Source organism: Streptomyces sp. NP160, assembly GCF_006335115.1.
Classification (GTDB): Bacteria; Actinomycetota; Actinomycetes; order Actinomycetales; family Quadrisphaeraceae; genus Quadrisphaera.
In genome coordinates this window covers 1-108,536 of the sequence record NZ_VDMJ01000028.1, presented here as the reverse complement: position 1 = coordinate 108,536, position 108,536 = coordinate 1, and the positions used below count along the sequence as shown (strand labels likewise).

The following is a 108,536-nucleotide window of genomic DNA, read 5'->3' as shown; positions in this document are numbered from 1 at the left end:
TGGGTGGGTGGGGCGGCTCAGGCGGCGCTGCGCTCGGCGAGCAGCACCAGGCGCTCCAGGCGGCGCTGCTGCCCGTAGCCGGACAGCGGCGCTGCGAGCCGCTGGACCAGAGGCCCCACGGGCCCGTGCACGGTGGCGGTGAAGACCACGCGGCTGCCCCCGCCCGGAGCCGCGCTCACGAGCTGGGCGTAGCGCAGCTCGTGCCCCAGCGCCCGGGTGCGCCAGCGCATGCCGCCCTCGGGCAGCACCTCGGTCACCTCCATCGTGGTCGCCGGTCCGAACCAGGGCTTGACGCGCCCGCGCCAGCCGGGGCGCACGCGGCCCGACGCCGGCTCGGTGCGCACGACGTGCGGCGACCACAGCGGCCACGAGCCGACGTCGACGAGGAGGTCGTGGACGACGGCGGGGGCCGCCGGCGTCGTCCGCTCCCGGGTGATCGGGGGTGCCGGGCGCAGGAGCATCACCGCTCCACGGTGGCAGCGGCGGCCTCCCACCGCGAGGTGGCCGACGCCCATGATCACGGTCGGGGGGGGTGACGGGTGTCATGCCCGGGACGTGAGGAGCGCACCCGGACCCGTGAGGGAGCGCACTGCCGGGAGGCCCCGCGCCGCGGGAGCGTGGAGCCATGACCACGACAGCAGCCACCTCCGCCGAGGGGACCAGGCCCATCACCGGCGACCTCGTCGTCGACGTCCGCGGCCTGTCCGTCGCCTACGGCTCCTTCACCGCCGTCGACGGCATCGACCTCGACGTCCGCCGCGGCGAGGTGTTCGCCCTCCTCGGCACCAACGGCGCCGGCAAGACGTCCACGCTGGAGGCGCTGCAGGGGTTCCGCCCCCGCGCGGCGGGCACCGTCGACGTGCTCGGCGACGACCCGGCGGTCTCCACCCGGCGCATCCGCGCCGCCTCCGGCGTCATGGTCCAGGAGGCGGGCTTCGTCCCCGAGGCGACACCGGTCACCGCGCTGCAGCTGTGGGCGTCGCTGAGCAGCCGCCTCGACGACGTCGACGCCGTGCTCGAGCGCGTCGGCCTCGCGCACCGCCGCGACGTGCTGGTCAAGGACCTCTCCGGCGGCGAGCGCCGCCGCCTCGACCTGGCGCTCGCGGTCTGGGGCGCGCCCGACCTCATCGTGCTGGACGAGCCGACCGCGGGCCTCGACCCGGAGTCGAGGGCCACCCTGTGGGGCCTGGTCCGGGAGCTGCGCGACGGCGGCACCACGGTGCTCATGACCACGCACCACCTGGAGGAGGCCGAGCAGCTGGCGGACCGGGTCGCGATCATGCACCGCGGCCGCATCGCCGTGCGCGGCACGCTCGCCGAGGTGCTCGACCAGCGGCCGGCGCGCATCACCGCGACCAGGCGCGTGGCCGGGCAGCCCGACGAGCCGCTCGACGTCCGCACCCGCGACCTGCAGGCCGACCTGCTCGCCCTGCTCCTGGACGCCCAGCGCACCGGCGCCGAGCTGCACCGCCTGCGGGCCACGCCCGCCTCGCTGGAGGAGGTCTTCCAGTCCGTCGTCCGCTCCACCCCCGCGCAGGAGGCGTCCCGATGAGCACCCCGACCACCACCACCACCACCACCACGGCGACGACGACGACCCCAGCCCCGGGCCGCCTGCGGCGCACGGTCAGCCCGGCCCAGCGCGTGCTGCGGCTGGCCCGCTTCGAGACGCAGATGCTCGTCAAGCAGCGCACCACGCTGCTGACGCTGCTCAGCGGCCCGCTCGCCATCCTGTTCCTGGTGTCGGTCACCCCCGGTGGCTCCCCCGAGGCGCTGGCGGCGCTCATCGGCATGGGCGTCGTGGTGGTCATGGCCGTCACCTCGCACCTGGCCGCGGTGATGCTCACCGTCAACCGCCGCGAGGCGCAGGTGCTCAAGCGGCTGCGGACGTCCGAGCTGAGCAGCGGCGAGCTGGTGGCGGGCATGTACCTGCCGCTCGTCGTCGTCGGCGTCGTCGAGGCGTTCGCCGTGCTGGCCGTCGTCGTCGGGCGGGGTGGGCCCCTGCCCGACGCGCTCGGCTGGGCGCCGTGGCTGGCCGGCGTCGCCGTCGCCGCGGTGGGCTTCGTGGCCGCGGGCGCGGCGGTCGCGGGGATGGCCGGGAACGCCGAGAAGGCCAACTGGGCCGCGGTGCCGCTGCTCTTCCTCGTGGCCGCCGCCGCGAACATGCTCACCGTGCCGGTGCTGCCCGAGGCGATGCGGCAGGTGCTGCTGCTGGTGCCCTTCACCAGCGCTGTCGACCTGCTGGCGCGCACCTCGTCGGCCGGGGTGGGCCTGGTGGAGCTGCCCGTCGTGGCCGGGGTCGTGCCGCCGGTGGTGGTCGACCTGGTCCTGCTCCTGCTGTGGACCGCGGTGTCGGTGTGGCTGGCGCGCCGGCTCTGGCGCTGGGAGCCTCGCGGTTGATGCCTCGCCGCACCACCTCGGGAGCGCCACCACGTCCGGCGTGGTGGCGCTCCCCGCGCGCGTGGTGGGCGTCGCTGTCGCAGGTGCAGCGGGTCGAGGTCTACACCGCGCAGGTCCTGTACTGGCTGGGCGCCATCGCGCCGCTCCTGCTGCTGGTCCTCGCCCGCGGCTCGGGGCCCGCGTGGCAGACGGCCGTCGTGGTGGTGGTCTCCGCCGCCCAGGGCCTGGCGGCGTTCGTGGTCCTGCGCTCGGGCCTGGAGCCGCCCCACGCCGAGCAGCGCCGCCCGGGGCTCGTGGCCCTGGGGCTGACCACCGCCGCCCTGCTGGGCCTGGCAGCCGCGACCCCGGCCGCCGGAGACCTGGCGGGCTCTCCGCGGCAGGCCGTCGTGGCGTACACGGTGATGTTCTCCCCCGCCGCCGTCGCCGTCGTCCACCGCCGCGCGGGGTGGCTCGTGCCGCTGTTCGCGGGCGCCGCCGTCGCCGTCTCGGCGGCGCTGTCCGGGCAGGAGGCGCGCGTGGTGGTCACCACCGGCACCGCCACGGCCCTCGCCTCGGCCTTCATCGTCATGACGCTGCGGCTGTCGGTGTGGCTGCTCGACGTCGTGCGCCAGCTCGCCGACGCCCAGGGCGACCGCTCGCGGCTCGCCGTCGCGGAGGAGCGGCTGCGCTTCGCCCGGGACCTGCACGACGTCGTCGGCCGCGACCTGTCCGCCATCGCCCTCAAGAGCGAGGTCGTGGCGCGCCTGGCCGAGCGGGGGCGCCCGGAGGCCGTCGCGGAGGCGCTGGCGGTGCGGGAGCTGGCGCAGTCGTCGCTGGCGGAGGTGCGTGCCGTCGTCCGCGGCCACCGCCGCGCCGACCTGCTCACCGAGCTGGCGGGCGCGCGGGCCCTGCTCGCCTCCGCCGAGGTCGCGTGCGAGGTGCGCGTCGAGGACGCGACCGCCGCCGCGCTGCCGGCTCCTGTGCAGGAGGCGCTGGCGTGGGCGCTGCGCGAGGCGGTCACCAACGTGGTCCGCCACGGGCACGCCCGCACCTGCGCGGTGTCGCTGGCGGTGGTCGGCGGCGCCGCGGTGCTCGTCGTGCGCAACGACGACGGCGCCGCCCCCTCCGAGGGGAGGGCGCTGCGCCCCGGCGCGGGCCTGTCGGGGCTGCGCGAGCGCCTGGAGGCCCGCGGCGGCTCGCTCGACGTGCGCCGGGAGCGCGACCGCGTGGTGCTCACGGCCACCGTCCCCGCGAGCCCCTCCCCGGTCGACCACCCGGAAGAGCTCGGGGCGAGCGCGTGATCCGGGTGCTGCTGGCCGACGACGAGCAGCTCATCCGCACCGCGCTGGCCACGCTGGTCGGTCTGGAGGACGACGTCGAGGTGGTCGGCCAGGCGGCCTCCGGCCCGGAGGCCGTGGCGGTGGCGCGGGCGGTGCAGCCCGACGTCGCCGTCCTCGACCTGCAGATGCCGGGCCTGGACGGCATCGAGGTGGCGGCGGCGCTGCGCGAGCAGGTGCCCGGGTGCGGCGTCGTCATCGTCACGGGACACGGCCGGCCCGGTCACCTCAAGCGGGCGCTGGCCACGGGGGTGCGCGGCTTCCTGCCCAAGACGACGTCGGCGGCGGTGCTGGCCGGGGTCATCCGGACGGTGCACGCCGGTGGCCGGCACGTCGACCCCGAGCTCGCCGCGGACGCCATCGCCGCCGGCGACTCCCCGCTCACCCCGCGGGAGGCCGACGTGCTGGAGCTGGCGGCGGGAGGGGCGAGCGTGGAGGAGATCGCCGTGCGGGCCTCGCTGTCACCGGGGACGGTGCGCAACTACCTGTCGGCGGCGGTGCAGAAGCTCGGTGCGACCAACCGGCACGAGGCCGTCAGCCGCGCCCAGGCCGCCGGCTGGATCTGATGGACGAGCGGGGTCCGTGGCCGGTCGACGCCCCCGGCGTCGTCGTCCTGCCCTCGGGACGGCGGGTGCGCGGCCGCGGGGTGCGGGCCGGCGCTCCCCCGCCCGGCCTGGAGCCGGACGCGGCGTTCCAGTGCACGTGGCAGCGACCGCGGCCGCAGCGCTGGCCGGTGCGGTGGGTCCGGTGGCCGGACTTCGGCCTGCCGCTGGTCCCCTCCGACGCCCGGGCGGCGCTGCACGAGGCGTGGGAGCGGGCCGACGCCGAGCGCGTCGAGATCAGCTGCGGCGGCGGGAACGGCCGCACGGGGACGGCGCTCGCCGTGCTGGCGGTGCTCGACGGCGTCGCCCCGACCGACGCGGTGGCGTGGGTCCGCGAGCACTACCGGGAGAGCGCCGTCGAGACGCCGTGGCAGCGGTGGTGGGTCGCGCGCTGACCGGTGGGCGGCGGTCGGCGCGGTCAGGCGCCCCCGCGCTCGCGGGGCAGCTTCTCCCCCGCCTCCACCGCCACCGGCAGGCGGTTCTCCGCCGGCGGCAGCGGGCAGGTGGCCAGGTCGGTGAAGGCGCACGGCAGGTTGGTGGCCCGGTTGAAGTCGAGGACGGCCGTGCCGTCCTCGGCGGGCGAGACCACGAGGGAGCGGTTGGCGGCGTAGGTCGTGGCACCGGACGTCGCGTCGGTGAACAGCACCGACAGCGTCCCGGGGGCGTGCCCGGGGAAGGCCGTGAGGGACAGCGGCTGTCCGTCGAGCTCGAACTCCAGGCGCCCCGGCGCGTCGTAGACGTGCTCCAGGCCGTCGACGACCGCGCCCACGGTGGTCGGCCGCGGGGTGTCGAAGGGGACGTAGCGGCCGGTCACGGCCCAGCGGGGGTGCGGCGGGTAGGTGGGCGTGCCGGTGAAGGCCGTCCGCAGCGGGTTGTCCGGGTGGCGGGGGCGGACGATGTCGCGTCCGCTGCGCTTGGCCACCTCGATGACGGCCTCTCCCCAGACCGCGTCGACGCCGCCGCGCTCGGGGAGCACGCCGAAGCAGTGGCGTCCTCGCACGGCCTCGCCCTCGACGACCAGCTCCTCGTCGTCGTCGAGGTCCACGACCACGCCGTCCGGTCCGGTCGACCACGCGCCGGGTGCGTCGGGGAAGCGCTGCGGCTCGGCCTCCAGCCAGTGCAGCGAGGTGATGGCGAGGAAGCCGTGGCGGGCGCTCATCCGCGCCTCCTGCTGGCGGTGCCAGACCTGCCACTCGGCGGTGAAGGCTTCGAGGTCGGCGTCGGTGCTGGTGGTCACGACCACCGACAACCCCGGGCCCGGGCGCGGTGTTCCGGCGGGGGCGCGGCCGAGCAGGTGGTGGGGCCGCGGCGAGCCGGGGGCGGTGGCACCAGCCCGTGGGCTGCCGCCACCGCCGCCGTCGTCCTGCTCAGCCGAGCAGGTCGTGCTCGGACCAGTACCGCAGGTGCTCGGCGGTGGACCAGGCGCTGACCGCGTCGAGGTCGGGGTGCTCCGGCAGCGGTGAGCGCCCGCTGGCCAGGAGCTCCTCGAGCTCCGCGGCGCGCGCGTCGATGAGCGCGAGCGACTGCTCCTGCGTCCGCTCGCCGCGCTTCACCGAGAGCACCAGCTGTCGGTCGGGCTCGGGGACGGGCAGCGTAAGCCGTCCCTGCCGCGCCACCTCGAGGCCCTGGACGGCGAGCCGCAGCGCGTGAGAGGCGTACTTGGTGTCGTACCCGTGCGCCGCCACCAGCTCCGGCCGGTTCGGCGCCCCGGCCGCAGCACCGAGCATGCGCTCGCGCTGGCTGCGCAGGTACCCGAGGAAGCGGTGACCTGCGCGCTGGCTCAGCAGCTGAGGGCCGAGGGCGCGCAGCCGCTCCCCCAGCGGCGTGGTCAGGACGACGTCGGCCGGCGGGGTGAAGAGCGGCAGCAGCGCCGTCGGGTTGCCCGTCATCACCAGCGCCAGGTAGCGGCGCAGCGAGTACAGGACGAGGTCGACGTCGCCGTGGTGCGACCGGTGCCCCTCCGGGACGGTGCGCGCCACGTAGTGCCCGTCGACGTGCCCGACGCCCAGCACCGACCGCGGGTGCTCGACGCAGACGCCCATCTCGTCGTGGTCATCGCTGCCCTCGACGGCGATCCCGTGCACGCCCGACCCGACCACGGTGCGCAGCACCTCCCGCTGCGGAGAGGTGCTGTCACCGTGCTCGGTCAGCCAGGTGCGGCCGGCGTCGACCTCGTCGGACGGGGTGGTGGCCATCTGCCCATGATCACGGGCGGGGCAAGGGGTTTCCTCAGGTGTCGCCGAGCCAGACCCTCCCGTAGCGGGGCAGCTCCACCTCGAACGGGCCGTCGGGCACGGTGCGCGGTGTCGCCGTCAGCAGCTCCACCAGCTCCGTGCCGGGTGCCACCACGCCGTCGGGCACGGTGACGGTGACCGGCTCCGCGGACAGCGAGTGCAGCGCCAGCACGGTGCGGCCCCGCCACGTCATCGTGTGCGCCAGCACCGCCGGCTCCCCGACGTCGACGAGCCGTGCGTCACCGCGCCCCAGCTCCGGGCGCCCGCGGTAGGCGCGCAGCATCCGCCGGAAGAAGTGCAGCAGGGAGTCCGGGTCGCGCTCCTGGTCGGCCACCACCGGACCGGGGCCCGCATCGCCGGCGGCCCACGCCATCGGGGTGCGGACCGACATGCGGCCGGGGATCGACAGGTCCTCCAGCTGGCCGACCTCCTCGCCGTAGTAGAGGACCGGGGTGCCGGGCAGGCTCCACGTCAGGCAGTACGCCAGCTCCATCCGCTCGCGGTCGCCGTCGACCATGGTGGGCAGGCGCAGCCGCAGGCCGCGGCCGAACAGCTGCACCTCCTCGTCCGGGCCGAAGGCGTCGAAGACCTCCTGGCGCTCGGCGTCGGAGAGCTGGTCGAGGGTGAGCTCGTCGTGGTTGCGCACGAACAGTCCCCAGCTCTTGCCCTCCGTGAGCTCCGGCCGGGACTCCAGCGCCTCGCGCACCGGAGCGGCGTCGGCCCGCGCCATCGCCAGGTACAGCGCCTGGTTCAGCGTGAAGTCGAAGCACATCGTCATCCGCTGCCCGCTGCCCCCGAAGAACGGGGCGATCTCGTCACGGGGCTTGTTGACCTCTCCGAGCATCACCGCCTCGGAGCTGCGGCGGGACAGGAAGGTGCGCATCACGTCGAGCATCGCCAGCGACTCGTCGAGGGCGGTGTCGCCGTCGTGCTGGTCCTCCCGCTCCCCGGTGGACGCGCTGTGCGCCCCCGAGGGGTCGGTGTCGTCGGCGTCGCCGGCGCGGGTCGCCGTCTCGGCGAGGAAGGGGGCTGCGTCCACCCGGAAGCCCGCCACCCCCAGCTGCAGCCAGAAGCCCATGATCCTGCGGATCTCGTCGCGGACCTCCGGGTGGGAGGTGTTGAGGTCGGGCTGGTGGCGGTAGAAGCGGTGGCGGTAGTACAGGCCCGCCACCTCGTCGCGGCTCCAGACCGAGTCCTCGGCGTCGGGGAAGATGATGTCCGCGTCGGCGTCCTCGGGATCCGGCTCCTCGCGCCACACGTACCAGTGGCGGTACGGCGAGTCCGGGTCGGAGCGGGCCGACTGGAACCACGGGTGGTCGTCGCTGGTGTGGTTGACGACGAGGTCCACGATGACGCGCATCCCGCGCTCGCGGGCGGCGCGCACCACCTCGACGAACTCGCCGAGGGTGCCCATGCCGTCGTCGACGCCGTAGTAGTCGGAGATGTCGTAGCCGTCGTCGCCCTCGGGCGAGGGGTAGAACGGCTGGAACCAGAGGAAGTCGACGCCGAGGTCGACCAGGTGGTCCAGGTGCGCCCCGAGCCCGGCGAGGTCGCCGCGCCCGTCGCCGTCGGAGTCGGTGAAGCGCTTGATGTCGAGGCAGTAGCCGACGGCGGTGGCCCACCACTCGTCGGCGGTCGTGGTGAGCATCAGAGGGCTCCCGTCCGGGTGGTGGCCGCAGCGGCGACCCGGTCCGTCAGCGGCGTGGTCCCTCCCCCGCGCTCGGCCAGCGCCTTCGCCGTCGTCCCGCCGCCGGTCCGACCCACCAGCTCCGGCGGCGCGGTCGGTGAGAGCCGCGGCAGGACGCGGTCGCCGGCCTCGTCGATCCAGGCGTCGAGGTCCTGGCCCACGTGGTGGAGGTACACGCCGTCGAACCCGAGCTCGGCCCACCCGGCCAGGGTGTCGCTGATGTGCCCGGCGTCGGCCGAGATGAGCACCGACTCCTCGAGCTCGGCGGGCTGCACCCGCAGGCCGATGTCGTCGAACTGCTCGACCGTGGCGAGGTCGGCGAGGACCTTGGAGCTGAAGACGTTGTTGCGCCACTGCTCGTGGGCGACCGCCATGGCCTCCCCGTGGGTCGGAGCCCACGACAGGTGCACCTGGAGGTTCACCGGACCGGTGCCGCCGGCCCCGCGGTAGGCGTCGACGACGGAGCGCATCTGGTCGGGCGGGGCGTTCACCGTGATGAGCCCGTCGGCCCAGCTCGCGGCCCACTCCGCCGTGCGCGGCGTCAGAGCGGCGGCCAGCAGCGCCGGTGCGCGCTCGACGGGAGGTCGGCTGAAGACCCGGGCCTCGTGCACCGTGACGCGTCCGCGGTGCGTGACCTCCTCGCCCGCCAGGAGCCGGCGGACGACGTCGACCACCTCCACCAGCCGCGCGTCGCGCTCGTCCTTCGGCGGCCAGCCCTGGCCCGTGACGTGCTCGTTCATGTACTGGCCGCTGCCGAGCGCCGCCCAGAAGCGCCCGGGGAACATCTCCGACAGCGTCGCGATGCCCTGCGCGGTGATGGCCGGGTGGTAGCGCTGGCCGGGGGCGTGGACCACGCCGAACGGCAGGCGCGTGCTGGCCAGGGCGGCACCGAGCCACGCGAAGGCCAGCCCCGACTGCCCCTGGGCCGTGCCCCAGGGCGTGATGTGGTCTGAGCACATGGCGGCGGTGAAGCCGGCCTGCTCGGCCCTCACGGCGTACTGGAGCAGCCTGCTCGGCGCGACCTGCTCGTGGCTGTGGTGGAAGCCGATCACCGTCACGCGCAGCGACGCTAGGGCGACGCCGGGGAGCCGGCACGTCGGGCGGCGACCGCCTGACGGTGGTACGGCGGCCGGGCGGGGTCGGCTCGGGGCGGGCTCAGCCCTCGGCGGGGCACCAGCGGCAGGGCCGCCCGTCGGCGGCGGGCTGGTGCCCGCCGTCCTCCTCGCACCACCGGGCCGCCAGCGCCAGCGCCGAGCGCCGCGAGCGCGTGCTCCGCCCGGTGCGCGGCCGAGCGCCGAGCGTCTGCCCCAGGGCGGAGACGTGCCAGCGCGCCATCCACGCCGGCCAGTTCGGGTCCTGCTGCACGACGATGACGGCACGGGGCAGCTCCTCGGTGACGAGGAGCACCGAGTCGACGCGCTCGGCGAGCACGGGGTCGCGCCCGGCCTCCTCGCCGAAGGTGCGCCGGGCCCACTCCTCGTGCGCGCCCGCCCCGGCGCTCAGCCTGACCGTCACGCGCAGCTCTCCGGCCCCACCGGCGCCCGGGCCGCGCGTGCTGGTGATCTCGACGACCCCGCCCATCCGCGCGGCGATGCGCTCCAGCGCCCCTGCCACCTCGGGGTCGCGCCACGACGGCGTCCACGGCTCGCCCTTGGCCAGCGCCCACAGCGCCGGCCGGGGGACGACGACGGAGCCGGCGGCCCCCTCGACGCCCGGGTCGAGCACCAGCAGCTGCTGGCCCTCCTGCACCGCGCTGACCGCCGCACGGCGCGCCTCGACGGGCACCGGGCGGGCCGTGCTGCTCCACGCGGTCAGCGCTGCGACGGAGGTGAAGACGGGCAGCGCGTCCCGGCCGTCGGGCGAGCGCAGGGTGGGGATGGCCATGTCGGCGCCCAGGTCTCCGCCGGTGGCCTCGTCGGTGCCCGCGGAGACGGCGGTCACCGGCACGAACAGCCGCGCACCCGGCAGCGCCGTGATGAGCGCCTCGACGTCGACGGGCTCGCCGCTGGCGCGTGCCGCGTCGAGGACGGCCGCGAGCGCCGGGGCGAGGCTGCCGTCGTCGCCCGCGAAGGGGCTGTCGGTGAGGGTGCGCCCGGCCCAGGGGGTGCCGGCGGAGTCGCCGTGGGCGTCCCCGTGGCGGCCGGGGAGGTGCGCTCCGCCGTGAGGAGGGTGGCCAGCGTCCATGATCACGGCTCGACAGTGCGGAGGGGGGTTGTGATCACGGGGAGGGGGGTCAGGGGCGGCCGGCGACGTCGAGCGCCTCGGGCAGCGTGAACGCCCCGGCGTACAGCGCCTTGCCGACGATCGCGCCCTCCACGCCGTCGGCGACCAGCGCGCGCAGGGCCTCCAGGTCGGCCAGGGAGCTCACGCCCCCGGAGGCGATGACCGGGGCCTTCGTGGCGGCGCACACCTGCGCCAGCAGCTCGGTGTTGGGGCCGCGCAGGGTGCCGTCCTTGGTGACGTCGGTGACCACGTAGCGGGAGCAGCCGTCGCGGTCGAGGCGGTCGAGCACCTCCCACAGGTCGCCGCCGTCCTGGGTCCAGCCGCGGGCGGCCAGCGTGGTGCCGCGCACGTCCAGCCCGACGGCGATGCGGTCGCCGTGGCGGGCGATGGCGCTCGCCGTCCACTCCGGGTCCTCCAGGGCGGCGGTGCCGAGGTTCACGCGGCGGCACCCGGTGGACAGCGCGCGATCGAGGGAGGCGTCGTCGCGGATGCCGCCCGAGAGCTCCACGTCGACGTCGAGCGTGCCGACCACGGACGCGAGCAGCTCGGCGTTCGAGCCGCGCCCGAAGGCGGCGTCGAGGTCGACCAGGTGGATCCACTCCGCGCCGCCCTCCTGCCAGGCCAGCGCGGCGTCGAGCGGGGAGCCGTAGTGGGTCTCCGACCCCGCCTCGCCCTGCACCAGGCGCACGGCCTGGCCGTCGGCCACGTCGACGGCGGGCAGCAGCTGCAGGCGGGCGGGCGTGGTGGTCTCACTGCTCACGCGGGCCATCCTCCCAGCCCCGCCGGCGCGGCCCGTCCACCCCTCGCCCACCGCAGCCGGGCGCCCAGCTGCGGTTCCGGACCGGTCGGATACCGCAACGGGGCGCTCGGCTGCGGGGCGGGGCCGGCCGGGTGGTCGCGCCGGGGCGAGCGCAGCAGGCTGTGCGCCGTGTCCAGAGACCGCGGCGCGCCCGCCCCCGAGACCTCCTCGCAGCGCGACCACCCCGTCGTCGCCGCCGCACGGCGGCGCGCGCCGGACGAGCGGCGAGAGCACGTCGTCGCCGTCCTCCTCGACGCCTTCGGACCGCTCATCGAGTCCGACCCGGCGGCGTTCCGCCGCCGCTTCCGGCGCATGGCGGCCGGTCCCTGGACCTTCTACCGCGGCAGCGCGTGCCTGTTCTACAGCGACGTCGCCGCACCGGCCGCGGACGGCACGGGCCCTGCTGACAGGTGGGCCGACGAGCGCACCAGCCGGGTGTGGATCCAGGGCGACCTGCACGCCGAGAACTACGGCACCTACATGGACGACCAGGGGCAGCTGGTCTTCGACGTCAACGACTTCGACGAGGCCTACCTCGCCCCCTTCACGTGGGACGTCTGGCGGATGGCGGCCTCGGTGGCGCTGCTCGGGGTGGCCAAGGCCTTCGCCGACGCCGACATCGTGCGCATGGTCGAGGCCTACTGCCGCGCGTACACCGAGCAGGTGCGCGCCTTCGCCACCCGCGACGACGACTCCGCCTTCGCCCTGCGGCTGGACAACACCACCGGGCCGGTGCACGCCGCCCTCGAGGTGGCCCGCGCCTCCCGGCGGATCGACCTGCTGGATCTGGAGACCGAGGTCGCCGACGGGCCGGACTCCACCATCGACCGTCGCTTCCGCCACACGCCGCTGCACCGCCGCCTGGACGACGACGAGCGCGCCCAGGTGCTCGAGGCCTTCGACAGGTACCTGCAGACCATCCCCGACGCCAAGCGCGGCCAGCGGATCGAGTACCGCGTCAAGGACGTGGTCGGCCGGTCCGGGATCGGCATCGGCAGTGCGGGGCTGCGGACGTACAGCCTGCTGCTGGAGGGCCGCACGCAGGCGATGGAGAACGACGTCGTCCTGTCGATGAAGCAGGGCGTGGTGGCCGCGCCGTCACGGGTGGTCGACGACGAGCGCGTCCGCGCCGCCTTCACCGACCACGGGCACCGCACCGCCGTCAGCCAGCGGGCGCTGCAGGCGCACGCCGACCCGTGGCTCGGGCACACGCAGATCGACGGCGTCGGGTACGTGGTCAGCGAGGTCTCGCCGTACACGGCCGACCTCGACTGGGACGGCGTCGACGAGCCCGACCAGGCCGTGGCGCTGCTGCGCGACCTCGGCCGCGCCACCGCCAAGGTGCACTGCGTGGCCGACTCCTCCAGCGACGGCGGGGAGGTGCCCTTCCAGGTGGAGGAGGCGGTCGTGGCGGTGCTCGACGCCGCCGGGCCCGACGGGGACCAGCAGTTCGCGGACGACGCGGTGGCCTTCGCGCTCGGCTACGCCGAGGTGGTCCGCGACGACTTCCGCCTCTTCGTGGACAGCTTCCGCAACGGGGCCTTCCCCGGCCTCTGACGCTCCCGCGGGACACCCCCTGGGGTCCGGTGCCAGCCCTCGTCGGGGCGGGGTCCCGACAGCTACAGGGTGCGGTGGACGGGGGTGCCGCCGACCACCGTCAGCAGCACGGGCGCGGCGGCGAGGTCGGCGGGCGGTGCGGTGGTCGGGTCTGCGCCCACCGCCGTGAGGTCCGCGGCGGCGCCCACCCGGATGACGCCGCGCGAGGCGTCGCCGGCGGCCAGCGCCGGTGCGCGCGTGAACCCGGCCAGGGCCTCCTCGGCGCTGGTGGCCTGCTCGGGCCCGACCGGTGGGGCGTCGTCGTCTTCGACGGGGCGGCGCAGCTGGGCGGCGGCCATGATGGCGCGGGCGTCGAAGTCGGCGACGGGCCAGTCCGAGCCGAGCACCACCAGCGCGCCGGCGTCCAGCAGGTCGCGGACCCGCCAGCCGCGCCCGGCGCGCTCCGGTCCCAGCCGCACCGACCAGTTGTCGCTGCCGTCGGCGGCCACGAAGTGCGTGCAGTGGGTCGGCTGCACCGACGCCGTGAGGCCGGACGCGCCGATGCGGGCGACGAGGTCGTCGGGGAGCGTCTCGAGGTGCTCGAGGCGGTGCGCGGCGCGGCGCCCCGGAGGGCCGTCCAGCGGCGCCGGGGGGCCGAGCGGCTCGAGCACGTCCAGCACGAAGCGCACCCCGCCGTCTCCGATGGCGTGCGTGACCGTGGGCACCCCGGCGGCGTCGAGCGCGCGGACGGCGCGCGCGTAGGCCTGCGGGTCCCGCCAGAACGAGGCGGTGCTCTGCCCGTTCGCGTCGGGGTGGTCCAGCCAGGCCGTGCCGCCGTCGACCGTGCCGTCGATCATGAGCTTCACCCCCGCCACCCGCCAGCGACGGCCCGTCCGCTCCTGCCACGCGACGAGCTGGGCGACGTCGTCGTCGTCGACACCGGGCATGCAGAACGGGGCCACGCGAAGCCGCAGCGGCAGGTCGCCGTCCTCCTCGAGGCGGTCCAGCAGGTCGAGCGAGGCGGCGTCGCCGTCCATCACCTGCGCCCCCACCAGGCCTTGCGCGGCCATGTCGTCGAGCAGGGACCGCAGCCGCGAGCGCAGCTGGGCGTCCGGCAGCGTCGGCGCGAGGCGGTCCGCGAGCGCCATCGCGTCCCACTCGAGCAGGAAGCCCGTCGGGGTGCCGTCGGGGTCGCAGACCACCTCGGCGGTGCTGGGGAAGCGCCGGGGGCCGTCGATGCCGGCCTCGCGCAGCAGCGAGGTGCTGACGAGCGCCGAGTGGACGTCGGCCAGGCGGAGGAAGGCCTTCGCCCCGTCCGCGCCGCCGAGCGCGTCGTCGACCAGGTCGGCGCGGGGCACCCCGCCGGGGAAGACGTCGGGCACGAGGCCCCAGCCCTGGACCCAGCCGTCGGTGCTCTCCCGGGCCAGCTGCGCCAGCCGCTCGCGCAGCTGCTCCAGGCTGCGCACGCCGGTGAGGTCGGCCCCGGCGGACATCGTCAGGCTGCCGACGGGGTGGGAGTGCCCGTCCACCCAGCCGGGCGTCAGCGCCGCGCCGCCGAGGGCGACCACCTCGGTGCGCGCGCCGCGCCAGCGCTCCACGACCTCCTGGCCGCCCACGTCGACGACGACGCCGCGGGAGACGGCCACGGCGCTGGCCCGCGGGCGGGCACTGTCGAGGGTGACGACGTCGGCGTCGACGAGCAGCAGGTCGGCGGTGGCCGTCGCGGCGGAGGAGCTCACCGCAGGGAGGTGACCCAGTTGCGCAGCAGCTGCGCGCCGGCGTCCCCGGACTTCTCCGGGTGGAACTGGGTGGCCGACAGCGGCCCGTTCTCCACCGCCGCCACGAAGCGGGCGCCGTGCTCGGCCCACGTGACCAGCGGGCGGCGGCGGCGCAGCGTGCCGTCCTCGCGGACGTCGTCGTCCATCTCCCAGCGCTGCACGCCGTAGGAGTGCACGAAGTAGAAGCGCTCGTCGGCGATGCCGTCGAACAGCACCGAGCCCTGGGGGGCGTCGACGGTGTTCCAGCCCATGTGCGGCACCACGGCGGCGGGCAGGCGCTCGACGGTGCCGGGCCACTCCCCCAGGCCCTCGCTCTCCACGCCGTGCTCGACGCCGCGGGCGAACATCACCTGCAGGCCCACGCAGATGCCGAGCACCGGGCGGCCCCCGGCGAGGCGGCGGTCGACCACCTCGTCGCCGCGGACGCCCCGCAGGCCCTTCGCGACCGTCTCGAAGGCGCCGACGCCGGGCACGACGAGCCCGTCGGCCCCCTGCGCGGCGCGGCGGTCGGCGGTGAGCTCGACGTCCGCGCCCACCCGCTCGAGGGCGCGCACGGCGGAGCGGACGTTGCCGGACCCGTGGTCGAGGACGACGACGCGGGGCCGCCGCTGGTGACGGGGAGCGCCGTTCGTGCTGCTCAGGGCCTCGCTCGGAGCGGTCGTGCTGGTCACACGTCCAGGCTAGGCGCTGTCGCGGTGTGACCCAGACCACTTGCGTACGGTCGGCGAACAGGCCCTGGCGCGGTTAGCGTCATCGCGCACCCGCTCCTGCCCGCGCAGGACGACCCGCCACACGGGCGAGGTCGGTGGATCGCGCGAAGAGAGGTCAAGCCATGGCTCCTGAGCGTCCGTACCCCCGCCGTGACGTCTCCGAGGACGACGCCGGCCGACTGTGGAACTGGGCCCGCAACTCCACCCTGGCCGACGCGTCGGCCCTGGTGACGGCCAGTTCCGAGCTGGAGGTCCGCTCCCTGCTCGCCTCCCGCCCCGGCCGCGTGCGGCTCGTGGGCAGCCGCATGTCCGCCGGCCGGATGCTGGCCCCCGGCGGCTCGTCGGGGGCCGAGGTCCTCCTCGACGTCCGCGGCCACCGCGGCCTGCTCGCCCACGGCGAGGACTGGGCCACGTTCGCCGGCGGCACCGTGCTGCAGGACGTCTACGACGCCCTCGCACGCCTGGGCCGCATGCTGCCCTCCTCCCCCGGCGTCATCGCCGAGCAGACCCTCGCCGGCGCCCTGGCCACGGGCACCCACGGCCAGGGGCTGCAGCAGAGCTCCATCGGCGACGCGCTGCTCTCGCTGCGGCTGGTCATGGCCGACGGCACGGTGGAGGAGTTCGGCGCCGACCACCCGTGGTTCGGCGCGCTGCAGGTGGGGCTGGGCACCCTCGGCGTGGTCACCGCGGTGACCCTGCGCACCGTGCCCGTGGCCGTGTACTCGTGCGTCAAGGGCGCCACCGGCGCCGAGACCCTCGAGAGCGACCTGCTCGTGTGGAACCGCGGCCACGAGATGGCCAAGGCGTGGTGGTTCCCCGACGACGACCAGGTGCACGTCTGGACCGCGCAGCGCGCCTCCACCGACGAGGTGGCGGCGTGGGAGGCCGGCGGGCGGCAGCTGGTGGAGCGCACCGAGACCAGCGACGCCATGAACCGCGCGGTCGACGCCGCGCTGGCCCACATGCGCGCCGACACCCGCATCCTCGACGCGCAGGGCAAGCCCTTCCGCACCGTGACCCGGTTCAAGGACTTCTCCGACGTGACCGGGGACGTCTACCAGGTCTTCATGCGCGGCATCGCGACCCCGCAGATCAACGTGGAGATCGGGGTGCCGCTGGACCGCGCGCCCGCCGTCGTGGAGAAGATCCGCGCCTGGCACGCGGAGACCAGCCCGCACCTGCACTACCCGATCATCCTGCGCGCCACGGGCCCGTCGCGGGCCTGGCTGAGCCCGTCCGAGGGCGGCGACACGCTGTACTTCGGCTTCGTCGTCTACTACGCCGAGGACGGCTCGCTGAGCGCCGACGGCGTCGACTTCCTCGTGGAGGTCGAGAAGCTGCTCGCCGCGGAGGGCGGGCGCCCGCACTGGGGCAAGTACTTCGACGACGCGCTCTACGACTGGCCCGCGCTGTACCCGCGCTGGGAGGAGTTCGCCGCCGTGCGCGAGGCGCTCGACCCGGAGCGCGTGTTCGGCAACGGCTTCACCGACCGGCTCTTCCCGGCCGCCGCGAGCCGGTCGGAGGTGGCTGCGTGAAGGCGTGGGCGACGCTGCTGACGCAGCCGAGCTACCTCGTGGGCGTCCGGGCGCTGCACGCCTCCCTGCGGCGGTCCGGGTCACAGCACCCCCTCGTGGTGATGGTCACCGACGACGTCGACGACGACGCCCGCAAGGCGCTCGCCGACGACGGCGCCCTGGTGCGCGAGCTGCCGCGCGTGGGACCCGACGAGTCGCTGGAGGCGCACTACGCCAACGCCCGGTTCGCCGAGGTGTGGACCAAGCTCGGCGCGTGGGGGCTCACCGAGTTCTCGCGCCTGGTGGTGCTGGACGCCGACATGCTGGTGGTGCAGCCGATGGACGAGCTGTTCTCCCTGGAACTGCCCGCCGGCGGCATCGCCGCGTGCCACGCGTGCCGGTGCAACCCCAACCGCATCGCCAGCTACCCGGCGAGCTGGGTGCCTGAGAACTGCTTCTACACCCACTGCCGCGGCCGCGACCACGTGCGCGAGCCCGGTGTGGAGGAGTACTTCAACGGCGGGTTCCTCGTCATCGAGCCCGACGAGGCGGTGCACGCGGCAATGCTGGCGCAGCTGCGCGGGCTGGCCGACCTGTCGGCGTACCAGTTCGCCGAGCAGGACTTCCTCAACGAGTTCTTCGACGGGCGCTGGCAGCCCCTGCCGTACGTCTACAACGCGCTGAAGACGCTGCCGCACCAGCACCCGCGGGTGTGGGACGCCTCCGAGGTGAAGAACATCCACTACATCATCGACAAGCCCTGGGAGCGCCGGCCGGAGCCGGGCTCGAAGTACGCCGAGCTCCACCGGCTCTGGTGGGACCTCGCCGACGCCACCCCGGCGCTGCAGGGCTCGCTCCCCCCGTCGTCCTGACCCCCTCCTCCCTTCTCGCACTTTCCGCGGAAAGTGCGAGAAGGGGGCGGCTGGTGGCGCACTTCCCGCGGAAAGTGCGGACGGGAGGGGTGGGTCAGCTGGTGACCTGCAGCTGGGCCCTGTCGAAGGCCAGGTAGCCGGAGTAGTCGGTGCCGACCCGGTCGAAGGAGCTCGGGTAGGGCTCGGGGTAGCTCCACGCGCCGTCTGCGGCGGTCGCACCACCCGGGGCGGTGACGTTCCAGTACTGCGCCACGCCCTTCCACGGGCAGGTGTACGGCGTGGGGCTCTTCTCGAGGGCCCCCTCCACCACGCTGCTCGGCGGGAAGTAGGCGTTGCCCTCGATGCGCACGATCGCGTCGTCGTCGGCCTCGGCCACCACGACGCCGTCCAGCAGTGCCTTCACGTGTCCTCCTCGGTTCCAGGCGGTCCACCGGGCCGTCCCTCGGGCCAACGCCCGGCGAAGCGGCGGCAGTCCCGCGGGGGGCCTGAGCTCCGGTGGCCAGGCCCAGATCCGCTTCCCGCGCAGGACCCGGGCTCCAGGCTCCCCACCGGACGCGAGGCTCCCCACCCCGGCGGCGAGCCGCGGATCAGCGCGTGATGCGGCGCAGGACGTCGACGACGAAGTCGACGGCCACCCCGTACGCCAGGTGCGAGCCGCCCTCCCAGACCCACCACGCCTTCGGCAGCTGCGAGGCCGGGGCCTGCACGCCGAGCGCGGGCAGCGTCGAGCCGTGGAAAGCCGCGAACAGCGCCGCCGCGCCCACCGTCCCGCCACCGGCGCGCGCCAGCGGGACCCGCCGGGTCAGCACGGAGTAGAAGACCGGGTAGCCGTACGCGAGGGCGCGGTGGAACCACTGCGCGCCGGCCTCGACCTCGTCGTCGTCGAGGGCGTCGGCGGCGGCCTGGTCCTTCCGGGCCGCGACGAGCTTGCGGTACAGCAGCGAGGGCGGCATGCGGTCCCCGTGGCCCTGCGGGTCAGCGCCGTCGAGCTCCTTCTGGCCCGGCTCGGGCGGCAGCTTGCGCTCGCCCCACTCCTGCAGCGACGACTCGGCGGCGGCCTTCACCTTCCCCCCCACCCACCCCGCTGCGAGGCCGAGGGCGACGTCGGTCAGGAGCTTCGAGGAGGCCACCCGCTACGAGTACTGCACCGGCGATCACCCCGCACCCCCAACCGCGGCCGGGCGGCGAGGACGGGGCGCGTCAGCGGAGGGGCTGCGGGTCGTCGCGGGAGGCGACGTAGAGGATCCGGTCGTCGGGCTGCAGCGAGCCGATCGAGGGGTCGCTGTAGCGCAGCATCCGACCGCCGCGCCACACGCCGACCACGGGCACCCCGCAGGCGTGCGGCGGCCTCCCCACCTCCGACGCCTCGACGACGCGCTCGTCGAGGTCCAGCCCGGAGCCGAAGGAGAGCATGTCCTCGACCACGCTGACGGCGTCCGGGCTGTCGGTGGCCAGGCCCAGGAGGCGCCCGGCGGTCTCGGAGGAGACCACCACCGAGGCCGCGCCGCTCTCGCGCAGCAGCTCGGCGGTGGCCGCCTCCCGCGACGACGCCAGCACCGTGACGTGCGGCGCCACCCGGCGCAGCGTGAGCGCGGCGAGCACGGCGGTGTCGTCGCGGTCGAGGGCGATGATCGCCGTCCTCGCGCGCTCCACCTGCGCCTCGAGGAGCACGGACTTGTGCGTGGCCGACCCGATGACCACCGCGTAGCCGTCGGCGCTGGCGCGGGAGGCGGCGGCGTGGTCGGCCTCGACCACGACGATCCGAGCTGCGGGGTGGTCGCGCAGCCGCAGCGCCCGGACCGCGTTGCGGCCCTTGGTGCCGTAGCCGAGGACGACGACGTGGTCGCGCATGCGGGCCTTCCAGCGATGGACGCGGATCTCGGTGCGGGAGCGCTCGGTGAGCGCGGACAGCGTGGTGCCGACCAGGATGATCACGAACATCAGCCGCATCGGCGTCACCACGAGCGCGTTGATGAGCCGCGCCTGCTCGGTGACGGGCGTGATGTCGCCGTAGCCGGTGGTCGAGAGCGTGACGGTCGTGTAGTAGAGCGCGTCGATGACGGAGACGTGCCCGTCGGCGTTGTCGGTGTACTGGTCGGACTCGAGCAGCACCAGACCCCAGTTGACCAGCAGCAGGAGCAGCGCCAGCCCCAGCCGCAGGGCGATCGACGTCAGCGGCGTGCGGCGCGGGGTGAGCCGCGGCAGCCTCAGCCCCTGGCGGCCCCCTCCCGCCGACGCGCCGGCGCCCGCCCTGTCAGCCACGCCGCTCAGCCACGGCCGCGCCGCGCCTTGAACATCCCCCGGACCGCCGTCCAGCGGCTGCGCCCGACGCTCGTGGCCGCACCGGAGACGTCGGCGGCCTCCAGGCTCCCCAGCAGCAGCCGCAGCACGTCACCGGGCCACGTCGCCAGCAGCAGCCCGGCGGGCCGGCCGTCGGGGGCCTGCTGCCCGCCGCGCCACGTCTGCGCGGTGACCTGGCCCTCCTGCCCCTGCTCCCCCTCGGTGAGGAGCAGGACGACGTCGAGGCCGCGCAGCATGCGGCTGAGGCGCTCCGCGGCGTCGACCCCGGCCAGGCCGGGCAGCACGCCCTCGCGGGCCGCCGGCACCGCCACGACGCCCGCCCCGGACACCGGCGCGCAGACCGCGGCCACGCCGCTCATGGCGCACAGGTCCGCCGCGCGGTCGGCGTCGAGCACGGGCAGCACGAGCACCGCTCGGCGCGCGCCCTCGGAGGGGTCGAAGAACTCCCCGCCGCCCGCGCCGGGGAACTCGTACTTCACGCGGGACCCACGGGGGTGCTCACAGCGCGCCCTTGGTGGAGGGCACGCCGTCCACGCGCGGGTCGAGCGCCACGGCGGCGCGCAGCGCCCGGGCGAGCGCCTTGTACTGCGCCTCGGCCACGTGGTGCGGGTCGCGGCCGGCGAGCAGCCGCACGTGCAGGCACACGTGGGCGTGCAGCGCGATCGACTCGAAGACGTGCCGGGTGAGGCTGCCGGCGTAGGGCACGCCGGCGCCCCCGCCGCCGATGAGCACGTGCTCGTAGCCGTCCGGCTCTCCGGTGTGGACGACGAAGGGCCGACCGGAGACGTCGACGACGGCCTGCGCCAGCGCCTCGTCGAGCGGCACCAGCGCGTCACCGAACCGGGCGATGCCGCGCTTGTCGCCCAGGGCCTGGCGCAGCGCCTGCCCGAGCACGATGGCGGTGTCCTCCACCACGTGGTGGGCGTCGATGTGGGTGTCACCGGTGGCCTGCACGCGCAGGTCGATGAGGGAGTGCTTGCCGAGCGCGGTGAGCATGTGGTCGTAGAAGGCCACGCCCGTGCTGATCTCGGTGCGGCCCGTCCCGTCCAGGTCGAGCTCGAGCACGATGCTCGACTCGCTGGTGGTCCGCTCGATGCGCGCCGTGCGCTGCCCGCTCATGCCCGTCCCTCGTCGTCGCCGTCGTCCTGCTGGTCTTCTGGGTGGGCCGCCACCTCGGCCTGCGCGACCACCTCGGCCAGCGCTGCGAGCACGGCGTCGGTCTCCGCCTCCGTGCCCGCGGTGATGCGCAGGTGGCCGGGGATGCCGACGTCGCGCACGAGCACGCCGTGCGCGAGCAGCGCCTTCCACGCGGCGGGGGCGTCGTCGAAGCCGCCCACCAGCACGAAGTTGGCGTCGCTGGGCAAGGCGCGCAGGCCCAGGGTCGGCATCGCGGCGACCAGCCGGTCTCGCTGGGCCTTGGTGTCCTCGACGGTGGCCAGCAGCGCGTCGGCGTGGGCCAGCGCGGCGGTCGCGGCGGCCTGCGTGAGCGAGGACAGGTGGTACGGCAGGCGCACGAGGCGCAGCGCGTCGACCACGGCCGGGTCGGCGGCGAGGTAGCCGACCCGCGTGCCGGCGAAGGCGAACGCCTTGCTCATGGTGCGCGTCACCACGAGGCGCGGGCGGCCGGGCAGCAGGGTGATGGCGCTGGGCGTGCCCCCCGCGTGCAGCGGCCGGGCGAACTCGGCGTAGGCCTCGTCGACGATGACGATGCCGCGGGTGGCCTCGTAGGCCGCCTCGACGACGTCGAGCGGCAGCGCCGTGCCGGTGGGGTTGTTCGGGCTCGTCAGGAACACGACGTCGGCCCCGCTGCCCGACCCGGCGGCGCGGACCTGCTCGGCGACCGCGAACGGGTCGAGGGAGAACCCGTCACCGCGCTTGCCGTCCACCCAGGCGGTGCCGGAGGTCTGCGTGATGATCGGGTGCATCGAGTACGACGGCGTGAAGCCGACGGCCGTGCGCCCCGGGCCGCCGAAGGCCTGCAGCAGCTGCTGCAGCACCTCGTTGGAGCCGTTGGCGGCCCACACGTTGCCGCGCGTCAGGGGCACGCCGTGGGAGGCGGGCTGGGTGCGCAGGAACGCGGCCAGGGCGTCGCGGAGGTCGTCGGCCTCGCGGTCGGGGTAGCGGTTGAGGTGGGGCACCTGCGCGGCGAGGGCGGCGACCACTGCGTCGACCACCTCGGGCGGCACGTCGTGGCTGTTCTCGTTGGTGTTGAGCCGCACGGAGACCTCGAGCTGGGGCGCGCCGTACGGCGCGTGGCCGCGCAGGTCGTCGCGGAGCGGGAGGTCGTCGAGGGTGGTGTCCGAGACCAGGCTGCGCGCGGGTGCGCCGGCCGGGCCGGAGGTGCTGGGGCTCACAGGCGCCCAGGGTAGTGATCCTGCGCGGATCAGGCCGGTCGCCCGGCGGACGGCGGCGCGGTGCGCTCCAGGGCCGACCAGCCGGAGTCGGCCTCGCGCTCGGCGGCCTCCGCCTTCCCCCCGCCGCGCAGGCCGAACAGGCGCTTGGCGAGGAGCAGGTACACGACGACGGCGAGGTTCAGGGCGAACAGCGCCACGCCCGTGGCCGAGACGCCGCTCATGAGGTCTGCGACCTCGGGGACCATGAGGATGCTCGTCGCGACGAAGGTCAGGTACTCGGCCCACCGCCGGCCCAGCCAGAGGCCGACGGCCTCGGTGGCCTCCAGCGCGGCGTACGCGGCCAGCCCCACGCCGATGAAGAGCAGGTGGTCGGACGGGGTGGAGAACCAGCCGGAGACCTTAGCGAGGAAGCCGTGGGTGGTGTCGATGACCACGCCGTGCTGCTGGACGAAGTCCAGACCCCACGTCCACCATCGGTCGAGGGTGGCCCGCTGGCCGGAGAAGACGAGCACGGCGGCGGCGAGGACCCCCAGCCCCAGCACGTGCACCACGCGGTCGAGCGCGATGAGGCGCAGCACGTACCTGTCGCGCAGCACTCGCCCGCGCAGCGGCAGCTCGATCTGCTCGCGGGGCGGCAGGTGCTCGCGGGAGGCCTCGCCGGCGGTGGGGGCGGGCGCGGCCAGCCAGGCGTCGCAGCGCAGGCAGCGGTGCCACCGGAAGCCGTCGGCGTCCTCCCGGACCACCAGGGCGTCGGCCGGGCGGACCTCGGCGACGTCACGACCCACCACGTGGTGGCCGTGCAGGGAGCAGTCGAGGAGGTCCCAGCTGACGCGCGGGAACCGGTGCTTGCGCGGACGGTCGCTGCGCCGGTCGAGCTGCGGAGCGGGCTGCCCGGCGGCCTGCTGCACGGTGGTCACAGGTGACGGTAGTACCCGTGATCACTGGGAGGCACCTGGATGCTCCAGGCACACTTCCTGTGCCCTACCTGTCGTGGTCACGGGTCTCCGAGGCACTCTCCCACCGTGGTCATGGACTTCCCGAGCAGGCGGCGCCGGGTCCGTCGGCAGCGTCGGCCTGGCACTGCGGCATCGTGAGCGGATGCAGGCGTGGCAGCGGGCGGTCGCCCACGTCGCCGCGCGCGTGGCGGCCGCCGGAGGCGGGCCGCCGCTGCCCGCGGACACCGCCGTCGTCGTCCACCTCCACCCCGACCGGGTGGTCGCGGCCACCGGCCTGCCGGTGCTCGCCCAGCTGGCGCGCGACGGGCGCTACCGCTCCCAGTTCGAGACCGGGACGAGCGCCGGCGGGCTGACCGCGCACCCCGGCGGTGACCGCTGGCGCTGGGAGTCGGAGCTGTTCGGCGGCGCGTACGACCACGCCCCGGCGGCCCAGCGGCCGGTCTACGGCGCCCTCTCACCGGCGCCGCGCTTCGGCTCGTGCCACCTGCGGCTGCGGCCGGACGTGCTCGACCGGGTCACGCTGGCCTTCCCCGACAGCGCCCACGGCCCGGAGGCGCTCGGGACGGCGGCGGCGGCCCCCGCAGTGCCCGCGGCGCGTGAGACCGGGAGGTTCGACGCGCTCGACGACTACGTCGAGGCCCACGTGCACGGGCAGCTGCTGGTGGAGCGGGACGTCGAGGCGGTGGTCCTGGACCCCTGCTTCCGCGACTCGCCCGTGCACACCGCCGCTGAGGAGATCAGGACGACGGCGGGCGCCGCGCTGGAGTGGACCGCCGGCTGCGCCCTCGACGTCGCCGAGCTGGCGAGGCGGCCGGAGTGCGTCTCCTACCGCGGCGCGCAGGTGGTGCGGGTGGCGCAGGAGCTGGCGGCGGCGCTCACGGCCGACGGGGTGCTCGACGCGGAGGTCGTCGGGCGCGCGGTGGCGGTGGGCCGGTGGGACGCCCAGCGCCTCAATCAGGTGTGGCACTGCGTCGCCCGGTTCGGGTCTCCACCCGTCGCGTGACGCCTGGGTCCCGGCGCTGCCAGGTCTCGCCGCACCGTCAGGTCCTGGAGGCCGGACCGGGCCTCGTGGACCTGACGGTGCGGCTCGACCTGACCCTGCGAGACCGTGGGAGGACGACCGCGGTGCCCGGCTCAGACCACGGGGTCGCGGCGGGTACGGGCCCTCACGTGCATCCGCTCCCCCTGGGGGCCGAAGAGGCTGAGCAGCTCGGCCGGTCCCGGCCCGGGGTTGTGGAACCAGTGCGGCGTGCGGGTGTCGAACTCCGCCACCTCGCCCTCGCGGAGCACGAGGTCGTGCTCGCCCAGCACCAGGCGGACCCTCCCGGCCAGCACGTAGAACCACTCCCAGCCCTCGTGCACCTTCAGGCCGTCGGCCTCGGGCGTCCGGTCCGGCTCGGCCGCCATGACGATCTTCCACGCCTGCAGCCCGCCCGGCTGGCGCGTCAGCGGCACCACCGTCCGGCCCTGCGCCCGCTGCGGGCGCAGGTGCACCCGCGGGTCGCCGGTGGCGGGGGCGCCGACCAGCTCGTCGAGCGCCACCCGGTGCGCCTGGGCCAGCGGCAGCAGCAGCTCCAGCGTCGGACGGCGCTGCCCGGACTCCAGCCGGCTCAGCGTGCTCACCGAGATGCCCGTGGCCTCCGACAGCTGCGCCAGCGTCGCACCGCGCTGCTGGCGCAGGGCCTTCAGCCGCGGGCCGACGGCGTCCAGCACGCCGTCGAGACCGCCTGACGAGCCGGCGTCAGCCACGCCGGGGCTCCAGGTCGACGACGACGACCTCGCCCGGCTCCGCGCCGGCCGCCGCGAGCACCTCGCCGTCGGCGTCGTGCACCGCCGAGCCGCCGGCCGTCTGCGGGAACCCGTGCCGCGGCCCCACCGGGCCGGCGGCGCTCGCCACGGCCACCGGCGCTGCGCAGGCGAGCGCGTTGGTCACGGCGCGCGAGCGGATGACCGGCAGCGCCGCCGGCTCGTCGACCACGCCCGCCGCGTACAGGTCGACGCCCAGCGCCGCGGTGCCCGCGGTGTGCTCGGCGATGCCGGTGTCGCGGCACACGGCGAGCCCCACGCGCCACCCGTCGACGTCCACCACCGTCGGCCCGGGACCCGCGGTGAAGTGGTCGACCTCCTCCCCGTACAGGTGCACCTTGCGGTAGACGACCCGCGGACCGGTCCCGTCCACGGCGACGACGCCGAGCGCGCGCCGCCCGTCCTCCTCCACGGGGGCGCCGACCAGCGCCGTCGTCCCGTGCTCGGCGCACGCGGCGACCAGCGGGTCCCACGCCGGGTCGTCGAGGGCGACGGCGGGCGCGTCCAGCACGTAGCCGGTCAGCGACAGCTCCGGGAAGACCACCAGCCGGGCGTCCGCGCGCCGGACCGCGTCCGCGTGCGCCGCCGCGGTGGCGAGCAGGTCTCCGTGGACGACGGCGGGTTGGGCGGCAGCGACGCGCAGGGGTGCCATCACCGCGCCAGGATGCTCCTCCGCTTGCCGTTCCAGCAAGGTCGCTTGTCGATCCGGCACCTACGCGCGCAGGCTCTCCGGCATGAGCGCTGCAGCACTGGACGAGCAGTACGACGTGGTCGTGGTGGGCGGTGGCGCCGCCGGGCTGGCGGGCGCCGTGGCGCTGGCGCGCATGCGGCGGTCGGTGCTGGTGGTGGACGCCGGCCAGCCGCGCAACGCTCCCGCCGACGGCGTCCACAACCTGCTCGGACGCGAGGGCACGCTTCCGCGCGAGCTCGTCGCCGCGGGCCGCGCGGAGCTCGCCGGCTTCGGCGGCACCGTCGTCGAGGGCCGGGTGGCGTCGCTGGAGCGCAGCAGCGGCGAGGGCGAGCCGCTGCGCTTCGCCGTCGTCCTCGAGGACGGCAGGACGACGACGGCGCGCCGGCTGCTCCTGGCCCACAGCGGCACCGACGTCCTGCCGCCGGTGCCGGGGCTCGCGGACCTGTGGGGCTCGCGCGTGCTGCACTGCCCGTTCTGCCACGGGTGGGAGGTGCGCGGCCGTGCGGTCGCGGTGCTGTCGACCGGCCCGATGACGGCGCACGCCGCGACGCTGTGGCGCAACGTCAGCGACCGCGTGGTGGTCCTGTCGCACACCGGACCGGACGTCGACGCCGCGCAGCGAGGGCAGCTGGAGGCGGCCGGCGTGGAGTTCGTCGACGGCGAGGTGGCGGCCGTCGAGCCGCTCGCCGGTGAGCGGCAGGGCGACGGTGGCGGCGTGCGCGTGGAGCTCGCCTCCGGCGCCGCACTGGAGGTGGCGTTCGTGGTGGCCGCGTCGCAGGTGCGCATCGACACGGCGTTGACGCACGCCCTGGGCGTGGAGGTCACCGACGTGGAGGTGATGGGGTCCGTCGCAGCGACGGGCGCCGTGGTGGTGGACCCGGTGGGGGCCACGAGCGTCGCCGGCGTGTGGGCGGCGGGGAACGCCGCCGCACCCATGGCCACGGTGCCCGCGGTGGCGGCGGCCGGGATGCAGGCGGGTGCGGCGATGACGATGGACCTGGCGCACGAGGACCTGGCCGCCGCCGCGGCGGCCGTACGCGACGTCGAGCTGGCCGGAGCTGCACGATGAGCGAGCACACCCACGAGCACGGGCACGGGCACGGGCACGGCGGCCCGCGGCGCGAGATGCCGCCGATCCCCGACTCCGCCGCCGGGCTGCCCGCCTGGTGGGAGGAGCTGTACAGCGGCACCGGCACCCGGTGGAGCGGGAACGCGAACGCCCGGCTCGTCGAGGCCGTGGCGGCGCTCGAGGCCCGCGGTGCGACGCCCGGGCGGGCGCTCGACCTGGGCTGCGGCGAGGGCGGCGACGTCGTCTGGCTCGCGGAGCGCGGCTGGTCGGTGACCGGGGTGGACGTCGCGCACGCCGCGGTGACGAAGGCGCGCAGCGCGGCGGCGGCACGGGGCGTCGACGTCGTCCTGGAGCGGCACGACCTCACGCAGACGTTCCCCGACGGTGAGTTCGAGCTGGTGAACGCCCAGTTCCTCCAGGCGCCCGTGGGCTGGCCGCGGCCGGAGGTGCTGCGGCGTGCGGCCGCCGCGGTGGCTCCCGGAGGGCACCTGCTCGTGGTGGACCACGCCGAGCCGCCGCCCTGGGCCGACCTCGACGCGCAGGCGCGGATCGGCTTCCCCACGCCGCAGCAGGTGCTGGCGGACCTGGCGCTCGGCCGGGAGTGGGAGGTGCTGCGGGCCGAGGTCGCAGAACGCCCCGCTGCCGGGCCGGCCGGGTCGACACCCGAGCACGGCCACCTCGCCGACAGCGTGGTGCTGGCCCACCGACGGGCGTGAGCAAGACTGCTGCCATGGCCGTCTTCGTGGTGACGTACTCGTACACAGCCGACGCGGAGCACCGCAGCGCAGTGCGCCCGGTCCACCGGGAGTGGCTCGGCACGCTGCCGAACCTGCTCGTGTCCGGCCCGACCGACGCCGACGGCGCCGTGCTCGTCTTCGAGGGGGCGTCCGCCGCCGAGGTCGACGCGACCGTCGACCAGGACCCGTTCGTCACCGACGGCAGCATCGTCGCCGAGCGCCGCACGGTCGGCTGGACCGTGGTGGGCGGCAGCCTGAAGGACGCGTTCCCCACCGCCTGACCCGCACCCCCCGCCCATGATCACGGTGGGAGGGTGGGGTCGTGCTCGTGGTGCTCAGCGGCCTGCCCGGCGTCGGCAAGACGACCCTCGCCCGGGAGCTGGCGCGCTCCCTCGGCGCTCCCCACGTGCGCGTCGACGCGTTCGAGGCCGCGCTCGGCCTGCGCGACGGTGACGGCGACCCCACCGGCTACCGCCTCGCGCACGTGCTGGCCCGGGATGCGCTGCGCAGCGGCCGCCACGCGGTCCTCGACGCGGTGAACCCCGTCCGGGCGGCCCGCGACGGCTGGCGCGCCCTCGCCGCCGAGGTGGGGGTGCCGCTGCTCGAGGTGGACGTCACCTGCTCCGACCCGGCCGTGCACGAGCGCCGGGTGCGCGAGCGCACCGCCGACCTGCCCGGGCACGTCGTCCCGACGTGGGAGTCGGTGACCGCCCGGCCGGCCTGGCAGCGCGACGCCGACGAGCCGCCCGCCGTCGTCGTCGACACGGCGACGACGACGGTGGCCCGCGCGGTCGCCGACCTGCGCGCCCGCGTGGACGCCCACCCGGAGCAGGTGGTCGTGCCGGCGTCGCTGCTGGCTCCCGGGCACCGCTTCGGCAGCTGGGCCGCGCGCGGCGAGCCGGAGGTGGTGCTCGAGACGGAGCGGCTGCTGCTGCGGAGGTGGCGCGAGGCCGACCTGGAGCCGTTCGCCGCGATGAACGCCGACCCGCAGGTCATGGAGCACTTCGCCTCCGGACCGCTGGACCGCGAGGCCTCCGACGGGCTGGCGCGGTACGCCGACGCCTGCTTCGAGGTGCACGGGTACGGCCTCGCGGCCGTGGAGCGGAAGGACGACGGCGCGTTCCTCGGCTTCTGCGGTCTCGGCCGGCACCGGCGCCGCCCGGACGCGGTGGAGGTCGGGTGGCGGCTGGCGCGCTCCGCCTGGGGCCACGGGTACGCCACGGAGGCGGGCCGCGCCTGGCTGACGGCGGCGCCGGGGTCCGGTCTGGAGCGGGTGGCCTGCTTCGTCGCGACGAGCAACGGGCGGTCGCTGGCGGTGGCGCGGCGCCTGGGCCTGGAGGTCGTGGAGGAGGACGTCTGGGCGGGCCAGCCCGTCACCGTCCTCGCCACCCAGCCGTGATCATGGACGGTCGGCCGCCGACTGGCGGCCGACCGCCCATGATCACGGCTGCGAGGGGGGTCAGTCGTCCTCGGAGGGCAGGGTCCAGGCCAGGTGCCAGGTGGAGAGCAGCCACGTGGCGAACCAGAGCCCGAAGCCCACGGCGTAGCCCTGCGTCGGCACCGGCGCGTGCAGCGCCACCGCCACGGCGGCGGCGACCGCGACCAGGCCCAGCGCCACCCGCAGCGGGTTGACGGCAGCGGAGGAGGCGTCGCGCATGGTGCGCTGCACCTCGTCGAGGGTGGCCGCCCGGCGGTCGAAGACACCGCGCACCCCGAGGTTGACCACGGCGCGCAGCGGGATGAAGAGGAGGAACCCGGCGGTCCAGACGACGACGGACGGCACAAGCGGCAGGGCCTCGACGGCGGCCAGCAGCGCGACCACGACCATCGCGGCCAGCAGCACCACCTCAGCGAGCACGCCGGCCCGGCGGGTGCTGGTGCGGCGGGTCCAGGCGTAGCGCTCGTCCTCGAAGGTGGCGGCCAGGCCGGTCGAGCGGGTGCTGGGGCGGGTGCGTGTCGCGGCGTTCATCGGGCTGTCCTTCCGTAGAGCTCGGCGCTGAGCGGTGGCAGGGGCTCGAGGCTGAACACGGCCTCGACGGGGAGGTCGAAGTACCTGGCGATGCGCAGCGCGAGGGCGAGCGACGGGCTGTACTCGCCGCGCTCCAGGTAGCCGATGGTCTGCGGGTGCACGCCGACGGCCTCGGCGAGCTCCTTGCGGCTGGTGCGCCGCTCGGCGCGCAGCACGGCGATGCGGTCGTGCACCGCATCCTCACTGCTGCGTGGTGCCCTCCCCATGCTCACGAACGTAGCATTAGTACTACGAGGCGTACAAGGCGTGCACCGCCTCGAGCGCCGCGGTCACACTGTGGACCCACCCCACGTGCAGGCGCTCGTTCGGCCGGCCGTAGACGACGTCCCCCGTGGCGAGGTTGGCCGAGACGGCGCAGACCATCCCCGCCCGCAGCCCGCGCCGGCGAGCCACGACGAACATCGCCGAGCTCTCCATCTCCACGTTGAGGATCCCGAGCTTCGTCAGGCCCGCGAGGTGCTCGGGCGTCTCCGCCCAGAACGCGTCGTCGGAGGCGTTGAGCCCCACGTGCACCCCGAAGCCGTTCTGCTCACCCAGTGCGAGCGACGCGTCGGCCAGGGCGATCGTCAGCCGCAGGTCCGGCACCGCCGGGTAGCTCAGGGGCACGTACTGGGCCGTGGTGCCGTCGTTGCGCAGCGTGCCCTCGGAGACGACGAGGTCACCGATGGCCATCCCCGGCTGCAGCGCACCGGTCGAGCCGACCCGCACGAACGTCGTGGCTCCCGCGTTGGCGAGCTCCTCCACGCCGATGGCCGTGGACGGGCACCCCATCCCCGAGGAGCAGACGGTGATCGGCATGCCGCGGAACGTGCCGTTGACGGTGCGGTACTCGCGCTGGTGGGCCACCTCCACGACGTCGTCCAGCTGCTCGGCCACCAGGGCCACCCGGAACGGGTCCCCCGGCATGAGCACCACCTCGTGGACCTCGCCGGGCGCCACCCCCACGTGGTACTGGCGTCCGCCGGTGAGCTGGGACTTGTCGGCGGGCTGGCCGGTGGCCGCAGGGGTCGTCACCGGCGCAGGCTGCCACGGCGGGCACGAGATCGACCGGGACGACGACGACATCGCCGTCCCCCGCAGCGCTGGTCCGTCCACAGGGGCGCGCGGTGTCCCTGCGCCCGGTGGGACCGACGTGACAGGCTCGGCCGCGTGTCCCGGACTTCCCCCCGGGGGGCCACCCGCCCTGTGCGGTCCCGCGTCGGCGTCGTCGTCGCAGCGGTCGTGCTGGTCGTGCTCCTCGTGCTCATCGCCCGATCCGCCGGCGGCCTCGGCGGCGCTCTCGACGTGCTGCTGGGCGACCCGCAGCAGGACGCGCAGGAGGCTCCCGCAGGCTCGGCGGTGGCGGCGCTGGACCGCCTGCCCGTCAAGGGGAAGGCACCCAAGACCGGCTACTCGCGCGAGCAGTTCGGGCAGGCGTGGCAGGACGTCGACGCGAACGGCTGCGACACCCGCGACGACGTCCTGGCGCGCGACCTGACCGACGTCGTCTACAGCCGCGCCGACCCGTGCCAGGTCTCCAGCGGCGTGCTGGTGGACCCGTACACCCCCAAGCAGATCCGCTTCCAGCGCGGGCCGCGCAGCGCCGAGGTGCAGATCGACCACCTCGTGGCGCTCTCCGACGCCTGGCAGACCGGAGCGCAGCAGTGGCCGGCGGACAAGCGCGAGCACTTCGCCAACGACCCGCTGAACCTGCTCGCCGTGGACGGGCCGCTGAACTCGGCGAAGGGCGACGGCGACGCCGCCACGTGGCTGCCGCCCAACAAGGACTTCCGCTGCCAGTACGTCGCGCGGCAGATCGCCGTGAAGGCCAAGTACGGCGCGTGGGTCACGCAGGCCGAGCACGACGCCATGGCCGGCGTGCTGAGCACCTGCCCGCACCAGGCGCTGCCCCGCGACGACGGCGGGGTCGGGCCGCAGCCGGCCGCCACGAGCGCGCCCGCGGACGCGGCCACCACGGCGCCGTACGCCAGCTGCTCGGCGGCCAAGGCCGCCGGGGCGGCGCCGCTGCACAGCGACGACCCGGGCTGGAACCCCCGGCTGGACCGGGACGGCGACGGCGTCGCCTGCGCCTGACGGGCAGCAGCGTCGCGCGCCAGGATGGGCGGGTGATCCGCAACGTGGTGGTCGGCAAGCTCCGCGAGGGCGTGGACCTCGCGGAGGTGCAGCCCGGCCTGGACGCCATCGCCGCCCTCGACTCCCCCGGCTGCCTGGCCCGCCGGGTCGGGACGGACCTGCGCCTGCGCGAGCAGCCGTGGGACTTCGCCATCACCAACGACTGGGCGGACGAGGCCAGCTACCGCGCCTACGACCTCGACGAGGAGCACAACCGCATCCGGCGCGAGCTCTTCGCGCCGCTGTGCGAGCAGATCGTCAGGGTGCAGTTCGAGGTGCCCGACTCCCCCTGACCCCGCCCGGCCCCGCCCGCGACGGTCAGCGCTCGCCCGGCGGTGGCGTCGGCTCGGCGGAGGCGGCGGGCTTGGAGACGAGGTAGGTGCGACCGGTCGCGTCGCGGTGCACCTCGTACTGGCCCTGCACGCCCGACAGGCGGTGCTCGGCGCGGGCCGCCTGGGTGCCCGCCTGCTGCTCGTCCACCTGGGCGCCGCCGTAGACGGCCTTGAGGTTCTGCTCGACCGAGCCGACGGCGCGGTCGAGCCGGCCGAACACCCTGCGCAAGAACGACACGACAGCAGCCCCTCGACCTGATTGATTGCGTGCAACCGAATCGTACGCCGCCGGTCGCTAGGCTGTCACGCGTGACCGCCGCCGCCCCGGACGCCGAGCCCGACCTCCTGGCCCTGGACCAGCAGGTCTGCTTCGCCCTCGCGGTGGCGGCCCGCAGCGTCATCGGGCTCTACCGGCCGGTGCTCGAGCCGCTGGGCCTGACCCACCCGCAGTACCTCGTGATGCTGGCGCTATGGCAGCACCGACGGCTCACGGTCAAGGAGCTCGGCGCCCTGCTCCAGCTCGACTCCGGCACACTGTCGCCGCTGCTCAAGCGCCTGGTGAGCACGGGCCTGGTCACCAAGACCCGCGACGGGCGCGACGAGCGCGTCGTCGTCGTCGAGCTCACCGAGGCCGGTGCCGGGCTGCGGGAGCAGGCCCTGGAGGTGCCGCGCACGGTCATGGCCCGGCTGGGCATGGACGTCGGCGACCTCGTGGCCCTGCGCGACTCCCTGAGCGCGGTCATCGCGGCGGCGCTGGCCGCCGGCCCTCCCCCGCAGGACTGACCTCAAACGCCGGCCCGGCGATCTGTGGCGATCGCCACGCTCGTTGAAACTTGGAACAGATCGCGAGCGGTCGTCCGTTGGCACCCGTCGTGGACCTCTTCACCCCCGCCGTGTTCGGCGACCTCAAGCTGGCCAACCGCATCGTCATGGCGCCGCTGACGCGCCTGCGCTCCGGCGAGGCCGGCGTGCCCGGTGATCTGGTGGCCGAGATGTACGCGCAGCGCGCGAGCCTCGGCCTCATCGTCACCGAAGGCACGTACCCCTCCAAGGAGGGCCAGGGCTACCCGGGCCAGCCGGGCATCACCACCGACGAGCAGCAGGACGCCTGGGGCCGGGTGGCCGAGGCCGTGCACGAGGCCGGCGGCACCATCGTCATGCAGGTCATGCACGCGGGTCGCGTCTCGCACGTCGACATCACGGGCACCGACCGCGTCGTGGCGCCCAGCGCCGTCGCCATCGAGGGCGAGGTGCACGTGCACGCCGGCAAGAAGTCCTACGAGGCGCCGCACGCGCTGACCCTCGACGAGATCGAAGAGGTGCGCGAGCAGTTCGTCACGGCCTCGAAGCGCGCCGTGGCCGCGGGTCTGGACGGCGTCGAGGTGCACGGCGCCAACGGCTACCTGCTCCACGAGTTCCTCTCCCCCGCCTCCAACACCCGCACCGACCTCTACGGCGGGACGCCGGCCGCCCGCGCCCGGTTCGTGGTGGAGACCGTCCGCGCCGTGGCCGAGGCCGTCGGTGCCGGCCGCACCGGCCTGCGCATCAGCCCGGCGCACAACATCCAGGACGTGTGGGAGAAGGACGCCGACGACGTCGCCGCCACCTACGCGGCGCTCACCGACGGCATCGGCGACCTGGGCCTGGCCTACCTGTCCGTGCTGCACGCCGACCTCGGCAGCCGCCTCGTGCAGGACCTGCGCCGCCGCGCCGGCGCCCCGCTCGTGGCCAACAACGGCTTCGGCGCGCCGAGCACGCGTGAGCTCTCCCAGCAGCTCGTGGCCGACGGGGTCGCTGACGCCGTGGCGGTGGGTCGCCCGGTCATCGCCAACCCCGACCTCGCCGAGCGCTGGCGGGTCGGCGCCGACGAGAACGAGCCCGACGGCTCCACGTTCTACGGCGGCGGCGCGCAGGGCTACACCGACTACCCGCGCCTCGCCCTCTGAGCCACCCCCGGTGCTCGTGATCATGGGCGGTCGGCCACCTCGGGTGGCCAACCGCCCATGATCACGTGGGGGTCAGGGCGAGTGGCGGAACCAGCCGCCGCCTGACCGGTGCTGCTGAGCCGTCTGGACCACCTGGACGCCCGGCTCGTAGCTGCCCTCGTAGACCGTGACCTCCTCGCCGTCGGGAGCGGAGCCCTGGTCGGCCGGGACGCCGAGCAGGGCTCGCGTCAGCGCCTGCGAGGAGTCGAGCAGGTCGTCGAGGGCGTGCCGCAGGTGCTCCCCCGTCACCTCGCGGACCGCCTCACCGGCGCTGGTCGCCTCGTCGTCCTGGGCCATCGCCGCCTCCAGCACCGCGCGGCGCACGAGCTCCTTCACGAACGAGGCCGTCACGCCCTCGCTGCGCGCCACCACCTCGGCCACCACCTCCTCACCAGCGGTCAGCGGCACCGCCCGGGAGTAGAGGCGCAGCAGGCGGTGACGGGCGTCGGCGTCCGGGAGTCCGATCTCCAGCGCGACGTCCACCCGGCCGGGCCGGGCCGCGAGCGCCCGCTCGAGGGCCTCGGCGCGGTTGGTGGTGAGCAGGAACAGCAGGTCGGCGTCGGCGGCGGCGCCGTCCATGGCGTCGAGCAGCTCGAACAGCACCGGGTTCGTCCCGTGTCCGTAGGAGCGGTCCTCCGCGACGAGGTCGACGTCCTCGAGGACGACGACGGCGGGCTGCAGCTCGCGCGCCATCGCCGCGACCGCGCCGATGAGGTGCAGCGAACGGCCCGAGAGCAGCAGGGCGGTGGTCTGGGGCAGGTGCGTGACGACGTACCGGGTGGTGTGGGTCTTGCCGGTGCCGGGCGGGCCGTAGAGCAGCAGTCCGCGCTTGAGGTGCTGGCCGCTGGCGCGCAGCACCTCGCGGCGCGCGGCGACGGCGAGGGTGTGCCGCTCGACCCGGGCGAGGACGCTCTCGGGCAGGACGACGTCGTCGCGGTCGGTGCGGGGCAGGTCGGGGAAGCGCAGCGCCACCCCGCCGTGGTCGTTCGCGCTGATCTCCAGCACCTGGCCGCGGTAGACGTTCCTGGCCGAGCGCAGCGCCTCGAGCTCGCCGAGCAGCTCTTGGGCCCGGGCCGTCTCGAGCCCGGCGACCTCCACCGTCAGCCCGCTGTGCCCGTGCTGGTCGGCCGGGCCGCGCACGTGGAGCGCGTGGCGGCCGCGGTGGTCGCCGACGAGCAGCAGCACCGCGCGCCAGACCGCCGTGGTGCTCGTGGGGCCGGACGGCAGGTCGTCCACGGGCGGCGCGGTGACCCGCAGCGGCGGCAGGTGGCTGCCCTGGAGCATCTGGGCGACGTCGACCGTCCCGAAGTGCGGCGGGATCGTGTAGCCGACCACCTCCACCGAACGACCGGGCTCCGCGGTCCACGCGTCCAGGGCCAGCTGCAGGTTGACACGGTCGAACACCGCGAACTCGCGGCTGACGACGGCGGCGTCGGCGGCTCCGTCACCGAGGTGGCCGCGGAGGCGGGTCACCAGCTCCGGGACGCGCTCGGCGGTGGTCTCCTGCGCCCACTCGAGCAGGCCGGTGACGGCCTTCGCGAGGGCGAGCCGCTCGTCGGTGAGGTCTGCCTGCGGACGTCCGGGCTCGGTCACCGGTGCATCGTCACCGCAGTGATCAGTGCGGCGCGTCAACCCGTGGCGGGATGCGCGTCGACGGCGGGAGCGTCCCACCACGCCAGGAGGCGCAGCGCGTGGAACGTCAGCCACCGCGACGGCTCGCCCACCCCGGCGTCGACGTCGAACCACACCCGCCCCGGGTGGCGGGCCTGCTGGTGCCACGTGCCGTCGTCGTCGCGAGCCTCCCGGACCAGCGCGACGGCCTCGGCCGTCCGCGGGTCGGGGGCCCGCCCGTCGTGCTGGGCCGCGGCCCGCAGGTGGTCGGCGGCGCGCAGCGCGCTGTAGCGCCAGCGGTAGGGGTGCGCGAGCTGCGTGGCCCACTCCCCCACCGGCTCCCCGGTGCTGAGCCGGCGGAGCAGGTGGCGCCGCAGCAGGTGCTCCTCGCCGCGGTGGCGGGCCGCGCGGAGCGCGTCGGAGCCGCCGGTGCGCTGCTCGTGGTCGAGCAGCCCGACGACGGCGTTGAGCGTGGAGTGGAAGGAGCTGCGCGTCGAGCCCTCCACCCACTCGCAGTTCCACCCGCCGTCGTCGAGCTGGTGCTCGGGGAACCAGGCAGCGACCGCGGAGACGTCGGCGCCGAGCCACGCGCCGTTGGCCAGCGTGAACGCGTTGATGCAGACGTCGACCTCGCCGCCCCAGAACGGCAGGTCCTCGTACTCCCAGCGCACGTCGGCGAGCAGCTCCGCCGTGCGCGGGCGCAGCGCGGAGGCGGGCACGCCCCACTCGCGCAGCTGGTTCAGCGACCAGGTGGTGGCGGTGTACGGCTGGCCGGGCTCGTCGGGGAACGTGCCCTCGCGCACCTCGCGCGGGAAGAAGGGGCCGCCCGCCCACTGCCCGTCGTCGTCCTGCAGGGCCAGCAGCCGGGCCCCGAACCCTTCGGTGGCCGTGCGCGCCCGAGTGGCCTCCCACACCGCGGGCGGCTCGCCCGTGAGGTCGCGCTGCACCTTCCAGCGCAGGGCCGGGTCGGAGTCGAGCAGCCAGGTGAGGACCTCGTCGTCGTCCACGGTGCCCGACGCTAGACCCGCCCGGTGACGCCAGGCCGCTGCGCGCAGAGCAGCACCTGGGGCGGCTGGGTGCCGCGGGCGGGGAAGCGCAGCTCGGTCACCGGCTCCAGCCCGGCGCCGACGACGACGGCGACCAGCGCCTCCGGCAGCCACCGGTGCGTGGTCCAACGCACTCCGTCGACGCCGTAGGCGCTGGTGCGGGGCACGTCCTCGTCGCCGACGTGGGTGCCCAGCAGCAGCTGGCCGCCGGGCACGAGCGCGCGGGCGAGGTCGGCGACGACCTCCGCCAGCACGTCGCGCGGCAGGTTGAACAGCGACCACCAGGCGAGCGCCCCGCCGAGCGAGGCGTCGGCCAGCTGCAGCTCGGTGGCCGAGGCGACGTCGAAAGACGGACCGGGGTGCAGCCGCCGGGCGTGCTGGACCATCCGCGGCGACAGGTCCACACCGCGCACGTCCACGCCGAGCCCCGCGAGGTGCGCGGTGGTGGTGCCCGGACCACAGCCCACGTCCAGCACCGGGCCGAGCGGTGCGACGTGCTCGGCGAAAGCCGCCAGCGCTGCGCGCAACCAGGGCTCGGGCCCCAGGAGGCCGGCGCCCGTCTGCACGTAGGCGTCGGCGACGCGGTCGTAGGAGGCGCGGACGTCGGCGAGGTCGTCGGGCTGGCGCACGGCTCCGGACGCTAGGGACCACCCCCGACAGCAGGACGCCCAGTCCTCCGAGGTCGGCTGGACCTGCCGGAACCCTGGCACGTCTGGTCGGAACCGGGTGCTGGTTCCGACCAGACGCGGCAGGGTTCCGACACCTCGCGGTCAGCGCGTGGGACGCCGGCCCTCAGCCGCCGTCGGCGTCGGCCCAGGAGCGGCCCACGTGCACGTCGAGCGGGAAGGTGAGGGGGAACTCGCCGTACAGCAGCCACCCCGCGCGCTCGGCCGCGCCCCGCACGGCCGCCACGACGTCGTCGGCCAGCGCGGCGGGCGTGTGCACGAGCACCTCGTCGTGGAGGAACAGCACCAGGTGCGGCCGCTGCTCCACCGGGCCGTCGGCTCCCAGCCGCCACAGCTCCTCGCGCAGCAGCGCGATCCAGCTGGCCGCCCACTCCGCGGCCGAGCCCTGCACCACGAAGTTGCGGGTGAAGCGCCCCCAGGAGCGGCGCTCGCGCAGGTCCGCCTCGCTGGCCGGCACGTCGGGGGCCTGCTGCGTCCACGACCCCCGCGGCCGCGGCGACCCGCGGCCCAGCCACGTGCTCACCACCTCGCCGCGCTCCCCCGCCGCCGCGGCGAGCTCGAGGTGCTCCACGGCACGGGGGTAGCGCCGAGCGAGGTGCTCGACCATGCGACCGCCGCTGCCGGCCGTGGCGCCGTACATCGCGCCGAGCACGGCGAGCTTGGCGTCGGAGCGCGTGGCGACGGCGCCGCTGTCCACCACGCCCTGGTAGAGGTCCCCGCCGGCCGCGGCGCGGGCCAGGTCGGCGTCGCCGGAGACCGCCGCCAGGACGCGCGGCTCGAGCTGGGCGACGTCGGCCACCACCAGCCGCCAGCCCTCGTCCGCGACCACCGCCGGGCGCAGCACCGCCGGCACCGACAGCGCTCCCCCGCCCTGCGCGGCCCAGCGTCCGCTCACCACCCCGCCGGGCAGGTGGTCGGGGCGGTAGCGCCCGTCGTGCACCCACTCCCGCAGCCAGCGCCAGCCGTTGGCGGCGTGCAGCCGGGACAGCTTCCGGTGCTCCAGCAGCGGGACGACCGCCAGGTGGTCGAGCTGCGACAGCGTGCCGGAGCGGGTGTCCGGCGGCACCAGGCCCACGCGGCGCAGGGCGCGCAGGAGGTCGGCGGGGCTGTCGGGGTTGAGGGACGGGGCGCCCAGCGCCTCACGGGCCCGAGCCAGCAGCGCCGCCAGCACAGCCGGCGGCTCCCCCGCCGGCGGCCGCGGCCCGAGCTCCCGGGCGAGCAGCGCCTCGTGGACGTCGGCGCGCCACGGCAGCCCGGCGTGGGTCATCTCCGCCGCCACCAGCGCGCCGGCGCTCTCGGCGGCGAGCAGCAGCTGCAGCCGCCCCCGCTGCTCGCCGGCCACCGCCGCCAGGGCCGCCTGCTGCGCGGCGTGCTCGGCAGCGGCGTCGAGGGCCGTCACGTGCACGTGCAGGTCGAACAGCCCCTCCGCGCCCCCACCGGCTGACCCCGCGGTCGCCGCGGTGGCGCTCAGCGGCGCCAGCTCGTCCCACGCCGCCGTCGCGGCGGTCGCCAGCACGTCCTGGTCGACGCCGGGCGCCCGCCGCAGCACCCGGTGCACCAGCCGCAGGTCGAGGCAGCGCCGCACCCGCACCCCGGCGGCCAGCAGCGACGGGTACCAGCGCGTGGTGTCGTCCCACACCCACCGCGGCCCGGCGCCCGTGGCCTCCAGCCGGGCCACGAAGGCCGCCAGCTCACCCTCGCCGAGCGCCACCGCCTCGCCGTCGACGACGGCGAGCACCTCGTCGGGACCGCGGCGCTGCAGCAGCACCTCCCGCGGACCCGTCACGTGCCCAGTCTGTGCGCCGCGTCCGACAGCCCTCGCTCCCTCCCTCCCTCCCTCGATCGTCGCGAAGAGGGGGGTGGGGTGAGGAGCCTTGAACCCGGTGGGCAGCCCGGGGACCGGGTCAGGGCCCGGAAGCGGGCCTCAGCCGCCCACCGGGCCTGAGCCCACCGGCACCGGCACCGGCTCAGCTGTGCTGCTCGCGCAGGCGCGAGGGGGCCTGCACCTCCCACGCCTCGCGGAGCACCTCGGCGAGCTCGTCCACCTCGAGCTCGGCCAGCCGCGCCAGCACGTAGGGGTGCCCCGCGTAGTGGTCGGTGCGGAAGAAGGCGACCGGGTCGGCGGTGGCGAGCTCCTCGGCGTCCTCGACGCTGGCGCGCCGCAGCACGAGGACGCCGGGCTGGTCGTGCAGCCGGGCGAAGAGCTTGTCGTGCACGCGGAACCCGGGCGTGCCCCAGGACCGCTTCTCCGTGGTGTCGGGGAGCGCGAGCGCGAGGCGCCGGACGTCGTCGTCATCAGCCACGCCCCGCAGGGTGCTCCTGCGCGCGGCCCAGGGGAAGCCCCCGTCACCCGGGCCGCGGCTGAGAGGTCAGTGCGCGGGAGCGGCAGCCGGGCCGGCGGCACCGCCGGCGCGCCCATCGGGCGTGCGCAGGCGGAACGCGGGGATGGTCCGGTGCACCATCGGACCGATGGCCAGGGCGTAGACGAGGGTGCCCCACCCGACCGTGCCGCCCAGGGAGAAGCCGATCCCCAGCACCAGCAGCTCCACCCCGGTGCGCGCCACGCGCAGCGGCAGGCCCTTGGCCGCGAGGCCGATGCTGAGCCCGTCGCGAGGGCCAGGGCCGAGACCCGCTCCCACGTAGACGCCGGTGGCGAGGGCGTTGAGGACGACGCCGACCAGCAGCAGCGACCAGGCCGCCACCGCGCCGTCGCCCGCGCCGGACGGGACGAGTGCGAGGGTCGCGTTGATGGACAGGCCCACGAGGACGACGTTGGCGAGCGTGCCGACGCCCGGCCGCTGCCGCAGCGGGACCCAGCACAGCAGGACGACGACACCGGTCACGATCGACCAGGTGCCCACCTCGCCCCCGAAGGTCCGGGACAGGCCCTGGTCGAGCACGCTCCACGGCATGACGCCCAGGTCGGAGCGCAGCATGAGGGCGATGCTCGCGCCGTAGGCGGCCAGGCCGAGCACCAGCACGAGCGCGCGCAGCGGGCGGCGGTCGGGGACGACGGGCAGCAGGACCCGCGAGAGCAGCGATGGGCGGTCGGTCCGGGGCACCAGGCCACTGTTCTCCACTTGGCACTGCCTCGACAGGGCCAAGTCCGCCACGATGGACGGGTGGACCCTGGCCGACTCTCGTCCCTCCTCGCGCCCTGGCTCGGCGCGGGCGCCGCGTACAGCGCCGTCGCCGACGGCGTGCGCGGGCTCGCGCTCGACGGGCGCCTGCCCGTCGGCGCCCGCGTGCCCAGCGAGCGGGCCCTGGCTGCGGCGCTCGGCATGAGCCGCACGACCATCAGCGCCGCCTACGACGTCCTGCGGTCGGAGGGGTACCTCCGCAGCGCGCACGGGGCGGGCAGCCGCGTGGCGCTGCCGACCGGTGCCCGCCCGGTGGAGCGGCCCGACGTCGACCCCGGGGCCGAGCGCGAGCCCGAGGGCGTGCTCGACCTGACCATGGCGGCGCTGCCTGCGCCCGCCGCCGTGCTCGACGCGGTGGCCGCCGCGAGCGCAGACCTGCCGCTGCAGCTGGCCCACCACGGGATGCACGCCTTCGGGCTTCCGGTGCTGCGCGACGCGGTGGCCCGCCACCTCAGCGCTCGGGGGCTGGCGACGGCGCCGGAGCAGGTGCTGGTCACCAGCGGGGCGCTGCAGGGCTGGAACCTGCTGCTGCGGGCGCTGTCGCGCCCGGGCCAGCGGGCGCTGGTGGAGCAGCCCACCTACCCCGCCGTCGTCGACGCGGTCCGCGCCCACCACGTGCGCCCGGTGCCGCTGCCGGTGGGTGAGCACGGGTGGGAGCTGCCCGCGTCGCCGGCGGGCCGACGGGCGATGACGGAGGCGGTGCTGGCGCACGTCACCCCCGACGCGCAGAACCCCACAGGCCTGGTGCAGGACGACGACCAGCGCGCCGAGCTGCTCGCGGCGCTCTCGGCAGGACCTGGCGGCAGCCCGGTGGTGGCGGTCGACGAGACCTTCGCCGACCTGGTGGACCCGGCCGCGGCGCAGACGCCGCTGGCGGCGCTGGCGGAAGCGCGCCGCGGCGAGGAGGTGGTGACGCTGGGCTCGGTGAGCAAGAGCTTCTGGGCCGGGCTGCGGCTGGGCTGGGTGCGGGCCTCACCGGAGCTCGTGTCACGGCTGGCGCAGGTGCGGGCCGGTCTGGACATCACCTCCCCCGTGCTCGACCAGCTGGTGGCGGTGCACCTGCTGGCGCGGGCCCCGGAGCTGCTGGCCGAGCGGCGCGCGCTCCTGGCGGAGCGCCGCACCGGGCTGCTGCGGGCGCTGGCGGCGGGAGTGCCGGACTGGGCGGTGAGGCCGGCGCAGGCCGGGCTGGTCCTGTGGGTGGGGCTGCCGACGCCGGGCGCCACGCAGCTGGTCTCCCACGCCCTCGACCTGGGGGTGCGCCTGGTCCCCGGGCCGCGCTTCACGGTGGACGGTACGGGCGACCGGTGGCTGCGCCTGCCGCTGACCGTGGCCCCGGAGGACGCCCCGGCGCTCGTGTCCGTGCTGCGCGAGGCGCGGGCGCGCGCCGTGGCGAGCGCCCCGACGTCGCGGACCCCGGCGCGGTGGACCGCATGAGCACCCCACCCCCTCCGTCGTCGTCCCCCTCCCCTTCGCACTTTCCACGGGAAGTGCACCAAGAAGGCCCCTCCGTTCCGCGCTTTCCACGGAAAGTGCCAGGAGGAGTCGGTCGGGGCGACGACGGGCGAGAGCCGCGGGAGGGGATCGGCAGGCAGGTCGCGGCCGGCGTCGTCGGCGCGGTCACGGGGTACGCCAGCTCCTTCACCGTGGTCCTGACCGGTCTGGCGGCCGTCGGCGCGACCCCGGCGCAGGCCGCCTCCGGTCTCGTGGCGCTCTGCGCGCTGCAGGGCGTGCTCGCCATCGCCCTCTCCTGGCGCACCCGGATGCCGGTCTCCTTCGCCTGGTCGACCCCGGGCGCCGCCGTCCTCGTGGCGGCGGGCGCGGGCGGCGTGACGTGGCCGGAGGCGGTCGGCGCGTTCGTCCTGTGCGGCGCGCTCGTGGTGCTCACCGGGGCCTGGCCCGCGCTCTCACGCCTGGTCACCCGCGTGCCCGCGCCGCTGTCGGGAGCGCTGCTGGCCGGCGTGCTGCTCCCCCTGTGCCTGGCGCCGGTGACGGCGGTGGCCCGCGAGCCGCTGGCCGGTGGCGCCGTCGTCGTCGTGTGGCTGGTGCTGCGGCGGCTCGCCCCGGCCTGGGCCGTCCCGGCGGCGCTCGTGGTCGCCCTGGTGCTGACGCTGACCGTCGAGCAGGGTGCGGGCCCCGCCGCGGCGGCAGGCGGCCTCGGCTGGGCGCCCGTGCTCACATGGACCACCCCGCAGCTGGACCCACTGGTGCTGCTGAGCATCGGCGTCCCGCTGTACCTCGTCACCACGGCCAGCCAGAACGTGCCGGGCCTGGCCGTGCTGCGCGGCGCCGGCTACCCCGACCCGCCGGCCCGCGCCGCGCTCGTCGGCTCGGGCGCCGCGACCGTGGTGGGCGCGCCGTTCGGCGTGCACGCCCTCAACCTCGCCGCGCTGTCGGCGGCGATCATGGCCGGTCCCGACGTCCACCCCGACCCCCGCCGCCGCTGGCCGGCAGCCGTCACCGGGGGCGTCGCCTACCTCGGTCTGGCGCTCCTCTCGACGGCAGCCGCCGCGCTGGTGTCGTCGGCGCCGCCGCTGCTCGTGCAGGCGGTCGCGGGTCTCGCGCTGCTGGGGGCGTTCCTGGGAGGCCTGGCCTCCGCGGTGCAGGAGGGCCACCCCGCCGAGCACCGCACCGCCGCCGTCCTGGCGTTCCTCGTGGTGGCCAGCGGCGTCAGCGTGGCCGGCATCGGCAGCGCCGTGTGGGGCCTGCTCGCCGGGGCGCTGTGCTACGCGTGGCTGCGCCCGCGCACCACGCCCGACCGAGGACCGCGATGACCCCCGGACGTCCCACCCCTGACGAGGCCGACCTCGCAGCGACGCTCACCCGGGCCACCGCTCCGAGGACGACGACGGGCGCTGCCGCGCCCGGCTCGTCCCCCGTGGTGCTCCCCGAGACGGGACCGGCCGTCGCGCCCGGCGTCGCGCCGCCCGCGGCGGTGGAGCCGCGCTCCCCGGAGGCGACGTCGGCGCTGGTGCCGATGCTGCTGGTCACCTTCGCCACCGGCGTGCTCGACGCCGCCACCTACCTCGGCCTGCACGGCGTCTTCACCGCCAACATGACCGGCAACGTCATCTTCATCGGCCTGGGCCTGGCCGGGTACGACGCGAGCACGCTGCTGCGGGCCGGCCTGGCGCTGGCGGGTTTCGTGGCCGGTGCGGCGCTGCTGGGCCGCCTGGGGCGCGGCCGGGCACCGCGCGCGGGCGCAGACCTTCTGTCGGCGTGGACCCTGGTGGCGGTGGCCGCCGTCGTCGGCGGCGTGGCGCTGGCGCTGGCGGTCACGCCGCTGTCGAGCGCCTGGCTCGACGTCGTCACCGCCGTCACCGCGGCGGCCATGGGCGCCCAGGCGGTGGCGGCGCGGCGGGTCGGCGTCCCCGACGTCCCCACGGTGGTGGTGACCTCGGCGCTGGTCGGGCTGTCCGCCGACCACCGCTGGACCGGGCGCACCCACGACCGCGCGGTGCTGCTGCGGCGGGTCGGGGCCGTCGCGGCGATGCTCGTCGGTGCCCTGGCCGGCGCGCTGCTGCTGCGGTGGCACATCGGGGCGGGCGTGGGCGCCTCCGCGCTCGTCGTGCTGGTCGTGGGGCTGCGCGGGGTGGTGGTCGCTCGCCGCGCGCACCGGTCGCACCGCCCACCCCGGTCTCAGCGGGCCGGGTGAGGGGCCGGGGCGGACCCGTCAGCCGTCCCGGCGCAGCGCGCGCAGCCGCAGCGCGGCCTGCACGTCCAGGCTGCGCGGCGGGCCGTCCCACCCGGCGCCGAGCAGCGCGTCGAGCCGCTCGACGCGCTGCCGGACCGTGTTGACGTGCACGAACAGCCGCGCGGCGGCGGCACTGCGCGACCCCTCCTCGAGCACCGCCGCTGCGGTCTGCTCCAGGTGCGTGCCGTGCTCGCCGTCGTAGGCCAGCACCGGGCCCAGCAACCGCTCGACCATCGCGTCCACCACGCCCTCGTCGGCACCGCCCAGCAGCAGCCCGGCCACGCCCAGCCGGGCCCTGTCGGCGTGACCGGTGCGCCACCCGAGCACCTGCGCGGCCCGCGCGACCTGCGCGGCCTCGGCGTGCGCCCGCCCGACGGACCCGGTGCCGCGCGCGGCGACGGCGGGCTCCGCGTCGGCGCAGCCGACCACGGCGCTCACCCCCGCCCCCGCCAGCGCCGCCTGCGCCGCGGCACCCAGCTCGTCAGAGCTCGCACCCCGCCGCGAGCAGACCAGGCAGACGTGGCCCGCGTGCACGGCCACGAGTCCGCGGCCCTCCACCAGGGGGCGCAGCGCCGCCACGCTGCGCTGGCGGTCGGCCGGCGGGACCACCGCCACCAGCGACGAGGACGGCTCGCGCAGGTCGAGGCCCTGCGCCAGCGCGCGCTCCTGGAGCACCTCGCGGCGCACTCCGCGCTCGTCGACCAGGTCGTCGAGCAGCGCTGACGGCGACCTGTCGGCGGCCTCGGCGAGCTCGTGCTCCACCTGCAGCGCCGCCGCCGCCGCGAGCGCCCCGCGGCCCAGCGCGCGGTGAGCGCGCTCCCCCACGGCCGGGCTGACCAGCCGGCTCGCCCCGGCGGGGCCGCCCGGCACGACGACGACCGCCGTCGCCCCACCGTCGTCGTCGAGGTCCGCGTGACGGCCGCCGGCGCTGCAGCGGACGCGGGCGTCGTCGTCGACCAGGACCACCGGTGCGCCCACCGCGGCGGCGAGCTCCTCGACCACGGCGCGGCACCCGCCCCCGCCGCCGACGGCGGCGAGCAGGCGCGCGTCGAGGTCGAGCAGGTCGGCGTCGCCCTGGGCGGTGGACGCGGCGGCGCGCAGCGCGGCGATCTCGCTGGCGCGGCGGGTCTGCTCGAGGGCGACGGCGGCCTGCAGGGCCAGCAGGCGCAGCGCCTCCAGCCCGGCCGGCGGCATCGCCACCGGGGTCCGGTGCGCCACGAGCAGCGCCCCGACCAGGTGCCCGTCCACGCGCAGCGGCTCGCCGCTGATGGCGCGCACCCCCTCGGCGGCCACCGCTTCGTCGATGTGGGTGAGGTGGTTGAGGTCGGCGTCGGCGAGGTAGTCGTCGGTGTGCACCGAGGTCCCGCCGGCGGCCACGGACCCGAGGATGCCCGTGCCCAAGGGCATGCGGATCTCGGCGTACGCGCGGGTCCGCACGCCGTCGGTGACGTGGATCCACGTCTCGCCGGCGTCGAGGTCGTTGAGGGACAGGTAGGCCATGTCGGCGCCCAGCAGGGCGCGGGTGCGGCGGACCAGTGCCCGGAGGATCACCGAGCGGTCGCGCACGCTGGCGAGGTCGGTGGCCGAGTCGTGGACGGCCCGCAGCAGCGCCGCCGGGGACGGCGCCGCGAAGGAGCCGAGCGGACGACCGGCCACGGTGCCGGTCCCCTCCAGGGTGGTCACGACAGGTGTGTACCGCGCACACCCCGTGGCCGCCAGTGTGTGCGCGTCGTCCATGGTCATCGCCCGCCGCGGCGACGCAGGGTGGGCGGGCGCCGTCCCCTCAGGCGGTGTCCCCGCGATGACGCGAGACGAGGAGTCCCTCCGTGACTGGTGCTGCTCCCGAGATGAAGCTCCACGTGCTCTCCACCGGTGTGATGGAGACCGACCTGACCTGGCTGCTGCTCAAGGGCGGCCGCACGATCCGCGACCGCCACCACAAGGACGACCCCGTGGTCTGGGGCGACTGCCCCACCCACGCGGTGCTCATCGAGCACCCCGAGGGCCGGGTGCTGTGGGACACCGGCGTGCCGCGCGACTGGGAGGAGCGCTGGGCCCCCACCGGCTTCCACGACTTCTTCCCCGTCAAGGAGCCCGTCGACGGCCCCGGCTACCTCGACTCCTCGCTCGCCTCGCTCGAGCTCACGCCGGACGACGTCGACATCCTCGTGCTGAGCCACCTGCACTTCGACCACGCCGCCAACGCCCGGGACTTCATGAACGGCAGGACCCGGATCATCGCCAACGACAAGGAGGTCGAGGGCGCCTCGAAGATCCAGGGGTACAGCCAGGGCGCGCACATCGTCAGCGACTACCAGGGCCTGCCGATCGAGACGGTCAGCGGAGACGTGGAGATCCTCCCCGGCATCTCGGTGATCGAGACCCCCGGCCACACCTGGGGGACCATGTCGCTGCGCGTGGACCTGCCCCAGGAGGGCACCAAGATCTTCACCTCCGACGCGGTCTACCTGCGCGACTCCTGGGGCCCGCCGGCCGTGGGCGCCGCCATCGTCTGGAACAACCTGGCGTGGCTGGAGAGCGTGGAGAAGCTCCGCGGCATCGCCGAGGAGACCGGCGCGGAGGTCATCTTCGGGCACGACGGCGAGCAGGCGAAGCAGCTGCGCTACGCCCCTGACGGGGAGTACCGCTGATGGTGCTGCACGACTTCACCTGCGCGCAGGGGCACCGCTTCGAGGCGGGCCTGGCGTCGATGAGCAGCCCCGACCCGGCGTGCCCGGCGTGCGGCTCCGCCACCCGCCGCCGCCCGAGCCGGCTCAACATCGGCGGCCGGGCGTCCACGGGGGTGCCGCGCGAGCGGATGCCCCGCAGCTGGGAGGGCGTCGGGCGGGGCGACCGGGAGACGGTCGCGCACTGGCGGGCGGTGGCCGAGGAGCGGGAGGCGCTCGAGGAGCGCCACCCCGAGCTGGCCGGTGACCGCCGCCCGGTGCTGGCGCACGAGGGCGTCTTCGCCGGACGGCCGCTGCGCGCCGGGGACGACGTCGCGGCGTCGCTGGCCGCGGCGAAGGCCGCCAGGGCCGAGGAGGCCGCCGCGCCCCCGTCGTCGTCCCCCGCGAGGGCGGCGGGCGCGGGAGCGGCGTCGTGAGGGCGCGCGGCGCCGTCCTGGTGGAGATCGGCAGGGAGCGCCCCTACGCGAGCAGCCGGCCGATCGAGGTGGTCGACGTCGAGCTCGACCCGCCGGGCCCAGGCGAGCTGCTGGTGCGCATGGAGGCCGCCGGCGTCTGCCACTCCGACCTGTCGGTCGTGGACGGCAACCGGGTGCGTCCGGTCCCGATGCTGCTGGGGCACGAGGCCTGCGGCCGCGTGGAGCAGGTCGGTGACGGCGTGGACGACCTCGCCGTCGGGCAGCGCGTGGTGATGGCCTTCCTGCCCCGCTGCGGGGAGTGCGCGGGCTGTCGCTCCGACGGCCGGCTCCCCTGCACGCCGGGCTCGGCGGCCAACAACGCCGGCGAGCTGCTCGGCGGGGGTCGGCGGCTGCACGGCGCGGACGGCTCCGGGCTCAGCGGTGAGCTGCACCACCACCTGGGCGTCAGCGGGTTCGCGACGCACGCCGTGGTCGACCGCCGCTCGGTGGTCCCCGTCGACGACGACGTGCCCCCCGAGGTGGCCGCCGTCCTCGGCTGCGCGGTGCTCACCGGCGGGGGCGCCGTGCTCAACGCCGGCAAGCCGGCCCAGGGCGACACCGTGGTGGTGGTCGGCCTGGGCGGGGTGGGCATGGCCGCCCTCATCACCGCGGTGTCGCTGGGCCTGGGCGACGTCATCGGCGTCGACGCGGTGCCGGAGAAGCTGGCCCGCGCCCGCGAGCTGGGCGCCACGGCGGTGCACACCCCCGCCGAGGCGCTCGAGGCGGGCCTCAAGGCTCCCGTGGTGGTGGAGGCCGCCGGCAACGCCCGCGCCTTCGAGACCGCGGTGGCGCTCACCGGGGTCGGGGGCACCACGGTCACCGTGGGCCTGCCCGCCCCGACCGCGGAGGCGACCATCAGGCCGCTCGGCATCACCGCGGAGGCGCGGACCATCGTCGGCAGCTACCTGGGCTCGGCGGTGCCCGCGCGCGACATCCCCACCTACGCGCAGATGTGGCGCGAGGGGCGCCTGCCGGTGGACGCGCTGATCTCCTCGCGCACCACGCTCGACGGCATCAACGAGGCGATGGACGCGCTCGCCGACGGGCGCGCGGTGCGGCAGGTGGTGCTCTTCGACGGGCCCGAGAGCGGGTCGGGGAGCACGGGTGGAGGATCGGGAGCATGACCACTGACACCTCCACGCAGCAGGGACGGGAGGAGGCGCTCGTCGCGAGCGTCCCCACCGACCTGCTCATCGGCGGGCGCTGGGTGCCCGCGTCCTCCGGCGAGCGCTTCGACGTGGAGGACCCGGCCACCGGCGCCGTGCTCACCACCGTCGCCGACGCCACGGTCGGGGACGGCGCCGCCGCCCTCGACGCCGCCGTCGCCGCGCAGGACTCCTGGGGCCGCACCGCGCCGCGCGAGCGGGCCGAGCTGCTGCGGCGCGCCTTCGACGCGGTCACCGCCCGCGCCGACGACCTCGCCCTGCTCATGACGCTGGAGATGGGCAAGTCCGTGGCCGAGGCGCGCGGCGAGGTGGCGTACGGCTCGGAGTTCCTCCGGTGGAGCTCGGAGCAGGCCGCCCACGTCGCGGGGCGCTACCTGCCCGCACCGGACGGCAAGCAGCGCCTGCTGGTGGTGAAGAAGCCGGTGGGCCCGTGCCTGTTCATCACGCCGTGGAACTTCCCCCTGGCCATGGCCACGCGGAAGATCGCGCCGGCGCTGGCCGCGGGGTGCACCGTGGTGCTGAAGCCGGCGGCGGAGACGCCGCTCACGGCGCTGCTGTTCGCGCAGGTCCTCCTCGACGCGGGGCTGCCGGACGGCGTGGTCAACCTCATCCCGTGCACGAAGGCCGGTGACGTGACCGGGCCGCTCATCGCGGACCCCCGGCTGCGCAAGCTCTCCTTCACCGGCTCCACGCCGGTGGGCAAGGTGCTGCTCAAGCAGGCCTCCGAGCAGGTGCTGAGGACGTCGATGGAGCTGGGCGGCAACGCCCCGTTCCTCGTCTTCGAGGACGCCGACCTCGACGCCGCCGTGGAGGGCGCCCTGCTGGCGAAGATGCGCAACGGCGGGGAGGCGTGCACCTCGGCCAACCGCTTCTACGTGCACTCCGCGGTGGCGGCGGCGTTCTCGGCGAAGCTCGCGGCGCGCATCGGCGGCATGAAGGTGGCGCGCGGCACCGAGGAGGGCGCGCAGGTGGGCCCGATCATCAACGAGAAGGGACGCACCAAGATCGCCGACCTCGTCGACGACGCCGTCTCCCGCGGCGCGAAGGTGCTGACCGGGGGCGGGCGCGTCGAGGGACCGGGCTACTTCTTCTCCCCCACCGTCCTCGCCGACGTCCCGCTCGGCTCGAGGCTGCTCAAGGAGGAGATCTTCGGCCCCGTCGCCCCGGTGACGACCTTCGAGACCGAGGACGAGGCCGTGGCCCTGGCCAACGACACCGAGTTCGGGCTCATCGCCTACGCGTACACGGGCTCCACGGCGCGGGCGCTGCGGCTGACCGAGCGCCTGGAGACGGGGATGCTCGGCATCAACGCCGGCGTCATCTCCAACCCGGCGGCGCCGTTCGGCGGGGTCAAGCAGTCAGGCCTGGGCCGCGAGGGCGGCGAAGAGGGCATCGAGGAGTACCTCGAGACGCTCTACGCCGGCATCGCCGACCCCTGGGCCTGACCCCGCACCACCCCCGTTCGACCGTGATCATGGACGGACGGCCACCTCCTGTGTGACGACGGACGTGCAGGACCGCCGCCCCCACCACCGCTTCGACGGGTCAGGCGCCTCCCGGTGACAACACATCGGCGCCCGAGCGGTCGATGCTCCACGTCCCGCCGGGCGTGCAGAAGTCCTGAGCGAGGGCCCCAGCAGGCCTCCGGCCCGGTTTCTGCATGGTCGGCGGGACGCGCCCGGGCGTGACGACGACCCTCCCGCTGCGACCGGCCGCGCCACTACGCTCCGCCCCGCGGAGGTGGCCGGGTGGAGCAGCGCAGGCTGGGTCAGTACGAGCTGGTGTCGCTGCTCGGCGCGGGCGGGATGGGTGAGGTGCACCGCGCCGTCGACACCGTCCGCGGCCGGCAGGTGGCCCTCAAGGTGCTCGCCGACGGCATCGGCGCCGACCACGACTTCACCGCCCGCTTCCGCCGCGAGCAGCACGTCGCCGCGCAGCTCAACGAGCCGCACATCATCCCCATCCACGACTTCGGCGAGGTCGACGGCCGCCTCTTCATCGACATGCGCCTCGTGGAGGGCCGCGACCTCGCCCACGTCCTCGACGACGGCCCGTTGCCCCCCGAGCGCGCCGTGCACGTGGCCGACCAGGCGGCGCAGGCCCTCGACGCCGCACACGCCGCCCGGCTGGTCCACCGCGACATCAAGCCCTCCAACCTCCTGGTCACGCCGCAGGGCTTCGTCTACGTCGTCGACTTCGGCATCGCCAGGTCGACCACCGCCACCGCGACGTCGCTGACCGCCACCGGCGCGACCCTCGGCACGCTGGCGTACATGGCGCCGGAGCGCTTCACCGCCGCACCGCTGGAGCCCAGCAGCGACGTCTACTCCCTGGCCTGCGTGCTCTACGAGTGCCTGACCGGCGCCCGCCCCTTCACCGGCGACGACCTGCCGAGCCTCCTGTACGCCCACTTCCACGTCCGCCCCGTCCCGCCGAGCCAACGGGTGCCAGGCCTCCCGCCCGCCCTCGACGCCGTGGTGCTGCGCGGCATGGCGAAGGACCCGGCCGCCCGCTTCGCCACGTGCGGCGAGATGACCGCCGCCGCCCACGCGGCCCTCGGCGGCCGCGCCCAGCACGCGCCGGGCTGGGCGCCACCACCGCCTCCCTCCGACCCCGCGATGACGACGACGACGCGCGCGGCGACTGGCTCACAGCACGACGAGCCGACAGACGCGCCGACCTGGGCGCCCGGACCACCGCCAGCGGCAGCTGCTGCCGCCGCAGCGGAGACCGCCGCCGCGCCGACGTGGACCCCGGCGGCGTCGGGCACCCAGCAGGCGCAGGAGACCGAGCTCCGCGGGGGCCACGGCCAGGCCTTCAGGCAGCCGACCCAGCAGCCGACCCAGCCTGCGACCGCGCCGGCGTGGCAGGGCAGCGCCGCCCCCGGGCGTCCCGCGGGCCGACGGCGCCGCCGCGCGCCGCTGGCGCTGGTGGGCGGCGCCGCGCTGGTCGTGCTGGCGGCGGTCGGGGTCGCGATGCTCCTCGGCCTGGGCCCCTTCGACCGCGACGCCCGCCAGACCGCTGCCGGCACCTCCTCCGAGCCCGGCAGCGACGCCGGCGCTCTGCCCTCCGGGGCCACCGCGGGTGCGGGCGAGGCCGCGGCGGGCGGTGCGCCCTCGTCGTCGTCCTCGGCGGACGCAGGAGGGGCCAGCACCGGCGGAGCCGGCAGGGCCACGGGCGGCAGCGACGCGGGCGTCCACCCGGACGCGGTGGCTGCGACCTACCCCAGCGGCTACGCCGCCGACGGCTCCCTCGACCACGGCGAGCAGGCGGTGTGGTGGGCCTCGCAGGAGCGGTTCCGCGAGGTCGACGGAGACGGCTGCAACCCCTACACGTTCATCTACGGAGGGGTCGAGACCGACCCCGCCTGCCCCGTCGGGCAGGTGAAGAGCGACTGGAACGTCGACTTCGTCAAGGACGCGTGGGTCAACGGCGGCTGCCTGCCCGACGCGGTGCGCGACGACGACCTCACCACCTTCCGCGAGGAGGGCGACTACACGCCCTACGCGCCGGGGGCCGCCGTCACGCCCGGCCCCGGCGACGCGGTGCTGTGGACGGACCCGTCGGGGCGCACCGGCGCTGTCGGGCTCGTGCTGGAGGCGGCGAGCCCGTCCAAGGTCAAGGTGGTGGTCGGTGACGACGACGACGCGCTGGTCACGCGCTGGGTCGACCCCGCCGTCTCCACCCAGCGCGGCGAACCGGTCACCGGCTACGTGCGCCTCGCCTGCGGCTGAGGGCGCGTTCCCCCGGCGGGTCCCGCGCGGACACGGGCCAGCACCCTGTCGGGCGACGCTCGCCGCGAGTAGCGTCCGCCGGCGGAGGTGGCGCCATGGAGCAGCGCTCGCTCGGTCCCTACGTGCTCGAGGCCCTGCTGGGCGCGGGCGGCATGGGCGAGGTGCACCGCGCCCACGACACCGTCCGCGACCGCCGCGTGGCGCTCAAGGTGCTGCCCGAGGCGTTCAGCCACGACCACGAGTACAGCTCCCGCTTCCGCCGCGAGCAGCACATCGCCGCGCGCCTGCGCGACCCGCACATCATCCCCATCCACGACTTCGGCGAGGTGGACGGGCGGCTGTTCATCGACATGCGCCTGGTCGACGGCCGCGACGCCGCCGGGCTGCTCGCCAGCGGCGAGCTGACGCCCGATCAGGCCGTGCACCTGGTCGAGCAGACCGCGCAGGCGCTCGACTCCGCCCACGCCGAGGGGCTGGTGCACCGGGACGTGAAGCCGTCCAACCTCCTCGTGACGCCGAGCGGCTTCGTCTACGTGGTCGACTTCGGCATCGCCCGGCAGGTCGGCACCACCCGCACCTCGCTGACGGTCACCGGCGCCACCGTGGGCACGCTCGACTACATGGCGCCGGAGCGCTTCACCACGCAGCCGATCGACGCCCGCGCCGACGTCTACTCGCTGGCCTGCATGCTCTACGAGTTCCTCACCTCGCGGCGGCCCTTCCCCGGCCACGACCTGCCATCGCTCATGTACGCGCACTTCTACACCGAGCCGGAGCCGCCCAGCAGCGTGAACCCGGCGCTGCCCGCCGCCCTCGACGACGTGGTGCTGCGCGGCATGGCGAAGAACCCCGACGACCGGTACGCCACCGCCGGCGAGCTGGCCGCGGCTGCGCAGGAGGCGCTCGGCGGGGCGGCGCCGGTGCGCTGGACGGACCGCGGCGACGTCATCGACCTGCGCGACGCGCCGACCGCCGGCCCCTCCCCCGCTGCTGAGGACGACGACGACCGCGGCCGCACGACGCCGGCGACGCCGGAGGTCCCCGCCGCCAGCGCACCGGCCACCGCCGCAGGCGCCGGCGCGGTCGGGCTGGGCCTGGTGGTCGCAGGTGGAGCGCACCGCACCACCGACCCGCTGCCGGCGGCCGCCGCCGCGGCGGTGCCGGTCGAGGCGGCGGTGCCGGTCGAGGCGGTGGTGCCGGTCGAGGCGGCGGAGACGGTCGAGGCGCGCCGGACGGCGGCCCCCGCCGCCGGTGCAGCGGGCGCCGAGGAGGAGACCGTCGAGGTGGTCCGCCCGCGTGCGCCCGGAGCGGGGTCGCCGGGAGGAGCCCCGGCCCGCGCGAACGAGCCGCTGACCGTGTTGCCCCGCGCTGCGGCGGCGCCGCTGGCGGACGAGCCGACCGTCGCCCGGCCCACCGACGGCCCGCCGGGTCCCCCTCGGCCTGCGCCGCGCCCCGTCGACCGCTCCCACGGGGGCCGTCCGCGAGCGCACGCCGGGCAGCGGCCGGCGCCCCGGCAGCACGCGCCGGCCCCGCGCAGCGCGCACGCCGCACCCAGCGCCCCCACCTCGGCACCGGCACCGCCGCCCGGCGCGGGCGAGCAGCGCCGCAGGCGCCACGGCGGCCTGGTCGCCCTCGTCGTCGTCGCCCTGTTGCTCGTCGGGGCCGTCGGCGCGGGGGCGTGGTGGCTGTTCTGGCCGGACGAGGCGACCCCGGCCGCCTCCAGCGCCGTCGAGGGGCCTGCGGCGCAGACGCCGGCGACCAGCGCCCCCAGCACACCGGCGGCCGTGGCGCCCGCGGCGAGCGTCGCCATCCCGGCGGTCGGGCCCACCATCCCGGTCGGCGAGACGCCGGGCTTCGTGGAGGTGACGCCGGACGGGCGGTTCGCCTACGTCGCCAACCGCGACGCGGGCGTGGTGACGGTCATCGACACCGCCGTCAACCAGGTCACCGCGACGATCACGGTCGACGCGGGGCCACCGCAGTTCCTGTCCTTCTCCCCCGACGGCGGTACCGCCTACATCAGCACCTACCGCAAGACGGGCGCGACCACGTACGACCAGAACGACGTGGTGTTCCTCGACACCGCGACGAACGAGATCACCCACGTGGTGCCGGTGGGGCAGCGGCCCTTCGCGTCGGCGACGACGCCGGACGGCTCCCAGCTGTGGGTGCCCAGCCACGACACCGGCAAGCTCGACATCATCGACGTCGCGACCGCCACCGTCGTGGCCGAGAAGGACGTGGCCCCCAACCCGCACTGGGTGGCGTTCAGCAAGGACGGCAAGACCGTCTTCACGGCCAACCACGAGTCGGGGGTCATCAGCGTCATCGACGCGGCGACGCGGCAGACGACCCAGGAGGTCGCCGTGGGCGAGGCGCCCCACAGCACCGCCGTCTCGCCGGACGGGTCGCGGGTGGCGGTGGTCTGCTACGACAGCAACGAGGTGTGGGTCATCGACGCTGCCACGCACGCGGTGGTGGCGACCGTCCCGGTGGACGCGAAGCCGCAGGACATCGCCTTCGCCCCCGACGGCCAGCACCTGTACACGGCCAACGTCGACGCCGGCACCGTCGACGTCCTCGACACCGCCACGAACACCGTCACAGCGAGCATCCCCGTCGGGGGGAACCCGACGAGCATCTCGGTGCGACCGGACGGCGAGCAGGCCTACGTCACGCTGCTGGACCAGGGGCAGGTGCGCATCCTCGACGTCGGTCGCTGACCAGGGCGGGGCGTGACTCCGGACGTGCAGGAGTCCCCCGCGGCCCCCGGTGCGGGGGGCGCAGGGGACTCCTGCACGTCGGCCGTCACACGTCTCGTGGTGGACGGGGCGGCACGAGCCGACCTCAGCCCTGGTAGTCCGGCGTCACGTAGCTGGTCACGTGGAAGCCGCGGACCGTCGCCGTCGCCGGGTCGATCCACTTCGTGACGAGCTTGCCGCTGACGTCACCGACGGTGACCTTGACCTTGGACGCGCTCTTCGCCTCGAGCACGACGCCGACGGCACCCTGCTCGCCCGAGGCGTCGGTGAAGAGGACCACGTCACCGCCCAGGGGCACGTAGTCGTCCTGCGGGTGGTCGACGTGGTGGTAGTAGTTCGTCACCAGGCCGAGGCCCCAGAAGGTGGTGAGGTCGCTGCTGCTCAGGTCGTAGGTGCGGAAGCCGGCCTGCTGAAGGGCGTCCTTGGTGAAGTCGACGTTCCAGTCGCTCGTCACCTGCCCGACCGGGCAGCGCGGGTCCGTCTCCACGCCGCCGTAGATGAAGGTGTACGGGTTGCAGCCGTCGTGGTGGCTCTCGGTGAAGCGCTCGCCGGCGGCCCACCACACGACGTGGGCGTGGGGGTCGTAGCTGCCGTCGGCGCCGAAGCCGTCGGAGTGCTTGCCGCCGAGCGCGTCCACGGACCGGCCGTCGCTGGTGTGCACGGTCTTCGGCTCGGCGGCGTTCGCCGCGCCGGCCAGCGCGATCCCGCCGACCCCGAGCGGCAGGGCGAAGAGGGACACCAGCATGCCCAGGCGGGCCGCGCGGGAGCGGAGGCGGCTGCGGCGGGTCGCAGCGGTGGTGGCGGTGGTGGCGGTGGCGGCGGGGCTGGTGGCGTTCACGGCGGGCTCCTCGGTGTGCCTGCCCCGGCGGGGTGCCGGTGGCGATGAGGAGAGACAACTCCGACCGCGCTCCGCGCAGCAGGGCACGGGTGCCCGGCGTCGTCGTCCTCGCAGGTCAGAGGTCGTGTCAGCCGGCGAGGGCCTCGAAGTCGGCGAGCTCCTCGGTGGTGACGTTGCCGCTCAGGCGCGCCCACCGCGCCAGCCGCGGGAGGTACGACTCCCGGCCCGCGCGCTCGGCGCCGGCCTCCTCCCACACCCCGTCGACGCCGTGCGCGGTGGCCAGCTCCCGGCGCAGGTCGTCCAGGACGTTGCGGACGGTCTTGGCGCTGGTGCGGTGTCCGCGCTCGGCGAGGATCTGCTCCATCTCGGCGTAGGACGGCGTGCCGTGCTGGCCGTTCCACCCGAACGCCGACGGCAGGCACAACGCGCACAGCAGCAGCCGGTGGCGCGGGGTGAGCGACTCGATCCGGGCGAAGCCGACCGTCGCGCTGCTCGGGCCGCCGACCACCGCCGTCATGGGCAGCGGCGCCCGCGGCGCGGGCCCGGCCGCGCGGAGCCCGGTGACGTCCACGGACAGCGCGTACCGGCCGTGCTCGCCGTCGATCCGCACGGTGACGAGGTCGTGCGGGCCGGTGCCGGCCACCATGAGCGGGGCCACCTCGAACGGCTCGCCGGGGAAGGTCTCCACCACCAGCGCCCGCTTGTCTGAGGTGTTGTGGAGCAGCACGCCGTCGGGGCGGCACTCGAGGCGGCCGGCGTAGCGCGGGATGCGCAGGTCGGCCGGGTCGTGACCGATGCGCAGGTCGTTGCCCTGCCCGCGGCCGAAGGCGAGCTGCTCCCCCGGCGCGAGCTCGCGGCGCTGGCCACCGCACCGGACCACGGCCACCGGGGGGCGGGGCACCTGCGAGGGCACGCCGCGGAGCGTAGCCCTCCCCCGGCGCCCGGCCCACCCCACCGTGATCATGGACTTCCGGAGCACCACCGCCTCACACCCCGACCTCGCGCGCCGCCAGCCGCCGCTCGCGCGCGGCTGCGGCCGGCGTCCCCGGCGTCGGCATCCACCTCAGCAGCGCTGCGCCCTGGCCGAGCGACCACACCGCCGAGCTGGCCCAGTACACGAGCAGCCCCAGCGGCACCGCCGCGCTGGCGGCGGCCATGGCCAGCGGCACCAGCCAGACGGTCATCCGCTGGGCCTGGCCGACCGGCCCCTCCAGCGCCTCGGGGGCGGTGCCGAGGGCGAGCTGGCGGTGCGTGGTGACCCACGTCGCCACCGCGACGACGACGACGAGCGCCGCTGCCGCGAGCGTCCCCGCTCCACCGTCGCCCCCACCCAGCAGCGAGGCGGACAGCGGTGCGCCCAGCACCGTGGCGGCCCCGGCCTGGGCCGCGGCCACCGGCGTCAGCAGCCCGACGGCGTGCCCGCGGGCGGCCCCGTCGAGCACCCGCGCCAGCGCGACCATCACCGGGAGCTGCAGCAGCACCGGCAGGAAGGACAGCGGCGATGCCCCGGCCTCGGCGTGCAGCGCCTTCTGCTCGGCACGCCACCGGGCCAGCTCGGCGGGGTCGCGCGTGAGCTGCCTCCGCCCGCCCGGACCGGTGGGCCGGGAGTACCGGCCCTGCAGCGCGCGCAGCTGCGGGGCGATGCGCGCCAGCCGGTGGGAGACCCGCACCTGCCGCAGCACCAGCGGCAGCAGCGCGAGCCGCACCAGCACCACGAGGACGACGACGGCGCCGACCCACGCGGCACCGGAGGCGGGGTCGAGCCCGAGCGCGCCGAGCAGCGCGTGCGCGGCGACGAGGACGCCGGAGACCGCGGTCTCCAGCCAGGCGAGCGGGTTGAGCAGGGACCAGGACGAGGGCATGCGGACGCTCCAGACGTGCGAGGGGACGGTGGTCCCCCGCGCCGGGTCGTCAGCAGGCGAGGCGGCGCGGGGAGGTCCCCGCGCCCGGCGCCCGTGAGCGCGTGCGGCCGGGGCGTCCCGGCCTGTCGTCGAGGCGGACGACGACGTCCGCCTGCCAGCGCACCGCGGCGGGCGCGCGCGGTGGAGCGGTGAGCAGCAGGACGGCGAGCGCCGTCGCCACCGCGAGGCCAGCGGCCAGCGCGGAACCGGCGAGGACGGCCGCGGCCAGCGCGCCGCCGGCGAGGGCCTGCGGCAGCCCGTGGCCGGACAGGGCGGACGGCCCCAGCAGGAGCAGCGGCCCGAGCAGCACCGCGAGCGCGACGACGAGCCGGTGGACGGCTCCGCGCTCCTGGCTCACCCGCTCACTGTGGGGCTCGCCCCCGCTCGGTCGCAAGCGCCCTCGCCCTCCGTCGGCCGATTCCCCAGGTCGGCCATCCCTTCCGGCGCTCCGCACGGCGCGCCAGGATGACCCCCGTGACCAGCGGTGTGGTGGTGCGGACGGCGACGGTCGACGACGTCGAGGAGGTGGCGCGGCTGTTCGCCGGCTACCTCGACTTCTACGAGCACCCCCGCGAGCCCGCCGAGGTGATCGCGTACCTGGCAGCGCGGATCGCGAACGGGGAGGGCGTCGTCCTGCTCGCCGAGGACCCCGCCCGCGGTGGGGCGGTGGTGGGGTTCGCGCAGTGCTACCCCTCCTGGGCCTCGCTCGAGCTCGCCCCGGCGTGGGTGCTCTACGACCTCTTCGTCGACCCGGCCGCCCGCCGGCTCGGTGTCGGGCGGGCGCTGCTGCGCGCCGTCGCCGAGCGGGCGCGCGCCGCGGGCGCGACGACGGCCGTCCTCGAGACCGCGCACACCAACACGTCCGCGCAGGCCCTCTACGAGAGCGAGGGCTGGGTCCGCGACACCACCTACCGGACCTACGCGCTGGAGCTGTGACCCCGCCGAGCCTGGTGGCCGACCTGGGGGCACCTCCCGCTTGCGGGGGACCATGATCACGGTGGGACGGGGTTCGTGCTCCCGCTACCACCGTGATCATGGACGGTCGGCCACCCCGCGGTGATCGAGGGGTTGGCGGGAGGTGGCCTCGCGAGTAGGTTCCTGTGACCGTGCGTCACGACGGCCAGCCAGCGCAGGCGGGCCCTGACCACAGCCCCACCGGCGCGACCTGGCTGCGGGTGCACGGTCGCCTGCTCGCCGCCGGCTGGCGCCGCGGCTCCACCTACCGGGCAGCAGCGCTGGGCGGCCTCGTCGCCAACGCGACCTTCGGCTTCCTCAAGGTCAGCGTGCTCACCGCCGCCGTGGCCGCGGGCGGCGGCGAGCTGGCGGGGTACGACACCCGTGCCGTCATCGCCTACGCCTGGCTCAGCCAGGCGCTGCTCGGCTCGGTCAACCTCTTCGGGCGCATCGACCTGGCGGACCGGATGCGGGACGGCAGCGTCGCCGTCGACCTGCTCCGACCCCTGGACCTGCAGACCTCCACCACGGCGCAGGAGGTCGGCCGGGCGCTGTTCTCGCTGCTGCCGCGCGGGGTACCGATCCTCGTGCTCGCGCTGACGGTCGGCGGCATGCGCATCCCCCTCGACCCCGCCGTCCTGGGCGCCGGGCTCCTCAGCGCACTGCTCGCCGTCGTCCTGTCGCACCTCGTGGTCTACCTCGTGGCCGCCACCGGCTTCTGGACCGTGGAGACCCGCGGGCTGCAGGTCTTCTACATGGTGGTGGCCGGCTTCTTCGCCGGACTGTTCGTCCCGGTGTCGATCTTCCCGGGTCGGCTGTTCGCGCTGGCGCAGGCGACGCCGTTCCCCTCGATGCTGCAGACACCGGTGGACCTGCTCTCCGGCCGCGTGGTCGGCGCCGAGGCCGCGCTCGCCCTGCTCACCCAGCTCGCCTGGCTGGCGGGCGCGCTCGTGGCCGGCCAGCTGATGACCCGCGCCGGCCGACGCCGCCTGGAGGTGCAGGGTGGCTGAGGTCCTGGGGCGGCGGGGCTCGCGGTGGCGCCCCTACCGCGCCGTCGTCGCCAGCCGCGTCCGCAGCCAGACCAGCTACCGCGGCGGCTTCGCGCTCGACCTGCTCAGCTCGCTGCTGGTCGGCGTCGTCCAGCTGGCCGAGGTGCTCGTGCTGTTCCACTCCGTGGACAGCCTCGGCGGGCTCGACCTCGCCGCCGTCGTCCTGGTCTTCGGCATCGCCGACCTGTCCTTCAGCCTCGCCGACCTCGTCGTCGGCCACCTCGACACGCTGCCGACCTACCTGCGCAGCGGCACCCTCGACGTCTTCTACCTGCGGCCCCAGCCGCTGCTCGCGCAGCTGGTGACCAGCGACATCAGCCTGCGACGCGTCACGCGCATCGGCGTGGCCGTGGTGGCGCTCGGCGTGGGCGTGGCGGTCAACGACGTCGCCTGGACGCCGCTGCTCGTCGCGTTCCTGGCGCTCGTGGTCCTGACCAGCGCGCTGACGTTCGCGGCGGTGTTCGTGGCGGCGGCGGGCGTGCAGTTCTTCCTCGTGGACGCGGCCGAGGCCACCGCCGCCGCCGTCTACGGCGGCCGCTACGCCGCCACGCAGCCGGCGTCGGTGTGGGCGAAGCCCCTCGTGGCGGTCTTCGGCTTCGCCATCCCGATGGCGTTCACCGCGTACCTGCCGGTGGTGGCGCTGCTCGACCTGCCGGGGCCGGGGTGGCTGCCCGGGTGGGCCGGCTGGCTGGCGCCGCTCGCCGCGGTGTGGACGTGGGCGGTCGCGCTGCTGGCCTGGCGCACCGGCGTGCGGCACTACCAGGGGGGCGGAGGATGACGACGACGCCCGCCGTGCAGGTGGAGCGGCTCACGCGGAGGTTCCGCGTGCGGTCCGGCGTGCTCGGGCGGCGCGAGGTGACCGCTGTCGACGACCTCACCCTGACCATCGGGGCCGGGGAGTCGGTGGGGTACATCGGCGCGAACGGCGCGGGGAAGTCGACGACGATCAAGATGCTCGCCGGCATCCTCGTGCCCACCTCCGGCACGGTGACGACCTGCGGGCTGGAGCCGGTCGCTCAGCGCCGGGCACTGGCCCGGCGGCTGGGGGTGGTCTTCGGGCAGCGGTCGCAGCTGTGGTGGGACCTGCCGCTGGCGGAGTCGTACCGGATCCTCGCCGCCGTGCACGGGCTGAGCGCTGCGCGGGAGCGCGAGCGGACGGCCGAGCTGGTCGAACGCCTCGAGCTGGGCGAGTTCCTCACAGCGCCCGTGCGGCAGCTGTCGCTGGGGCAGCGGATGCGCGGGGAGGTGGCCGCGGCGCTGCTGCACTCCCCCGACCTGCTCGTGCTCGACGAGCCCACCATCGGCCTGGACGTGCTGAGCAAGCAGCGGCTGCGGGAGTTCCTCCTGGCCGAGCGGGCGGCGCACGGCACCACGCTGCTGCTCACCACCCACGACATGGGTGACGTGTCCCGGCTGTGCGAGCGGGTGCTGCTGGTCGACCGCGGCCGCCTGGCCTACGACGGGTCGCTCAGCGGTCTGTCGAAGGAGGTGGGCGCGCGCCGGGTGCTCGTGGTGGACCTGGCCGCGCCGAGCCCGGACCTGGTGGGCGTACCGCACGCCGAGCACCTCGGCAGCGAGGCCGGCGGGCTGCGCCAGCGGCTGGCGTTCGACGACGCGGCCACGACGGCGGCGGTGGTCCTGTCAGCGGTGAGCGACCGGGTGGAGGTGCGCGACCTGTCCGTGGAGGAGCCCGACGTGGAGGACGTCGTCCGCAGGACCTACCTGTCCCGCGGCCGCTGACCTCCCCTGCCCCTCCGTGACCATGGAGCGTCGGCCACCAGCGGCAGGTGCTCCAGCACCTCGTAGCGCCCGTCAGAGGTGTGGCTGCGCACCAGTCGCGCTCCGGTGGCGGTCCACGTCGGTCCCCGCGCGCCGATCAGCTGGTCGGCCAGCTGGTCGGCCAGCTGGCCGAGCGCGCCGGCCCCACCCCGCCCGGCGGCGCGCGCGAGCGTGACGTGCGGCCGGTAGGCGCGCTCCTCGATCGCCACCCCGGCCGCCCGCGCCGCGTCGGCGACGCCAGCCGCCAGGGCCGCGAGCCGCTCGACGTCGCCGGTCACCCCCGCCCAGAGCACGCTCGTGCCGAAGGTCCCCGTGCCCGCCAGACGCAGCCTCACCGGACCGGTCGCCGCCGCGGCGGAGCGCAGCGGCGGCAGCAGACGGCGGACGTCGTCGTCGTCGAGCTCACCGAGGAACGCCAGGGTCACGTGCCAGCGGGACGGAGGCGACCACCGCACGCCCGGCACCCGGCCGAGCTCGGCGACGGCGTCGGCCACCGGCTGCGTCGCGTCCAGCGGTGGCTCCAGGGACACGAAGAGGCGCATCACGTGCTCCGGAGGTCCATGATCACGGCCGGCCGGGGGGTGGGGGCGGGGTCAGCGGACGCCGAGCAGCGACTCGACCGGCGCGATCGCGAAGTACACGACGAACAGCGCCGCCAGCAGCCACAGCAGCGGGTGCACCGTCTTCGCGCGCCCCGTCACCGCCATGAGCAGCGCGTAGGAGACCAGCCCCGCGCCGATGCCGTTGCTGATCGAGTACGTGAACGGCATGACCACGATGGTCAGGAACGCCGGCACCGCGAGCGCCAGGTCGCTCCAGTCCAGCGAGCGCACCTGGGTGGCCATGAGGAACCCGACGACGACGAGCGCGGGCGAGGCGGCCTCGAACGGCACGACCTCCACCAGCGGCGTGAAGAACACCGCCAGCAGGAACAGCACGCCCGTGACGACGCTCGCGAGCCCGGTCCGGGCGCCCTCGCCGACACCCGCGGCCGACTCGACGAAGGTCGTGTTGGACGACACCGAGCCGAGGCCACCGGCCGCCGCGGCCACCGAGTCGACGAGCAGCACCCGCTGCACGCCGGGGACCTGGCCGTCGGCGTCGAGGAGTCCGGCCTCGGCGGTCACGCCGGTCACGGTGCCGACGGTGTCGAAGAAGTCCGCCAGGACCAGCGTGAAGATGACGAGCACCGCAGCGACGACGCCGACGCGGGCGAAGCCGCCGAGCAGGTCGACCGCTCCGATGATCGACAGGTCGGGCGTGCCGACCAGCTGCGACGGCAGCTGCGGCACCACGAGGCTCCAGCCCGAGGGGTTGGTCGCGCCGTCAGCGGCGGTGCGCGGGCCCACGCCCGTGACCGCCTCGACGACGACGGCGAAGACCGTCGCCGAGATGATCCCGATGAGGATCGCGCCCTTCACCTTCCGGGCCATGAGCACGAGGGTGAGCAGCAGGCCCACCACGAAGGTGACGGTGGGCCAGCCCGTGAGGCTGCCTCCGACGCCCAGCTCCAGCGGCGTTCCGCCGCCCGCGGGGGTGCGCACGAAGCCGGAGTCGACGAAGCCGATGAGCGCGATGAACAGGCCGATGCCGACGCCGATGGCCGTCTTGAGCTGGGAGGGCACGGCGCGGAAGACCGCCGTCCGGAAGCCGGTGAGCACCAGCACCGTGATGACGATCCCCTCGACGACCACCAGGCCCATCGCCTCGGCCCACGTCATCTGCGAGGCCACGGAGAACGTCACGAAGGCGTTCAGGCCCAGCCCCGCCGCGATGGCGAAGGGGTACCTGCCGACCACGCCCATGAGCAGCGTCATCACGCCGGCCACGAGGGCGGTCGCCGCGGCGACCGCGGGGACGCCCAGCACGCGGCCGTCGACGTCGGCCGCCGTCCCGATGATGAGCGGGTTCAGGACGACGATGTACGCCATCGTGAAGAAGGTCGCGAAGCCACCGCGGACCTCCCTCCCGACCGTCGACCCGCGGGCCGTGATCGAGAAGTACCTGTCGAGACCGCCCAGGCGGCCAGGGGCGGGTGGGCGCCCGTCGCGCGAGCTCGTGGGCGTGGGTGCTGCGTCTGCCACGTGGGGGGATTCTGCCCTGCCGCAGCCGCACCCCCGTCTCCCACGCCCGCGTGACCAGCGACGATCAAGGAAGTCCCGCTCCAGGCGGTGCGTCAGCGGGCGGACGCGGGGTAGTGCCCCGGCACCGGGTCGAGCGCGACGGCCCTCGCGCCACCCCGAGGAGCACCACCGTGTCCCAGCCCGCGCAGCAGCAGTCGGTCCCCGGCACCACCGCCGCGATGGACCCGGCCCCCGACCACGGCGAGCAGAGCTACCGCGGCTCCGGCCGCCTCGCCGGCAAGAAGGCCGTCATCACCGGCGGCGACAGCGGCATCGGCCGTGCCGTGGCCATCGCCTACGCCCGCGAGGGCGCCGACGTGCTGGTCTCCTACCTCAGCGAGGACGAGGACGCCGCCGAGACCCGGCGCTGGGTCGAGGAGGCGGGTCAGCGGTGCGTGCTCGTGCCGGGTGACCTCGGTGACCCCGCGCACTGCCGCGCGGTCATCGCGAAGGCGGTCGAGGAGTTCGGCCGCATCGACGTGCTGGTGAGCAACGCGGCGTTCCAGATGAGCCGCGACTCGCTGGAGGAGACGCCCGACGAGGAGTGGGACCGCACCATCGCGACCAACCTGTCGGCGTTCTTCCACCTCACCAAGGCGGCGCTGCCGCACATGGGGCCGGGCTCGTCGATCATCGGCTCGTCCAGCGTGAACTCCGACAACCCCTCGCCCCAGCTGCTGCCCTACGCGGCGACCAAGTCGGCGATCGCCAACATGACGGCGTCGATGGCGCAGCTGCTCGGCGAGCGCGGGATCCGGGCCAACTCCGTGGCGCCGGGCCCGATCTGGACGCCGCTCATCCCCTCGACGATGCCGGAGGAGAAGGTCGAGCACTTCGGGGAGGAGACCCCGCTGGGTCGCGTCGGGCAGCCGGCGGAGCTGGCGCCGGTGTACGTGCTGCTGGCCTCGGACGAGGGCAGCTACATCAGCGGCGCCCGCATCGCGGTGACCGGAGGCCGCCCCATCCTCTGACGACGGCGCGTCTTCCCCCTCCCGAACCGCGACCAGGCCCTCGGCTGCGGTTCGGGAGGGGTCAGCGGTCAGCGTGTCGAGGCGAGCACCCGGGCGGCCTCGCGCGCGGCGTCGGCGTTCTTCCGCAGGTCGCGCGAGCCGGCGAGCTTCGCCGCGATGTGCTCCCCCACGGTCATCGGCGGGTAGAGCGGCTCCTCGCCGTCCTCGACCGTCCCGGGCAGGGCGGTGATGACGGCGTCGACGTCGCCGTCGTGGAAGAACGCCGCCGAGCGGCGCCGCTCGATGGTCCCGTCGACGATCGGCGGCTTCACGCGGTGCAGGGTCGACATCCACCGCTCGTTGGTCCAGCGCGCCATGACGTCACCGAGGTTGACCAGCAGCGCGCCGTCGGCGGGCATGACGTCGTGCCAGCCGCCGTCGGCGCCGAGCACCTGCAGGCCGGGGACCCGGTCGGCCCACAGCACGGTGACGATGCCGTAGTCGGTGTGCTCGCCCATGCCCGTGAGGTCACCGTCCAGGTCGACCGTGCCGGGCGGCAGCGCGTAGTTGTTCATGCGCAGCACGTCGAGGCTGTGGCCGGTGACGCCGCGGAACCAGCCCGGCTCCAGGCCGAGCGCGTCGGCGAAGACGTCGGTGAGCGTGCGGGCCACCCGACCGGCCTCGGCCTCCCACGCCTGGACGCGGCGCTTGAAGCCGGGCACGAGGTCCTCACCGGGCCACAGGTCCTCGGGGTAGTGCGCCGGGTCGAGCGCGACCGGAGCGTCCGGGTAGTCGCTGACGGCGGCGCCGGTGTTGAAGGCCTCGAAGAAGTCGTTCATGCGGCTGGCCGCCTCCACCCCCAGCGACAGCGAGAGGTTCTCGCTCTTGGGCGGGGTGTAGCCGCGGTTGACGCCCCTCGGAGCGCGCAGCTGCTTCTTGGTCTCCAGCGGCAGCCCGAAGAAGTCGTCGACCGCCGACGCGAGCCCGTCGGCCACCTCCTCGGGCACGCCGTGGCCGACCACCTGCACGAAGCCGACCGTGCGGCACGCGGCGTCCATGGCCGTCGCGGTGGCGGCGCGCTCGGCGTCGCTGCCACCGGTCACGTAGGGGGAGATGTCGACGACGGGGACCTCGAAACCAGCGCTCATGACCCCTGACCGTAAGTGCTGCTTACGAAAGGTGGGTGACGGTCGTGTTACGGCTTCCTCGCCGCCGTGACGACGGCGAGGGCCTCGGCCGGCTCGACGGCTCCGTCGGGACCCGGGCGCAGCACCCAGCGGTGCGGCACCTCGCCCTCGTGGTGCAGCGAGTCGCCGGGGCCCAGGTCGGTGCTCGACCCGTCCGCGAACTCCACGGCCAGGTGACCGCGCAGCACGTGCACGAACACCTCCCCCGGCTGGGAGAACCAGTCCTGCTCGGCGTCTCCGGGGTCGATGACGTAGTGGTGGGCCTCCAGCAGCACGCCCTCGCCGGTGCGCGTGAGCAGCCGGGAGCGCTGGGGCGGCCGGCCCTCGTCGTCGTCCTCGCTCACCCGGTAGCGCGGTCCCTCGCCGGCGCGCGTGGTGCGGCGCAGCTCCCCCGTGAGCGGCAGGAGGTCGTTGGCGGCGCAGCCGAGCGCGGACGCCAGCCGGTAGAGCACCGGGATGCTCACCGACGAGCGCCCGCCCTCGAGCTGGCTGACGAAGGGTCCGGACACCCCGGCGCGGCGGGCGAGCTCCGCCACCGACAGGCCCGCTGCCGTGCGGCGCGCGCGGACGGCGGCGCCGACGAGGGCGCCGGGGTCGTCACCGCCGGCGCCCAGCTCCGCCGTCACGACCTGTCGGGCTGGGGCGCCCCGTCCGGTGCCCGCATCACGGCGAACCGCGCGCCGTGCGGGTCGGTCAGCACGGCCATGCGGCCGAACGGCGTGTCGTCGGGTGCGCCCACCACGCCGCCGCCCGCCGCCGTGGCGGCGGCCACCGCGGCATCGGTGTCGGGCACGAGGAAGTACACGAGCCAGCCCGGACCGGGTGCGCCGAACAGCGGCCCCGCCCCACCGCACGGGACCTGCTCCCCGGCGAGGCGGAGCGTGGTGTACCCGTCGGGGGCGCCGTCGAAGGTGTCCGCCTCGAGCCCGAAGACCTCCCGGAGGAAGGCGCGCGAGGCGTCGGGGTCCGCGCTGCGCAGGTCCTCCCAGACCAGGGCGCCGGGCTCGTTGACGACGCTCGCGCCGATGAGCGCCCCCGCCTGCCAGGCACCGGTGACGGCACCGGACGGGTCGGCGACGAACAGCACCCGGCCCTGCGGGCCGATCGCCTCGGGGCCGGCGACCACGCGGCCGCCCGCTGCGACGGCCGCGCGGGCGGTGGCCTCGGCGTCGTCGGTGGCGAGGTAGACGCACCACCCCGCCGACTGCGCCTCGGTGACGGGCCCGAGCCCCGCCGCCACCTCGCCGTCGACGACGACGTGCGCGTACGCGTCGGGCCCCTCACCGCGCAGGCGGAACTCCCACCCGAGCACGGCGGCGTAGAAGGCGCGCGCCGCGGCCGGGTCGGGCGAGGCGAGGTCGGTCCAGCACGGCAGGCCCGCGGGCCACGGACGGGTGCGGCGGCTCATGCCCCGATCCCAGCACCGACCACCGACAGCCGTCGAGCCCCGCTGGACGGGTGCGGCGGCGTCAGGGCAGGCGGGCGGAGACGGCCTCGCCGTGGGCGGGCAGGTCCTCGGCGCCGGCGAGCGCGAGCACGTGCGGCGCGACGTCGGCCAGCGCCTCCTTGGAGTACTCGACCACGTGGATGCCGCGCAGGAACGTCGCGACGCTCAGCCCCGCGGTGTGCGAACAGGTGCCGCCGGTGGGCAGCACGTGGTTGGACCCGGCGCAGTAGTCGCCCAGCGAGACCGGGGCGTAGGCCCCGACGAACACCGCACCGGCGTTGCGCACCCGGGCGGCCACGGCGGCGGCGTCCCGGGTCTGGATCTCCAGGTGCTCGCTGCCGTAGGCGTCGACGACGGCGAGGCCCGCCTCGACGTCGTCGACGAGCACCACCAGCGACTGCGGTCCGGCCAGGGCCACCGCCACCCGCTCGCCGTGCCGCGTCGCCGGGACGCGGCGGGCGAGGGCCTCGTCGACGGCGTCGGCCAGCGCCGCGCTGTCGGTGACGAGCACCGCGGCGGACGCCTCGCCGTGCTCGGCCTGGCTGATGAGGTCGGCGGCGACGTGCTCGGGGTCGGCGGTGTCGTCGGCGAGCACGGCGACCTCCGAGGGGCCGGCCTCGGCGTCGGTGCCGATGACACCGCGCAGCAGGCGCTTGGCGGCGGTGACGTAGATGTTGCCGGGGCCGGTGACGAGGTCGACCGGGGGGCAGCTCTGGGAGCCGTCGGCCTCGCGGGCGCCGAGCGCGAGCATCGCGACGGCCTGCGCGCCGCCGACCGCGTACACCTCGTCGACGCCGAGCAGGGCGCACGCGGCGAGGATGGTCGGGTCGGGCAGGGCGGCGTCCGGGCCGCTACCGCGGCGCGGCGGGGTGGCGACGGCGAGGCTCTCCACGCCGGCCTCCTGCGCCGGGACGACGTTCATCACCACGCTGCTGGGCAGCGGCGCGACGCCGGCGGGCACGTACAGGCCCACCCGCTGGACGGGCACGAAGCGCTCGGTGACGGTGCCGCCGTCGACCACCTGCGTCACCACGTCGCTGCGCCGCTGGTCGGCGTGCACGAGGCGGCTGCGCCGGATCGACTCCTCCAGGGCGGCTCGGACGGCGGGGTCGAGGGCCTCGAGCGCGGCGGCCAGCGCGGCCGCCGGGACGCGCAGGTCGGTGACGCGGACGCCGTCGAAGCGCTCGCCGAGGTCGCGGACGGCGTCGGCGCCGCCCTCGCGCACCTGGTCGACCACCGGGCGGACGACGGCGAGCGCTGCCTCGACGTCGACCTCCGCGCGCGGCATGCGGCTGCGCAGCTCGCGCGCGTCGACGTGCTGGCCGCGCAGGTCGAGGCGTCGCATCGTCACGGGGGCCTGCGTCGTGCTGCTCACGGGGGTCAAGCCTAGAGCCGCCCCCCACCCCTCCCCGTGATCACGGACGTCCAGAGCACTTTCCGGCCGCGCGAGAGACCCGCCCGGTCGAGAGACTGCAGCCGTGAGCGAGCAGCGACCGCCCCTCCCCCCGTTCGACGCGACCACCGCCCGCGCCAAGGTGCGGGCCGCCGAGGGCGCCTGGAACACCCGCGACCCCGAGCGCGTGGCCGCCGCGTACTCGCCCGACTCGGAGTGGCGCAACCGCTCGACGTTCCTGCGGGGCCGGGAGGAGATCGCCGCGTTCCTCCGCGGCAAGTGGGAGCGCGAGCTCGACTACGCGCTGCGCAAGGACCTGTGGGCGTTCACCGACGACCGCATCGCCGTCCGGTTCCAGTACGAGTGCCGCGACGTCGACGGCCAGTGGTGGCGCTCCTACGGCAACGAGCTGTGGGAGTTCGACGCCGACGGCCTCATGCGCCGGCGCGAGGCGAGCATCGACGACGTGCGCATCGAGGAGTCCGAGCGGCGCATCCACGGGCCGCGCGCCGAGGGCGACGACACGGCCCCGCCGCTGCGCTGACCGCGCGCCGCGCTCGGGAGGTCCATGATCACGGCCGGAGAGCGCGCGGGAGGTCCATGGTCACGGGGAGGGGGGCTGGACGAGGGCGGTGCGCGCCGCGGAGGCCAGCGCCGCCGCGACGGCGTCGAGCGCGGGACTGCGCAGCTTCCACTGCTGCCAGAAGAGCGGCACGTCGACCGGCGCCTCGTCGAGGAGCACCAGCCGCCCGGCCTCCAGGTCGGCGGCGGCGTGCGCCTGCGGCAGCAGCGCCCACCCCCAGCCGAGGCGCACGGCCTCGGAGAAGTCGACCGACGCGGGGACGTGGTGGCGCGGCGGGTCGAGGCGCTCCCCCGCGGCGGCCCGAGCGGCCAGCCACGCGTCCTGCAGGTCGTCGTCGCGGTCGAAGACCACCACGGGCGCGCTCCCCCGGTCGTCCGACCAGCGACCGGCCACCTCCGGGGTGGCCACCGCCAGGTAGCGCATGGCGCCGAGGGGCCGCACCGAGCAGCCGGGGACGGCGACGGCGTCCGCCGTGATCGCGCCGACCACCGTGCCGTCGCGCAGCAGCCGCGCGGTGTGCGCCTGGTCCTCTCGGCGCAGGTCGAGGCACACCTCCGCCTCGGGGCCGGCGAGGTGGGCCAGCGCCGGCAGCACCCAGGTGGCCAGGGAGTCGGCGTTGACGGCCAGGGGCAGCACGGGCGGGCGCGCTGGACCCGCACCGGCAGCGCCGTCGCCCGTGTCCTGTCCCAGGGCGGCCGCCGCGTCGGCGACGAGCAGCGACACCTGGCGGGCCAGGCGCAGCACCTCCTCGCCGGAGCTCGTCGGCCGCACCGGCCGCGAGCGCACGAGCAGGACGCGACCGGTGGCCTGCTCCAGGGCCCGCAGCCGCTGGCTCACCGCCGAGGTGGTGACGTGCAGCTGCCGGGCCCCGGCCTCGAGCGTGCCGGCGTCGACGACGGCGGCCAGCGCCCGCAGCTGTCCCAGGTCGAGGTCCACGACCCACACGTTAAGCGCTGCTTCACCAAGTGCAGAGAGTGTCGATGGACTTCACACCGGCGCGCTCCCTAGCGTCACTCCCGTGCTCCTCACCTCGGACCCCCACCTGCTCGCCGCCGCCTCCGGCCTCGGCCTGGGGCTGTCGCTCATCGTGGCGATCGGCGCGCAGAACGCCTTCGTGCTGCGCCAGGGGCTGCGCGGGGAGCACGTGCTCGGCGTCGTCGCCGTCTGCGCGCTGTCCGACCTCGCCCTCATCGTGGCCGGGGTCGCCGGAGCGGGAGCCGCGCTGCAGGCGTGGCCGCCGGCCCTCGTCGTCGTCAGGGTCGCGGGGGCGCTGTTCCTCGCCGGGTACGCCGTGCTGGCCGCGCGCCGCGCCCTGCGCCCCGCCGGCGGCGAGGCCGCGCTGCGCGCCGACACCGCCGGGAGCAGCACCACCCTCGCGGCTGCCCTCGCCACGTGCCTGGCGCTGACGTGGCTGAACCCGCACGTCTACCTCGACACGGTGGTGCTGCTCGGGTCCATCGCCAGCACGCACGGCGCCGAGCGCTGGTGGTTCGCCGCCGGCGCGGGTGCGGGGAGCATCATCTGGTTCACCGCGCTGGGCTTCGGCGCGCGCCTGCTGCGACCGCTGTTCGCCCGGCCCGTCGCCTGGCGGGTGCTCGACGCGGTCATCGCCGTCGTCATGGCCTCGCTGGCGGCCACCCTGCTGCTCGGCCTCTGACGCGCGGGACGACGACGGCAGGCGTCAGAGCCGGTCCGCGATGGACTGCCGCAGCGCGTCGTGCTGGGGTCCGAGCGCAGTGGCGGGCTCGTGCCAGCGCTCGATCGGGTAGACCCACACCGGGCGCCGGACCACGTGGTCCGGCTCCCACGCGTAGCGGGGCCAGACGTGGGTGTGCAGGAACGGGCTGGCGTTGCCGAGGATCTCGACGTTGACCCGCCGGAAGGCCGGGTCTGCTGCGGCGCACGCCCCCTCCACCGCCTCGGCGAGGGCGGCGACGCTGTCGAGGTAGTCGCGCCGAGCGGCGGGCGCCAGGTCGGACAGCCGCGTGACTGCGGGGTCGTCCGTCAGCAGCACGCAGTAGCCGGGGAGGAACTGCGCCTCGCCCATGGTGGCGAAGGCCGCCGGCATCCGCGCGAACACGCGCGGGTTCTCGCCCCTCAGCGCCGATCCGACCCGGTCCTCGCGCCACTCCTCCACGCCGCGATCCAACCAGCGCCGACCGACCGGCTGCTCCGGCACCGGGCCGCCGCTCAGCGGTAGACCCGGTCCACCTTGGAGAACGCCCCGTGGGCGTGGTCGCGCCGGTAGGTGCCGTGGTCGGTGCGCACCCGGTCGGCGGCCTCGGCGGCGAACTCGACGACGTCCTCCACGAACAGGTCCAGCGGCGCCATCGCGGAGAGGATCTCCGGCTCGACGTCGTGGTCGACGCGGCCGGCCTCGTCGGAGCGGGCGTGCAGGTTGGCCAGCACGCGGCCGCAGACGCGGGCGTAGTCGAGCCAGCCCTGCCCGGACAGGGACGTGAGGTCCACGCTGTCGCGGTACCAGCTGCGCTCGCGCACGAGGTAGCTGTCGCCGCCGTGCTGGACGCTGCCGTAGAAGACCCCGCCGTTGACCATGGCCACGCGCTGCGCGTGGGCGATCCGGGCGCCGTGGCGCGCGGAGGCGCCGCCGTCGGGGTCGTCCCCGCCCACGGAGGGGTCGGCGTGGTCCTCGTGGTCGTCGGGGCTGATGTCCGACGGCGGCACCAGACCTGCGAGCGCGGAGCGCCGGGCCTGCTTCACCTCGAGCAGCAGGTCGTCGGTGCCGCGCTCGTCGGCGCCGCCGATGAGCAGGTAGTAGCGGGCCAGCCCGAGGGAGGCGGTGCCCTGACCCTTGCGGACGGCGACGTCCTTGACGCGCATGCCGTCCGCGCGGGGCGGCACCTCGATCTCGTTCTCCTCGACGTACCGGTCCACGAGCTCCTGGAACTCGGCCAGGCGGCTGCTCACCGGCACGATCTTCCTGCTGGGAGCGAAGCGCCGGCCGGTGTCGTCGAGGTACTTGCTGGTGAGGTATGCGGCGCGGGAGCCGCGCACGGCGTGGTCGAGCAGGTCGGCGATGAGCGGTGGGGCGTTGTCGCGGCGCATCTCGTCGAAGGCCTCCGTGGCGTCCGCGGCGTAGGCGCGCATCGCGTCGGCGTACCCGCGCACGAACGCCTCGGCGGTGCTCCGCTGCCGCGCCCCGCCCTTCTGCCCCTCGCTCTCCGCAGCCACCATGAAGCCCGTGGCCCCGCGCTTGAGGTCCCACGTGAAGGGGGCGTAGGCGGCCTCGTCGTAGTCGTCGATGCCGAAGACCGGCACGTCGTCGCGGTTGGGCACCACCCCGAAGTTGTCCGGGTGCACGTCACCGGCGGACAGCACCGTCGGCATCCACGGGTCCTCCCCGGCCATGTCGCGGTAGAAGAGCAGCGCGGTGCCGCGGAAGAAGGAGAACGGCGAGGCGGCGAGCTTGTCGAACTTCTCCCGCGCCTCCTCGTCATGCGTGGCGATGCGGGTCTGGTGGTCCTCGCGGATGGTCTGGCGCACGTGGATGCGCCGCTCGGTGCCGGTGAGCAGGCGCGGCAGCAGCACCATCTCCCCTGCCGCCCGGCGCTGGGCGAGCAGCGTGAACGCCTCCACGCGGGAGGCCGCCGGGGGCTCGCCGTCACCGCCGTGGTCGGGGGCGCCGGGCCCGGACGGCTCCGCGTCGCCGCCGGCGGAGAGCAGCTCCATGAGCGCGGGCCGCGTCATCCGCCGGGTCACGCGCAGGCCGCGGCGGCGGGCCAGCTGGAACAGCTCCTCGCGGGTGGCGGTGGAGGCCGTGCCCTCCAGGCCGGCGGACGCCTCGGTCGAGTCGATCACCGCCCCGGTGTACCGGTCAGGACGGCGACGCGCACGTCGTGCGCGTCTCCTCAGGCCTCCGGCGGCGGGGTCCGCAGGCCGCGCTCCACGTGCAGCGAGCGGTACACGCCCGTGCGCAGCTCCACCTCGTACTCCGCGGTCAGCGGCATGGCCAGCTCGCGCGCCACCGCCACCTCGGCGTCGACGTCGTACGGCACCCGCACGAACTGGTAGGTGAAGGGCGCGGCCTCGGCCGAGTCCAGCTCTCCCTCCAGCAGCAGGTACGACAGGTGCGGGTCCTCGTCGAGGGGGTTGCCCGCCGACCCGCAGTTGATGAGCGTGCGGCCGTCGATCACCTCGCTGTAGGCGTGGTGGAGGTCGCCGTAGACGACGACGTCGGGGGTGGGCGTCGGGCCGTCGCGCTCCGTCAGCGGCGTGGCCTCGAAGAAGGAGTCGAACTCCTCCTTGCTGTGGTGGCGCCAGATGCGCGTGAACGGGCTGTCGGTGGAGGCGTGCACGAACCTCACCTGCCGTCCCGAGAGCAGCAGGTGGTGGGCGAGCGGCAGGGAGCGCATCCAGGCGCGGTCGTCGTCGGACAGCTCCGCGCGCCACCACTGCATGCCGGGGTGCACCATCCGGCGCGACAGGTCCGAGAGCACGACCTCCCAGTTGCCCATCACGGTCAGCGCGCAGCGCTCGCGCGTGAGCTGCACGCACTCCGAGCCCCGGGGCCCCTTCCCGGCGACGTCCCCGAGGTTGAGGACGACGTCGGCGCCGCGCCGGTCGGCGTCCTCCAGCACCGCGCGGTAGGCGGTGAGGTTGCCGTGGACGTCCGAGACGACGGCGATGCGCACCACGCCCCCACCTTCTCGCACGCCCCCGGTGGTCGCCGCCCCGGCTCGACCCCGCCCTCCCGCGACGATCGAGGGAGTCAGCGACACACCTCTGCGACCAGCCGACGGGCGAGCGAGGAGCCCACGTGGACGACCCCACCAACAACGCCCCCGCCTCCGAGACGAGCGCGCCTGCTGCCTCCGCCCACCTGCAGCCCGCACCCTCGCGTCGGGGCGTTACCGCTCAGCGCAGCCCGTCGGGCGGTGGGGCCACCGGGGCGCGCCGCACCTCCGGACGCAACGACCCCAGCTGCAGCAGCAGGGCCGCCCCGGCGCCGCTGAGCGCCAGCCCGAGCACGGTGGTGACCCGGAGGTCGTCGCCGAACACCGCCGCAGCCCACACCGCGGTCACGGCGGGGGTGAGGTAGAGCAGGGCGTTGGTCCGGTCGGCCCCGAGGACGTCGATCGCGCGGTAGTAGCAGGCGTAGCTGCCCAGCCCGGCGACGACGGCGAAGGCCAGCGCCACCCAGAAGCCCGCCGAGGGCGGCGGCAGGAGGTCCCCGGTCGCAGCGGCAGCCCCGGAGGTCAGCACTGCGGCGACCGAGCACTGCAGGGCCAGGCTCTGCGCCAGCGGCATCGTCGGCGTGCTGCCCGCTCCCCAGCGCTCGTGGAGCACCGTGCCCGCGGCGAGGGACAGCACCGCCGCGACCGGCAGCAGCAGCGCCAGGAGCGAGGCTCCCGCTCCGACGTCCCCGACGGCGGTCAGCGCCACGCCGGCGGTCCCAGCCGCCAGCCCGGCCACGTGCCTCCGGCTCACCGGGCGCCGGTTCGCGACGGCCACGGCGACGAGGACGAGCGCCGTCTGCAGGGAGCCGATGAGCGCTGAGGTCCCCGCGGGCACGCCGGCCGCCGCCCCCCAGTAGATGCCCGCGAGGTAGAGGCCCTGGCAGAGGACCGCGAGCACCACCTGGCGGCCCCACTCGCGGGCGGGCCAGCGCCGCCATCGCCGCGGCAGGAGGGGAGCCAGCAGGAGCGCCGGCACCAGGCAGCGCCAGGCGAGCACCGTAGCGGCGTCGGTGCTGGAGGACCCGAGTTCAGCGCCGATGAACCCCGAGCTCCAGAAGAGCACGAGGGCCACGGCCAGCACACGGGCGCTCACCGCCCGGACCTCGATCGCGACGGGGAGGCACCATCCGGTAGGGACATGCGAGGCAGGTAACCATACCGGTCGGTATACTCGCAGTGTCCCGAGGAGAGGTGGTCCCGTGTCCCTGCCCGCTCACGCCCTGACGGTCCTCGACGCTGCGACCCCACCGGCCCTGCGGCCCGTCCTGCAGCCGCTGCCGGTCCTGACCGCGGCCGGTGAGCGCCTCCTGGACGCCGCCAGCGACCTGTTCTACGGCCGTGGGGTGCGTGCCGTGGGCGTCGACCTCATCGCCGACACCGCGGGCACCACCAAGAAGACGCTCTACGACCGGTTCGGCTCCAAGGACGCCCTGGTCGCCCTGTACCTGCTGCGCCGGGCCCACCGCTGGCGCGCCCACGTGCTGGCCGAGCTCGAGTCGCTGGAGGTGTCGGCGGACCCGTCCCTGGCCCGCCAGCAGCGGGTGGGTCGCCTGTTCGAGGTGCTGGAGACGTGGATGGGTGGGCAGCGCCGCGGCTGCGCCTTCGTCAACACCTTCGCCGAGGTCGGCGACGGCGACCACCCCGCCGTCCCCGTCATCCGCGCGGAGAAGGCGTGGATGCGCGCGCTGCTGGACGCCCTGGCGGGCGATCCCGACCTCGGGGGCCACCTCCACCTGCTCTACGAGGGGACCCTCGTCGTCATGACGGCGGGCGGCGACCCCGGAGCTGCGGCACGTGCGCGCAGCGCCGCACTCGACCTGGTCGCCACCCGCGCTGCGTAGCCTCGCCGCACGGTGGAGGCCGCCGAGCCAGTGGCGGCCGCGCGGTGCAGCTGCGGTCGCCGGGGCCGTTCTCACGCGGCCGGCGGGGCCTCCTCGGCGAGCTGCTTCACGCGGACGAGCGCTTCGTCCCACGCCCCCACCATCGCGTCGTAGTGCTCCTCGCCCATCGGCGCGGAGACGACCAGGTGCGTCCCGCCCTCCACCGCCTCGAGGCGGTAGGTCTCGTGGGTCCCGCGGTACTCGGCGGCCGCCTCGCCCTCGGTGACCGGCTGGCCGCCGGAGACGAAGCCGTCGTACTCGACGTCGACCAGCTCGTGCGGGCGGTTCGCCACGACGCGCCCCAGCATCCCGTCGCCCTCGGGACCGAGGAAGCGGACCACGCTGCCCTCCTGCCAGTCGGTGTCCGCGTAGGACCCCTCCGCGAACACCGACGTCCAGTCGCGGTACGTGACGTCGTCGAGGAGCACGTGCCACACGCGCTCGGGCGGGGCGGCGATGTCGACGGTCTTCTCGATCACTCGTGCGGTCATGGCGGGTCCCCTCGTCGGACGGTGTGCGTGGAGGGGTGACCGGTCGGCCCACCGGAAGTCATCGCACCCGACACCCCCGCCGCTCAGCGGTCGCGCTCGAGCTCCTCCAGGTCCTGCGGTGACAGCTGCACGTCCGCCACGGCCACGTTCTCCTCGAGGTGCGCGACGCTGGAGGTCCCCGGGATGAGCAGCACGTTGTCGCGGTGGGCCAGCAGCCACGCCAGGCCCACCTGGGCCGGGGTGGCACCGGTGCGCGCGGCGACCGCGAGCACCGCCGGGTCCTCCACCACCTTGGGGGTGCCGGGGAAGGCCGACCCGAGGGGGAAGTAGGGCACGTAGGCGACGCCCGCCCCGTGGCAGAGCTCGACCACGTCGGCGTCGGACCGGTCGAGCAGGCTGAAGGCGTTCTGCACGCACACGATCCCCGCCTGCTCCACCGCCTGCTGGACCTGCTCGCGGGTGGCCGTGGAGATGCCGACGCCGGCGATCTTGCCCTCCTCGCGCAGCGCGACCATCTCGGCCAGCTGGTCCTCCAGCGCCACGGACTCCCCGTCGTGGAGGCGCAGGTTGACCGCACCGAGCTGCTCCACGCCCAGGGAGCGCAGGTTGTCCTCGACGGCCGACCGGAGCTCCTCAGGCCGCTGCGCGGGCAGCCAGCCGCCGTCCGCGTCGCGGACGGCACCCACCTTGGACACCAGCACGAGGTCGTCCGGGTAGGGGTGCAGCGCGGCCCGGATGAGCTCGTTGGAGACGTCGGGCCCGTAGAACTGGGCGGTGTCGATGTGGTCGACGCCCAGCTCGACGGCCCGCCGCAGCACCGCGATGGCGGCGTCGCGGTCCCGCGGAGGTCCCATGACGCCCGGGCCGGGCAGCTGCATCGCGCCGAAGCCGATCCGGTGCACCGAGAGGTTGCCGAGGGCAAAGGTGTCCACCGCACCACGCTAACCACGCCTCGCCGGGCACGCCCTCCCGAGAGACCGACGCCGGCCGCACGCCCCCGACGACGACGGACCAGCGCCGTCAGCGGCCGTGCAGCCGTGCCTCAGCCGGCCTCTCCCCCGCAGGGCGCTGCAGCGTCAGGAGCGGTCGCAGAGCCAGGTGCACACCGAGCACCAGGGCTCCGACCAGCACGCCCCCGCCGACGAGCGGCAGCCCGTCGTAGTTGATGCTGGCCCCGGCGGGCCGGTGACGACCAGGGAGAGCACGCCCCCGCCGACGGCCAGGAGCCCGACCCCTGCACCGGCGCGACCGCGCCGCGCACCCCACCGCTGCGCCGCGGGTCCCAGCGCCAGCTCGTCCAGGCCGGGCACCTCCGCGATGTGCCCGTCACCCAGGGCCCGGGCCTCGGCGGCGCGCACCGCCGGCACGGAGGTGGCCGCCAGGGCCCACGCCCACGAGCCCAGGCGCACGACCGCTGTCCCGCCGAGGGTCGCGGCACAGCCGCGCACGGTGTCCACGGCGGGAGTCTCGCGGTTCACGGGCCGGGCGCGACAGGGGCGCCGCGCCGCCGCCCGACCTCCCGCGCGAGGGACGCCACGCACTCCTCGACGGTCGACGCGGTGGTGTCGAGCACCACGTCGGGGGCGATCCGGTCCAGCTCGCCCGCCCAGCTGTCGTAGACGCCCGTGAGGAAGTCGAGCTGCCGGGAGAGGCCGCGGGTGGGGTCGGCCTGGGCGCGCTCGTGGGCCACGGCCGCGCTCGTCGTCGTCCCGACGGTCAGCACTGCGGTGCCGGCGGGCGCCTGCCGGACCACCCGGTCAACCTCCGCCTGCGAGCCACCTCCCTCGGCGATGACGCACGTCGTCCCGGACCGGAGCCACAGCCCCGTCACGACCTCGTAGACCCGGTGCGCCACGTCCCAGCCGGGCAGGGTGGGCAGGGCCATGGCGGCGAGCGCGTCGAGCTCGACGACCGCCACCACCTCCCCCTGCTCCCGCAGCCGCTCCCCCAGCGCGGACGCGACCGTGCTCTTGCCGGACGCCTGCGGGCCCGCGATGACGACGAGGACGCTCACCCCGCCATCGTCCTCCGGCGCAGCACGAGCACCCGGTCCGCTCCGCGCTGGAAGGCGTACCCGCCCGTGGGCCTGAGGTCGGCGGCGACACCGTCATCGGCCAGCTGCTCGAGCAGCGCCGCCAGGCCCTCGTGCTCGCGGTCTCCGCCGACGACGACGAGCGGGTGCACGCGCACCTCGCGACGCGCGACGCGGACGAGCTCCCGCAGCGCCGCGAGGTGGAAGGCGTCGTCGAGGCGGTCGGCGTAGGTGAAGAGCAGGTGGGAGCAGAGCACGAGGTCGACGACGCCGTCGCCGAGGGGCAGCTGCGGCAGGCTCGCCTGCACGTAGTGCTCCGGCTCCGCCGCGGCGTGCTCGGTGAAGACGGCCGCGGCGCGCAGGCGCTGGGCGAGGTGCTCCTGCGGGGTGGGGAAGAACGTCCACACGAAGTCCCCCGCGCGCTCGCGCACCCACGCGGACCCGCGCTCGGCCTCGGCCGCCGCGCGCTCCCCGAGCCGCCGCAGCGCGCGACCCCGCTCGTCGCTCGGCCCTGGTGGCGGGTAGGCGGGGTCGGCGGCGACGACGTCGACCCCCCGACCGCGGGCCTCGGCGGTGAAGGACGCGGCTCCGCCGGGGCAGTCGAGCACGGTGCCCGCCAGGTCGGCGTCGGTGAGGCCGAACATCCCGCGGTACTCGGCGAGGGACCGGGCGCTGACGAGCACGTCGCCGAAGCCGGACGAGCCCTGCTGGGGTGTGGTCATGGGTGCTCCTGGGTCGGGACCGACCGAGGGGCGCTGCTCGCGCGAGACCCGTCAGCCGGTGAGGGCTGAGGGACTGCGAGGCGCTGGTGCGCTGCGGAGTGCCCGCCCTAGGAGGGCGGCCACCACAGACGGCGCACGGCGCTGATCACGCTCGGCACGCTACCGGCGACCGGCCGCCCTGCGCCAGAGCCAGGGCCGCGTGCGATCAGCGCACCGTGGCGCCGTAGACCTTCTCCACGCGCAGGGTCACGAGGACGCGGCGGTCGGCCACCATCGCCTCGCGGTACTCGGCCCAGTCGGGGTGCTCGCCAGCGGCCTGGCGGTAGTGGTCGACCAGCGCCTCGACCTCCGCGGAGACCGGTGAGGTGCCCGGGCCGGTGAGCTCGACCGACCCCTCCGCCGTCGCCCACGACCAGCCGTCGGCGCTCGTCACCTCCAGCGCGGCGCGCGGGTCGCGACGCAGGTTCGCGGTCTTGGCGCGGCCCTCCGTCACGGACACGAGGACGACTCCGCGCTCCCTGTCGTAGAAGGGGGTCACGGGTGACAGCTGCGGCGTCCCGTCGCGCTTGATCGTGGCCAGCACCCCCAGCCGTGACGACGCCAGCAGGGCGTGCAGCTCCTCGTCGGTGCTCATGCCCGTGCAACCCCGCCGGCCCGCGCCCCGCTTCCCGCGCCGCGCTCACAGGGGGAAGGAGGTGCCGCTGGCGCGCTCGGAGACCTCCCACAGCCGACGGGCCAGCGCCGGGTCCTGCGCGCGCCTCGAGCGGCCGATGAGCTGGGCTCCGCCCCGCATGTGCAGGAGCCGCTCGGGCCCGGTGAACGCCCCGCCCGGCACGTCGCCGGTCGCGGCCAGCAGCACCGGCAGCGCGCCGTCCTCCGAGGCCTGGGCGAGCCGCAGCAGCAGCCGCGCCAGCGCGCCGGTGCCCTGTCCCGTCATCCCCGTCGCGACGTAGCCGGGGTGCGCGGCGGTGGCGAGGACGGGTGACCCCGCGGCGGACAGGCGCCGCTGCAGCTCGGCGGTGAAGACCAGGGTGGCCAGCTTGGACGCCGCGTAGGCGCGCGACTCGGTGTACCGCCTGCGCTCCCAGCCGAGGTCGTCGAGCGGCAGGCGCCCCGCGCGCTCGGCCTGGGAGGACAGCGACACCACACGGCCCGCCACCCGCGGCAGCAGGAGGTTGGTGAGCGCGAAGTGCCCGAGGTGGTTGGTGGCGAACTGCAGCTCGACGCCCTCGCGGGTCCGCTGCAGGGTGGGCGACGAGACCCCGGCGTTGTTGACGAGCAGGTCGACGGGCTCCCGCCAGCCGTCGGCGAAGGCGCGCACGGACCCCAGGTCCGCCAGGTCGAGGTGGGCCACGACGGCCTCCCCCGGCACGGTGGCCGCCGCCCGCCGGCCCTTCTCGAGGTCGCGCACGGCCAGCACCACCCGGGCGCCGGCGGCGCCGAGCACCCGCGCGGTCGCGAGGCCGATGCCGCTGCTGGCCCCGGTCACCACCGCGGTGCGGCCGCGGAGCCCGGAGACGTCGGTGGTGGGGACGGTGGGTCCGGAGGTGGCCATGCGGATGAATCTAGACGCTGACTAGTAACTAGGCAACGTCTAGATCAGGCTATGCTCGGCCGGTGACGTCGCGGCCGTTCCACCACGGCAACCTGCGGGCGGCCCTGCTCGACGAGGCCGAGACCGTGCTCCGGGAGAGCGGCGTCGAGGCGCTGTCCCTGCGAGACCTGGCGCGCCGCACGGGCGTGAGCCACGGGGCGCCGCGCAGCCACTTCATCGACCGGCAGGCGCTGCTCGACAGCCTCGCCGAGCGCGGCTTCGACAGGTTCACCGAGAGCATCCGGTCGGCCCTGCACGCCTCCACCGGCAGCGCGGACCGCCTGCGCCGCGTCGGCCGGGCCTACGTCGACTTCGCCGTGGACGAGGCCGCCCTCGTGGAGCTGATGTTCTCGGCCAAGGTCGACGGGGGCTCGGACCGCGTCAGGGACGCCGCGGCGCGGCTGTTCGGCACCCTCGACAGCGCCCTGTCGCCGCCGGCGGACGACGACGACGCGCACGAGCGCGAGCGCTTCGGGCTGCTCTTCGCCGCGACGCTGCAGGGCACGGCAGCGCTCGTCACCAGCGGCCGCGTCTCCCGCGAGCAGGGCCGCCGGATCGTGGAGGACGCCGCCGACGCCCTGCTGGCCTCGCCGCTGGCACGCCGCGCGCTCCCTCGCGAGGGGGGCCCGCCCGCGGGCTGAGGCGCGGCGTCAGGCCGGCGCGGGACCGTCCGCGAGGGGCGTGATGGTCGCGGCGAGCACCCGCCACGCCTCGCCGTCACGCACCCACAGGCGCGTGTACCGCAGCCGGGCCGTCACCGGCCCTCCGCCCTGGACCGCCTCGACCGAGGCGACCAGGCGCGTGACGCCGGTCGCTCCCGCCTCCTCCACCTCCAGCTGCTCCTCCACGAGGCTCGTGATGCGCAGCGCGCCCGAGCGGTGGCTGCTCAGGTCGTCCTCCTTGGAGAACACCGCGCCGTCGGGTCCCGCGGCGACGACGAGCGGGTGCAGCAGCGCGTCCAGCGCGTCGACGTCGGCGGTGCGCTGGGCGTCCTGCAGGGCTCGCTCTGCCGTGATGAGGTCCACGCCTCGAGACTGGCCCTGCGGAGCGGGTCGCGTCGAGGGGCTGGCCCCTCGACCCTCCACCGGGACCCACCGGTCGGTGGAGGGCGCCGCCCGCCGGTCGCCGCTGCCGCGCACAGGTCACCGGGGTGGACCGTCGAGGGGTGCACGCGGCCCTCGTCTCCGTCCACGCGGCAGCGGCCGTCACCTCGCTGCTGGCCGCCGTCGTCGTCCTGCTCCCCCGCGGGCTGCCCCGACGGGCGGCGCGGACGGCTGCGGTGGTGCTCGTCGCGGCCACCGCGGTGATGGCGCTGGCCCTGGCGGCGGCGGTGGCCTCCGGGTGGCGCGACCAGCCCACGGTGGCGCACGTGGTGTTCGTCGGGCTCGGGGTGCTGGCCGCCGTGGCCGCGGGCCAGGCCGCGCGGGCGGCGCGCGCGGTCCAGCGGCGCACCCCCGCAGAGGCCTCACGGCTGTACGACGCCGGCGGCTTCGTGCTCATCACCCAGGTGACCGGCTTCGCCGCCATCGCCGTGCTGGACGTGCTGCCGACCGCAGGGGTGGTCATCACCGCCGTGCTCACGGTGCTGGTGGCGAGGCTGGCGGTCGGTCACCTCCGTGCTGCCGCGCAGCGGCGAGCAGCGGCTGGAGCGGGGCCGGCAGCGGTGGCCCCTGCCGAGTGAGCCCCCGGGGGTGCAGACGGGGCCACGGCTGCGGCCCCCGGAAACCGCTGGCGCCCCGGCGCCGGCGGGCGCAGCATGGTCGCCGTCCTGTCGTCGACGGAAGGGGCACCGGTGGAGACCTCCGGCACCGCGCTGACCGCGCGCTGAACCGGCCTCCGCCCGCGACGCGGGAGGAGCACCGCCGGTCAGCGCACCGCCGCCGACCGTCCGGAGCCCCCGCATGTCCCCGTCCCAGCACACCCCTGCGCCCGCCCACGCCGCCGCGCCGCCCGTCGTCGTCCTCAGCGACCTGTCCTTCGAGCACCCGGACGGCACCGTGGTGCTGGACGGGCTGACCGGCACGTTCACCGAGGGCCGCACGGGCCTGGTCGGTCGCAACGGCTCCGGCAAGACCACGCTGCTCCGCCTCGTCGCGGGCCAGCTGCGCCCGACGGCCGGAGCCGTGAGCACCGCGGGCCAGGTGGCCCTGCTCCCCCAGCGCCTCACCCTGGGCACGGGCGTGCGGGTCGCCGAGCTGCTGGGCGTGGCCGACACCCTCGACGCGCTGCGCGAGCTCGAGCGCGGAGACGCCGGCGCCGGCCGCGCCACCGCGCTCGTGGAGCGCGTCGGCGACGACTGGGACGTCGAGTCCCGCGCCAGCGCCGTCCTCGACGCCCTCGGCCTGCCCGAGGGCGCGCTCGAGCGGCGCGTCGGCCAGCTCTCGGGCGGCGAGGCGGTGCTCGTGGCGCTCGCCGGGCTGCGGCTGCGCGCCGACGCCGACCCGCACGCGGTGACGCTGCTCGACGAGCCGACCAACAGCCTCGACCGCGAGGCGCGCGAGCGCCTGGGCGCCGTGGTCGAGGGGTGGCGCGGGGCGCTGGTGGTGGTCAGCCACGACGTCGCGCTGCTGGAGCGGATGCAGACCACCACCGAGCTGCACAGCAGCCGGACGCGGTCGGTGGCGGGCCCGTACAGCGCCTACCGGGCCCACCTCGACGCCGAGCAGGCCGCGGCGCTGCGCGCGGAGGCCGCCGCGGAGCAGGTGCTGCGCCGCGAGCGCCGCCAGCGGGCCGAGGCGGAGGTGAAGCTGGCGCGCCGGGAGCGGTACGCGGCGTCGATGAAGGAGAAGAACCGGTACCCGCCCATCGTGGCGAACGCCCTCAAGGGGAAGGCGGAGGCGTCGGCGGGGCGGCTGCGCCAGGAGCTCGACGACGACGTCGTCGCCGCCCGGGAGGCTCTCCAGGAGGCCAGCGCCCGGGTCCGCGACGACGACGCCGTCCGGATCGACCTGCCGGACCCGCACCTGCCCGCGGGTCGCCGGCTCGCCGTGCTGCACGGCGCTGCCGCGGCGCCCCCGGGGACCGGGGACGCCGACGAGGGGCCCGGACTGAGCGCGGTGGTGCTGGCAGGCCCCGAGCGGGTGGCCCTGACCGGACCGAACGGGGCCGGCAAGACCACGCTGCTGGAGGCGCTCGTGCGCGGAGCGGGTCCCGGGCGGGACGAGCGGCGGCCGTGGGGTGAGCTGCTCACCGACCGGGTCGGCTACCTGCCGCAGCGCCGGGACGGCCTCGACGAGAGCGCCAGCGCTCTGGACCAGGTGCGGGCGGCGGCACCCGGGCGGCAGGAGCAGGAGGTGCGCCACGCGCTGGCGCGGTTCCTGCTGCGCGGGGACGCCGCCCAGCGGCGGGTGGGAGACCTGTCCGGCGGCGAGCGGTTCAGGGTGGCGCTGGCCCGCCTGCTGCTCGCCGAGCCGGCGCACCAGCTGCTCGTGCTGGACGAGCCGACCAACGACCTGGACCTCGCCACGGTGGACCAGCTGGTCGACGCGCTGCGCTCCTACCGCGGCGCGCTGCTCGTGGTGAGCCACGACGACGCCGTGCTCGACCGGCTGGACCTCACCCGCCGGCTCCGCCTGGACCGCGCCGGCCGGCTGCGCGACGACGCACGCCCCCCTCAGGCGTCGCGCCAGGCGTAGTCCATCTGCCGGGCGGTGGCCGTCGCCAGCTCGAGGCCCCCGAGCCGCGCCACCAGGTGCAGCGCCAGGTCCAGGCCGGCGCTGATGCCGGCGCTGGTGGCGAGGTCGCCGTGGTCGAGGTAGCGGACGTCGCCGACCACGTGCAGCTGCGGGTGGTCGGCGCGCAGGTCGTCCAGGTCCTCCCAGTGCGTGGTCACGGGCCGCTGGTCGAGCAGTCCGGCGGCCGCGAGCACGAACGCGCCGGTGCACACCGACGCGACCACCTCGGCCCCGGGGCGGCAGCGCCGCAGCCACGCCAGCACGCCCGGGTCGGCGGCCACCACGTCGACCACTCCCCCGGGCACGAGCACCACGTCGCAGTCCGGGGCGTCGGCCAGGCGCACGTCGGCCCCCAGGCGGAGCCCACCGCGCGCCCGCACGCGGGGCTCGCCGTCGTCGTCCTGGTCCCCCGCTGCGACCAGCACCACCTCGAACGGCGGCTCCCCGCCGGAACGGGCGGCCACCCGGGCGGCCACCGAGAAGACCTCGAACGGACCGCAGGCGTCGAGCACCTCGACCTCGTCGAAGAGCAGCAGTCCCACGCGTCGCGTCACTGCCGCATCGTGCCCGACGCGCGCAGCCCGACCACGAGCCCGAGGCCCACGACGGCGGTGCCCACCCACACCCCCGCGGCGGGGACCGGGCCGCCGAGCAGCACACCGGCCGCGGCTGCCGCCACCGGCGCGACGCCGGTGAGGAGCCCCGCCCGCCCGGAGCCGAGCCCTCGCACGGCGCTGAACCACAGCACGAACGCCACCGCCGTCACCCCCACCGCGAGGTAGACGACGGCTGCGACGTGGGGACCGGTCAGCGCCGTGCCCGCGCTCCACGGCCGCTCGGCCAGCAGGCCGGCCGCGCCGAAGCCGACGGCGGCCAGCCAGGTGGTGTGCACCGAGACGCCCCAGGGGCCGTGGGCGGCGAGCACCGGCACGGCGAGCAGCGTGAACCCCACCTCGCAGAACAGGACGACGACGGCCCACGCGACGCCCGCCCCGTCGGCGCGCCCGACCCCGGTCACCAGGGCCGCGCCCGCGGTGACGACTCCGGCGGCCGTCACGACCGGCGCGGTCGGGCGCCGCCCCTCCAGCACGGGCCCGAGCAGGGCCAGCACGAGGGGGACGCTCGCGACCGCCACCCCGAAGACGGCGGGCTCGGCGTGCGCGGCGCCGCGCACGAGCGCCACGTTGAAGAGCAGCAGCCCCGCGGCCGTGGTGCTCCCGAGCCAGAGCCACTCGCGCCCGCGGGGGCGGCGCACCGGCTCCCGGACGAGCCGGGCGGCGCCGAGCAGCAGCAGGCAGGCGAGCCCGTAGCGGACGGCCTGCGCGGTGGCCAGCGGGGCGTCGGACAGCAGCCCGGACACGGCCGTGCTGCCGCCGACGAAGGCCATCGCGGCGGCCCCGCAGGCGACCGCGGCGCTGGCCAGTCGTCCGCGTGGGCCGGTGGTGGGTCGGTCGGTGACCACGGTGCTCATGGACCGCCAGCCTGGTCGCCAGACGGTCCTCGATCGAGGTCCATCACCGGGGCAGACTGCAGGACCGATGGACACCACCGACACCCCCGGGCGGTCGCCCGGCGCCGACCTCCTGCAGCTCGACCGCGCCGCCGCTCCCCCGCGCGGCACCGGCGAGTGGCTGGCGGCCCACCTGCGGGCGGCCGTCCTCGACGGGCGCCTCGCCCGGGGCGCGCTGCTGCCCTCCACGCGCGTCCTCGCCGCTGACCTCGGCGTCTCCCGCGGCGTGGTCGTGGGGGCCTACGCGCGACTGGTGGACGAGGGGCTGCTCACCGGTCGCGCCGGTGCCGGAACGCGCGTGGCGGCCGGCCTCGTCGCCCCCGTCCGGGTGCCGCGCGAGGCACCGGCGACCGGTCCGGGGTTCCACCGGCCCGTCGGTGGCCCACCCGCGTCCGTCGAGGGCGCCTCGGTGCTGGACCTGTGGCCCGGCGTGCCCGACCTGTCGGCCTTCCCCCGCACCGCGTGGCTCCGCGCGGAGCGGGAGGTGCTGAGCGCGGCGAGCGCCCGCGACCTCGGCTACCCCGACCCGCGCGGTCACCCGGTGCTGCGCGAGCAGCTGGTGGGGTGGCTGGCCCGCACCCGCGGCGTGCGCGCCGCCCCGGACGAGGTGCTCGTCGTGTCAGGGGTGGCCCAGGCGCTGGCGCTGACCGCGCAGGTGCTGGTGGCCCGGGGCCACCGGTCGGCGGCCGTGGAGGACCCGGGCTCGCGGGGAGCGCGCGAAGAGCTGGCGCACTGGGGACTGCGCGGCGTGGGGGTGCCCGTCGACGCCGGTGGCCTGGACGTGGAGGCGCTGGCGGCGTCGGGCCCGGACGGGCCGCGGGTGGCCGTGCTCACGCCCGCCCACCAGTACCCGACGGGCGTGGTGCTCTCGCCCGAGCGCCGCCGGTCGCTGCTGGCCTGGTGCCAGGCGCAGCCCGGTCGTCTGGTGGTGGAGGACGACTACGACGCCGAGCACCGCTACGACCGGCCTCCGGTGCCCGCGCTGCAGGCCAGCGCACCCGACGTCGTCCTGCACACCGGGAGCACCAGCAAGTCGCTCGCACCCGCGCTGCGGCTGGGGTGGCTGGTCGCCCCGGAGCACCTGCGGTCCGACCTGCTCGCCGCCAAGCACGCCAGCGACATCGCCAGCCCCTCGCTGCCGCAGCTGGTGCTGGCGCGGCTCCTGGCGGGCGGTGACCTGGACCGCCACCTCCGGCGGGTGCGCTCGTCAGCGCGCCCGCCGCGACGCGCTGCTGGCGGGGCTGCGCGAGCACCTGCCGGGCGCGCGCGTGCACGGGGTGGCCGCTGGTCTGCACCTGCTCGTGACGCTGGAGGGGACGGCGTGGGCGGAGCGCGACGACGCCGAGGCGGCCGCCGCCTGCGCACGCGCCGGCGTGCGCGTGCAGCCGCTGGGGATGCACCGGCTGCGCCCAGGGCCCGCGGGCCTGGTGCTCGGGTACGCGGCCGAGCCACCGGGTGCGCTGGAGGAGGCCGCCCGGCGGCTCGGGGCCGCCCTGCGCTGAGGCGCCGCGGGTGGCGAGCCGGGCTCACCGCCGGCGGAGCAGCCCTCGCCGTCGGAGGCGCCCGAGGAGCCCCGTGCGCGCCAGCCGCAGCGGGCGCATCTGCAGCAGCTCCTCGGGCTCGGCGTGCGTCAGGTGGAGGTAGACCGCGGACGCCGTCCAGGCCACCTCGGCGTCGGGGGTGAAGGCCTCGGCGTGCGGGACGTCCAGCCCGCGCGCCCGGCCCCACCGCGCGCCCTGCTCGGTGTGGTCGCCGGAGTAGGACAGCGCCGGCACCTGCTCGCGCGCCCGCGCGAGCAGAGCCGACCCGATGCCGCGGCGCCGGTGGCTCGGGGCGGTGTGCACGAGCTGCACGGCGTCGTCGAAGGCGAGGAAGGCGACCGGGAGCAGCTGCTCGCGCCGCCGCTCGAAGGCGGCCAGCAGGCGACAGGTGGTGAGGTCGCGGGCCTCCACCTCGGCCACCACCAGACGACGCACGGACGAACCTCCTCCGCGAGGGCCGTCGCCGCCAGAGGACCGGCGGTCGTGCCTGCGGCGCTGACCGCGACGATCGCACCAGCGCCGCGGCCGGGACAAGCGCGACGCGCTCCGCGTCGCGCGGCGGTGCTGACGGGTCGTCCGCGACGCACCGCGCGAACGGGTGCCGCACGGCGCGCCGCGATCACAGCGCCGTGTCACAGTGGGACTGCTGTGACCACTGATGCTCCCGCCGACCCCGAAGCGCCCCCCGTGCACCGAGAGCACGCCCGGGTGGTGCTGCACCACACCCCGACGGCACCGGGCGCTGCACGGCGCTTCGCGCGCAACCACCTGTGCCCGGCGCACGCGGGCGGCGCGCTGGACGCGGCGCTCGTCGTGGTCAGCGAGCTGGTCACCAACGCCGTCGAGCACGGCCGGCCACCCGTGGTGCTGACGCTGCTCTGCAACGTCGAGCAGGTGGTGGTGGGCGTCCACGACTCCTCCACCAGCGAGCCGCGGCGCCACGAGGCCGAGGTGCCGTGGCACTCCGAGAGCGGGCGCGGGATGCAGCTGGTCGAGGGGCTGTCGGTGCACTGGGGCGTCAGCGACGAGGGCCCCGGCGGCGGCGCCGGCAAGGGCGTCTGGGCCACCATCACGCTCGACCAGACCTGACCCCGGCCCGAGACCCGGACCGCCCTCTCCGCCTGACCGCAGCCGAGCGCCCCGTTGCGCTCCCGGCCGGGCGGCGTCAGGAGCCGAGACCGGCGAGCAGGTTGATGGTCGCGCCGAGCACCACCGCGCCCAGCAGGAACGACAGCAGCGCGTGGCGCAGCGCCGCCCCGCGCATCGAGCGCGACGTGAGCCCGGTGTCGGAGACCTGGTAGGTCATGCCGACCGAGAACGCCACGTAGGCGAAGTCGAGGTAGGACGGCGGACCGCCTTCGAACTGGATGCCGCCGGGCTCGTCGCCGTCGTAGTAGAGGAACGCGTAGTGCAGGCAGAACGTCGTGTGCACCACGAACCACGACGCGGCCACCACCACCAGCCCGAGCCCCGCGAGCACGTCCTGCGCGGCGCCTTCCTCACCGCCCGCCTGCACGAGCAGGCCCCCGACCCCGACCAGGCTGCCCAGGCAGGCGAGCAGCAGCACGGTGCGGCTGGCCGGGCGCGAGGGGTCGTCCCGGGTGGCGTGCGCGGCGGTGGCCGCGGCGTCGTACCGCGCGATGAGGCGCAGGTCGCGAGCGAGGACCACCGCCGCCACCACGACCCACCCGGCGGCGAAGGCCGCGGTGCCAGCCCCCGCGAGGACGGCGAGCGCCGCGACGACCGCCCCGGTGACGAGCGCCGCGGCCAGCCGCCGCGACGCCCGTCGCGGGCGGCGCTGCAGCGCCTCGGCGCAGGAGTGGTCCACCACGGGCTTCGGGCTCACGGGGCGGAGGTTACGACCCGTCCCCGCGCCTCGGCTGCCAGCTCACCCCGTGGCCGGCTGCCTGCTCACCGGCACCCGGCCGATCCACACCGAGGTGGAGGGCGTCGCGGTGCTCGGCACGATCCTCGCGGCGTGCGGGGCGGCCCGCGAGCGCCGCGTCGCCGAGGTCATCTGCGCCTGACCCCTCCCCTCCCCCGTGATCACGGGTCGAGTGGGCGACGGCCTGCGCCAGGATGGGCCGGTGAGCACCGAGCGCGTGCAGGCCTTCCTCGACGAGCACCTGCCGGGGACGCGGGTCGTCGAGCCGGACGTGGACACGCCCACGGTGCAGGCAGCGGCGGACGCGCTGGGCGTCGACCCGGGGCAGATCGCCAAGACGCTGGCGCTGCGCGCCGGTGACCGCGTGGTGCTGGTCGTGGCGCGCGGTGACGCGCGGCTCGACAACGCCAAGTTCAAGGCCCGCTTCGGCACCAAGCCCCGGATGCTGCCCGGGGAGGAGGCCCACGCCGTGACAGGTCAGCCCGTCGGCGGCGTCAGCCCGTTCGGGCACCCGGAGCCGCTGGAGGTGCACTGCGACGAGTCGCTGCGGGCGTTCGACGTCGTCTACCCCGCCGGGGGCAGCCGCCGGTCCGCGGTGCGGCTGACCCCGGACCAGCTGGGTGGGCTCACCGGTGACCGGTGGGTCGACGTGACGCGGCCGCCCGAGACTGGGGCGACCGCACCGTCAGGCTCCTGAGGCGGGATCCGGCCTGGAGAGCCCCCGGGAAGTGCTCGGGAAGTCCACGATCACGCAGCGGGGGGGCGTCAGTCGCGGTCGGGGTCGCGGTGCAGGGCGACGAAGAGCGACAGCGGCGCCGCGTCGGCGTGCGCGGGCCGCGAGGCGAACTCGTCGAGCAGCGCGTCCAGGCGCCGCTCCAGCTCGGCCCGGCCCTCGGCGTCGAGGCGCAGCCCGAGGCGCGCGACGCGCAGGTCGGGGTCGGCGGGGGCCTCCTCGCTGCCGTCGCCGAGCAGCACCGGCAGCGTCTGCGTGAAGGCCTCGACCATGGCCCGGGCGGAGCGCTGCTCGTCGAGCTGCCACGACTTCCCGGTGGCGCGGTAGGGCACCGACCGGGCGCCGCGGCGGCCGCGCGTGGAGGGCATCGGCTCCAGGAAGCCGGTGTTCACCAGCGTCCGCACGTGGTGCAGGGCGGTGGCCGCGTTGAGGCCGAGGCGCTCGGCGATGGCGGCGTTGGTCATGGGCGTGTCGAGGCACATCCGCAGGATCCGCAGCCGCACCGCCGAGGCCAGGGCCTTGGCCTCCGCCTCGGTGGCGACGCGTCGGTGCGGGAGGTCCCAGGTCTGAGCGCTCACCCACCCAACGTAGACACGACCTGACGCTCCGCGCTCAGTGATTGACGTTCCCCAACCACTCGTGTCGCATGGGCCTCGTGCCTCCCAGCCTCCTGCGCGCACCCGACGGCCGTGACTTCCGCCGCCTGTGGGCGGGCGACTCCGTCTCGCAGGGCGCCACGCAGGTGGGCGACCTCGTCGTCCCCCTGCTCGCGGTGACGGTCCTGGCGGCCTCGCCGCTGCAGATGGGCGTGCTCACCGCAGCGCAGTCGGCGGCGTTCCTGCTGCTCGGACTGCCGGCCGGCGCCTGGGTCGACCGCTGGTCCAAGCGCCGCGTGCTGCTGCTCGGCAACCTCGTGCGGGCGGTGGCCCTCGCCGTCCTCCCGCTGGCCTGGTGGGCGGGGGTGCTGTCGCTGCCGCTGGTGGTGGCGGTGGCGTTCGTGGTGGGAGTGGCGACGCTGTTCTTCGACGTCGCCTACCAGAGCTACCTGCCCTCCCTCGTCCGCGCGGAGCGGCTCGGCGAGGGGAACTCGCTGCTGCAGGTCTCGGCGTCGGTGGCGCAGGTGGGCGGCCCGGCGGTCGGCGGCTGGCTGGCGCGACTGGTCGGCGCGCCGCTGGCGGTCGGGGTCTCGGCGGTGGCCTTCGCCGTCTCCAGCGGGCTGCTCTCCCGGATCTCCCACGTCGAGCCGCCACCGGACCGGACCGCGCGCCGCTCGCTGCGCGTGGAGGTGGCGGAGGGCCTGTCCTTCGTCGTCCACCAGCCGCTGCTGCGGCGGATCGTCGCCACGACGAGCACCTCCAACCTCGGCGGCAGCGCCACCAGCGCCCTGCTCGTGCTCTACGCCGTGCGCGAGCTGGGGCTCTCGGAGGGCCAGGTCGGCACGGCCCTGGGCATCGGCGCCGCGGGCGCCCTGCTCGGCGCGCTGGCCGTGCAGGCGGTGGTGCGCCGCGTCGGCGAGGGCCGCACCATCGCCCTGGCGCTGCTGCCGGGGATCGCCGCCGGGGCGCTGCTGCCCCTGGCCGCGCCGCTCGTGGCCCGGGGCGCTCTCGACGACGACGGCGCGGTCGCGCTCCTGGCCGTCTCCGGCGCCGTGCTCGGCGTCAGCGTCGTGGTCTACAACGTGGCGCAGGTGACGTACCGGCAGCGCATCACGCCCGCGCCGCTGCTGGGACGGATGAACGCGTCGGTCCGCTTCCTCGTGTGGGGCACGATGCCCATCGGGGCGCTGCTGGGCGGTGTGCTCGGGGAGCGGATCGGGCTCGTGCCCACGCTGTGGACGGCGCTGGCGGTGGAGGCGCTCGGCGTGCTGCCGGTGCTGCTCAGCCCCCTGGTGCGCTCGGGTCCGTCCGCCGACCCCGCGCCCCGTCCCAGTCCCGGTCAGCCGTGACGCCCCAGCCCCTCGACGATGGAGGACGTGCGCCACACACCGGGCACAGGGCGGTCGGTACCTGCGCAGATCAGGGGCGTGCCCGTCGACGAGACGCCCCTGGAGCGCGCAGGTGCAGACGCGGTGTGGCGCAGCGGCAGGTGGTGTCGCGGGGCGCGTGCGACCAGCAGGTCACCACCGCTCGCGCAGCCAGCCGAGCGCCGCCTCGGCCTGCGCCCCCTGGAAGTGCCGCAGAGCGGGCAGCCCCGGCACCGGAGGCTGCCGCCCGGCGTCGACGAAGTAGGCCGCCATCCCGGCCAGCACCGCGGTGGCGTCGTCCGCACGGCCGGGTAGCCGCTCTGCGAGCTGGACGTCGACGTCGACGTCGCTGCGCCACAGCCTCGCGTTCAGCAGCAGCGCGACCACGTCGAAGGCTGGGGACCCCAGCATCGCGTGCGGCCAGTCGACCACCACGACGCCACCGTCGCGCCGCTGCACGAGGTTGTCGGCGCGGACGTCACCGTGGACGAGCGAGCCGCCCTCCAGCGCGCGGGCGCCGCGGCGGGCGACCGCCGCCAGCTCCTCCAGCCGGGCGGCCGCCCAGGGGTCGACGCGCTCCAGATCGGGCCAGGGGTCGGCGAGCAAGCGCTCGAAGCCGGCGAAGTCGTGCAGCGTGTCCACCTCGGCACGAGGCAGCAGCGCGCGCAGCTCGGGCGGGACCTCCACCGCCGCCACAGCGCCCAGCGCGTCGAGGGCGGACTCCACCGCGGGCCGCCGCCACGGCAGGGCGGGGCTCTCGCCGTCGACGTCCTCGGTGACCAGCGCCACCCACCCGTCCTGGTCCACGCACCCCAGCAGGGCGGGCACCGGCAGGCCGGCGGGGAGCGCCCCGAGCACGCGCGCCTCCCGGCGGTGGAGGTCGACCGACCCGGGGTAGCGCGCGCCGTCGAGCGCCTTGACGAACGCGCGCCGACCGGACGCCGCCACCACCCGGTCCGCGGAGCCGGGCGAGAACCCGCCCGCCTGGGAGGCAGCGCCCACGACGGGCGAGCCGAGCACGGCGGCGACGGCGACGCGCAGGTCCTCGGGGAGGTCGCCCCACTGCGTCCGGCCGCCGCCCTCGCCCCTCACGCGGTCCACCCTGCCGAGCCGCGGCGGGGCAGATCAACGCCTTTCCGCAGGGGTCAGGGGGTGAGCACCCGCACGCTGGCGCGCGCCGGGCCGGTGGCCTCGACCGCGGCCACGGCCGAGACCGCCAGGTCGCTGGTCGCGGCAGCGCGGCCGTCGCTGGCGAACACCTCGACGATGCCGGTGTCCACGTACACGTCGGCCCAGCGCACCCGCGTCTCCTCCGGCGTCCACGCACCGTCCACGAGCCGCTCGGTGGTGGGGCGGCCGAACGCCGACAGGTCCACCACCGTGCGGCGCCCCTCCGGCGAGACGAGCACGAGGGTGCTCGCGGCCAGCGCCCGGGCGTCGTCCACCGCGAGGTGCACGACCACGGCCTGCGCGGGCTCGTCCAGCACGCCGGCGCCGCTGAGCTCGTCGGTCTCGACGACGACGTCACCGGCGAGGCCGCTGACCTCCGCCACGGGCGCCTGCTGGAGGCGACCGCCGACCACGCGCCAGTGTCGTGGCAGCGACTGCGCGCCGACGCTGGTGCGGCCGGCGCTGGCCGGGTCGTCCTGGGTGCGCAGCCACCCGAACGCGATCCGGCGGTCGCGGTCGGCGGTGGTGTACGACTGCGGCGCGTAGAAGCGCGAGCCGAGGTCGAGCGCGCCGCGGCGCTCCGGGACGAAGCGAGCGGGCGCGCCGTCCTCCTCCGAGGCCAGGCGACCGGTCAGCCACACCGCGCCCGAGGAGTGGTGGAGCTCGGCGGCGGGGTCCTTGGAGTACCACGACAGGACCACCACCAGGTCCGCCCCGTCCAGCTGGCCGGGGCCGTCGCCGACCGGGGCGAAGACGTCGGGGCACTCGAAGACGTGGGCGTCCAGCCCCGCGGCGGCGGCGTCGAGGAAGACGCCCTCGTAGGCCCAGTCGCGCAGCTCGGGGTCGGTGGTGGTGTAGGAGAGCAGCTTCCCCGCGCCGTCGTGCCCGGCGGTGCCGGCGGCGACGACCTGGCGCCAGCCGAGCTGCCCGTCGAGGTCGCCGGGGCGCAGCACGGCGTGGTCGCGCCAGTCGGTCAGCGGGGGGTCGAGCTCGGGCCAGTCGGCGATGACCGCCTCGGCGTCCGGCTGCCAGGAGACCAGCGACGCGTCCTCGGAGACGGCCCGCAGGGCCACCGCGCGCTGGGGGCCACCGTCCTCCGGCCGCTGGACGCCCGTGTAGATGACGGCCGCACTGCCACCCGCGACGTCCACGGCGCACCCGGACCAGCACCCGCCGGCGTCAGGGCCGCCGGCCCGCGGCGACAGCGCCGTGGGGTGCTCGGTCCAGTGGACGAGGTCGGGGCTGGTCGCGTGGCCCCAGCGCATGGTCCCGAACGTCGGCGCGTCGGGGTTGTGCTGGAAGAAGACGTGGTGGACGCCGCCGGACTGCGTCAGGCCGTTCGGGTCGTTCATCCATCCGGTGGTCGGCGTGAGGTGCAGCAGCGGCCTGGTCACGCCCGCCATCCTCCCCCACGGGGGACTGAGGAGATCAGCCCACCTTGGGGCGGGCCGTGGGGACGACGGCGATGGGGCCCGGCACCAGCCGCGCCCACCCGACACCGGTCCAGACGTGGCTGGCGCGCCCGGTCCAGGGGCCGCAGGTCAGGTCGATGACCTCGTCGGCCGGGACGTCGGGGTCGAGGTACAGGTGGCCCGGCATGGGCTGCTGCACCACCTCGAGGGCGTGCAGGCCGCGCCCCGACGCCGACTTCAGGCGCCCCTGCGCCGGAGCCAGCTGCGGAGCGGCCGGGTCCGGGGCGACCTCGCCGCGAGCACGGCGGAGGCGCGGGACGCGCGGCGTGCGGAGGGGGCGGTCGGAACGGGTCACGCGCCGACGATAGATCGCACGGAGTGATCACTTGGGGCAGATCGCCACAACACGCCGTCCTGCGACCACCCTGTGACCCACCCGTGATCGGCGTGCGACCACAGGTCCGCCACGCACCGTCACCCTCCGGCGAGTCGGCGCTCCAGCAGCTCGGCCAGGGCGATGGAGTCTCCGTCGCGCCCCCCGCGGCCCCACACCAGCGGTGGGTCGCTGGGGGCGACGCGCACGCCGCGCCACCGCGCCACCAGGCGCTCCGCACCGGTCAGCGGCACGGCCAGGAGGTAGAACGCACCGTCCTCCCCCACGCCCGCGCGCCCGTCGCGCCGCAGCACCCAGCCGTGCACGCCGGTGCGGTAGCGGCCGCCGGCGGCGTCGACCACGCGCAGCTCCTCGGTGGGCAGACCGGAGGCCCGGGCGCGCTCCACGAAGTCGCGGACCTGCTCCCGCGCGACGTCGGTCTCGGCGGCCTCGGCCCGTGCGAGCCGGTCGGCCTGGGCGGCGGCCGCCTCGCGGCGGCGGGCCACCCACGCCTCGTCGCGGCCGTCGTGCTGCCCCGCCGTCTCCACGCGGCCATCCTCACCCGGCGCCGCGCGCGGACGCACCGGGAGGAGGACGACGACGACCACCACCACCACCGACCCCGCTCGAGGAGCATGATCGGCGCCGTGCGCAGCAGCCGGGCCCTGACCGCCGCCGTCGTCGTCGCCCTCGTGGCCCTCGTCGGCTCGATGCTCGTCGCGGTGGTGGCCGACCCGCCGGACCAGTTCGGCTGGTTCGCCTACTCCCCGCTGACCGAGGGGGACCTGGTCGGCGGTGTCGGGGACGCGCTGCTGCTGGTCAGCCGGGTGCAGGCGGTGGCCGCGGCGGTGGCGGCCGTGGCGCTGGCCGCCACCACCGGGCTGCTCGGGTACGCGCTGGGACGCCGGCGCGCGCCGTCGTCCTCGTGCGAGGTCAGTGGGCCGCCCCGCTGAGGCGCGCCGGGACCATCCGCCACGCGATGACGGCGGCGACCGCCGTGAGGGCGGCCGCGCTCAGCGAGGTGACCTGCATGGCGTGGACGAACGCCTCGCGCGCCGCCTCCAGCGCGGCGCCCTCGGCACCGGCGGCGCGGGCCCCGGCGAGGGAGTCGCCGGCCGCCGCTGCCACGGAGGGGTCGGTGCCGGCCGGCAGCTGCAGCCCGGCGCGGTAGACCACGCCCAGCAGCGAGCCGAGCACGGCGATGCCGAGGGCGGTGGCCAGCTCGTAGGCGGTCTCGGAGATCGACGACGCCGCACCGGCCCGCTCCGACGGGACGGCGCTGACCACGGCGTCGACCGCCACGGTCTGGCTCAGCCCCACGCCGAGGCCGATCGGCACCAGCGTGAGCGCGAGCCACAGGTAGCTCGGAGCCCCCTCGGCGAGGGCCAGCAGCACCAGACCGGCCGCCGCGGCGAACAGCCCGACGGCCGCGGTGCGCCCAGCACCCAGGCGCGGCAGCACGAGGCCGATGACGGCGATGGCGCCGATCGCGGAGAGCATGAGCGGTGTCTCCTGCAGACCCGCCTGCAGCGGGCTGGACCCGCGCGCCAGCTGCAGGTACTGCGAGAAGAAGAACAGCAGGCCCGCCAGGGGGAACACCGAGGCGAAGTTGACGGCCACCGCGCCGGAGAAGGCCGGGCGGCGGAACAGCTCCACGTCGATGAGCGGGTGGGCCAGGCGGCGCTGGCGGCGCACGAACGACACCAGCCCGAGCGCGCCGACGACCCCCACGAGCAGCACGACGGCGTCCGGACCCTCGTGCGCGAGGTGCTTCACGGCGTACACCGCAGCGACGAGGCCGACGAGGGAGAGCACCACGGAGCGCAGGTCGACCGGGCCGGGGCTGGGGTTCTTGGACTCCGCCAGCAGCCAGGCGCCACCGACCAGCAGCACCGCCACCACGGGCAGGTTGATGAGGAACACCGAGCCCCACCAGAAGTGCTCCAGCAGCGCGCCGCCCACGAGCGGGCCGAGCGCGGCGCCCCCGGACGCCCCGGCGGACCAGATGGCGATGGCGAGGGTGCGCTGGCGCGGCGCGGTGAAGGTGCTGCGGATCAGCGACAGCGTGGACGGCATGAGCGTGGCGCCGGCCACGCCGAGCAGCAGCCGGGCGGCGATGAGGGTCTCGGGCGTGGGCGACAGGGCCGCCAGCAGCGAGGCGCCCCCGAACGCGGCGGTGCCGAGCAGCAGCAGGCGCTTGCGGCCGATCCTGTCGGCCACGTTGCCCATGGTGACGAGGAGGCCGGCGAGGGCCAGGGAGTAGACGTCGCCGATCCACAGCACCTGGGTGGACGTGGCGCCCAGGTCGGCGGTGAGCGCGGGCACCGCGAGCGCCAGCACGGTGGCGTCCACGGCGAGCAGGACGACGGCGAGCACGAGCACCCCGAGCCCGCCCCACTCCCGCCAGCCGGCGGCTCGCTGGGGGTGCGGGTGCTGCTGCGGCTGTGCCTGGTGCGCGTCGAGCGCCGGCGTGGCCATCGTCGTCCTCCGTGTCGAAACTGTACTGACTGGTCAGTACAGTTACCGTAGGGGCGGAGGCGCTGTCAACCGGACTCGCCCGCGGAAGGGCTTGGTGACCGCATGGGGCGCACCACGGGCAGGACCGCCGCCGAGACGCGGCAGCAGGTGGTCCGCGCCGCCGCCGAGGTGGTCGCCGAGCGCGGCGGAAGCGCGGGCCTTGAGGAGATCGCCTCGCGCGCCCGGGTCACCAAGGGCGGGTTGCTGTACCACTTCGGCAGCAAGGAGTCGCTGATGCACGCCGTCGCGCAGCAGCTCCTGGACGACTTCGAGCACGACGTCGAGGTCGCTCTGAGCAGCGAGGACGACGACGGCGCGGGCGCCGTCCCGCCGCCCGGTCGACTGACGCGCGCCTACGTCAGGGCCACGCTCGCGGCCGCCGCCGACGCCGAGCGCACCCGGCGCGCCACCACGCTGCTCGTGCACCTGCAGACCGACCCGGCGGTCGCGGCGATGATGCAGGCGGACGCCGAGCGGTGGCGCGAGCGGCTGCTGGCCGACGGGCTCGACCCGCTCACGGCCACCCTGGCCATCGCCGCGGCCGACGGGATCTGCATGGCACCGCTGTACGGCGACGCCCCGCTCGTCGAGGACCGCGACCGGGTGCTGCAGGCCGTGCTCGACCTGACCCGCCGCTGACCCCCGCGCGCGGCCTCAGGACCGGTCGTCGCTGCGCTCCCGGTACTCCGGCGACGCGGCGATCTGCACCTGCACCGCGCGGTCGTCCTTGGTCTCCAGGCCGTACCAGTAGGAGTAGCCGCCGCCGTCGACCGGGCGGTCGAGGAGCTCCAGGTAGTGGCCGTTGATGCGCTGGTAGACGGCTTCGGGCGTGTAGTAGAGGTCGCGCAGGGCGCCGAGGCGCCCGTACCGCTTGATCCGGTCGCCCCAGTAGGCCGTCTCGTCAGCGGACGCCCTCCGGTTCAGCAGCGTGCGGATCCAGGCGTCCGCCGTCACCGAAGGCTTCGAGGACCCGTAGACCTTCGCCCACAGGGCGGCGTACTCCGGGCTGGCGAGGATGTTCTGGTTGACCCACTCCAGCGGGAAGCGCCCTTCGGCCACCCCGTCGACCCAGTACGCGGCGCCCGGGTCGGGCTGGCGCTGCAGGTGCTTCCAGTAGAGCTGGCCCACCTGGTGCTGCGCGTACTCGCGCGTCTTCGTGAGGTCGTCCGCGGCGGCGACCGGCCCGAAGGTCTGGATGAAGGACGTGTACCTGTCGAAGCCCGCGTCGTCCGCCCCGCGCTGGAGGAAGTCGTGGTGCCACGCGTCCACCACCGTGCGGTCGCTCGGTGCGGCGCTGGCGGGTGCTGCGCCCACCGCGCCCAGGGTCGCGGCCAGCACCGCCGCCGCCAGGGCCCCTCGCCTCGAGAGGCGCTTGCTGCTCGTCGTCGTCATGCACGCAGAGTCACAGCGCGTGCTTGCCGAACGCTTGCAGCCCGTCACCCTCCGTCGCAAGCGGCGGCGGCGGGCGGGTGATCGCTCGCGTGCGTCGATGGCCCTGGCGCCGTCTGCGGACGCTCCCGCCCCCACGCTGACCGGCGTCGTCGTCCTGGCGCGTGCTCCGCGAACTGCCCCTCGGTTCCTGGTGCCCCGAGTGGTCGGAACCCTGCCCGGAGGTGTCGGTACCGGGACCGGGTTCCGACACGAAGCGGCAGGGTTCTGACACCTGGCGGCAGGTGACCTCGCTCGTCAGTGCAGCTCGGCGGCGTCGGACTCCTGCGACAGCGCCAGCCGCGCCGCCAGGCCGATCACCGCGCTGTACGTCGGGTAGGCGAAGCGCACCTGCGCGAGCGTCGCCAGCTCCACGCCGGCGGCCATCGCCGTCGTCATCGCCTGGATGACCTCGACGGCGCTCTCCCCCACCGCGTGCGCGCCGAGGATGCTCGTGCGGCCGCTGTCGACCACCAGCTTGAGGAAGCCGCCGCTGCGGTCGTCGATGACGGCCCGGTCGAGCGCGTCGTAGCCGACGGTGGCCACCCGGCAGCCGGGGGCGCGCTTCCGGGCCTGCTCCTCGGTGAGCCCGACGCCGGCGTAGTCGGGGTCGGTGAACCCGCCCGACGGCAGCAGCTCGTGCGGGCGGCGGGCCTGGGCGCCGAGCACGGCGTTGGCGGCGGCGGTCTCCCCCTCGAACTGCGCGGCCTGCACGAGCATGTCGGTGCCGATCACGTCACCCACGGCCAGGACGTGCGGCACGTTGGTGCGGTAGTGCTCGTCCACCGGGACGCGGTTCCTCTCGAACCGCACGCCGGCGGCCTCCAGGTCGAGGCCGTCCAGCGCCGCCGGCCACCCGGTGGCCATGACCACGGCGTCGAACTCGTCGCTGGAGGCCGCGCCGCGCTCGTCGAGCCAGTGCAGCACCACCGCGCCGGAGCTGGCGCGCTCGAGGCGCTCCACCCCCTGGATGCCGGTGAGCACGCGCACGCCCTGCGCGGTGAAGGCCGCGGAGATTCGGGCGGAGACGTCGTGGTCGGCGAAGGACAGCACCCGCGGCGCCAGGTCCAGCAGCGTCACCGCAGAGCCGAACGCCGAGAACACCGTGACCAGCTGGGCGCCGGTGTTGCCCGCCCCGATGACGGCCACGCGCGGCGGCAGCGACGGCTGGTGCAGCACCTCCTCCGGCACCAGCGCCAGCTCCGCCCCCGGTACGGGCAGGCGCCGCGAGCGACCGCCCACCGCGAGGACGGTCGATCCGGCGCGCAGCTGCCGGCCGCTGTCGAGGACGACGACGTGGGGGTCGGCGAACCGCGCCCGCCCCTCGGTGAAGAGGTCCACGCCGGCCTCGGCGAAGCGCTGCCCCTCCCGCTTCACCGCGCGCACCGCGTCGACGCGGGCGTGCACCCGCGAGACCACGCGGCTCCAGTCCACGCTGACGCCCTCCACCTCGATGCCGTGGGCGCCGGCGCCGCGCGCGTCCCGGACCAGGCGGGCGGCCTTGGCCAGCACGCGGGTGGGCACGCAGCCGGTGTTGACGCAGGTGCCGCCCACCCGGGAGGCCTCCACCACGGCGACGGTGGCGCCGAGCCTGCGGGCGTGCAGCGCCGCCGCGGTGCCGGCGGGACCAGCTCCGATGACGACGACGTCGTAGGCCTGCGCGTCGGGATCCACGGTCGGAGTCACGCCGTCGACGCTGCCACGGGCGGTGACGCGGCGCAGCGCGGAGTGGTTCGATGCGCGCGTGAGCAGCACCACTCCCGACGAGGCGCGCGTCGTCAGCGCCAGCCGCGACGTGGCCGCCGACGCCGCGACCCTCTTCGAGCTCATCGCCGACCCGGAGCGGCAGCCGCGGTGGGACGGCAACGACAACCTCGCCGGGGCTGCGCCCGGGCAGCGGGTCACCGCCGCCGGGCAGGTCTTCAGGACGACGCTCACCACGGGCAGCGTCCGCGAGAACCACGTCGTGGAGTTCTCCGAGGGACGGCGCATCGCGTGGCGCCCGGCCACGGAGGGCGAGCCGCCCGCCGGCCACCTGTGGCGCTGGGAGCTGGAGCCGCTGGGCCCGTCCCTCACGCGCGTCACGCACACCTACGACTGGACGCAGCTCACCGACGAGCAGCGCCTCCCGCGGGCTCGCGCCACCGGTCCGGAGGAGCTGCGCGCCTCGGTCGACAGGCTCGCCGAGCTCGCGGAGAGCAGCGACCCCGTCACCGGCTGACCCGTCCGGTCCAGCGGTGGGCGGCGGCGCCCAGCGGACAGCGCCATGATCATCCCGTGGACGGGCGTCGGAGGGCTCCGCTGCTCGTCGACGTCACCCGCGGCCCGCGCCGCTGGAGCACGCGCGACAGGTACCCGGCCTGGGCGGTCTCGGCCCTGCTGGCCGCCACGGGCGCGGTGCTGCTCGTGGTGTCCGAGCCCGGCAGCCTCGGGACGGCCGCGGGGTGGCCGCTGCTGGTGGTGTCGACGGTGCTCGCCGTGGGCCGGCTGGTGCCGTGGCACGCCTCGACACAGGTCGACTCCCTGGGCGTGGACGTCCGCCGCGGTCCAGGTCGAGGCCGCGGCGAGCGCATCTCGTGGGCCGAGGTGCGGCGCGTCCTCCCGGCCACCGGGTGGAGCGCCGGCAGCCGCCTCCTCCTGCGGGACGGGCGGTGCGTGCCGCTGGCCGGTGTCGACCGGCGCGGCGCCCGGCACCTGGCGCGCCGTCTCGAGCGCGCCCAGCGCACGCAGCACGGCTGACGGCATTCCCGGTCAGCGCGCGGGCACCTCGCTGCGCGCGAGCTCCGCGCGGCTGCGCTCCACCGCCGCCTGCTCGGCGCGCAGGTCCACGCCGCGCGAGAGCAGGAGGTAGACGACAGCGGGCACGAGCAGCCCGACGAGCGGGGCGAAGTCGGCGCCGTCCAGCGCTCCCGCCACCGGCGCCGTGACCACGCCGGGCACGCTGACGAACGGCAGCTCCGCCAGGACCCCCACCCCGTAGGCCACCAGCCCGCGCACGCCCCAGCGGCCGTAGATCCCGTCGGGGGTGAAGAGGTCGGTGACGGCGTAGCGGCCGCGGCGGACGAAGAAGTAGTCGACGAGGTTGATGGCCGTCCACGGCGCCAGCAGGTAGAGCATGAGGATGAGCGCGTTGGTCACGGCCTGGCTGGCGTCGGTGAGAGCGGTGCCGAGCGCCGTCCACACCACCGCCAGGACGACGATCGCCACCACCCGCACGCCGCGGGTGCGCGGCACGGTGCGCAGCGAGTCGGCGGCGGTGACGAGCGAGAGCATGCCGCTGTAGGCGTTCAGGCCCATGGTGGCCACCAGCGCCAGCACGCTGACCACCACGAGCACGGTGCCCAGCAGGGGCACCACGGCGTTGCCGGCGTCGTGGATGCCGGTGAGCGCGTCGGTCACGCCGAGGTTCGTGGCGAACCAGGCGCCCAGCGGGATGAGCCACGCCGGGGAGGCCGCGGCGCCCCAGAACACCGACGCGATGATCTTGGTCGGAGGGGTGTCCTCGGGCAGGTAGCGCGAGTAGTCCGAGACGTAGGGCGCGTAGGTGATGTTGTAGCCGGCGGCCACGGTGAACAGCACGAGGAAGCCCGTGCCGCTGAAGCCGAGCGGCTCGGCCGCCCCGCTCGCCGCGGCACCGTCACCGCCAGCGGCGCCGACCAGGACGCCGACGGTCAGCACCACCCAGAACGGCAGCGACACCCAGAACAGCCACCGGAACGCCAGGTGCAGCCAGTCGTGCCCGAAGATCGCCAGCACCGCGCCGACCACGCCGACGACGACGCCGACGAGCACGTGGTCCCACCCGAACAGGCTCTCCAGCCCGGTCCCGATGATCACCGTGTCGACGATGTTGAAGGCCACGAACGTCACCAGGGACCCGAAGAGCGGCACGAGCACCCCGCGGTACCCGAACTGCGCCCGGCTCTGCACCATCTGCGGCAGACCCAGGTGGGCGCCCTGGGTGGCGTGGAAGGCCATGAAGAGGGTGCCGAAGAGGATCCCGGCGATGCCGGCCACCGCGGACCAGCCCAGCGACAGGCCGACGCCCGGGCCGATGAGCCCGATGGCCAGCGTGAAGGGCTGGAAGTTCCCCATGAACCAGAACGGGCCCTGCAGCGCGACCTTCCCGTGGCGCTCACGAGCGGGCACCCAGTCGATGGAGCGCTGCTCCACCAGCGGCCCCCCGGCCCCACCTGATGACCTGCTGGACGTCATGCGGGTCACCGTCCACCCGCCTCCCGGGGCGGTCAAGCACCCGCGCCGGCATCGACTCCCGGGGCCCGGTCGGAGACCATCGGCAGATGATGACGACGACGTCACGCGTCCGCCTCCGCGGGAGCGTCGCCGCCGCCGTCCTGCTGGGGGTGGTGGGGTGCAGCGACGGCACCGCGGACGGCGCTGGCGGGGCGGACGGTCCGACGCCGGCGGCGGTGACCTCCGAGCGGCCGGCGAGCGGGGCGCCGTCTCCGCGGACGACCTCGAGCTCCGCGTCCTCGACGCCGGTGCCGACCGACCTCCCGCAGGACGTGCTGCTGCCCGCGAGCGCCCTTCAGCCCTCCGACGGGCCCCGGACCGTGACGAGCGGCGTGGAGCCGTGGGTGCTGTCCACCGGGTGCGACCTGGGCCGCCCGTCGGGAGCGGTGCAGGTGCTGTCGCTGCGGCAGGGCGACGGGCAGTTCGAGGTGCCGGTGGGGGTGCAGCAGGTGGCCGTCTACGCCGACGCGGACGCCGCCCAGGCCGAGGCGGCGCGGGTGGCCGGAGCGGCGAGCGCCTGCGCGGCGGCCGCACCCGGCAGCGACGGCGGCGGAACCCGCTACCGCGTGACCCCGCTGGACGTGGGCGCGCAGGGCACGAGCATCGTCACCGACTACTACGGCGTGACCGCTGACGACCCGGCTGCCGACGGCATCGGCGACGCCGTGGCGGTCCTGCGGCGCGGCACGGCGGTGGTGCTCGTCGGGGCGGCCGGCGGGGAGGACTCGATGAGCGGGGCGCAGGCGCGGGTGGCCGGGTACGCCCAGCAGGCGTGGGAGCGGCTGTGCCGCTACCAGGTGGAGGGCTGCGCCTGAGCCCAGGCGAGCAGGTGCGGGCCCGCCTCGGCCAGGCTGGCGACGACGAGGTCGGCGTCGGACAGCGCTGGTGCGGGGTTCGACGTGGTCAGGGCGATGACGGGCATGCCCGCTGCGCGGCCCGCGGCGACGCCTGCGGGGGCGTCCTCCACGACCACGCAGTCCGCGGCTGCCACGCCGAGCAGCCGAGCGGCCAGCAGGTAGCCCTCCGGGTCCGGCTTGCCGCGTGCGACGGCGGCGCCGCCGATGACGACGTCGGGCACCGGAGCTCCACCGGCGCGGAGGCGGTCGCGGACGCGGAAGTCGTCCCCGGAGGTCACGACCGCCCAGCGCAGCGGGTGCAGCTGCTCGACCAGCGCGCGGGCGTCCGGGTACAGCGCGAACGCCTCGGGGTCGTCGTCCACCAGCTCCGTGAGCCGGGCGACCTCGGCGGGGGCGTCCAGGTGGGGCGCCACCTCCGCGAGGGTGTCGAGCACGCGGCGCCCGTGGGTGGCCGCGTGGACGGCGTCGGGGTCGAGGCCGTGCAGCGCCGACCACCGGTCCCAGACGCGGCGGTAGCCGGCGTGGGAGTCGACCAGCACGCCGTCGGCGTCGAAGAGCACGGCGCGGGCAGGAGGCGGCGGTGTCGGCGAGACCACACCACCATCCTGCCCGCGCCGGTCACCGGGCGATCAGCTCCGGCCGGTCAGGGCAGGTCGACCTTCTCGTTGTCGCCGCCGGAGTACTGCTTCCCGGTGAGCTTGGCCTTGGCGAAGCTGAGCGCCGTCGCCACGCGACCGCCGGGGCTGTCCCAGTACTCGGCGGAGTCGCCGTCGACGTGGAGCAGGACGATCCCGTCGTCGTCCTTCCCGTCCGGGAACCACGCCTCCACCACCGCGTTCCACAGCTCCCGCTTCTTGGCGGGGTCGCGGACCACGGAGGCGCGCCCGGTGAGGGAGACCCAGCTGTCCGAGCTGGAGAAGGTGACGTTGACCTGCGGGTCGTTCGCCAGGTGCTGCACCTTGCGGGAGGAGGCCTCGGCGAAGAACCACAGGTCCCCGCCGAACTCCGCTTCCTGCACGGCCATCGGGCGGCTGGTCAGCGTGCCGTCGGGGGCGGTGGTGGTGAACATCGCCTGTCGCTGGTCGGCGACGAGCTTCGAGACCTTGGTGACCTGGTCTGCCTGGGCGGTGCGGTCCTCGTTATGAGCCATGACGCCCCTCTACCCCTGCGTCCAGGTCCCACCCTGATCCGCTCGGCGGCGCGCCGCCCTGTCGTGTCGGCGGTCGCCCGCCCTACGGTCGGCCCGTGGCGATCACGTGGGCCGGTGGCCCGGCGGCGGGCGCTCCAGCGGCCGGCGGGCGGATCGGGCCGACCGGGGTCGCGCGGGCGCTGCTGCTGCTCGGCTGGGCGGTGCTCGCTGCGACAGGGCTGGCGGTCGGCTCGCTGCCAGGCACGTACTCCGACCTCCAGCAGGGACTGGAGAGCGGCCGCGTCACCGAGGTGTGGGCGGAGCCCGGGCAGGCCGAGGGAAGCACCGGCACCGGCTACCAGCGGGTCGAGTGGCGTGACGGCTGGGTGACCCGCCGGGCGGACGTCATGACCGCCACTCCGGGCGAACCTCCCCTGGGCTCCGACGTCCCGTTCGTCGGCACCGACGTCGCGCTCGCGCTGACAGCCGTCAACCCCGACGTGCAGGTGCACCGGCTCGGGTACCGCACCTCGTCGTCCGAGCTCCAGGGCTGGGAGCTGCCGGAGTGGGCCGGGCTCCTGGCGGTCTGCCTGCTCATCAGCTCGGTGACGCTGCTCGCCGGCGGGCCGGAGCCGTGGTGGGCGACGCGCTGGGCGTGGTTTTGGGTCTCCCTGCTGCCCGGCGGGGTGATCGCCTACCTGGTCCTGTCCGGGCCGCTGCCGGCGCTGCCCCGGGCGCTCGTCCGGCGCGGGAGCGCGTGGCGGCTCGGCGGCGGGTGGGCGTTCCTGCTGGTCGCCGTCCTGTGGTGGCTCTAGCCGACGCCCCTGCGGGGCAGGGCGACCAGTGCGAGGGCCCCCTCGTAGCCACCGAGCACGTCGACGCGGGTGATGTCGGCGAGGAGCCAGTCGTCGGTGTGCTCCTCCCAGACGGCGTCGGGGTCGATCGTCTGCAGCGTCGCGGTGGTGTCGTCGACCGAGACCACCTCACCGATGAAGCAGACCGAGGCGTCGAGGACGTCGGTGTGGACGGTCACGAGCGGGGCGCAGCGGCCGGCCGACCGCAGCAGCTCGCCGTCGTCGTCGAGGTCGAGGGGGACGGCGGTGGACGGCCACTGGCCGCGCCGCCGCAGCGCCCGCGCGGGGAAGGCCTCCGGACCGCCGAGGCGCTTGACGCGGAGCAGGTCGTCGAGCCGCAGGGCGGTCCAGCCGTCCAGCTCGATGCGCGGGTCGAGCACGGCGAGGAGCACCCACGCGCTGCCCACGCCGACCACGTAGCCCTCGTGCCGGTGCGTGGTGTCGCTGGCGCGGTGGATCCTCACGAGGGTCTGCTCGGCCATCGCGTCGAGCAGGCGGACGCGCAGGCGCGCCCGCCTCGGCGTCGTCCCGCCGGCCTTGCTCTTGCTGGTGTCCATGGCCGAGGAGCATGATCGACGGCTCGCCTGCCGCGCGAGCGGGATTCCGTGCCAGCCGGAGGTGGCGGTGGACGTCGTCGAGTTCCGCAGCGTGGAGGAGGACCTGGGCGTCGGGCGGCTGCCCGCTGACGCGGGCGCTGCGGAAGTCGGGCGGTCCGTCGCGCGGCCGTCCGCGCGAGGTCCGCGGCGGGTTCGGGGGCCTGGTGGCCGACGGGGTGCGCCGGCCGAGCCGGCCCTACCTCGGCGAGCCGGTGCTCGGGAGCTTCGGCGACGACACCGCGCTGCTGGGGTGCGGCTGCGTCGACGACGGCTGCGGTCCGTTCAGCGCGGTGGTGCAGGTCGACGACGACGTCGTGACCTGGTCCCGCTACAGCTTCGCCGACGCCGGCACAGCCTTCCTGGAGCTGCCCGACCTCGCCTTCGACCGGCGCCAGTACGAGGCGGCGGTGCGGGCCACCGAGACCGCCGGGAGCGCTGCCGTCTACCGGCACCGCGGCCACCGCCGCGTGCGCCGACCCGCGCTGACCCGACCGGCGGGGGACGTTCCTCCGGCGGGTTCCGCGCCCTACCGTGATCGCGTGCTCGCCATCAACCCGTTCGAGTCGGCCGTCCTGACGCTCGTGCCGCTGCTCCTGTGGACGCTGGTCGTCGTGGCGCTGTACTGGGCGGTGCGGATGGGCGTGCGGCACGGTCTGCTCGACGCGCGCCGCCGGCAGCTGCCGCCCGACCCGGGAGCCTCCGGACGCCCGGCCGCTCCGACGGACGGGGTGTGACGGGGTGCGCTCACTCTTCGACAACCCCGCACTGCTGCTCGTCGGCATGGTGCTGCCGCTGCTGGTGGCCGTGGTCGGTCTGTTCGTCATCTACTGGCTGGTCCGCCTCGGCGTGCGCCACGGGGCCGCTGACGCCGACCGCCTCCAGCGGGGCGGTGGCCTCACCCCCCACGCGCAGAGTGGCCCCGCCGGCCCCGCGGGCCCGGCCGCCGGCTGAGGCGCGGTCGACCGCGGCGGGCCGGTCCGCGACGATGGAGGGGTGTTCCCCGTGCCCGAGGGCTTCCCCGTCTGGATCCTCGCGGCCGTGCCGGTCGCGGTGCTCGCCGTGCTGGTGGTGAACCTTGTGGTGCGCAGCCGCCGCGGTGAGTTCGGGCGTGACGCAGGTGGACGGCGACGCGCGCCGTGGCTGTGGCCCGTGCTCATCGGGGTGGGCGCCTTCGCCGTCTTGAAGCTCGTCACCGACCGGTGATGCCCGCGGTGCCGCGCGTCTGCCACGGCGTCATCGCGGCGCTCGTGGTGGTCGCCCTGGTGGTGGACGTGTCGGTGACCGTGGCCGGCGGCCCCGCCTTCGTGGCCGTCGACGGGAGCCGGCTGGGCCTGGCGGGCAGGCTCGCCAACCTGTTCTCCTACTTCACCATCCTCAGCAACGTCCTCGTGCTGGTCATCTCCGCGGTGTTCGCGCTGCGGCCCGAGCCGTCGGGTGCGCTCTTCCGGGTGCTGCACCTGGACGCGCTGCTCAGCATCGCCGCCACCGGCGTGGTCTACGCCGTGCTGCTCGCGGGGACCGAGCACCCCACGGGGTGGTCGGTGGTGTCGAACACGATCTTCCACGACGTCGTGCCGGTGGCCTTCCCGCTGGTGTGGCTGGTGTTCGGGCCCCGGCCGCGGCTCACCTGGCGCCCGGTGGCGCTGGCGTTCGTCTGGCCGGTGGTCTGGCTCGCGTACACCTTCGTCCGCGGTGCGGTGACCGGCTGGTACCCCTACGGCTTCCTCGACGCGACCCAGCTGGGCCTCGCAGGCGCCCTGGTAGGAGCGCTCCAGGTGTTCGTCGGCGCGACGGTGCTGGCCGTGGTCATCAAGCTCCTCGACGCTCGGCTGCCGGCACTCGTCAAGGACGGCAGCCGCCACACCGCCCGCTGACCCCCGCCACCGCACCCACCCCGCACCTCTTCCGCACTCGCGCGCACGAGGGCGCCTTCGAGGGGGCCTGATGACGCACTGAGGTGCGCGAGTGCGCGAGTGCGGGAGGGAGGGAGGGAGGGAGG

At 75.9% G+C, this 108,536-nt stretch carries 119 protein-coding genes; 52 read left to right on the top strand and 67 right to left on the bottom strand.

Annotation, left to right across the window (positions count from 1 at the left end; genetic code table 11):
* Positions 1 to 17: 17 nt before the first annotated feature.
* Complete coding sequence (locus FHN55_RS15330; protein WP_257571040.1) at positions 18 to 461, bottom strand: SRPBCC family protein; 444 nt, start codon at positions 459 to 461, stop codon at positions 18 to 20.
* A 164-nt stretch (positions 462 to 625) separates the two neighbouring features.
* On the opposite strand from FHN55_RS15330, the gene FHN55_RS15325 reads away from it, so the two are divergent.
* Genes FHN55_RS15325 through FHN55_RS15305 form a run of 5 tightly spaced genes read left to right on the top strand, consistent with a single transcriptional unit; the run spans position 626 to position 4,713 of the window.
* Positions 626 to 1,552 (top strand): ABC transporter ATP-binding protein, encoded by a 927-nt coding sequence (locus FHN55_RS15325; RefSeq protein ID WP_139713185.1) that lies wholly within the window; start codon positions 626 to 628, stop codon positions 1,550 to 1,552.
* Positions 1,549 to 2,400 (top strand): ABC transporter permease, encoded by an 852-nt coding sequence (locus FHN55_RS15320; RefSeq protein ID WP_139713184.1) that lies wholly within the window; start codon positions 1,549 to 1,551, stop codon positions 2,398 to 2,400. The genes FHN55_RS15325 and FHN55_RS15320 overlap by 4 nt, the downstream gene beginning before the upstream one ends.
* Positions 2,400 to 3,680 carry a sensor histidine kinase gene (locus FHN55_RS15315; protein WP_139713183.1) on the top strand — a complete coding sequence of 427 codons (1,281 nt, stop codon included), beginning with the start codon at positions 2,400 to 2,402 and terminating at the stop codon, positions 3,678 to 3,680. The genes FHN55_RS15320 and FHN55_RS15315 overlap by 1 nt, the downstream gene beginning before the upstream one ends.
* The gene (locus FHN55_RS15310; RefSeq protein ID WP_139713182.1) at positions 3,677 to 4,282 is read left to right on the top strand and encodes a response regulator transcription factor; all 606 of its coding nucleotides are present in this window, start codon (positions 3,677 to 3,679) and stop codon (positions 4,280 to 4,282) included. Before FHN55_RS15315 ends, FHN55_RS15310 begins: the two co-directional genes overlap by 4 nt.
* Positions 4,282 to 4,713, top strand: coding sequence for a protein phosphatase (locus FHN55_RS15305; RefSeq protein ID WP_139713181.1), 432 nt, complete (start codon positions 4,282 to 4,284; stop codon positions 4,711 to 4,713). Before FHN55_RS15310 ends, FHN55_RS15305 begins: the two co-directional genes overlap by 1 nt.
* A 23-nt stretch (positions 4,714 to 4,736) precedes the next feature.
* Here FHN55_RS15305 and FHN55_RS15300 read toward each other — a convergent pair whose 3' ends face one another.
* The 6 genes from FHN55_RS15300 to priA form a co-directional block, all read right to left on the bottom strand.
* A complete protein-coding gene (locus FHN55_RS15300) occupies positions 4,737 to 5,555 on the bottom strand; it encodes a DUF1684 domain-containing protein (RefSeq protein WP_373995742.1) in 819 nt (272 codons plus the stop codon).
* 130 nt (positions 5,556 to 5,685) lie between these two features.
* On the bottom strand, positions 5,686 to 6,513 hold the full coding sequence (locus FHN55_RS15295; protein ID WP_139713180.1) for a DNA polymerase beta superfamily protein: 828 nt from the start codon (positions 6,511 to 6,513) through the stop codon (positions 5,686 to 5,688).
* 34 nt (positions 6,514 to 6,547) lie between these two features.
* Positions 6,548 to 8,200 (bottom strand): alpha-amylase family glycosyl hydrolase, encoded by a 1,653-nt coding sequence (locus tag FHN55_RS15290; protein WP_218974701.1) that lies wholly within the window; start codon positions 8,198 to 8,200, stop codon positions 6,548 to 6,550.
* Positions 8,200 to 9,297: a TIGR03885 family FMN-dependent LLM class oxidoreductase gene (locus FHN55_RS15285; RefSeq protein ID WP_139713179.1), complete on the bottom strand. Its 1,098-nt coding sequence runs from the start codon at positions 9,295 to 9,297 to the stop codon at positions 8,200 to 8,202. The genes FHN55_RS15290 and FHN55_RS15285 overlap by 1 nt, the downstream gene beginning before the upstream one ends.
* A 97-nt stretch (positions 9,298 to 9,394) precedes the next feature.
* A complete protein-coding gene (locus FHN55_RS15280; protein ID WP_257571039.1) occupies positions 9,395 to 10,423 on the bottom strand; it encodes an SseB family protein in 1,029 nt (342 codons plus the stop codon).
* 49 nt (positions 10,424 to 10,472) lie between these two features.
* Positions 10,473 to 11,222: a bifunctional 1-(5-phosphoribosyl)-5-((5-phosphoribosylamino)methylideneamino)imidazole-4-carboxamide isomerase/phosphoribosylanthranilate isomerase PriA gene (gene priA / locus FHN55_RS15275; RefSeq protein ID WP_257571034.1), complete on the bottom strand. Its 750-nt coding sequence runs from the start codon at positions 11,220 to 11,222 to the stop codon at positions 10,473 to 10,475.
* Positions 11,223 to 11,390: 168 nt separating this feature from the next.
* Here priA and FHN55_RS15270 point away from each other — a divergent pair, with 168 nt between their 5' ends.
* Positions 11,391 to 12,818, top strand: coding sequence for a DUF2252 domain-containing protein (locus tag FHN55_RS15270; protein WP_139713176.1), 1,428 nt, complete (start codon positions 11,391 to 11,393; stop codon positions 12,816 to 12,818).
* 62 nt (positions 12,819 to 12,880) lie between these two features.
* Here FHN55_RS15270 and FHN55_RS15265 read toward each other — a convergent pair whose 3' ends face one another.
* Complete coding sequence (locus FHN55_RS15265; protein WP_139713175.1) at positions 12,881 to 14,536, bottom strand: amidohydrolase; 1,656 nt, start codon at positions 14,534 to 14,536, stop codon at positions 12,881 to 12,883.
* Positions 14,533 to 15,216, bottom strand: coding sequence for an imidazole glycerol phosphate synthase subunit HisH (gene hisH, locus FHN55_RS15260; RefSeq protein WP_180357868.1), 684 nt, complete (start codon positions 15,214 to 15,216; stop codon positions 14,533 to 14,535). Before hisH ends, FHN55_RS15265 begins: the two co-directional genes overlap by 4 nt.
* A 191-nt stretch (positions 15,217 to 15,407) precedes the next feature.
* Here hisH and FHN55_RS15255 point away from each other — a divergent pair, with 191 nt between their 5' ends.
* Positions 15,408 to 16,820 carry a D-arabinono-1,4-lactone oxidase gene (locus FHN55_RS15255; RefSeq protein WP_139713173.1) on the top strand — a complete coding sequence of 471 codons (1,413 nt, stop codon included), beginning with the start codon at positions 15,408 to 15,410 and terminating at the stop codon, positions 16,818 to 16,820.
* Positions 16,817 to 17,671 (top strand): glycosyltransferase family 8 protein, encoded by an 855-nt coding sequence (locus FHN55_RS15250; RefSeq protein WP_139713172.1) that lies wholly within the window; start codon positions 16,817 to 16,819, stop codon positions 17,669 to 17,671. Before FHN55_RS15255 ends, FHN55_RS15250 begins: the two co-directional genes overlap by 4 nt.
* A 94-nt stretch (positions 17,672 to 17,765) precedes the next feature.
* On the opposite strand, the gene FHN55_RS15245 is transcribed toward FHN55_RS15250, so the two are convergent.
* The 7 genes from FHN55_RS15245 to FHN55_RS15215 all read right to left on the bottom strand — a co-directional run bounded on the left by FHN55_RS15245 (position 17,766) and on the right by FHN55_RS15215 (position 23,243).
* Positions 17,766 to 18,074, bottom strand: coding sequence for a DUF427 domain-containing protein (locus FHN55_RS15245; protein ID WP_139713171.1), 309 nt, complete (start codon positions 18,072 to 18,074; stop codon positions 17,766 to 17,768).
* Between the two features lie 184 nt (positions 18,075 to 18,258).
* Positions 18,259 to 18,801, bottom strand: coding sequence for a hypothetical protein (locus tag FHN55_RS15240; RefSeq protein ID WP_139713170.1), 543 nt, complete (start codon positions 18,799 to 18,801; stop codon positions 18,259 to 18,261).
* 70 nt (positions 18,802 to 18,871) lie between these two features.
* Positions 18,872 to 19,933, bottom strand: a complete 1,062-nt coding sequence (locus FHN55_RS15235; RefSeq protein WP_218974700.1) for a TrkA family potassium uptake protein — start codon at positions 19,931 to 19,933, stop codon at positions 18,872 to 18,874.
* Positions 19,934 to 19,938: 5 nt separating this feature from the next.
* Positions 19,939 to 20,451: a hypothetical protein gene (locus tag FHN55_RS15230; protein WP_139713169.1), complete on the bottom strand. Its 513-nt coding sequence runs from the start codon at positions 20,449 to 20,451 to the stop codon at positions 19,939 to 19,941.
* 19 nt (positions 20,452 to 20,470) lie between these two features.
* Positions 20,471 to 21,091 carry an imidazoleglycerol-phosphate dehydratase HisB gene (hisB, locus tag FHN55_RS15225; RefSeq protein WP_139713168.1) on the bottom strand — a complete coding sequence of 207 codons (621 nt, stop codon included), beginning with the start codon at positions 21,089 to 21,091 and terminating at the stop codon, positions 20,471 to 20,473.
* Entirely contained in the window at positions 21,088 to 22,281 is a 1,194-nt protein-coding gene (locus tag FHN55_RS15220; RefSeq protein WP_139713203.1) for a histidinol-phosphate transaminase, read from the bottom strand. Before FHN55_RS15220 ends, hisB begins: the two co-directional genes overlap by 4 nt.
* Positions 22,282 to 22,355: 74 nt before the next feature.
* Complete coding sequence (locus FHN55_RS15215; RefSeq protein WP_257571031.1) at positions 22,356 to 23,243, bottom strand: DUF2127 domain-containing protein; 888 nt, start codon at positions 23,241 to 23,243, stop codon at positions 22,356 to 22,358.
* 181 nt (positions 23,244 to 23,424) lie between these two features.
* Here FHN55_RS15215 and FHN55_RS15210 point away from each other — a divergent pair, with 181 nt between their 5' ends.
* Complete coding sequence (locus tag FHN55_RS15210) at positions 23,425 to 24,285, top strand: DUF3626 domain-containing protein (RefSeq protein WP_139713167.1); 861 nt, start codon at positions 23,425 to 23,427, stop codon at positions 24,283 to 24,285.
* 131 nt (positions 24,286 to 24,416) lie between these two features.
* On the opposite strand, the gene FHN55_RS15205 is transcribed toward FHN55_RS15210, so the two are convergent.
* Together FHN55_RS15205 and FHN55_RS15200 are read right to left on the bottom strand one after the other, a co-directional pair.
* The gene (locus FHN55_RS15205; RefSeq protein WP_139713166.1) at positions 24,417 to 25,031 is read right to left on the bottom strand and encodes a helix-turn-helix domain-containing protein; all 615 of its coding nucleotides are present in this window, start codon (positions 25,029 to 25,031) and stop codon (positions 24,417 to 24,419) included.
* Entirely contained in the window at positions 25,024 to 25,740 is a 717-nt protein-coding gene (locus FHN55_RS15200; RefSeq protein WP_218974707.1) for a carbon-nitrogen hydrolase family protein, read from the bottom strand. Before FHN55_RS15200 ends, FHN55_RS15205 begins: the two co-directional genes overlap by 8 nt.
* 82 nt (positions 25,741 to 25,822) lie before the next feature.
* On the opposite strand from FHN55_RS15200, the gene FHN55_RS15195 reads away from it, so the two are divergent.
* The 4 genes from FHN55_RS15195 to FHN55_RS23305 are packed head-to-tail and all read left to right on the top strand — an operon-like array spanning position 25,823 to position 28,984.
* Positions 25,823 to 26,848 (top strand): FAD-dependent oxidoreductase, encoded by a 1,026-nt coding sequence (locus tag FHN55_RS15195; RefSeq protein ID WP_139713164.1) that lies wholly within the window; start codon positions 25,823 to 25,825, stop codon positions 26,846 to 26,848.
* Positions 26,845 to 27,564 (top strand): class I SAM-dependent methyltransferase, encoded by a 720-nt coding sequence (locus FHN55_RS15190; RefSeq protein WP_218974699.1) that lies wholly within the window; start codon positions 26,845 to 26,847, stop codon positions 27,562 to 27,564. The genes FHN55_RS15195 and FHN55_RS15190 overlap by 4 nt, the downstream gene beginning before the upstream one ends.
* Positions 27,561 to 27,866 carry a YciI family protein gene (locus FHN55_RS15185; RefSeq protein ID WP_139713163.1) on the top strand — a complete coding sequence of 102 codons (306 nt, stop codon included), beginning with the start codon at positions 27,561 to 27,563 and terminating at the stop codon, positions 27,864 to 27,866. The genes FHN55_RS15190 and FHN55_RS15185 overlap by 4 nt, the downstream gene beginning before the upstream one ends.
* A gap of 41 nt (positions 27,867 to 27,907) precedes the next feature.
* Positions 27,908 to 28,984, top strand: coding sequence for a GNAT family N-acetyltransferase (locus tag FHN55_RS23305; RefSeq protein WP_218974698.1), 1,077 nt, complete (start codon positions 27,908 to 27,910; stop codon positions 28,982 to 28,984).
* Between the two features lie 60 nt (positions 28,985 to 29,044).
* On the opposite strand, the gene FHN55_RS15170 is transcribed toward FHN55_RS23305, so the two are convergent.
* Genes FHN55_RS15170 through FHN55_RS15160 form a run of 3 tightly spaced genes read right to left on the bottom strand, consistent with a single transcriptional unit; the run spans position 29,045 to position 30,628 of the window.
* Complete coding sequence (locus FHN55_RS15170; protein WP_139713162.1) at positions 29,045 to 29,554, bottom strand: hypothetical protein; 510 nt, start codon at positions 29,552 to 29,554, stop codon at positions 29,045 to 29,047.
* On the bottom strand, positions 29,551 to 29,820 hold the full coding sequence (locus FHN55_RS15165; RefSeq protein ID WP_139713161.1) for a helix-turn-helix transcriptional regulator: 270 nt from the start codon (positions 29,818 to 29,820) through the stop codon (positions 29,551 to 29,553). Before FHN55_RS15165 ends, FHN55_RS15170 begins: the two co-directional genes overlap by 4 nt.
* A 22-nt stretch (positions 29,821 to 29,842) precedes the next feature.
* The gene (locus tag FHN55_RS15160) at positions 29,843 to 30,628 is read right to left on the bottom strand and encodes a nucleoside phosphorylase (RefSeq protein ID WP_180357866.1); all 786 of its coding nucleotides are present in this window, start codon (positions 30,626 to 30,628) and stop codon (positions 29,843 to 29,845) included.
* 135 nt (positions 30,629 to 30,763) lie between these two features.
* On the opposite strand from FHN55_RS15160, the gene FHN55_RS15155 reads away from it, so the two are divergent.
* A complete protein-coding gene (locus FHN55_RS15155; protein ID WP_139713159.1) occupies positions 30,764 to 31,687 on the top strand; it encodes a DUF1524 domain-containing protein in 924 nt (307 codons plus the stop codon).
* A gap of 32 nt (positions 31,688 to 31,719) precedes the next feature.
* Positions 31,720 to 32,019 carry a Dabb family protein gene (locus FHN55_RS15150; RefSeq protein WP_139713158.1) on the top strand — a complete coding sequence of 100 codons (300 nt, stop codon included), beginning with the start codon at positions 31,720 to 31,722 and terminating at the stop codon, positions 32,017 to 32,019.
* 25 nt (positions 32,020 to 32,044) lie between these two features.
* Here FHN55_RS15150 and FHN55_RS22815 read toward each other — a convergent pair whose 3' ends face one another.
* Positions 32,045 to 32,296 carry a hypothetical protein gene (locus FHN55_RS22815; protein WP_180357865.1) on the bottom strand — a complete coding sequence of 84 codons (252 nt, stop codon included), beginning with the start codon at positions 32,294 to 32,296 and terminating at the stop codon, positions 32,045 to 32,047.
* 71 nt (positions 32,297 to 32,367) lie between these two features.
* Between FHN55_RS22815 and FHN55_RS15140 the strand changes: the two genes are divergently transcribed.
* Together FHN55_RS15140 and FHN55_RS15135 are read left to right on the top strand one after the other, a co-directional pair.
* On the top strand, positions 32,368 to 32,841 hold the full coding sequence (locus tag FHN55_RS15140; protein WP_139713157.1) for a MarR family winged helix-turn-helix transcriptional regulator: 474 nt from the start codon (positions 32,368 to 32,370) through the stop codon (positions 32,839 to 32,841).
* A gap of 77 nt (positions 32,842 to 32,918) precedes the next feature.
* Positions 32,919 to 34,004, top strand: coding sequence for an alkene reductase (locus FHN55_RS15135; protein ID WP_257571030.1), 1,086 nt, complete (start codon positions 32,919 to 32,921; stop codon positions 34,002 to 34,004).
* A 72-nt stretch (positions 34,005 to 34,076) separates the two neighbouring features.
* On the opposite strand, the gene FHN55_RS15130 is transcribed toward FHN55_RS15135, so the two are convergent.
* From FHN55_RS15130 to FHN55_RS15105, 6 genes are all read right to left on the bottom strand, one after another.
* Positions 34,077 to 35,636 (bottom strand): ATP-binding protein, encoded by a 1,560-nt coding sequence (locus tag FHN55_RS15130; protein ID WP_139713156.1) that lies wholly within the window; start codon positions 35,634 to 35,636, stop codon positions 34,077 to 34,079.
* 35 nt (positions 35,637 to 35,671) lie between these two features.
* Positions 35,672 to 36,661 carry a squalene cyclase gene (locus tag FHN55_RS15125; RefSeq protein WP_139713155.1) on the bottom strand — a complete coding sequence of 330 codons (990 nt, stop codon included), beginning with the start codon at positions 36,659 to 36,661 and terminating at the stop codon, positions 35,672 to 35,674.
* Between the two features lie 11 nt (positions 36,662 to 36,672).
* Positions 36,673 to 37,329, bottom strand: a complete 657-nt coding sequence (locus tag FHN55_RS15120; protein WP_139713154.1) for a class I SAM-dependent methyltransferase — start codon at positions 37,327 to 37,329, stop codon at positions 36,673 to 36,675.
* Between the two features lie 163 nt (positions 37,330 to 37,492).
* Positions 37,493 to 39,172, bottom strand: a complete 1,680-nt coding sequence (locus FHN55_RS15115) for a bifunctional 3'-5' exonuclease/DNA polymerase (RefSeq protein ID WP_180357864.1) — start codon at positions 39,170 to 39,172, stop codon at positions 37,493 to 37,495.
* A 181-nt stretch (positions 39,173 to 39,353) separates the two neighbouring features.
* A complete protein-coding gene (locus FHN55_RS15110; RefSeq protein ID WP_139713153.1) occupies positions 39,354 to 39,689 on the bottom strand; it encodes an MmcQ/YjbR family DNA-binding protein in 336 nt (111 codons plus the stop codon).
* Between the two features lie 66 nt (positions 39,690 to 39,755).
* Positions 39,756 to 40,448, bottom strand: coding sequence for a YitT family protein (locus FHN55_RS15105; RefSeq protein WP_180357863.1), 693 nt, complete (start codon positions 40,446 to 40,448; stop codon positions 39,756 to 39,758).
* A 60-nt stretch (positions 40,449 to 40,508) separates the two neighbouring features.
* Between FHN55_RS15105 and FHN55_RS15100 the strand changes: the two genes are divergently transcribed.
* The 3 genes from FHN55_RS15100 to FHN55_RS15090 all read left to right on the top strand — a co-directional run bounded on the left by FHN55_RS15100 (position 40,509) and on the right by FHN55_RS15090 (position 44,178).
* A complete protein-coding gene (locus tag FHN55_RS15100) occupies positions 40,509 to 41,960 on the top strand; it encodes a PLP-dependent aminotransferase family protein (protein ID WP_180357862.1) in 1,452 nt (483 codons plus the stop codon).
* Between the two features lie 95 nt (positions 41,961 to 42,055).
* Complete coding sequence (locus FHN55_RS15095; protein ID WP_218974697.1) at positions 42,056 to 43,297, top strand: benzoate/H(+) symporter BenE family transporter; 1,242 nt, start codon at positions 42,056 to 42,058, stop codon at positions 43,295 to 43,297.
* The gene (locus FHN55_RS15090) at positions 43,294 to 44,178 is read left to right on the top strand and encodes a YoaK family protein (protein WP_218974696.1); all 885 of its coding nucleotides are present in this window, start codon (positions 43,294 to 43,296) and stop codon (positions 44,176 to 44,178) included. Before FHN55_RS15095 ends, FHN55_RS15090 begins: the two co-directional genes overlap by 4 nt.
* Before the next feature lie 18 nt (positions 44,179 to 44,196).
* Here FHN55_RS15090 and FHN55_RS15085 read toward each other — a convergent pair whose 3' ends face one another.
* Positions 44,197 to 45,900 (bottom strand): GAF domain-containing protein, encoded by a 1,704-nt coding sequence (locus FHN55_RS15085; protein ID WP_180357861.1) that lies wholly within the window; start codon positions 45,898 to 45,900, stop codon positions 44,197 to 44,199.
* Positions 45,901 to 46,043: 143 nt separating this feature from the next.
* Between FHN55_RS15085 and FHN55_RS15080 the strand changes: the two genes are divergently transcribed.
* The 6 genes from FHN55_RS15080 to FHN55_RS15055 all read left to right on the top strand — a co-directional run bounded on the left by FHN55_RS15080 (position 46,044) and on the right by FHN55_RS15055 (position 54,982).
* Entirely contained in the window at positions 46,044 to 46,868 is an 825-nt protein-coding gene (locus FHN55_RS15080; RefSeq protein WP_257571027.1) for an N-acyl homoserine lactonase family protein, read from the top strand.
* The gene (locus FHN55_RS15075; protein WP_139713149.1) at positions 46,868 to 47,320 is read left to right on the top strand and encodes a zinc ribbon domain-containing protein; all 453 of its coding nucleotides are present in this window, start codon (positions 46,868 to 46,870) and stop codon (positions 47,318 to 47,320) included. The genes FHN55_RS15080 and FHN55_RS15075 overlap by 1 nt, the downstream gene beginning before the upstream one ends.
* Entirely contained in the window at positions 47,317 to 48,483 is a 1,167-nt protein-coding gene (locus tag FHN55_RS15070; protein WP_139713148.1) for an alcohol dehydrogenase catalytic domain-containing protein, read from the top strand. Before FHN55_RS15075 ends, FHN55_RS15070 begins: the two co-directional genes overlap by 4 nt.
* Positions 48,480 to 49,970: an NAD-dependent succinate-semialdehyde dehydrogenase gene (locus FHN55_RS15065; RefSeq protein WP_139713147.1), complete on the top strand. Its 1,491-nt coding sequence runs from the start codon at positions 48,480 to 48,482 to the stop codon at positions 49,968 to 49,970. The genes FHN55_RS15070 and FHN55_RS15065 overlap by 4 nt, the downstream gene beginning before the upstream one ends.
* Positions 49,971 to 50,273: 303 nt before the next feature.
* A complete protein-coding gene (locus FHN55_RS15060; protein WP_218974695.1) occupies positions 50,274 to 52,259 on the top strand; it encodes a serine/threonine-protein kinase in 1,986 nt (661 codons plus the stop codon).
* 95 nt (positions 52,260 to 52,354) lie between these two features.
* Positions 52,355 to 54,982, top strand: a complete 2,628-nt coding sequence (locus FHN55_RS15055) for a serine/threonine-protein kinase (RefSeq protein ID WP_139713146.1) — start codon at positions 52,355 to 52,357, stop codon at positions 54,980 to 54,982.
* A 124-nt stretch (positions 54,983 to 55,106) separates the two neighbouring features.
* On the opposite strand, the gene FHN55_RS15050 is transcribed toward FHN55_RS15055, so the two are convergent.
* The 4 genes from FHN55_RS15050 to FHN55_RS15035 all read right to left on the bottom strand — a co-directional run bounded on the left by FHN55_RS15050 (position 55,107) and on the right by FHN55_RS15035 (position 58,118).
* Entirely contained in the window at positions 55,107 to 55,859 is a 753-nt protein-coding gene (locus FHN55_RS15050; protein ID WP_139713145.1) for a hypothetical protein, read from the bottom strand.
* Positions 55,860 to 55,986: 127 nt separating this feature from the next.
* On the bottom strand, positions 55,987 to 56,772 hold the full coding sequence (locus FHN55_RS15045; RefSeq protein WP_139713144.1) for a hypothetical protein: 786 nt from the start codon (positions 56,770 to 56,772) through the stop codon (positions 55,987 to 55,989).
* 73 nt (positions 56,773 to 56,845) lie between these two features.
* Positions 56,846 to 57,721, bottom strand: coding sequence for a membrane protein insertase YidC (gene yidC / locus FHN55_RS15040; RefSeq protein ID WP_139713143.1), 876 nt, complete (start codon positions 57,719 to 57,721; stop codon positions 56,846 to 56,848).
* A 49-nt stretch (positions 57,722 to 57,770) separates the two neighbouring features.
* Positions 57,771 to 58,118, bottom strand: a complete 348-nt coding sequence (locus FHN55_RS15035) for a hypothetical protein (protein WP_139713142.1) — start codon at positions 58,116 to 58,118, stop codon at positions 57,771 to 57,773.
* Positions 58,119 to 58,234: 116 nt separating this feature from the next.
* Here FHN55_RS15035 and FHN55_RS15030 point away from each other — a divergent pair, with 116 nt between their 5' ends.
* The 4 genes from FHN55_RS15030 to FHN55_RS15015 all read left to right on the top strand — a co-directional run bounded on the left by FHN55_RS15030 (position 58,235) and on the right by FHN55_RS15015 (position 61,503).
* Positions 58,235 to 58,696: a GNAT family N-acetyltransferase gene (locus FHN55_RS15030; protein ID WP_257571025.1), complete on the top strand. Its 462-nt coding sequence runs from the start codon at positions 58,235 to 58,237 to the stop codon at positions 58,694 to 58,696.
* 164 nt (positions 58,697 to 58,860) lie between these two features.
* Positions 58,861 to 59,724 carry an ABC-2 family transporter protein gene (locus tag FHN55_RS15025; protein WP_218974694.1) on the top strand — a complete coding sequence of 288 codons (864 nt, stop codon included), beginning with the start codon at positions 58,861 to 58,863 and terminating at the stop codon, positions 59,722 to 59,724.
* On the top strand, positions 59,717 to 60,541 hold the full coding sequence (locus tag FHN55_RS15020; RefSeq protein ID WP_139713140.1) for an ABC transporter permease: 825 nt from the start codon (positions 59,717 to 59,719) through the stop codon (positions 60,539 to 60,541). The genes FHN55_RS15025 and FHN55_RS15020 overlap by 8 nt, the downstream gene beginning before the upstream one ends.
* A complete protein-coding gene (locus FHN55_RS15015) occupies positions 60,538 to 61,503 on the top strand; it encodes an ATP-binding cassette domain-containing protein (protein ID WP_139713139.1) in 966 nt (321 codons plus the stop codon). The genes FHN55_RS15020 and FHN55_RS15015 overlap by 4 nt, the downstream gene beginning before the upstream one ends.
* Here the strand turns inward: FHN55_RS15015 and thpR are convergent.
* Both thpR and FHN55_RS15005 read right to left on the bottom strand, forming a co-directional pair.
* Complete coding sequence (gene thpR / locus FHN55_RS15010) at positions 61,482 to 62,084, bottom strand: RNA 2',3'-cyclic phosphodiesterase (RefSeq protein ID WP_139713138.1); 603 nt, start codon at positions 62,082 to 62,084, stop codon at positions 61,482 to 61,484. The two genes, FHN55_RS15015 and thpR, sit on opposite strands and share 22 nt — an antisense overlap.
* Before the next feature lie 51 nt (positions 62,085 to 62,135).
* Positions 62,136 to 63,626 carry an NCS2 family permease gene (locus tag FHN55_RS15005; protein WP_139713137.1) on the bottom strand — a complete coding sequence of 497 codons (1,491 nt, stop codon included), beginning with the start codon at positions 63,624 to 63,626 and terminating at the stop codon, positions 62,136 to 62,138.
* A gap of 170 nt (positions 63,627 to 63,796) precedes the next feature.
* Here FHN55_RS15005 and FHN55_RS15000 point away from each other — a divergent pair, with 170 nt between their 5' ends.
* Positions 63,797 to 64,636 (top strand): SDR family oxidoreductase, encoded by an 840-nt coding sequence (locus FHN55_RS15000; RefSeq protein ID WP_306821814.1) that lies wholly within the window; start codon positions 63,797 to 63,799, stop codon positions 64,634 to 64,636.
* Between the two features lie 68 nt (positions 64,637 to 64,704).
* Here the strand turns inward: FHN55_RS15000 and FHN55_RS14995 are convergent, their stop codons facing one another.
* From FHN55_RS14995 to hisD, 4 genes are all read right to left on the bottom strand, one after another.
* Positions 64,705 to 65,763 (bottom strand): isopenicillin N synthase family oxygenase, encoded by a 1,059-nt coding sequence (locus tag FHN55_RS14995; protein WP_139713136.1) that lies wholly within the window; start codon positions 65,761 to 65,763, stop codon positions 64,705 to 64,707.
* A gap of 47 nt (positions 65,764 to 65,810) precedes the next feature.
* Entirely contained in the window at positions 65,811 to 66,428 is a 618-nt protein-coding gene (locus tag FHN55_RS14990) for a helix-turn-helix domain-containing protein (RefSeq protein ID WP_139713135.1), read from the bottom strand.
* A complete protein-coding gene (locus tag FHN55_RS14985) occupies positions 66,425 to 67,210 on the bottom strand; it encodes a VOC family protein (RefSeq protein WP_139713134.1) in 786 nt (261 codons plus the stop codon). Before FHN55_RS14985 ends, FHN55_RS14990 begins: the two co-directional genes overlap by 4 nt.
* A gap of 61 nt (positions 67,211 to 67,271) precedes the next feature.
* Positions 67,272 to 68,594, bottom strand: coding sequence for a histidinol dehydrogenase (hisD, locus tag FHN55_RS14980; RefSeq protein ID WP_139713191.1), 1,323 nt, complete (start codon positions 68,592 to 68,594; stop codon positions 67,272 to 67,274).
* 133 nt (positions 68,595 to 68,727) lie between these two features.
* Between hisD and FHN55_RS14975 the strand changes: the two genes are divergently transcribed.
* Positions 68,728 to 69,186 (top strand): nuclear transport factor 2 family protein, encoded by a 459-nt coding sequence (locus FHN55_RS14975; protein WP_139713133.1) that lies wholly within the window; start codon positions 68,728 to 68,730, stop codon positions 69,184 to 69,186.
* A 60-nt stretch (positions 69,187 to 69,246) separates the two neighbouring features.
* On the opposite strand, the gene FHN55_RS14970 is transcribed toward FHN55_RS14975, so the two are convergent.
* The gene (locus tag FHN55_RS14970; RefSeq protein WP_139713132.1) at positions 69,247 to 70,161 is read right to left on the bottom strand and encodes an ArgP/LysG family DNA-binding transcriptional regulator; all 915 of its coding nucleotides are present in this window, start codon (positions 70,159 to 70,161) and stop codon (positions 69,247 to 69,249) included.
* 82 nt (positions 70,162 to 70,243) lie between these two features.
* On the opposite strand from FHN55_RS14970, the gene FHN55_RS14965 reads away from it, so the two are divergent.
* A complete protein-coding gene (locus tag FHN55_RS14965) occupies positions 70,244 to 70,882 on the top strand; it encodes a LysE/ArgO family amino acid transporter (RefSeq protein WP_139713131.1) in 639 nt (212 codons plus the stop codon).
* Between the two features lie 24 nt (positions 70,883 to 70,906).
* Here the strand turns inward: FHN55_RS14965 and FHN55_RS14960 are convergent, their stop codons facing one another.
* The 4 genes from FHN55_RS14960 to FHN55_RS14945 form a co-directional block, all read right to left on the bottom strand.
* Positions 70,907 to 71,362, bottom strand: coding sequence for an HIT family protein (locus tag FHN55_RS14960; RefSeq protein ID WP_139713130.1), 456 nt, complete (start codon positions 71,360 to 71,362; stop codon positions 70,907 to 70,909).
* A 53-nt stretch (positions 71,363 to 71,415) separates the two neighbouring features.
* Positions 71,416 to 73,044 (bottom strand): DUF2252 domain-containing protein, encoded by a 1,629-nt coding sequence (locus FHN55_RS14955; RefSeq protein ID WP_218974692.1) that lies wholly within the window; start codon positions 73,042 to 73,044, stop codon positions 71,416 to 71,418.
* Between the two features lie 50 nt (positions 73,045 to 73,094).
* Entirely contained in the window at positions 73,095 to 73,880 is a 786-nt protein-coding gene (locus tag FHN55_RS14950; protein ID WP_139713129.1) for a metallophosphoesterase, read from the bottom strand.
* Between the two features lie 220 nt (positions 73,881 to 74,100).
* Entirely contained in the window at positions 74,101 to 75,015 is a 915-nt protein-coding gene (locus FHN55_RS14945; RefSeq protein ID WP_139713128.1) for a DMT family transporter, read from the bottom strand.
* 106 nt (positions 75,016 to 75,121) lie between these two features.
* Here FHN55_RS14945 and FHN55_RS14940 point away from each other — a divergent pair, with 106 nt between their 5' ends.
* Positions 75,122 to 75,763 (top strand): TetR/AcrR family transcriptional regulator, encoded by a 642-nt coding sequence (locus tag FHN55_RS14940; protein WP_257571023.1) that lies wholly within the window; start codon positions 75,122 to 75,124, stop codon positions 75,761 to 75,763.
* Positions 75,764 to 75,834: 71 nt separating this feature from the next.
* On the opposite strand, the gene FHN55_RS14935 is transcribed toward FHN55_RS14940, so the two are convergent.
* From FHN55_RS14935 to FHN55_RS14905, 7 genes are all read right to left on the bottom strand, one after another.
* A complete protein-coding gene (locus tag FHN55_RS14935; RefSeq protein ID WP_139713126.1) occupies positions 75,835 to 76,293 on the bottom strand; it encodes an SRPBCC domain-containing protein in 459 nt (152 codons plus the stop codon).
* Positions 76,294 to 76,376: 83 nt separating this feature from the next.
* Positions 76,377 to 77,225 (bottom strand): oxidoreductase, encoded by an 849-nt coding sequence (locus FHN55_RS14930; RefSeq protein ID WP_139713125.1) that lies wholly within the window; start codon positions 77,223 to 77,225, stop codon positions 76,377 to 76,379.
* Between the two features lie 144 nt (positions 77,226 to 77,369).
* The gene (locus tag FHN55_RS14925) at positions 77,370 to 77,750 is read right to left on the bottom strand and encodes a hypothetical protein (RefSeq protein WP_139713124.1); all 381 of its coding nucleotides are present in this window, start codon (positions 77,748 to 77,750) and stop codon (positions 77,370 to 77,372) included.
* A gap of 17 nt (positions 77,751 to 77,767) precedes the next feature.
* The gene (locus FHN55_RS14920; RefSeq protein ID WP_139713123.1) at positions 77,768 to 78,307 is read right to left on the bottom strand and encodes an AAA family ATPase; all 540 of its coding nucleotides are present in this window, start codon (positions 78,305 to 78,307) and stop codon (positions 77,768 to 77,770) included.
* Entirely contained in the window at positions 78,304 to 79,047 is a 744-nt protein-coding gene (locus FHN55_RS14915; protein WP_139713122.1) for a methyltransferase domain-containing protein, read from the bottom strand. The genes FHN55_RS14920 and FHN55_RS14915 overlap by 4 nt, the downstream gene beginning before the upstream one ends.
* Before the next feature lie 205 nt (positions 79,048 to 79,252).
* Positions 79,253 to 79,681, bottom strand: coding sequence for a PPOX class F420-dependent oxidoreductase (locus tag FHN55_RS14910; RefSeq protein ID WP_139713121.1), 429 nt, complete (start codon positions 79,679 to 79,681; stop codon positions 79,253 to 79,255).
* A 45-nt stretch (positions 79,682 to 79,726) separates the two neighbouring features.
* Entirely contained in the window at positions 79,727 to 80,602 is an 876-nt protein-coding gene (locus FHN55_RS14905; protein WP_139713120.1) for an oxidoreductase, read from the bottom strand.
* Between the two features lie 62 nt (positions 80,603 to 80,664).
* Here FHN55_RS14905 and FHN55_RS14900 point away from each other — a divergent pair, with 62 nt between their 5' ends.
* Entirely contained in the window at positions 80,665 to 81,282 is a 618-nt protein-coding gene (locus FHN55_RS14900; RefSeq protein ID WP_139713119.1) for a TetR/AcrR family transcriptional regulator, read from the top strand.
* 9 nt (positions 81,283 to 81,291) lie between these two features.
* Here the strand turns inward: FHN55_RS14900 and FHN55_RS14895 are convergent, their stop codons facing one another.
* The gene (locus tag FHN55_RS14895) at positions 81,292 to 81,666 is read right to left on the bottom strand and encodes a nuclear transport factor 2 family protein (protein WP_139713118.1); all 375 of its coding nucleotides are present in this window, start codon (positions 81,664 to 81,666) and stop codon (positions 81,292 to 81,294) included.
* 140 nt (positions 81,667 to 81,806) lie between these two features.
* Here FHN55_RS14895 and FHN55_RS14890 point away from each other — a divergent pair, with 140 nt between their 5' ends.
* Together FHN55_RS14890 and FHN55_RS14885 are read left to right on the top strand one after the other, a co-directional pair.
* A complete protein-coding gene (locus FHN55_RS14890) occupies positions 81,807 to 82,322 on the top strand; it encodes a hypothetical protein (RefSeq protein ID WP_139713117.1) in 516 nt (171 codons plus the stop codon).
* Between the two features lie 220 nt (positions 82,323 to 82,542).
* Entirely contained in the window at positions 82,543 to 84,276 is a 1,734-nt protein-coding gene (locus FHN55_RS14885; RefSeq protein WP_139713116.1) for an ABC-F family ATP-binding cassette domain-containing protein, read from the top strand.
* Here the strand turns inward: FHN55_RS14885 and FHN55_RS14880 are convergent.
* Positions 84,255 to 84,869, bottom strand: a complete 615-nt coding sequence (locus tag FHN55_RS14880) for a DJ-1/PfpI family protein (protein WP_139713115.1) — start codon at positions 84,867 to 84,869, stop codon at positions 84,255 to 84,257. The two genes, FHN55_RS14885 and FHN55_RS14880, sit on opposite strands and share 22 nt — an antisense overlap.
* A complete protein-coding gene (locus tag FHN55_RS14875; RefSeq protein ID WP_139713114.1) occupies positions 84,866 to 85,786 on the bottom strand; it encodes an EamA family transporter in 921 nt (306 codons plus the stop codon). The genes FHN55_RS14880 and FHN55_RS14875 overlap by 4 nt, the downstream gene beginning before the upstream one ends.
* A gap of 67 nt (positions 85,787 to 85,853) precedes the next feature.
* On the opposite strand from FHN55_RS14875, the gene FHN55_RS14870 reads away from it, so the two are divergent.
* Both FHN55_RS14870 and FHN55_RS22805 read left to right on the top strand, forming a co-directional pair.
* Positions 85,854 to 87,509: a PLP-dependent aminotransferase family protein gene (locus FHN55_RS14870; RefSeq protein WP_257571022.1), complete on the top strand. Its 1,656-nt coding sequence runs from the start codon at positions 85,854 to 85,856 to the stop codon at positions 87,507 to 87,509.
* 505 nt (positions 87,510 to 88,014) lie between these two features.
* Positions 88,015 to 88,455, top strand: a complete 441-nt coding sequence (locus FHN55_RS22805) for an ATP-binding protein (RefSeq protein ID WP_180357859.1) — start codon at positions 88,015 to 88,017, stop codon at positions 88,453 to 88,455.
* A 76-nt stretch (positions 88,456 to 88,531) separates the two neighbouring features.
* On the opposite strand, the gene FHN55_RS14860 is transcribed toward FHN55_RS22805, so the two are convergent.
* Positions 88,532 to 89,212, bottom strand: coding sequence for a DUF1345 domain-containing protein (locus FHN55_RS14860; protein WP_218974691.1), 681 nt, complete (start codon positions 89,210 to 89,212; stop codon positions 88,532 to 88,534).
* 49 nt (positions 89,213 to 89,261) lie between these two features.
* Between FHN55_RS14860 and FHN55_RS23800 the strand changes: the two genes are divergently transcribed.
* Entirely contained in the window at positions 89,262 to 89,393 is a 132-nt protein-coding gene (locus FHN55_RS23800) for a hypothetical protein (protein ID WP_257571021.1), read from the top strand.
* 60 nt (positions 89,394 to 89,453) lie between these two features.
* Positions 89,454 to 89,948 carry a YbaK/EbsC family protein gene (locus FHN55_RS14855; RefSeq protein ID WP_139713112.1) on the top strand — a complete coding sequence of 165 codons (495 nt, stop codon included), beginning with the start codon at positions 89,454 to 89,456 and terminating at the stop codon, positions 89,946 to 89,948.
* A gap of 68 nt (positions 89,949 to 90,016) precedes the next feature.
* On the opposite strand, the gene FHN55_RS14850 is transcribed toward FHN55_RS14855, so the two are convergent.
* A complete protein-coding gene (locus FHN55_RS14850; RefSeq protein WP_218974690.1) occupies positions 90,017 to 90,562 on the bottom strand; it encodes a transcriptional regulator in 546 nt (181 codons plus the stop codon).
* A 77-nt stretch (positions 90,563 to 90,639) separates the two neighbouring features.
* Between FHN55_RS14850 and FHN55_RS14845 the strand changes: the two genes are divergently transcribed.
* A complete protein-coding gene (locus FHN55_RS14845) occupies positions 90,640 to 91,929 on the top strand; it encodes an MFS transporter (RefSeq protein WP_218974689.1) in 1,290 nt (429 codons plus the stop codon).
* A 171-nt stretch (positions 91,930 to 92,100) separates the two neighbouring features.
* Here the strand turns inward: FHN55_RS14845 and FHN55_RS14840 are convergent, their stop codons facing one another.
* From FHN55_RS14840 to FHN55_RS14825, 4 genes are all read right to left on the bottom strand, one after another.
* A complete protein-coding gene (locus FHN55_RS14840; RefSeq protein ID WP_139713110.1) occupies positions 92,101 to 93,039 on the bottom strand; it encodes a phosphotransferase in 939 nt (312 codons plus the stop codon).
* Positions 93,040 to 93,092: 53 nt separating this feature from the next.
* Positions 93,093 to 94,511 (bottom strand): glycoside hydrolase family 32 protein, encoded by a 1,419-nt coding sequence (locus tag FHN55_RS14835; protein WP_180357858.1) that lies wholly within the window; start codon positions 94,509 to 94,511, stop codon positions 93,093 to 93,095.
* 34 nt (positions 94,512 to 94,545) lie between these two features.
* Positions 94,546 to 94,884, bottom strand: a complete 339-nt coding sequence (locus FHN55_RS14830; protein WP_139713108.1) for a hypothetical protein — start codon at positions 94,882 to 94,884, stop codon at positions 94,546 to 94,548.
* Between the two features lie 119 nt (positions 94,885 to 95,003).
* Complete coding sequence (locus FHN55_RS14825; protein WP_218974688.1) at positions 95,004 to 95,450, bottom strand: hypothetical protein; 447 nt, start codon at positions 95,448 to 95,450, stop codon at positions 95,004 to 95,006.
* Between the two features lie 99 nt (positions 95,451 to 95,549).
* Between FHN55_RS14825 and FHN55_RS14820 the strand changes: the two genes are divergently transcribed.
* Positions 95,550 to 95,855, top strand: a complete 306-nt coding sequence (locus tag FHN55_RS14820) for a hypothetical protein (RefSeq protein WP_139713107.1) — start codon at positions 95,550 to 95,552, stop codon at positions 95,853 to 95,855.
* Here FHN55_RS14820 and FHN55_RS14815 read toward each other — a convergent pair.
* The gene (locus FHN55_RS14815) at positions 95,836 to 97,380 is read right to left on the bottom strand and encodes an MFS transporter (RefSeq protein WP_139713106.1); all 1,545 of its coding nucleotides are present in this window, start codon (positions 97,378 to 97,380) and stop codon (positions 95,836 to 95,838) included. The two genes, FHN55_RS14820 and FHN55_RS14815, sit on opposite strands and share 20 nt — an antisense overlap.
* 102 nt (positions 97,381 to 97,482) lie before the next feature.
* On the opposite strand from FHN55_RS14815, the gene FHN55_RS14810 reads away from it, so the two are divergent.
* Positions 97,483 to 98,058: a TetR/AcrR family transcriptional regulator gene (locus tag FHN55_RS14810; RefSeq protein WP_139713105.1), complete on the top strand. Its 576-nt coding sequence runs from the start codon at positions 97,483 to 97,485 to the stop codon at positions 98,056 to 98,058.
* Between the two features lie 15 nt (positions 98,059 to 98,073).
* On the opposite strand, the gene FHN55_RS14805 is transcribed toward FHN55_RS14810, so the two are convergent.
* Positions 98,074 to 98,811 (bottom strand): hypothetical protein, encoded by a 738-nt coding sequence (locus tag FHN55_RS14805; protein ID WP_139713104.1) that lies wholly within the window; start codon positions 98,809 to 98,811, stop codon positions 98,074 to 98,076.
* Positions 98,812 to 99,105: 294 nt separating this feature from the next.
* Positions 99,106 to 100,533, bottom strand: a complete 1,428-nt coding sequence (locus FHN55_RS14800; RefSeq protein WP_218974687.1) for an NAD(P)/FAD-dependent oxidoreductase — start codon at positions 100,531 to 100,533, stop codon at positions 99,106 to 99,108.
* Positions 100,534 to 100,591: 58 nt separating this feature from the next.
* On the opposite strand from FHN55_RS14800, the gene FHN55_RS14795 reads away from it, so the two are divergent.
* Complete coding sequence (locus FHN55_RS14795) at positions 100,592 to 101,068, top strand: SRPBCC family protein (protein WP_139713102.1); 477 nt, start codon at positions 100,592 to 100,594, stop codon at positions 101,066 to 101,068.
* Positions 101,069 to 101,124: 56 nt separating this feature from the next.
* Positions 101,125 to 101,586 (top strand): hypothetical protein, encoded by a 462-nt coding sequence (locus FHN55_RS14790; protein WP_139713101.1) that lies wholly within the window; start codon positions 101,125 to 101,127, stop codon positions 101,584 to 101,586.
* Between the two features lie 12 nt (positions 101,587 to 101,598).
* On the opposite strand, the gene FHN55_RS14785 is transcribed toward FHN55_RS14790, so the two are convergent.
* Entirely contained in the window at positions 101,599 to 103,062 is a 1,464-nt protein-coding gene (locus tag FHN55_RS14785; protein ID WP_139713100.1) for a cytosine permease, read from the bottom strand.
* A gap of 86 nt (positions 103,063 to 103,148) precedes the next feature.
* On the opposite strand from FHN55_RS14785, the gene FHN55_RS14780 reads away from it, so the two are divergent.
* The gene (locus tag FHN55_RS14780; protein WP_139713099.1) at positions 103,149 to 103,916 is read left to right on the top strand and encodes a hypothetical protein; all 768 of its coding nucleotides are present in this window, start codon (positions 103,149 to 103,151) and stop codon (positions 103,914 to 103,916) included.
* On the opposite strand, the gene FHN55_RS14775 is transcribed toward FHN55_RS14780, so the two are convergent.
* On the bottom strand, positions 103,892 to 104,554 hold the full coding sequence (locus FHN55_RS14775; RefSeq protein WP_139713098.1) for an HAD-IA family hydrolase: 663 nt from the start codon (positions 104,552 to 104,554) through the stop codon (positions 103,892 to 103,894). The two genes, FHN55_RS14780 and FHN55_RS14775, sit on opposite strands and share 25 nt — an antisense overlap.
* 47 nt (positions 104,555 to 104,601) lie before the next feature.
* Positions 104,602 to 105,108, bottom strand: a complete 507-nt coding sequence (locus tag FHN55_RS14770; protein WP_139713097.1) for a pyridoxamine 5'-phosphate oxidase family protein — start codon at positions 105,106 to 105,108, stop codon at positions 104,602 to 104,604.
* Positions 105,109 to 105,203: 95 nt separating this feature from the next.
* Here FHN55_RS14770 and FHN55_RS14765 point away from each other — a divergent pair, with 95 nt between their 5' ends.
* Positions 105,204 to 105,902 carry a hypothetical protein gene (locus FHN55_RS14765; protein ID WP_139713096.1) on the top strand — a complete coding sequence of 233 codons (699 nt, stop codon included), beginning with the start codon at positions 105,204 to 105,206 and terminating at the stop codon, positions 105,900 to 105,902.
* On the opposite strand, the gene FHN55_RS14760 is transcribed toward FHN55_RS14765, so the two are convergent.
* Positions 105,899 to 106,498, bottom strand: coding sequence for a hypothetical protein (locus tag FHN55_RS14760; protein ID WP_139713095.1), 600 nt, complete (start codon positions 106,496 to 106,498; stop codon positions 105,899 to 105,901). The genes FHN55_RS14765 and FHN55_RS14760 overlap by 4 nt on opposite strands.
* Before the next feature lie 203 nt (positions 106,499 to 106,701).
* Between FHN55_RS14760 and FHN55_RS14755 the strand changes: the two genes are divergently transcribed.
* The 4 genes from FHN55_RS14755 to FHN55_RS14740 are packed head-to-tail and all read left to right on the top strand — an operon-like array spanning position 106,702 to position 108,411.
* Entirely contained in the window at positions 106,702 to 107,271 is a 570-nt protein-coding gene (locus FHN55_RS14755) for a hypothetical protein (RefSeq protein WP_139713094.1), read from the top strand.
* A 4-nt stretch (positions 107,272 to 107,275) separates the two neighbouring features.
* On the top strand, positions 107,276 to 107,488 hold the full coding sequence (locus FHN55_RS14750) for a hypothetical protein (protein WP_139713093.1): 213 nt from the start codon (positions 107,276 to 107,278) through the stop codon (positions 107,486 to 107,488).
* A gap of 42 nt (positions 107,489 to 107,530) precedes the next feature.
* The gene (locus FHN55_RS14745; RefSeq protein ID WP_139713092.1) at positions 107,531 to 107,740 is read left to right on the top strand and encodes a hypothetical protein; all 210 of its coding nucleotides are present in this window, start codon (positions 107,531 to 107,533) and stop codon (positions 107,738 to 107,740) included.
* A complete protein-coding gene (locus FHN55_RS14740) occupies positions 107,740 to 108,411 on the top strand; it encodes a Pr6Pr family membrane protein (RefSeq protein WP_139713091.1) in 672 nt (223 codons plus the stop codon). The genes FHN55_RS14745 and FHN55_RS14740 overlap by 1 nt, the downstream gene beginning before the upstream one ends.
* Positions 108,412 to 108,536: the final 125 nt, after the last annotated feature.

What these genes read in the sequence shown, in the direction of transcription:
- FHN55_RS15075 (WP_139713149.1), top strand. Translation starts at nt 46,868, where the DNA reads ATGGTGCTGCACGACTTCACCTGCGCGCAGGGGCACCGCTTCGAGGCG.
- FHN55_RS14760 (WP_139713095.1), bottom strand. Translation starts at nt 106,498, where the DNA reads ATGGACACCAGCAAGAGCAAGGCCGGCGGGACGACGCCGAGGCGGGCG.
- FHN55_RS15090 (WP_218974696.1), top strand. Translation starts at nt 43,294, where the DNA reads ATGACCCCCGGACGTCCCACCCCTGACGAGGCCGACCTCGCAGCGACG.
- FHN55_RS15210 (WP_139713167.1), top strand. Translation starts at nt 23,425, where the DNA reads ATGCAGGCGTGGCAGCGGGCGGTCGCCCACGTCGCCGCGCGCGTGGCG.
- FHN55_RS15200 (WP_218974707.1), bottom strand. Translation starts at nt 25,740, where the DNA reads ATGGCACCCCTGCGCGTCGCTGCCGCCCAACCCGCCGTCGTCCACGGA.
- FHN55_RS14870 (WP_257571022.1), top strand. Translation starts at nt 85,854, where the DNA reads ATGGACACCACCGACACCCCCGGGCGGTCGCCCGGCGCCGACCTCCTG.
- FHN55_RS14915 (WP_139713122.1), bottom strand. Translation starts at nt 79,047, where the DNA reads ATGACCACACCCCAGCAGGGCTCGTCCGGCTTCGGCGACGTGCTCGTC.
- FHN55_RS14910 (WP_139713121.1), bottom strand. Translation starts at nt 79,681, where the DNA reads ATGAGCACCGACGAGGAGCTGCACGCCCTGCTGGCGTCGTCACGGCTG.
- FHN55_RS14875 (WP_139713114.1), bottom strand. Translation starts at nt 85,786, where the DNA reads ATGAGCACCGTGGTCACCGACCGACCCACCACCGGCCCACGCGGACGA.
- FHN55_RS15330 (WP_257571040.1), bottom strand. Translation starts at nt 461, where the DNA reads ATGCTCCTGCGCCCGGCACCCCCGATCACCCGGGAGCGGACGACGCCG.
- thpR (WP_139713138.1), bottom strand. Translation starts at nt 62,084, where the DNA reads ATGCGCCTCTTCGTGTCCCTGGAGCCACCGCTGGACGCGACGCAGCCG.
- FHN55_RS15165 (WP_139713161.1), bottom strand. Translation starts at nt 29,820, where the DNA reads ATGGGGAGGGCACCACGCAGCAGTGAGGATGCGGTGCACGACCGCATC.
- FHN55_RS14770 (WP_139713097.1), bottom strand. Translation starts at nt 105,108, where the DNA reads ATGGCTCATAACGAGGACCGCACCGCCCAGGCAGACCAGGTCACCAAG.
- FHN55_RS15170 (WP_139713162.1), bottom strand. Translation starts at nt 29,554, where the DNA reads ATGAACGCCGCGACACGCACCCGCCCCAGCACCCGCTCGACCGGCCTG.
- hisD (WP_139713191.1), bottom strand. Translation starts at nt 68,594, where the DNA reads ATGCGACGCCTCGACCTGCGCGGCCAGCACGTCGACGCGCGCGAGCTG.
- FHN55_RS14785 (WP_139713100.1), bottom strand. Translation starts at nt 103,062, where the DNA reads ATGACGTCCAGCAGGTCATCAGGTGGGGCCGGGGGGCCGCTGGTGGAG.
- FHN55_RS15315 (WP_139713183.1), top strand. Translation starts at nt 2,400, where the DNA reads ATGCCTCGCCGCACCACCTCGGGAGCGCCACCACGTCCGGCGTGGTGG.
- FHN55_RS14805 (WP_139713104.1), bottom strand. Translation starts at nt 98,811, where the DNA reads ATGACGACGACGAGCAGCAAGCGCCTCTCGAGGCGAGGGGCCCTGGCG.
- FHN55_RS15295 (WP_139713180.1), bottom strand. Translation starts at nt 6,513, where the DNA reads ATGGCCACCACCCCGTCCGACGAGGTCGACGCCGGCCGCACCTGGCTG.
- FHN55_RS15190 (WP_218974699.1), top strand. Translation starts at nt 26,845, where the DNA reads ATGAGCGAGCACACCCACGAGCACGGGCACGGGCACGGGCACGGCGGC.
- FHN55_RS15280 (WP_257571039.1), bottom strand. Translation starts at nt 10,423, where the DNA reads ATGGACGCTGGCCACCCTCCTCACGGCGGAGCGCACCTCCCCGGCCGC.
- FHN55_RS14810 (WP_139713105.1), top strand. Translation starts at nt 97,483, where the DNA reads ATGGGGCGCACCACGGGCAGGACCGCCGCCGAGACGCGGCAGCAGGTG.
- hisB (WP_139713168.1), bottom strand. Translation starts at nt 21,091, where the DNA reads ATGAGCGGGCAGCGCACGGCGCGCATCGAGCGGACCACCAGCGAGTCG.
- FHN55_RS15065 (WP_139713147.1), top strand. Translation starts at nt 48,480, where the DNA reads ATGACCACTGACACCTCCACGCAGCAGGGACGGGAGGAGGCGCTCGTC.
- FHN55_RS14995 (WP_139713136.1), bottom strand. Translation starts at nt 65,763, where the DNA reads ATGAGCGCTGGTTTCGAGGTCCCCGTCGTCGACATCTCCCCCTACGTG.
- FHN55_RS15290 (WP_218974701.1), bottom strand. Translation starts at nt 8,200, where the DNA reads ATGCTCACCACGACCGCCGACGAGTGGTGGGCCACCGCCGTCGGCTAC.
- FHN55_RS15320 (WP_139713184.1), top strand. Translation starts at nt 1,549, where the DNA reads ATGAGCACCCCGACCACCACCACCACCACCACCACGGCGACGACGACG.
- FHN55_RS15055 (WP_139713146.1), top strand. Translation starts at nt 52,355, where the DNA reads ATGGAGCAGCGCTCGCTCGGTCCCTACGTGCTCGAGGCCCTGCTGGGC.
- FHN55_RS15325 (WP_139713185.1), top strand. Translation starts at nt 626, where the DNA reads ATGACCACGACAGCAGCCACCTCCGCCGAGGGGACCAGGCCCATCACC.
- FHN55_RS14815 (WP_139713106.1), bottom strand. Translation starts at nt 97,380, where the DNA reads ATGGCCACGCCGGCGCTCGACGCGCACCAGGCACAGCCGCAGCAGCAC.
- FHN55_RS14780 (WP_139713099.1), top strand. Translation starts at nt 103,149, where the DNA reads ATGATGACGACGACGTCACGCGTCCGCCTCCGCGGGAGCGTCGCCGCC.
- FHN55_RS14905 (WP_139713120.1), bottom strand. Translation starts at nt 80,602, where the DNA reads ATGGCCACCTCCGGACCCACCGTCCCCACCACCGACGTCTCCGGGCTC.
- FHN55_RS14885 (WP_139713116.1), top strand. Translation starts at nt 82,543, where the DNA reads ATGTCCCCGTCCCAGCACACCCCTGCGCCCGCCCACGCCGCCGCGCCG.
- FHN55_RS15015 (WP_139713139.1), top strand. Translation starts at nt 60,538, where the DNA reads ATGACGACGACGCCCGCCGTGCAGGTGGAGCGGCTCACGCGGAGGTTC.
- FHN55_RS14740 (WP_139713091.1), top strand. Translation starts at nt 107,740, where the DNA reads ATGCCCGCGGTGCCGCGCGTCTGCCACGGCGTCATCGCGGCGCTCGTG.
- FHN55_RS14985 (WP_139713134.1), bottom strand. Translation starts at nt 67,210, where the DNA reads ATGAGCCGCCGCACCCGTCCGTGGCCCGCGGGCCTGCCGTGCTGGACC.
- FHN55_RS15195 (WP_139713164.1), top strand. Translation starts at nt 25,823, where the DNA reads ATGAGCGCTGCAGCACTGGACGAGCAGTACGACGTGGTCGTGGTGGGC.
- yidC (WP_139713143.1), bottom strand. Translation starts at nt 57,721, where the DNA reads ATGCCCTCGTCCTGGTCCCTGCTCAACCCGCTCGCCTGGCTGGAGACC.
- FHN55_RS15305 (WP_139713181.1), top strand. Translation starts at nt 4,282, where the DNA reads ATGGACGAGCGGGGTCCGTGGCCGGTCGACGCCCCCGGCGTCGTCGTC.
- FHN55_RS14935 (WP_139713126.1), bottom strand. Translation starts at nt 76,293, where the DNA reads ATGACCGCACGAGTGATCGAGAAGACCGTCGACATCGCCGCCCCGCCC.
- FHN55_RS15255 (WP_139713173.1), top strand. Translation starts at nt 15,408, where the DNA reads ATGGCTCCTGAGCGTCCGTACCCCCGCCGTGACGTCTCCGAGGACGAC.